The 111730-nt window shown below is 73.4% G+C and carries 104 protein-coding genes, 1 tRNA gene and 2 pseudogenes; 46 read left to right on the top strand and 61 right to left on the bottom strand.

The window, feature by feature from the left end:
- The first annotated feature begins 45 nt into the window (after nt 1–45).
- Nucleotides 46–717, top strand: a complete 672-nt coding sequence (locus ABEB00_RS01120) for a FadR/GntR family transcriptional regulator (RefSeq protein WP_345616829.1) — start codon at nt 46–48, stop codon at nt 715–717.
- A gap of 178 nt (nt 718–895) precedes the next feature.
- Nucleotides 896–1876, top strand: a complete 981-nt coding sequence (locus tag ABEB00_RS01115; protein WP_345616828.1) for a PAC2 family protein — start codon at nt 896–898, stop codon at nt 1874–1876.
- Nucleotides 1877–1972: 96 nt separating this feature from the next.
- Here ABEB00_RS01115 and mshC read toward each other — a convergent pair whose 3' ends face one another.
- The 4 genes from mshC to ABEB00_RS01095 form a co-directional block, all read right to left on the bottom strand.
- Entirely contained in the window at nt 1973–3202 is a 1230-nt protein-coding gene (gene mshC, locus ABEB00_RS01110; RefSeq protein ID WP_345616827.1) for a cysteine--1-D-myo-inosityl 2-amino-2-deoxy-alpha-D-glucopyranoside ligase, read from the bottom strand.
- Between the two features lie 109 nt (nt 3203–3311).
- Entirely contained in the window at nt 3312–4139 is an 828-nt protein-coding gene (locus tag ABEB00_RS01105) for an SCO1664 family protein (protein ID WP_345616826.1), read from the bottom strand.
- Nucleotides 4103–4693, bottom strand: a complete 591-nt coding sequence (locus ABEB00_RS01100; protein WP_345616825.1) for a DUF3090 domain-containing protein — start codon at nt 4691–4693, stop codon at nt 4103–4105. Before ABEB00_RS01100 ends, ABEB00_RS01105 begins: the two co-directional genes overlap by 37 nt.
- A gap of 69 nt (nt 4694–4762) precedes the next feature.
- On the bottom strand, nt 4763–5449 hold the full coding sequence (locus tag ABEB00_RS01095; RefSeq protein ID WP_345616824.1) for a histidine phosphatase family protein: 687 nt from the start codon (nt 5447–5449) through the stop codon (nt 4763–4765).
- A gap of 61 nt (nt 5450–5510) precedes the next feature.
- Here ABEB00_RS01095 and corA point away from each other — a divergent pair, with 61 nt between their 5' ends.
- Complete coding sequence (gene corA / locus ABEB00_RS01090) at nt 5511–6506, top strand: magnesium/cobalt transporter CorA (protein ID WP_345616823.1); 996 nt, start codon at nt 5511–5513, stop codon at nt 6504–6506.
- 112 nt (nt 6507–6618) lie between these two features.
- Here corA and ABEB00_RS01085 read toward each other — a convergent pair whose 3' ends face one another.
- Nucleotides 6619–7407 carry a ferritin-like domain-containing protein gene (locus ABEB00_RS01085; RefSeq protein ID WP_345616822.1) on the bottom strand — a complete coding sequence of 263 codons (789 nt, stop codon included), beginning with the start codon at nt 7405–7407 and terminating at the stop codon, nt 6619–6621.
- Between the two features lie 230 nt (nt 7408–7637).
- Nucleotides 7638–8693 carry an LLM class F420-dependent oxidoreductase gene (locus ABEB00_RS01080; protein ID WP_345616821.1) on the bottom strand — a complete coding sequence of 352 codons (1056 nt, stop codon included), beginning with the start codon at nt 8691–8693 and terminating at the stop codon, nt 7638–7640.
- Between the two features lie 112 nt (nt 8694–8805).
- On the opposite strand from ABEB00_RS01080, the gene ABEB00_RS01075 reads away from it, so the two are divergent.
- Both ABEB00_RS01075 and ABEB00_RS01070 read left to right on the top strand, forming a co-directional pair.
- Nucleotides 8806–9789 (top strand): aldo/keto reductase, encoded by a 984-nt coding sequence (locus tag ABEB00_RS01075; protein WP_345616820.1) that lies wholly within the window; start codon nt 8806–8808, stop codon nt 9787–9789.
- Nucleotides 9786–12110 (top strand): helix-hairpin-helix domain-containing protein, encoded by a 2325-nt coding sequence (locus ABEB00_RS01070; RefSeq protein WP_345616819.1) that lies wholly within the window; start codon nt 9786–9788, stop codon nt 12108–12110. The genes ABEB00_RS01075 and ABEB00_RS01070 overlap by 4 nt, the downstream gene beginning before the upstream one ends.
- Nucleotides 12111–12282: 172 nt before the next feature.
- Here the strand turns inward: ABEB00_RS01070 and ABEB00_RS01065 are convergent, their stop codons facing one another.
- Complete coding sequence (locus ABEB00_RS01065) at nt 12283–13047, bottom strand: hypothetical protein (RefSeq protein ID WP_345616818.1); 765 nt, start codon at nt 13045–13047, stop codon at nt 12283–12285.
- A gap of 47 nt (nt 13048–13094) precedes the next feature.
- Here ABEB00_RS01065 and ABEB00_RS01060 point away from each other — a divergent pair, with 47 nt between their 5' ends.
- Nucleotides 13095–13283 carry a DUF5703 family protein gene (locus ABEB00_RS01060; RefSeq protein ID WP_345616817.1) on the top strand — a complete coding sequence of 63 codons (189 nt, stop codon included), beginning with the start codon at nt 13095–13097 and terminating at the stop codon, nt 13281–13283.
- A gap of 82 nt (nt 13284–13365) precedes the next feature.
- On the opposite strand, the gene ABEB00_RS01055 is transcribed toward ABEB00_RS01060, so the two are convergent.
- The 3 genes from ABEB00_RS01055 to ABEB00_RS01045 form a co-directional block, all read right to left on the bottom strand.
- Nucleotides 13366–14232, bottom strand: a complete 867-nt coding sequence (locus tag ABEB00_RS01055; protein WP_345616816.1) for a chaplin — start codon at nt 14230–14232, stop codon at nt 13366–13368.
- Between the two features lie 119 nt (nt 14233–14351).
- On the bottom strand, nt 14352–14585 hold the full coding sequence (gene chpH / locus ABEB00_RS01050; protein ID WP_345616815.1) for a chaplin ChpH: 234 nt from the start codon (nt 14583–14585) through the stop codon (nt 14352–14354).
- A gap of 187 nt (nt 14586–14772) precedes the next feature.
- Nucleotides 14773–16098: a M20/M25/M40 family metallo-hydrolase gene (locus ABEB00_RS01045; RefSeq protein ID WP_345616814.1), complete on the bottom strand. Its 1326-nt coding sequence runs from the start codon at nt 16096–16098 to the stop codon at nt 14773–14775.
- A gap of 186 nt (nt 16099–16284) precedes the next feature.
- Here ABEB00_RS01045 and ABEB00_RS01040 point away from each other — a divergent pair.
- Together ABEB00_RS01040 and ABEB00_RS01035 are read left to right on the top strand one after the other, a co-directional pair.
- Nucleotides 16285–16372, top strand: a tRNA-Leu gene (locus ABEB00_RS01040).
- Between the two features lie 124 nt (nt 16373–16496).
- Nucleotides 16497–16874 carry a YchJ family protein gene (locus tag ABEB00_RS01035; RefSeq protein ID WP_345616813.1) on the top strand — a complete coding sequence of 126 codons (378 nt, stop codon included), beginning with the start codon at nt 16497–16499 and terminating at the stop codon, nt 16872–16874.
- A 68-nt stretch (nt 16875–16942) separates the two neighbouring features.
- Here the strand turns inward: ABEB00_RS01035 and ABEB00_RS01030 are convergent, their stop codons facing one another.
- On the bottom strand, nt 16943–17644 hold the full coding sequence (locus ABEB00_RS01030) for a FadR/GntR family transcriptional regulator (protein ID WP_345616812.1): 702 nt from the start codon (nt 17642–17644) through the stop codon (nt 16943–16945).
- Between the two features lie 130 nt (nt 17645–17774).
- On the opposite strand from ABEB00_RS01030, the gene ABEB00_RS01025 reads away from it, so the two are divergent.
- The 7 genes from ABEB00_RS01025 to ABEB00_RS00995 all read left to right on the top strand — a co-directional run bounded on the left by ABEB00_RS01025 (nt 17775) and on the right by ABEB00_RS00995 (nt 23680).
- Nucleotides 17775–18302, top strand: a complete 528-nt coding sequence (locus ABEB00_RS01025) for a gluconokinase (protein WP_345616842.1) — start codon at nt 17775–17777, stop codon at nt 18300–18302.
- Between the two features lie 107 nt (nt 18303–18409).
- Complete coding sequence (locus tag ABEB00_RS01020) at nt 18410–19807, top strand: GntP family permease (RefSeq protein ID WP_345616811.1); 1398 nt, start codon at nt 18410–18412, stop codon at nt 19805–19807.
- 74 nt (nt 19808–19881) lie between these two features.
- Entirely contained in the window at nt 19882–20403 is a 522-nt protein-coding gene (locus ABEB00_RS01015) for an NUDIX hydrolase (protein WP_345616810.1), read from the top strand.
- Nucleotides 20404–20457: 54 nt separating this feature from the next.
- A complete protein-coding gene (locus tag ABEB00_RS01010) occupies nt 20458–20850 on the top strand; it encodes a YidH family protein (protein ID WP_345616809.1) in 393 nt (130 codons plus the stop codon).
- A gap of 23 nt (nt 20851–20873) precedes the next feature.
- Entirely contained in the window at nt 20874–21212 is a 339-nt protein-coding gene (locus ABEB00_RS01005) for a DUF202 domain-containing protein (protein WP_345616808.1), read from the top strand.
- A 216-nt stretch (nt 21213–21428) separates the two neighbouring features.
- A complete protein-coding gene (locus ABEB00_RS01000) occupies nt 21429–22451 on the top strand; it encodes a phosphotransferase family protein (protein ID WP_345616807.1) in 1023 nt (340 codons plus the stop codon).
- Between the two features lie 5 nt (nt 22452–22456).
- A complete protein-coding gene (locus ABEB00_RS00995; RefSeq protein WP_345616806.1) occupies nt 22457–23680 on the top strand; it encodes an acyl-CoA dehydrogenase family protein in 1224 nt (407 codons plus the stop codon).
- A gap of 42 nt (nt 23681–23722) precedes the next feature.
- Here the strand turns inward: ABEB00_RS00995 and ABEB00_RS00990 are convergent, their stop codons facing one another.
- From ABEB00_RS00990 to ABEB00_RS00980, 3 genes are read right to left on the bottom strand one after another with little or no spacing between them, the layout of a single operon-like run.
- Complete coding sequence (locus ABEB00_RS00990) at nt 23723–24316, bottom strand: TetR/AcrR family transcriptional regulator (protein WP_345616805.1); 594 nt, start codon at nt 24314–24316, stop codon at nt 23723–23725.
- Between the two features lie 39 nt (nt 24317–24355).
- Nucleotides 24356–26050: a class I adenylate-forming enzyme family protein gene (locus tag ABEB00_RS00985; RefSeq protein ID WP_345616804.1), complete on the bottom strand. Its 1695-nt coding sequence runs from the start codon at nt 26048–26050 to the stop codon at nt 24356–24358.
- The gene (locus tag ABEB00_RS00980) at nt 26047–26817 is read right to left on the bottom strand and encodes an SDR family oxidoreductase (RefSeq protein WP_345616802.1); all 771 of its coding nucleotides are present in this window, start codon (nt 26815–26817) and stop codon (nt 26047–26049) included. The genes ABEB00_RS00985 and ABEB00_RS00980 overlap by 4 nt, the downstream gene beginning before the upstream one ends.
- A 226-nt stretch (nt 26818–27043) precedes the next feature.
- Between ABEB00_RS00980 and ABEB00_RS00975 the strand changes: the two genes are divergently transcribed.
- On the top strand, nt 27044–28282 hold the full coding sequence (locus tag ABEB00_RS00975; protein ID WP_345616841.1) for an exo-beta-N-acetylmuramidase NamZ family protein: 1239 nt from the start codon (nt 27044–27046) through the stop codon (nt 28280–28282).
- Between the two features lie 30 nt (nt 28283–28312).
- On the opposite strand, the gene ABEB00_RS00970 is transcribed toward ABEB00_RS00975, so the two are convergent.
- The gene (locus ABEB00_RS00970) at nt 28313–31117 is read right to left on the bottom strand and encodes a penicillin acylase family protein (protein WP_345616801.1); all 2805 of its coding nucleotides are present in this window, start codon (nt 31115–31117) and stop codon (nt 28313–28315) included.
- Nucleotides 31118–31392: 275 nt separating this feature from the next.
- Here ABEB00_RS00970 and ABEB00_RS00965 point away from each other — a divergent pair, with 275 nt between their 5' ends.
- Together ABEB00_RS00965 and ABEB00_RS00960 are read left to right on the top strand one after the other, a co-directional pair.
- On the top strand, nt 31393–31995 hold the full coding sequence (locus tag ABEB00_RS00965; RefSeq protein ID WP_345616799.1) for a hypothetical protein: 603 nt from the start codon (nt 31393–31395) through the stop codon (nt 31993–31995).
- A 54-nt stretch (nt 31996–32049) separates the two neighbouring features.
- On the top strand, nt 32050–32829 hold the full coding sequence (locus tag ABEB00_RS00960; protein WP_345616840.1) for a 3-keto-5-aminohexanoate cleavage protein: 780 nt from the start codon (nt 32050–32052) through the stop codon (nt 32827–32829).
- A gap of 50 nt (nt 32830–32879) precedes the next feature.
- On the opposite strand, the gene soxR is transcribed toward ABEB00_RS00960, so the two are convergent.
- Entirely contained in the window at nt 32880–33356 is a 477-nt protein-coding gene (soxR, locus tag ABEB00_RS00955; RefSeq protein ID WP_345616798.1) for a redox-sensitive transcriptional activator SoxR, read from the bottom strand.
- A gap of 117 nt (nt 33357–33473) precedes the next feature.
- Between soxR and ABEB00_RS00950 the strand changes: the two genes are divergently transcribed.
- Entirely contained in the window at nt 33474–33935 is a 462-nt protein-coding gene (locus ABEB00_RS00950) for a MaoC family dehydratase (protein WP_345616797.1), read from the top strand.
- Here the strand turns inward: ABEB00_RS00950 and ABEB00_RS00945 are convergent.
- From ABEB00_RS00945 to ABEB00_RS00935, 3 genes are all read right to left on the bottom strand, one after another.
- A complete protein-coding gene (locus ABEB00_RS00945; protein WP_345616796.1) occupies nt 33926–34570 on the bottom strand; it encodes a TetR/AcrR family transcriptional regulator in 645 nt (214 codons plus the stop codon). The two genes, ABEB00_RS00950 and ABEB00_RS00945, sit on opposite strands and share 10 nt — an antisense overlap.
- A 107-nt stretch (nt 34571–34677) precedes the next feature.
- Nucleotides 34678–34965: a YiaA/YiaB family inner membrane protein gene (locus ABEB00_RS00940; protein ID WP_345616795.1), complete on the bottom strand. Its 288-nt coding sequence runs from the start codon at nt 34963–34965 to the stop codon at nt 34678–34680.
- Between the two features lie 128 nt (nt 34966–35093).
- Nucleotides 35094–36245 carry an acyl-CoA dehydrogenase family protein gene (locus ABEB00_RS00935; protein ID WP_345616794.1) on the bottom strand — a complete coding sequence of 384 codons (1152 nt, stop codon included), beginning with the start codon at nt 36243–36245 and terminating at the stop codon, nt 35094–35096.
- Between the two features lie 70 nt (nt 36246–36315).
- On the opposite strand from ABEB00_RS00935, the gene ABEB00_RS00930 reads away from it, so the two are divergent.
- Both ABEB00_RS00930 and ABEB00_RS00925 read left to right on the top strand, forming a co-directional pair.
- Nucleotides 36316–36954 carry a TetR/AcrR family transcriptional regulator gene (locus ABEB00_RS00930; protein WP_345616793.1) on the top strand — a complete coding sequence of 213 codons (639 nt, stop codon included), beginning with the start codon at nt 36316–36318 and terminating at the stop codon, nt 36952–36954.
- Nucleotides 36955–37091: 137 nt separating this feature from the next.
- Entirely contained in the window at nt 37092–37799 is a 708-nt protein-coding gene (locus ABEB00_RS00925) for an ArsR/SmtB family transcription factor (RefSeq protein ID WP_345616792.1), read from the top strand.
- 19 nt (nt 37800–37818) lie between these two features.
- Here the strand turns inward: ABEB00_RS00925 and ABEB00_RS00920 are convergent, their stop codons facing one another.
- From ABEB00_RS00920 to ABEB00_RS00890, 7 genes are all read right to left on the bottom strand, one after another.
- Nucleotides 37819–38904: a Zn-dependent alcohol dehydrogenase gene (locus tag ABEB00_RS00920; RefSeq protein WP_345616791.1), complete on the bottom strand. Its 1086-nt coding sequence runs from the start codon at nt 38902–38904 to the stop codon at nt 37819–37821.
- A 146-nt stretch (nt 38905–39050) separates the two neighbouring features.
- Nucleotides 39051–40439, bottom strand: a complete 1389-nt coding sequence (locus ABEB00_RS00915; RefSeq protein WP_345616790.1) for an aldehyde dehydrogenase family protein — start codon at nt 40437–40439, stop codon at nt 39051–39053.
- A gap of 164 nt (nt 40440–40603) precedes the next feature.
- Nucleotides 40604–41821: an MFS transporter gene (locus ABEB00_RS00910; protein ID WP_345616789.1), complete on the bottom strand. Its 1218-nt coding sequence runs from the start codon at nt 41819–41821 to the stop codon at nt 40604–40606.
- 1 nt (nt 41822) lies between these two features.
- Nucleotides 41823–43283 (bottom strand): CitMHS family transporter, encoded by a 1461-nt coding sequence (locus ABEB00_RS00905; RefSeq protein WP_345616788.1) that lies wholly within the window; start codon nt 43281–43283, stop codon nt 41823–41825.
- Between the two features lie 123 nt (nt 43284–43406).
- The gene (locus tag ABEB00_RS00900) at nt 43407–45638 is read right to left on the bottom strand and encodes a molybdopterin oxidoreductase family protein (protein ID WP_345616787.1); all 2232 of its coding nucleotides are present in this window, start codon (nt 45636–45638) and stop codon (nt 43407–43409) included.
- 138 nt (nt 45639–45776) lie between these two features.
- Complete coding sequence (locus ABEB00_RS00895; RefSeq protein ID WP_345616786.1) at nt 45777–46421, bottom strand: TetR/AcrR family transcriptional regulator; 645 nt, start codon at nt 46419–46421, stop codon at nt 45777–45779.
- Entirely contained in the window at nt 46418–47020 is a 603-nt protein-coding gene (locus ABEB00_RS00890; protein WP_345616784.1) for a hypothetical protein, read from the bottom strand. Before ABEB00_RS00890 ends, ABEB00_RS00895 begins: the two co-directional genes overlap by 4 nt.
- Before the next feature lie 176 nt (nt 47021–47196).
- On the opposite strand from ABEB00_RS00890, the gene hmgA reads away from it, so the two are divergent.
- Genes hmgA through ABEB00_RS00875 form a run of 3 tightly spaced genes read left to right on the top strand, consistent with a single transcriptional unit; the run spans nt 47197 to nt 50480 of the window.
- Nucleotides 47197–48522 carry a homogentisate 1,2-dioxygenase gene (hmgA, locus tag ABEB00_RS00885; protein ID WP_345616783.1) on the top strand — a complete coding sequence of 442 codons (1326 nt, stop codon included), beginning with the start codon at nt 47197–47199 and terminating at the stop codon, nt 48520–48522.
- Between the two features lie 28 nt (nt 48523–48550).
- Nucleotides 48551–49300, top strand: a complete 750-nt coding sequence (locus ABEB00_RS00880) for a GntR family transcriptional regulator (RefSeq protein ID WP_345616782.1) — start codon at nt 48551–48553, stop codon at nt 49298–49300.
- A gap of 22 nt (nt 49301–49322) precedes the next feature.
- Nucleotides 49323–50480, top strand: a complete 1158-nt coding sequence (locus ABEB00_RS00875; RefSeq protein ID WP_345616780.1) for a type ISP restriction/modification enzyme — start codon at nt 49323–49325, stop codon at nt 50478–50480.
- A 167-nt stretch (nt 50481–50647) separates the two neighbouring features.
- On the opposite strand, the gene ABEB00_RS00870 is transcribed toward ABEB00_RS00875, so the two are convergent.
- The gene (locus tag ABEB00_RS00870; RefSeq protein ID WP_345616778.1) at nt 50648–50914 is read right to left on the bottom strand and encodes a hypothetical protein; all 267 of its coding nucleotides are present in this window, start codon (nt 50912–50914) and stop codon (nt 50648–50650) included.
- 365 nt (nt 50915–51279) lie between these two features.
- Nucleotides 51280–52086 (bottom strand): SGNH/GDSL hydrolase family protein, encoded by an 807-nt coding sequence (locus ABEB00_RS00865; RefSeq protein ID WP_345616777.1) that lies wholly within the window; start codon nt 52084–52086, stop codon nt 51280–51282.
- 617 nt (nt 52087–52703) lie between these two features.
- Here ABEB00_RS00865 and ABEB00_RS00860 point away from each other — a divergent pair.
- The 3 genes from ABEB00_RS00860 to ABEB00_RS00850 are packed head-to-tail and all read left to right on the top strand — an operon-like array spanning nt 52704 to nt 55451.
- A complete protein-coding gene (locus ABEB00_RS00860; protein WP_345616776.1) occupies nt 52704–53525 on the top strand; it encodes a glycosyltransferase family 2 protein in 822 nt (273 codons plus the stop codon).
- Nucleotides 53522–54658: a glycosyltransferase family 2 protein gene (locus ABEB00_RS00855; RefSeq protein WP_345616775.1), complete on the top strand. Its 1137-nt coding sequence runs from the start codon at nt 53522–53524 to the stop codon at nt 54656–54658. Before ABEB00_RS00860 ends, ABEB00_RS00855 begins: the two co-directional genes overlap by 4 nt.
- Nucleotides 54651–55451 (top strand): polysaccharide deacetylase family protein, encoded by an 801-nt coding sequence (locus tag ABEB00_RS00850; RefSeq protein WP_345616774.1) that lies wholly within the window; start codon nt 54651–54653, stop codon nt 55449–55451. The genes ABEB00_RS00855 and ABEB00_RS00850 overlap by 8 nt, the downstream gene beginning before the upstream one ends.
- 82 nt (nt 55452–55533) lie before the next feature.
- Here the strand turns inward: ABEB00_RS00850 and ABEB00_RS00845 are convergent, their stop codons facing one another.
- Nucleotides 55534–55902, bottom strand: coding sequence for a GntR family transcriptional regulator (locus ABEB00_RS00845; protein WP_345616773.1), 369 nt, complete (start codon nt 55900–55902; stop codon nt 55534–55536).
- A gap of 71 nt (nt 55903–55973) precedes the next feature.
- On the opposite strand from ABEB00_RS00845, the gene ABEB00_RS00840 reads away from it, so the two are divergent.
- From ABEB00_RS00840 to ABEB00_RS00825, 4 genes are all read left to right on the top strand, one after another.
- Entirely contained in the window at nt 55974–56903 is a 930-nt protein-coding gene (locus ABEB00_RS00840; RefSeq protein ID WP_345616772.1) for a GNAT family N-acetyltransferase, read from the top strand.
- On the top strand, nt 56884–57384 hold the full coding sequence (locus ABEB00_RS00835) for a ribonuclease FAU-1 family protein (RefSeq protein WP_345616771.1): 501 nt from the start codon (nt 56884–56886) through the stop codon (nt 57382–57384). The genes ABEB00_RS00840 and ABEB00_RS00835 overlap by 20 nt, the downstream gene beginning before the upstream one ends.
- A gap of 208 nt (nt 57385–57592) precedes the next feature.
- Nucleotides 57593–57727, top strand: a complete 135-nt coding sequence (locus ABEB00_RS00830; RefSeq protein ID WP_345616770.1) for a hypothetical protein — start codon at nt 57593–57595, stop codon at nt 57725–57727.
- A gap of 185 nt (nt 57728–57912) precedes the next feature.
- A complete protein-coding gene (locus tag ABEB00_RS00825; protein WP_345616769.1) occupies nt 57913–58980 on the top strand; it encodes a lytic polysaccharide monooxygenase auxiliary activity family 9 protein in 1068 nt (355 codons plus the stop codon).
- A 79-nt stretch (nt 58981–59059) separates the two neighbouring features.
- On the opposite strand, the gene ABEB00_RS00820 is transcribed toward ABEB00_RS00825, so the two are convergent.
- Together ABEB00_RS00820 and ABEB00_RS00815 are read right to left on the bottom strand one after the other, a co-directional pair.
- On the bottom strand, nt 59060–60028 hold the full coding sequence (locus ABEB00_RS00820; RefSeq protein WP_345616768.1) for a DNA polymerase Y family protein: 969 nt from the start codon (nt 60026–60028) through the stop codon (nt 59060–59062).
- Complete coding sequence (locus tag ABEB00_RS00815) at nt 60025–63591, bottom strand: DNA polymerase III subunit alpha (protein WP_345616767.1); 3567 nt, start codon at nt 63589–63591, stop codon at nt 60025–60027. The genes ABEB00_RS00820 and ABEB00_RS00815 overlap by 4 nt, the downstream gene beginning before the upstream one ends.
- A 153-nt stretch (nt 63592–63744) precedes the next feature.
- Between ABEB00_RS00815 and ABEB00_RS00810 the strand changes: the two genes are divergently transcribed.
- Complete coding sequence (locus ABEB00_RS00810; protein WP_345616766.1) at nt 63745–64794, top strand: DUF3533 domain-containing protein; 1050 nt, start codon at nt 63745–63747, stop codon at nt 64792–64794.
- 202 nt (nt 64795–64996) lie between these two features.
- Here ABEB00_RS00810 and ABEB00_RS00805 read toward each other — a convergent pair whose 3' ends face one another.
- Both ABEB00_RS00805 and ABEB00_RS00800 read right to left on the bottom strand, forming a co-directional pair.
- The gene (locus tag ABEB00_RS00805) at nt 64997–65899 is read right to left on the bottom strand and encodes a S1 family peptidase (RefSeq protein WP_345616765.1); all 903 of its coding nucleotides are present in this window, start codon (nt 65897–65899) and stop codon (nt 64997–64999) included.
- A gap of 256 nt (nt 65900–66155) precedes the next feature.
- The gene (locus ABEB00_RS00800) at nt 66156–67376 is read right to left on the bottom strand and encodes a DUF5685 family protein (RefSeq protein WP_345616764.1); all 1221 of its coding nucleotides are present in this window, start codon (nt 67374–67376) and stop codon (nt 66156–66158) included.
- 291 nt (nt 67377–67667) lie between these two features.
- Here ABEB00_RS00800 and ABEB00_RS00795 point away from each other — a divergent pair, with 291 nt between their 5' ends.
- Nucleotides 67668–68105 (top strand): cell division protein SepF, encoded by a 438-nt coding sequence (locus ABEB00_RS00795; RefSeq protein WP_345616763.1) that lies wholly within the window; start codon nt 67668–67670, stop codon nt 68103–68105.
- A 42-nt stretch (nt 68106–68147) separates the two neighbouring features.
- On the opposite strand, the gene ABEB00_RS00790 is transcribed toward ABEB00_RS00795, so the two are convergent.
- Nucleotides 68148–69338, bottom strand: a complete 1191-nt coding sequence (locus tag ABEB00_RS00790) for an acyl-CoA dehydrogenase family protein (protein ID WP_345616761.1) — start codon at nt 69336–69338, stop codon at nt 68148–68150.
- A 40-nt stretch (nt 69339–69378) separates the two neighbouring features.
- A complete protein-coding gene (locus tag ABEB00_RS00785) occupies nt 69379–71028 on the bottom strand; it encodes an MFS transporter (RefSeq protein WP_345616839.1) in 1650 nt (549 codons plus the stop codon).
- Between the two features lie 241 nt (nt 71029–71269).
- On the opposite strand from ABEB00_RS00785, the gene ABEB00_RS00780 reads away from it, so the two are divergent.
- Nucleotides 71270–72460, top strand: coding sequence for a hypothetical protein (locus ABEB00_RS00780; protein ID WP_345616760.1), 1191 nt, complete (start codon nt 71270–71272; stop codon nt 72458–72460).
- A 253-nt stretch (nt 72461–72713) separates the two neighbouring features.
- Nucleotides 72714–73724: a phosphatase PAP2 family protein gene (locus ABEB00_RS00775; protein ID WP_345616759.1), complete on the top strand. Its 1011-nt coding sequence runs from the start codon at nt 72714–72716 to the stop codon at nt 73722–73724.
- A 102-nt stretch (nt 73725–73826) separates the two neighbouring features.
- Here ABEB00_RS00775 and ABEB00_RS00770 read toward each other — a convergent pair whose 3' ends face one another.
- On the bottom strand, nt 73827–74042 hold the full coding sequence (locus ABEB00_RS00770; RefSeq protein ID WP_345616758.1) for an I78 family peptidase inhibitor: 216 nt from the start codon (nt 74040–74042) through the stop codon (nt 73827–73829).
- Nucleotides 74043–74557: 515 nt separating this feature from the next.
- On the opposite strand from ABEB00_RS00770, the gene ctaD reads away from it, so the two are divergent.
- The 3 genes from ctaD to ABEB00_RS00755 all read left to right on the top strand — a co-directional run bounded on the left by ctaD (nt 74558) and on the right by ABEB00_RS00755 (nt 77640).
- The gene (gene ctaD, locus ABEB00_RS00765) at nt 74558–76267 is read left to right on the top strand and encodes an aa3-type cytochrome oxidase subunit I (RefSeq protein WP_345616757.1); all 1710 of its coding nucleotides are present in this window, start codon (nt 74558–74560) and stop codon (nt 76265–76267) included.
- A 265-nt stretch (nt 76268–76532) separates the two neighbouring features.
- Nucleotides 76533–77315, top strand: coding sequence for a hypothetical protein (locus tag ABEB00_RS00760; protein WP_345616756.1), 783 nt, complete (start codon nt 76533–76535; stop codon nt 77313–77315).
- A 61-nt stretch (nt 77316–77376) separates the two neighbouring features.
- Entirely contained in the window at nt 77377–77640 is a 264-nt protein-coding gene (locus tag ABEB00_RS00755) for a hypothetical protein (RefSeq protein ID WP_345616755.1), read from the top strand.
- A 127-nt stretch (nt 77641–77767) separates the two neighbouring features.
- Here ABEB00_RS00755 and der read toward each other — a convergent pair whose 3' ends face one another.
- The 5 genes from der to aroH form a co-directional block, all read right to left on the bottom strand.
- Entirely contained in the window at nt 77768–79246 is a 1479-nt protein-coding gene (der, locus tag ABEB00_RS00750) for a ribosome biogenesis GTPase Der (RefSeq protein ID WP_345616753.1), read from the bottom strand.
- A gap of 58 nt (nt 79247–79304) precedes the next feature.
- On the bottom strand, nt 79305–79907 hold the full coding sequence (locus ABEB00_RS00745) for a lysophospholipid acyltransferase family protein (RefSeq protein WP_345616838.1): 603 nt from the start codon (nt 79905–79907) through the stop codon (nt 79305–79307).
- A 53-nt stretch (nt 79908–79960) separates the two neighbouring features.
- A complete protein-coding gene (gene cmk, locus ABEB00_RS00740; protein WP_345616752.1) occupies nt 79961–80656 on the bottom strand; it encodes a (d)CMP kinase in 696 nt (231 codons plus the stop codon).
- 154 nt (nt 80657–80810) lie between these two features.
- Nucleotides 80811–81896 carry a prephenate dehydrogenase gene (locus ABEB00_RS00735; RefSeq protein WP_345616751.1) on the bottom strand — a complete coding sequence of 362 codons (1086 nt, stop codon included), beginning with the start codon at nt 81894–81896 and terminating at the stop codon, nt 80811–80813.
- Nucleotides 81893–82255, bottom strand: coding sequence for a chorismate mutase (aroH, locus tag ABEB00_RS00730; protein WP_345616750.1), 363 nt, complete (start codon nt 82253–82255; stop codon nt 81893–81895). The genes ABEB00_RS00735 and aroH overlap by 4 nt, the downstream gene beginning before the upstream one ends.
- A gap of 241 nt (nt 82256–82496) precedes the next feature.
- On the opposite strand from aroH, the gene ABEB00_RS00725 reads away from it, so the two are divergent.
- Both ABEB00_RS00725 and ABEB00_RS00720 read left to right on the top strand, forming a co-directional pair.
- Nucleotides 82497–82913: a Rieske (2Fe-2S) protein gene (locus tag ABEB00_RS00725; protein WP_345616749.1), complete on the top strand. Its 417-nt coding sequence runs from the start codon at nt 82497–82499 to the stop codon at nt 82911–82913.
- Nucleotides 82914–82980: 67 nt separating this feature from the next.
- A pseudogene (locus ABEB00_RS00720) lies at nt 82981–83400 on the top strand (DNA polymerase beta superfamily protein); the annotation flags it as partial.
- Between the two features lie 70 nt (nt 83401–83470).
- On the opposite strand, the gene ABEB00_RS00715 reads toward ABEB00_RS00720, so the two are convergent.
- The 11 genes from ABEB00_RS00715 to pyrG all read right to left on the bottom strand — a co-directional run bounded on the left by ABEB00_RS00715 (nt 83471) and on the right by pyrG (nt 96181).
- A complete protein-coding gene (locus tag ABEB00_RS00715; RefSeq protein WP_345616747.1) occupies nt 83471–84493 on the bottom strand; it encodes an ADP-ribosylglycohydrolase family protein in 1023 nt (340 codons plus the stop codon).
- Nucleotides 84490–85251 (bottom strand): NUDIX hydrolase, encoded by a 762-nt coding sequence (locus ABEB00_RS00710; RefSeq protein WP_345616746.1) that lies wholly within the window; start codon nt 85249–85251, stop codon nt 84490–84492. The genes ABEB00_RS00715 and ABEB00_RS00710 overlap by 4 nt, the downstream gene beginning before the upstream one ends.
- An 82-nt stretch (nt 85252–85333) precedes the next feature.
- Nucleotides 85334–86455 carry a pseudouridine synthase gene (locus ABEB00_RS00705; protein ID WP_345616745.1) on the bottom strand — a complete coding sequence of 374 codons (1122 nt, stop codon included), beginning with the start codon at nt 86453–86455 and terminating at the stop codon, nt 85334–85336.
- 11 nt (nt 86456–86466) lie between these two features.
- Nucleotides 86467–87030, bottom strand: coding sequence for an SMC-Scp complex subunit ScpB (gene scpB, locus ABEB00_RS00700; protein WP_425586409.1), 564 nt, complete (start codon nt 87028–87030; stop codon nt 86467–86469).
- Between the two features lie 71 nt (nt 87031–87101).
- Nucleotides 87102–88118, bottom strand: a complete 1017-nt coding sequence (locus tag ABEB00_RS00695) for a segregation and condensation protein A (RefSeq protein ID WP_345616742.1) — start codon at nt 88116–88118, stop codon at nt 87102–87104.
- Nucleotides 88119–88136: 18 nt separating this feature from the next.
- Nucleotides 88137–88703 carry a hypothetical protein gene (locus ABEB00_RS00690; RefSeq protein WP_345616741.1) on the bottom strand — a complete coding sequence of 189 codons (567 nt, stop codon included), beginning with the start codon at nt 88701–88703 and terminating at the stop codon, nt 88137–88139.
- Nucleotides 88688–89815 (bottom strand): ParA family protein, encoded by a 1128-nt coding sequence (locus ABEB00_RS00685; RefSeq protein WP_345616740.1) that lies wholly within the window; start codon nt 89813–89815, stop codon nt 88688–88690. The genes ABEB00_RS00690 and ABEB00_RS00685 overlap by 16 nt, the downstream gene beginning before the upstream one ends.
- A gap of 449 nt (nt 89816–90264) precedes the next feature.
- Entirely contained in the window at nt 90265–91389 is a 1125-nt protein-coding gene (ald, locus tag ABEB00_RS00680) for an alanine dehydrogenase (protein WP_345616739.1), read from the bottom strand.
- Between the two features lie 134 nt (nt 91390–91523).
- On the bottom strand, nt 91524–93602 hold the full coding sequence (locus ABEB00_RS00675) for a tetratricopeptide repeat protein (protein ID WP_345616738.1): 2079 nt from the start codon (nt 93600–93602) through the stop codon (nt 91524–91526).
- 165 nt (nt 93603–93767) lie between these two features.
- Nucleotides 93768–94394, bottom strand: a complete 627-nt coding sequence (locus tag ABEB00_RS00670) for an NUDIX domain-containing protein (RefSeq protein ID WP_345616736.1) — start codon at nt 94392–94394, stop codon at nt 93768–93770.
- 101 nt (nt 94395–94495) lie between these two features.
- Nucleotides 94496–96181, bottom strand: a complete 1686-nt coding sequence (gene pyrG, locus ABEB00_RS00665; protein WP_345616735.1) for a CTP synthase — start codon at nt 96179–96181, stop codon at nt 94496–94498.
- Between the two features lie 509 nt (nt 96182–96690).
- Between pyrG and ABEB00_RS00660 the strand changes: the two genes are divergently transcribed.
- The 3 genes from ABEB00_RS00660 (at nt 96691) to ABEB00_RS00650 (ending at nt 100421) form a co-directional block, all read left to right on the top strand.
- Entirely contained in the window at nt 96691–98493 is a 1803-nt protein-coding gene (locus tag ABEB00_RS00660) for a glycoside hydrolase family 15 protein (RefSeq protein WP_345616733.1), read from the top strand.
- Nucleotides 98494–98564: 71 nt separating this feature from the next.
- Nucleotides 98565–98723: a hypothetical protein gene (locus ABEB00_RS00655; protein ID WP_345616731.1), complete on the top strand. Its 159-nt coding sequence runs from the start codon at nt 98565–98567 to the stop codon at nt 98721–98723.
- A gap of 9 nt (nt 98724–98732) precedes the next feature.
- Nucleotides 98733–100421: a PucR family transcriptional regulator gene (locus ABEB00_RS00650; protein WP_345616730.1), complete on the top strand. Its 1689-nt coding sequence runs from the start codon at nt 98733–98735 to the stop codon at nt 100419–100421.
- A gap of 145 nt (nt 100422–100566) precedes the next feature.
- Here ABEB00_RS00650 and ABEB00_RS00645 read toward each other — a convergent pair whose 3' ends face one another.
- The 5 genes from ABEB00_RS00645 to ABEB00_RS00625 form a co-directional block, all read right to left on the bottom strand.
- Nucleotides 100567–101709 carry a glycosyltransferase family 4 protein gene (locus ABEB00_RS00645; RefSeq protein ID WP_345616729.1) on the bottom strand — a complete coding sequence of 381 codons (1143 nt, stop codon included), beginning with the start codon at nt 101707–101709 and terminating at the stop codon, nt 100567–100569.
- 285 nt (nt 101710–101994) lie between these two features.
- Entirely contained in the window at nt 101995–103713 is a 1719-nt protein-coding gene (recN, locus tag ABEB00_RS00640; protein WP_345616837.1) for a DNA repair protein RecN, read from the bottom strand.
- A 219-nt stretch (nt 103714–103932) separates the two neighbouring features.
- Nucleotides 103933–104838, bottom strand: coding sequence for an NAD kinase (locus ABEB00_RS00635; RefSeq protein ID WP_345616728.1), 906 nt, complete (start codon nt 104836–104838; stop codon nt 103933–103935).
- Nucleotides 104835–105650, bottom strand: coding sequence for a TlyA family RNA methyltransferase (locus ABEB00_RS00630; protein WP_345616727.1), 816 nt, complete (start codon nt 105648–105650; stop codon nt 104835–104837). Before ABEB00_RS00630 ends, ABEB00_RS00635 begins: the two co-directional genes overlap by 4 nt.
- A 7-nt stretch (nt 105651–105657) precedes the next feature.
- The gene (locus ABEB00_RS00625; protein ID WP_345616726.1) at nt 105658–106026 is read right to left on the bottom strand and encodes a hypothetical protein; all 369 of its coding nucleotides are present in this window, start codon (nt 106024–106026) and stop codon (nt 105658–105660) included.
- A gap of 42 nt (nt 106027–106068) precedes the next feature.
- Between ABEB00_RS00625 and ABEB00_RS00620 the strand changes: the two genes are divergently transcribed.
- Nucleotides 106069–106416: an SCP2 sterol-binding domain-containing protein gene (locus ABEB00_RS00620; protein ID WP_345616725.1), complete on the top strand. Its 348-nt coding sequence runs from the start codon at nt 106069–106071 to the stop codon at nt 106414–106416.
- Nucleotides 106417–106479: 63 nt separating this feature from the next.
- Here ABEB00_RS00620 and ABEB00_RS00615 read toward each other — a convergent pair whose 3' ends face one another.
- The 3 genes from ABEB00_RS00615 to ABEB00_RS00605 all read right to left on the bottom strand — a co-directional run bounded on the left by ABEB00_RS00615 (nt 106480) and on the right by ABEB00_RS00605 (nt 108845).
- Nucleotides 106480–107364 (bottom strand): ABC transporter ATP-binding protein, encoded by an 885-nt coding sequence (locus tag ABEB00_RS00615; protein WP_345616724.1) that lies wholly within the window; start codon nt 107362–107364, stop codon nt 106480–106482.
- 94 nt (nt 107365–107458) lie between these two features.
- Nucleotides 107459–107644 carry a hypothetical protein gene (locus ABEB00_RS00610; protein WP_345616843.1) on the bottom strand — a complete coding sequence of 62 codons (186 nt, stop codon included), beginning with the start codon at nt 107642–107644 and terminating at the stop codon, nt 107459–107461.
- Between the two features lie 172 nt (nt 107645–107816).
- A complete protein-coding gene (locus ABEB00_RS00605) occupies nt 107817–108845 on the bottom strand; it encodes an HAD hydrolase-like protein (RefSeq protein WP_345616723.1) in 1029 nt (342 codons plus the stop codon).
- 73 nt (nt 108846–108918) lie between these two features.
- On the opposite strand from ABEB00_RS00605, the gene ABEB00_RS00600 reads away from it, so the two are divergent.
- The gene (locus tag ABEB00_RS00600; protein WP_345616722.1) at nt 108919–110211 is read left to right on the top strand and encodes a DUF1015 domain-containing protein; all 1293 of its coding nucleotides are present in this window, start codon (nt 108919–108921) and stop codon (nt 110209–110211) included.
- Nucleotides 110212–110280: 69 nt separating this feature from the next.
- On the opposite strand, the gene ABEB00_RS00595 is transcribed toward ABEB00_RS00600, so the two are convergent.
- A complete protein-coding gene (locus ABEB00_RS00595; protein WP_345616836.1) occupies nt 110281–111090 on the bottom strand; it encodes a hypothetical protein in 810 nt (269 codons plus the stop codon).
- 72 nt (nt 111091–111162) lie between these two features.
- Between ABEB00_RS00595 and ABEB00_RS00590 the strand changes: the two are divergent.
- Nucleotides 111163–111730, top strand: a pseudogene (locus ABEB00_RS00590) (hypothetical protein); the annotation flags it as partial.

The raw sequence follows: 111730 nt of genomic DNA, 5'->3' as shown, positions 1-111730 counted from the left end.
TCTCTGATGGTGTCCCAGCGGCATGTCGGAGCAGGGAGGTCGACCGTGGCAGTCACCGACGAGGCGATCGAGAAGATCAAGGGCATGATCGTCTCCGGCGCGCTGCGACCCGGCGACCGGCTGCCCAAGGAGAGCCTGCTCGCCGACGAACTCGGCCTGTCCCGCAACTCGCTGCGCGAGGCGGTACGGGCGCTCTCCCTGATCCGCATCCTGGACGTGCGCCAGGGCGACGGCACCTATGTCACCAGTCTCGATCCGCAACTGCTCCTGGAGGCGCTGAGCTTCGTCGTCGACTTCCACCGCGACGACACGGTGCTGGAGTTCCTGGCCGTGCGCCGCATCCTGGAACCGGCCGCGACCGCGATGGCGGCGGCCCTGATCGGCGCGGCGGAGCTGGACGCGCTCGACGCCCAGCTCGACGCGCTCGGCGCGCAGCCCTCGGTGGAGGCCCTGGTCGCCGCCGACCTGGAGTTCCACCGGAGCATCGTGCGCGGCTCCGGCAACGCGGTGCTCTGCTCCCTGCTCGACGGCCTGTCCGGGCCCACCACCCGGGCCCGCGTCTGGCGCGGGCTGACCCAGAAGGACGCGGTGGGCCGCACCCTGCACGAGCACCGCGCGATCCTCGACGCCCTGCGCGACCGGGACGCGGAGGCGGCGCGGTCCTGGGCGACGGTGCACATCGCGTCGGTGGAGCAGTGGCTGCGCTCGACGCTGTGAGCGGTGCGCCCGGCCGGCCGGGCACCGGCCCTTCCGTCACCGGCGGACCCCGGGTGTCCGAGCGCCGGGTTCGGGGCAGTGATCCGTTCACTGGCCCGTGCAAGGGGGCTGCGGTCGTCCCCGCGGCACGCCGTAAGGTTGGGGCGTCAAGCGAGGGCACGTCGGAAGGAGGCACTGGGTGATCGAGCTCGAGGGGGTTCCCGAGCTGGTCGACCCGGTCATGGTGGCCGCGTTCGAGGGCTGGAACGATGCCGGTGACGCCGCCTCCACCGCGGTCGCGCATCTGGACACGGAGTGGAAGGGCGAGGTCTTCGCGGCGCTGGACGCCGAGGACTACTACGACTTCCAGGTCAACCGACCCACGGTGTGGATGGACGAGGGCGTCCGCAAGGTCACCTGGCCGACGACCCGGCTGTCCGTGGTGCGGGTGGGCGGCGAGAAGCCGCGCGACCTGGTTCTCGTGCGGGGCATCGAGCCGTCCATGCGCTGGCGGTCGTTCTGCAACGAGCTGCTCGGTTTCGCCCATGAGCTGGGCGTCGAGCTGGTGGTCATCCTGGGCGCCCTGCTCGGAGACACCCCGCACACCCGTCCGGTCCCGATCAGCGGGACCACCTCGGACGCGGACCTGGCCCGCCGGATGGACCTGGAGGAGACCAAGTACGAGGGCCCCACGGGCATCGTCGGCATCCTCCAGGAGGCGTGCACGCACGCCGGTGTGCCGGCCGTGTCGCTGTGGGCCGCGGTGCCGCACTACGTGTCGCAGCCGCCCAACCCGAAGGCGACGCTGGCTCTCCTGAACCGCCTGGAGGACCTGATCGACGTGCGCATCCCGCTGGGCGAGCTGCCCGAGGACGCGCGTGCCTGGCAGGTCGGCGTCGACCAGTTGGCCGCCGAGGACAGCGAGGTCGCCGAGTACGTCCAGTCGCTGGAGGAGGCCCGGGACACCGCGGAGCTGCCGGAGGCGTCGGGCGAGGCGATCGCCCGGGAGTTCGAGCGGTATCTGCGGCGGCGGGACGGGGGCCCCGGCGGCCATGCCACGGCGGAGGGGGGCGACGGTCCGCCCGGCCCGCCGTTCCGGCGGGACAGTCCGAGCGGTCGTCCCCGGCCGCCGAAGCCGCCGAAGACCGGCTCCGACGACGAGGAGTCGTCGGAGGAGTGAGCGAATGACGAGGGGCCCGCCCGGACGCTGTCCGGGCGGGCCCCTCGTCATTCGCCGTGCCAGAGGTCACTCGCCGTGCCAGAGGTCATCGCCGTGCTAGAGCGCCACGCCCATCAGCGCGTCGACGGCCCGGGAGACGACGCCGGGCGCCCCGATGTCGGTGCCGCCGCTCTCCTGCTGGCGGGCGGCCCAGCGGTCGACCGCGGCGAGCGCGGCCGGGGAGTCCAGGTCGTCCGCGAGGGCCTCGCGGATCTCCTCGACCAGTTCCCCGGCGGGCGGGCCGTCGGGCCGGGACACGGCGGCGCGCCAGCGCTCCAGCCGGGCGACGGCGTCCCGCAGCACCTGGTCGGTCCACTCCCAGTCCGCGCGGTAGTGGTGGGCGAGGAGCGAGAGCCGGATGGCGGCGGGGTCGACGCCCTCGCGGCGCAGCGCGGAGACGAAGACGAGGTTGCCCTTGGACTTGGACATCTTCTCGCCGTCGAGACCGACCATGCCGGCGTGGACGTACGCCTTCGCCATGGGGAACTCGCCGGTGAGCACCTGGGCGTGCGAGGCGCCCATCTCGTGGTGCGGGAAGGCGAGGTCGGAGCCGCCGCCCTGGACGTCGAAGCCCATGCCGAGGTGGTCGAGGGCGATGGCCACGCACTCGATGTGCCAGCCGGGCCGGCCGGGGCCGAGCGAGCCACCGTCCCAGCTCGGCTCGCCCGCGCGGGCCGCCATCCACAGCATCGGGTCGAGGGGGTTCTTCTTGCCCGGCCGGTCCGGGTCGCCGCCGCGCTCGGCGGAGAGCAGCCGCATGGCGGCGGCGTCGAGGTGCGAGACCTGGCCGAAGTGGGGGTCGGTGTCGACGGAGAAGTAGACGTCCCCCTCCAGCTCGTAGGCGGCGTTCGCGTCCCGGAGCCGCTCGACCAGCGGCACGATGCCGGGTATGGCCTCCACCGCGCCTATGTAGTGGCGCGGCGGCAGCATCCGGAGCGCCGTCATGTCCTCGCGGAAGAGGGCGGTCTCCTGCTCGGCGAGCGCGCTCCAGTCGACGCCGTCCCGTACGGCCCGCTCCAGGAGGGGGTCGTCGACGTCGGTGACGTTCTGGACGTAGTGAACCTGCCGCTTGGTGTCGAGCCACACGCGCTGAACGAGGTCGAACGCGTTGTAGGTCGCCGCGTGACCCATGTGGGTCGCGTCGTACGGCGTGATGCCGCAGACGTAGATACGGGCGACAGGACCGGGGTCGAGGGTCACCGGACCGCCGGTCGCGGTGTCGTGAATCCTCAGGTCGCGGCCCTGACCAGGCAGGGCGGGGACCTCGGAAGCGGGCCAGGCATGCATGTCATGAGCGTAACCGGACGGATGTTCCGTACACGAACCGGACCGGTGCGGATGGCCGAGGAGGCACTCTTGCGGTTCTCCCACGCGTGTGCTCGGAACCCGCGTGCCGCTACACGGGCGGCCAGGGGATCGCGGGCCATTCGCCGCCCGGTTCCGGGTGGGTGCCGGTGGCGAGCAGCGTGTCGACGCGCGCACGCGTGGCGTCGATCTCGGCGGCGGTGATCAGGGACGCCAGGCGGGCCGCCAGCCCACCGCCGTCCGCCAGCGCCTCGCGGAGCGTGCCGAGCACCCGCACGGCCTCCGCGGTGAGCGGCTCGCCCGCCCAGCCCCACAGCAGGGTGCGGAGCTTGTTCTCGGTGTGGAAACTCACCCCGTGGTCGATGCCGTACAGCAGGCCGTCGGCGGGCAGCAGGTGGCCGCCCTTGCGGTCGGCGTTGTTGATCACCGCGTCGAGGACGGCGAGCCGCCGCAGCCGCGCGTCGTCGGCGTGCACGAGCAGCGCGGTCCTGCCCTCCCCCACCTCGGCGAGGCCGACGGCCTTCCAGCCCGGTCCGGGCTCCTCGGCGTCCACCAGGGCGAGCAGCTCGGCCTCGGGGGTGATCTCGATCCAGAGCTGGACCATGCCCTCGCCGTACGGTCCGTCGCGCAGCACGGTCGGTGGCACCAGGCCCCAGCCGGTCGCCTCGGACACCGCGTGGGCGGCGACCTCGCGCTGGGCGAGGGTGCCGTCGGGGAAGTCCCACAGGGGCTGCTCACCGGCGACGGGCTTGTACACACAGGCGGCCTCACGGCCGTCGCGCGCGACCGTGCAGTAGAGCGCCGCGTTGGACGCCTCGCGGATCCGGCCGCGCACGGTCAGCTCCCCTTCGGCGAGCAGTCCGGCGAGCGCTTCGGCGGTCGTCACGCTCCGCGGCGGTATCCGTTCTGGCGCGGACATACGTGTCCTTCCGGGTCGAGCGGGAGGCTGCACAGCGGGCACGGCGGCCGCCCGGCGTTGACGACGTCGAGGGCGCGCTTGGCGAAGGCCCTGGCCTGCGCGCCGGTGAGCCGGACCCGCAACATCGGGGGTCCGTTCTCCTCGTCCTGGAGCAGCCGTTCCTCGGCCTCGGCGAGGTCCTCCTCGGACTCGGCGTCCAGCTCCACCAGGGCCTGCGCCTCGACGATCATGCGCTGGTCGTCGCCGTCCCAGGCCAGCGCCATGGTGCCGACCCGGAACTCCTCCTCCACGGGGGAGTCCAGCGGGGCGGTGTCGGAGACCTCGCCGAGCACCATGGCGGGGACCGAGGCGCTGCCGCCGCTACGGCGTACGACCTCGTCGAGGAGTTCGTCCATGCGTTCGGCGAGCGCGGCGACCTGTGTCTTCTCCAGGGCCACACTGGTCACCCGGGGGCCGGCGATGGCCTGGAGGAAGAACGTACGGCGCCCGGGCAGTCCGACCGTGCCGGCCACGAAGCGGTCCGGCGAGTCGTAGAGGAACACCTGACGGGACACGTCCTGTCTCCATTGCGAAGTCGGTGGGTGAGCACTGCGGGAACCGCTTCACCCTACTGCGGCCGACGATCACGGTGCGCCCGCACCGCCCCCGACCGTGGCGTGGTCGCCCGGCGGCTCCTCCCGCGGTGCCAGGGAGGCGAAGTCGCCGGTGTCACCGAGGCGCACGAGGTAGGGCCGCAGCCTGGTGTAGCGGATGGCGGTGACGGAACACGGTTCGACGGAGATCCGCTGGAAGAGGTCGAGATGGAGTCCGAGGGCGTCGGCGACGAGCGACTTGATGATGTCGCCGTGCGAGCACAGGAGCCAGACGGCGTCGGCGCCGTGGTCGCGCTCCACGCGTGCGTTCCACTCGCGCACCGCCTCGGCGGCACGGCTCTGCATCGCGCGCAGGGACTCGCCGCCGGGGAAGGCCGCGGCGGAGGGGTGCGACTGCACCACCTCCATCAGCGGTTCGCCGCTCAGCTCGGCGAGTTTACGGCCCGACCAGTCGCCGTAGTGGCACTCCCCGATCCGCTCGTCGCTGTGCGCGCGCAGTTCGGGCCTGGCCGCCAGCAGCGGCCGGATCGTCTCCTGGCAGCGTTGCAGGGGGCTGGCGACGACTTCGGACAGGGGCAGCCCGGCGAGCCGGGCGGGCAGTGCGGCGGCCTGTGCGGCGCCGCGGTCGTCGAGGGCGACGCCGGGTGTCCAGCCGGCGAGCACCCCCTCGGTGTTGGCGGTGGAACGTCCGTGCCTGACCAGGATCAGCGTGGGCATGCGGCAAGGGTAGGCGTACCCGGGTGAGCACCGGCGCCCGGGCGAAGGGAGAATACGTTCAGTGATCGTCGACTGTGCCATCTACCGGGACGGGCAGCGCACCGAGGGCCCGGAGGACTTCTCCGACGCCCTCGACCAGGCGCGGGCCGCGGGCGGCTTCGTGTGGATCGGGCTGCACGAGCCGACCGAGCGGGAGTTCGAGCACGTCACCCGGGAGTTCGGGCTGCACCCGCTGGCCGTGGAGGACGCCCTCAAGGCCCACCAGCGGCCCAAGCTGGAGGTGTACGACGACTCCCTCTTCCTGGTCCTGAAGCCGGTCGTGTACGAGCCGGAGAGCGACACCGTCTCCTCCGGCGAGGTGATGGTCTTCCTCGGCGACGCCTTCGTGGTGGTCGTCCGGCACGGCGAGGGCGCCCCGCTGAAGGCCATCCGGCAGCGGCTGGAGCGGGAGCCGGAACTGCTCGGCAAGGGCCCGACGTCGGTGCTGTACGCCATCGCGGACGCCACCGTCGACCACTATCTGGACGTGGCGACCGAACTCCAGACGGACCTGGAGGAGCTGGAGACGGAGGTGTTCTCGCCGGACGGCGGGGGCTCCCGGAACACGGCCTCGCGGATCTACACCTTCAAGCGGCAGATCCTGGAGTTCCGCCGGGCGACCGGGCCGCTGGCGGTGCCGGTCCACCGGCTGGCGGGCACCGGCGCGTTCGGCTCCGCGGTGCCCTTCGTGGACGACCGGGCGCGCCCGTTCTTCCGGGACGTGCACGACCACCTGACGCGGGTGAACGAGTCGGTGGAGAACCTGGACCGGCTGGTCTCGGACATCCTGTCGGCGCACCTGGCGCAGATGAGCGTCCGGCAGAACGACGACATGCGGAAGATCTCCGCGTGGGCGGCGATGGCCGCGGTCCCGACGATGATCGCCGGGGTCTACGGCATGAACTTCGAGCACATGCCCGAGCTGAGCTGGTCGTGGTCCTACCCGGCGGTGATCGTGCTCATGGCGGTGCTGGAGGTTCTGCTGTTCCGGCTCTTCAAACGCCGGGGCTGGCTGTAGTCCGGGCGCCTTCGCCGGCTCCGGCGGCTCTGGTCCGGGCGCCTTGGCCGGCTCTGGTCCGGGCGCCTTCGCGGGCTCCGGTCCGGGCGCCCGCGGGAGCCCGCCGGGCGGGTCAGGCGAACTCGGGGGCGGCGGACGCCGGGCCGCCGAGCGCGTCGCGGTGTTCGGGCATCCTGAGGTCCACCATGCGGCGCCAGCCGCCGAGCCGCTCGTAGGCGTACCTCGCGTGGATGCCCGCGCGCAGGACGGCGGACTTGGCCCCGGACCAGCCGAGGACGCGTCCCATCCGGGCCATGACCGCGAGGCTGACGTCCCGGTGGACGCCGATCTCGGCGAGCGCGCACTCGCGCAGGGTGCGCTGGATGCGGCGGCCGTGTCCGGCGGCGGCGAAGCGGAGCAGTTCCTCGTGGGAGTAGGCCAGGTGGGCGTCCTCGTCACTGGAGATCATCCGGATGGCCCGGCCCACGTCGGGGTGGTCGGCGAAGTACGCGCGGAGCATCTCCATCTGGTCGGCGGCCCGCTGCTCGGTGACCCTGCTGTGCGCCAGGTACGTGACGATGTCGTCCACGGTGAGGGGCTGGTCGGCGGTGAGCTTCTCGTGGGCCAGACCGATGCCGTGCCGCTCCAGCAGCGCCGTGTAGTCGGTCTCCGGGGGCACCTCGACGGGCTCCAGCCCGCGCTTCTTGAGCAGGGCGGTGAAGAGGCGGCCGTGCTTCTCCTCGTCCGCGCCGTGCCGGGCGATCTTGGGCGCGAGGGCGCGTTCGCTGTCGGGCACCAGCGCCGCGATGCGCCCGTTCTCCCAGCCGCCCTGCGACTCACCGCTGGCCGCGATGGAGCAGAAGAGCCGGAAGGACTCGTCGTGGTCGAGGATCTCCTGGAACAGACTCCTGGCCGAAAGCATCATCGCTCACCTCTCCGCCTGCGCGGGGTCCTGGCGAAAGACGAGTCAAGTGCGGGACGGACGGCGGGGCAACACCTGGGTCGGACAACTCCGCCGAACGGGGGACGGTTCGGGGCGCGCGGGGCGTAACCACGCGCGTGCGGACGCGTTGTTCCCGTGACGGCCGTGGCGGGGAAGACCCCCGAGCCCCCACCACGGCCGTGAAACCTCTCCCGTGTCCCCCGCGCGTGCTACGCGACCCCGGCGCGCTCCAGGGCCTCCGTGCCGGCCCGCAGGGCGGCGATCCGCTCGTCCAGCGTGAAGCCCGCGGGAGCCAGGGTCAGGGTGGTGACCCCGGCCGCCGCGTAGGCGCGCATCCGGTCGGCGATCCGGTCCACGGAGCCCAGCAGCGTGGTCTGGTCGATCAGGTCGTGCGGTACGGCGGCGGCCGCGCCCTCCTTGTCGCCGGACAGGTACTTGTCCTGGATCTCGGCGGCCTCCTTCTCGTACCCCATGCGCCGGGCGAGCTGGTTGTAGAAGTTCTGCTTGCGGCTGCCCATGCCGCCGACGTACAGCGCGGTGTACGGGCGGAAGGTGTCGGCGAGCGCGGCGACGTCCTGGTCCTCGCCGAGGGCGAGCGGAACGGTCGGGCAGACGTCGAAGCCGTCCAGGGTCCGGCCCGCCTTCTCGCGTCCGGCGCGCAAGGGGCGGATCGCGGTCTCCTCCAGGTGGTCGGCGGAGGGGAAGATCAGCAGGGCGCCGTCGGCGATCTCGCCGGTCTGCTCCAGGTTCTTCGGGCCGATCGCGGCGATGTACAGCGGGATGTGCTCGCGCTGCGGGTGCACGGTCAGCTTGATCGGCTTGCCGGGGCCGTCGGGCAGCGGCAGCGTCCAGTGCTCGCCCTGGTACGACAGGCGCTCGCGGGTCATCGCCTTGCGCACGATCTCGACGTACTCCCGGGTCCGGGCGAGCGGCTTGTCGAACTTGACCCCGTACCAGCCCTCGGAGACCTGCGGGCCGGAGACGCCGAGGCCGAGGCGGAAGCGTCCGCCGGAGAGCGAGTCGAGGGTGGCGGCGGTCATCGCGGTCATCGCGGGCTGGCGCGCGGGGATCTGGAAGATGGCCGAGCCGACGTCGATGCGCTCCGTCTGTGCGGCGACCCAGGTGAGCACCGTCGCGGCGTCGGAGCCGTACGCCTCGGCGGCCCAGCAGACTGCGTAACCGAGCCGGTCGGCCTCCCGGGCGACGGCGAGGTTGTCCGCGTCCATTCCGCCGCCCCAGTAGCCGAGGTTGATCCCGAGCTGCATGGCCGATCCCCTTACTGATCAGTAACGTCCCTGGTACCCCGACCTTAGCGTGGGGAAATGGGTTGTCCACAGCCCCCCACAGGGCAACCCGTGGCCAGTAATCTCGGCGTTCATGGAGCAGAGGTATCTCGGCCGCACCGGCCTGCGCGTGTCCCGCATCGGGCTCGGCACCCTGACGTGGGGCCGGGACACCGACGAGCACGACGCCTCGGACCTCTTGAAGACGTTCTGGGACGCGGGCGGGACCCTCGTCGACACGGCGGACGTGTACGGCGACGGGGAGGCCGAGTACCTGCTGGGGCGGCTCATGGGGAGCCTGGTGCCGCGGCGGGACCTGGTGATCTCGACCAAGGCGGGCAGCCTCGCCGATCCCGACCGGCCCGTCGACGGCTCCCGCGGCCATCTGCTCGCCGCGCTGGACGCCTCCCTCGCCCGCCTGGGCACGGACCACGTCGACGTCTGGCACGTCCACGCCTACGACCCGTACACCCCGCTGGAGGAGACCCTGCACGCCCTGGACCTCGCGGTGAGCAGCGGTCGCGCCCGGTACGCGGGGGTCGCCAACTTCTGCGGCTGGCAACTGGCCAAGGCGGCGACCTGGCAGTTGGCCGCGCCGGGGGCGCGCACCCGGCTGGCGAGCACGCAACTGGAGTACTCACTGCTGCAGCGCGGGGTCGAGCGGGAGGTGCTGCCCGCCGCCCTCGACCTGGGCGTCGGTCTGCTGCCGTCCTCACCGCTCGGGCGTGGGGTGCTCACCGGCAAGTACCGGACCGGGACCCCCTCCGACTCGCGTGGCGCCTCGGCGCACATGGCGCCGTTCGTCGCGCCCTATCTGGACGACGCGGCCGGCCGCATCGTGGAGGCGGTGTCCACGGCGGCGGACGGGCTCGCGGTCACCCCGTTGCAGGTGGCCCTCGCCTGGGTCCGGGACCGGCCCGGGGTGGCCGCCCCGATCGTCGGCGCACGCAACGCGCGGCAGCTCACGGCCGCGTTGTCAGTGGAGGCCCTTAGTCTTCCTGACGAGATCTGCCGGGCGCTCGACGACGTGTCGGAGCCCGAGCACCGCTATCCCGATCACGACTGGAGCACGCTGTGAGCACGGAGCCCGAGCCCGCCGAGGAGGCCGCGGACGACGCCGAGCCGGGGACGCCGGACACCGCGGGGAAGGACGCGGCGACGGTACCGGTGGACGGGGAGAGCGGCGACGGCCCCGGCGTGGAGGGCGGGGCCGACGCCGGGGCCGACGGCGCGGAGGAGACCGGCGGCGAAGCAGACGCGGCAGACGAAGCAGGCACGGCAGACGCGGCGGGTGAGGCCGGCGAGGCCAAGTTGTCCGAGGCCGCGGCCGAGCTGGCCGCTCAGCGGGTCGAGCGGGAGCGGATCGCGCGGCGGAAGGCGGAGAAGGCGAGCATCGCGAGCGGCGCCAAACTCAGCGGCACGGCGGCCGACCTGCTCGCCGCCGTGCGGGCCGTGGAGAGCGGCGAGAAGCCGGTGGCGACCGTCTTCGCCGATCCCGCGCCCGCCCCGCGCCGCCCGGCCCCGGAGGCCGGGCCGGCCCCTCGGTCCCCGCTCGAACCGGAGCGGACGGCCGGCCCGTCCCCCGCACCCGCCGCCGGGACCGTCCGGGCCGTGGGGCAGGTGCTGGCCGAGGGCGGCGCACCCGAGGCGCTCGCCGCGCAGGTGGCCGAGGTGCTCGGCGAGGGCGCGCCGGAGGCGCTGCGTGCCGACCCGTGGCTGCTGCTGCGGGTCGCCGGGGTGCGGCCGGAGCAGGCCGACGGCTTCGCGCGGGCGCTGCTGGGAGCCGAGTCCCGCCCGGACGACGAGCGGCGCGGGCGGGCGGTCACCGGGTGGCTCCTGGAGCAGGCGGCCCTGGCCGGACACACGGCGCTGGAACTGTCGCGGCTCACGGCCACCCTCGCCCAGCGGGGCGTGCCGGACCCTGACGCCGCCGTCCAGAGCACGCTCGCCGAGGGCGACGCCCTGGCCTTCCAGGACGCCCTGGAGGAGACCGGCGGCCCGGCCCGCCCCGAGACGCGGGCCGGCGGCGACGGGGAGGAGTCCGAGGCCGAGGAGCGGCCGGTGCGGGTGCTGCTCGGTCTGGAGCGGTACGCGCTCGCCGAGGAGAGCCTGGCCGACGGCCTCGCCCGGCTGGTCGGCTCGGCGCCGAAGCAGGACGGCGCGGCGGCGGACTGGGAGCGGGCCGCCGGCTCGGCGGAGGGTGCCGCCGCCGACCTGATCCGCGCGGTGGGCGGCCACGGCCTGGTCCTGCACACCGGCGGCGAGGCGGCCCTGGCCGAACCGGCGGCCCTGCTGCGCGCCGCGCGCGCACTGGGCCTGCGCGCCTTCGCCGCCACCCCCGGCCCGTCCGGACGGGCCCGCTTCGCCGCCCTCCTGGACGGCCACGGCTCCGGTTCCGGCGCCGCCTCCCCGGCGGGCGGGATTTTGGCGGACGAGGTCCCCGCGGTCGCCACCGTGGACGGGCTGCTGGCCGGGACCGAGGGTCCGGGACGGGACGCGGAAGGTGCGCTCGACCTCGACCTGCTGGTCGTGCCGGACGCGCCGCAACTGGACGTGGAGGCCGCCGCCCTGCTGGTGGAGTCACTGCCGGACGGGGCTCGGCTGGTGCTGGCCGGTGACCCCGGGGTGCTGTGGTCGGCGGGTCCCGGGCGGGTCTTCGCCGATCTGCTGGCGGCCCGGATCTGTCCGCAGATCGCCTCGCGGCGGCCCGATCCGGGCCCGCTGGGCGAGCTGGTCTCCGGCATCGGCATCGGCGAGCTGGGCCAGGTCGAGGCGCCGGGCAAGGAGGTCGTGATCGTGCCGGTGCGGGACGCGGGCGAGGCGGTGCACCGCACGGTGCAGCTCGTCGCGGACTCGGTGCCGAGGGCGATCGGGGTGCCCGCCGAGGAGACCCAGGTGATCACGCCGGGTCATGGCGGAGCGGCCGGTACCCGGGTGCTGAACGCGGCGCTCAAGGAACGGCTCAACCCGGGGCCGGGCCGTTTCGGCGGCTTCGACCCCGGCGACCGCGTCGCCTACTCCCCCGCGCCGGGCCGTACGCTGCCGGGCACGGTGGCCGGGGCCGACGCCGAGGGGCTGCGGCTGACCTGCGCGGGCGAGGCCGTACTCGTACCGAGGGAGCGGGTGGCGGGGCAGGTGCGGCACGGGTGGGCGCTGACCGCGCACCAGGCGGCGGGCGGGCGGTGGCCGGCCGTGGTGGTGGTGCTGCCCGGTGACGCCGCGCAGGCGCTCAGTCGGCCGTGGGTGTACACGGCGTTCGGCCGGGCCGCCCGGCATCTGTCCGTCGTGCACGGCGTGGACCAGGCGCTGCCGCGGTCCGTCGCCGAAGTGCCGGCCAAGCCGCGGACGACCCGGCTGCCGGTGCTGCTCGCCCCGCAGGCCCCGGCGCGGGAGGCCTGAGGGACCTGGCGGGACCCAGGCACACCGCGGCGGCGGTCACGGGAGGTGTTCCCGTGACCGCCGCCGCCGTGGTCGTGCTCGTGGTCGTGCTCGTGGTCTTGCTCGTGATCGTGAACGTCGTCGTGATCGTGATCGTCGTCGTACTCGCCGTTGCCGGTTCGGCACCGTCCGCTCAGCGGTCGGCGTCCAGCCGTTCCAGTTCCTCGACCTCGTCCTCGTCCAGTTCGTCGTCGAGGTCCGGGTCCAGCTCGGTGTCGAGGGCGTCCTCGACGGCGTCCGCGGGGCCCGCCTCGTCGTCGAGATCGTCCAGGTCGTCCAGGTCGTCGTCGCTCTCGTCGTCGAAGACGGAACTGGCGTCGAACCGGCAGACCACCCGCTGCGGGTCGACCTGTTCGAAGGGGGCCTCCAGCCACTCGCCGGCCTCGGCGGGTTCGTCCGCGGCCGTGACCCACAGCGTGGAGTCGCCCTCCTCCAGACCGAACTCCTTGTGCCGGGAGGCGATCTCGTCCGCCTCGAACTCGCCGAAGAGGAGGCCGAGGGCGCCGTGCACGGTGCCGGAGACTTCCGCGCCCGGAGCGCGCTCGTCGTCGGCGTCCTCCACGCGGCGGGCCTGTGCCAGCAGCCGCTGCGGTTCCACCACGGCGTAGTCGCGGCGGATCAGCACACTCAGCGCGTTCGGTTCCTCCGGTCCCGTGTACGGCGGCAGCTCGTCCTCCGCGGCGGGGATCTCGAAGGGCGTGACCTCGTCGTAACGGTCGTAGAGCAGCTCGTCGTACGCCTCGGCGGCGGCGGCCAGTTCGTTGAACGCTTCGTAGACGGCCGGGTCGTCCTCACCCGACCGGCGCTCGACCGCGGCCAGATGGCGGTCGAGCGCGGTCTTGACCGCCTCTGCGGCGGCGCGTACCTCGGCAGCGGTGGGCTGCACAGCATCAGACATACCGCAGACGCTATCCGTACCGGACCCCAGCCCGCACAATAGATGCGATGCCGGAATACGAATTTGTCGACGTGTTGGTGCCGCGCGGGGTGTCCCGCAGGGAGACGACACGCCTGCTGACGGACCACGCCGAGTACGGACACTGGGAGTTGTACCGCCTGAGCCTGTTGCGCGACGGCAGCCGCCGGGTGCGGCTGCGTCGGCGCATCATCCGACAGGTGCGCGCCACCTGGTGAGCCGGGGCGGACCCCGGGCCCCGACGGGGACGGAGCGGGCCCCGCCGACGCGGGGGCCGCTCCGTCGGCGCGCGGGTGTGCGTCACACCCTGGCGCGTGCCTTGCGGTAGAGCACCGCGCCCGCCAGCAGGGCGCCGGCACCGGCCGGCAGGGCGAGGCCGAGCGGCAGTTCGTTACCGGTCTCGGCGAGCTGCGCGGGGGGCTGGCCGCCGGGCTGATCGGTGGAGACGCCCGGCGTCTCGGGGTGGTCGCCGGGAGGAGTGACGGGGGTCTCGGGGTTGCCCGGCTCACCGGGGTTCCCGGGCTCACCGGGGTTTCCCGGCTCACCGGGATTGCCGGGCTCTCCCGGCTCTCCCGGCTCTCCCGGCTCTCCCGGCTCACCCGGCTCACCCGGCTCACCCGGCTCACCCGGCTCTCCCGGCTCTCCCGGCTCTCCCGGCTCACCAGGGTGACCAGGGTCACCCGGAGGGGTTCCGTGGCCGCCGCCCCCCTGCTCGCAGTCGTTGCCCACGACCGCGTTGCCGACGCCGACCACGGAAGCGTTGTTTCCGCAGAGGTTCACCGGCACATGCACCGGTGCCTGGATGAGGTTGCCCGAGCCGACGCCGGGCGAGTCGGTGGCGTGGCCTACGGCGTGCGAACCACCGTGCCCCGAGCCACCGTGTCCCGAGCCGCCGTGCCCCCCGCCGGTCCCGCCACCGTCCCGGTTGGCGCAGGTGTTGCCCACGGCCGGGTTGAGGAGGCCGACGACGTTGACCGTGTTGCCGCAGAGGTTCACCGGGACGTGTACCGGTGCCTGCACCGCGTTGCCGGAGAGCACGCCGGGCGACCCGGAGGCGGCACCCTCCGCACCGGCGCCCGTCGCGTGGGCGGTACCGCTCGCGGCGGCGGCGATCACACCGGTGGCCGCCGCCATCGTCATCAAGCCCTTACGGGTGACCTGTCGCATGTGCTGATTCCCTGCCTTCGATCCTGTGTCCGACGTGTACGGAGGCCGGTCGGCCCCGGAGCGCATGGGGCGCGCTCCGGGGCCGACCGGTTCAGTCCTTCATGGGGCGAGGCGCAACGTCACTTGTTGACGCAGGTGTTGCCGAAGGCGGGGTTCAGCAGACCGATCACGTTGACCGTGTTGCCGCAGAGGTTCACCGGGACGTGTACGGGAACCTGGACGACGTTGCCGGAGAGCACGCCCGGGGACCCGACGGCGGCACCCTGCGCACCGGCGTCGGCAACGGCGAGGCCCGCGCCGGCGAGAACGAGACCACCGGTGGCGGCGGCAGCGGCGACGACCTTCTTGAGCATTGTTCCTCCTAGTTGGCAAGTGCGATCCAATGTGCGGATCACATGACCAATAACGAGGAGGGAGTAATCGGGCTACGAGCTTATGGTCGCATTCACCCTTCCCGGTCGGGTCCCGTACGTCCGGCCGATTAACGGAGTGTCGTTTCAGCGGTTCATTTCCGGACGCTTCGCTTGTACCACCGCCGCCTCAGGACGCGTCGAGGAAGCGGTCCAGGACGCGCACTCCGAACTTGAGGCCGTCCACCGGCACCCGCTCGTCGACGCCGTGGAACATCCCGGCGAAGTCCAGCTCCGGCGGGAGCTTGAGCGGTGCGAAGCCGAAGCCCCGGATACCGAGGTCGTCGAAGGACTTCGCGTCCGTGCCGCCGGAGAGCATGTAGGGGATCGCCTTGGCGGCCGGGTCCTCCGCGACCAGCGCGGACTGCATGGCGGCGACGAGCGCCCCGTCGAAGGTGGTCTCGACGGCCTTGTCGGAGTGCACGTCCTCGCGGCGCACCTTCGGGCCGAGGATCCGGTCCAGGTCGGCGAGGAACTCGTCCTCGTGGCCGGGCAGGAAGCGGCCGTCCACGTGGGCGGTGGCCTCGCCCGGAATGACGTTCACCTTGTAACCGGCACCGAGCTGGGTCGGGTTGGCGGTGTTGCTCAGGGTCGCGCCGATGAGCTTGGCGATGCCGCCGAGCCGGGCGAGCGTGGACTCCATGTCCTCGGGGTCCAGGTCGGTGCCGAGCGCGTCGCCGAGTTCGTCGAGGAAGGCCCGGGTCGTCTTGGTCACGCGGACCGGGAACCTGTGCCGGCCGAGGCGGGCGACGGCCTCCGACAGTTCGGTGATGGCGTTGTCGCGGTGGATCATCGAGCCGTGCCCGGCGGTGCCGGCCACGGTCAGCTTCATCCAGTGCATGCCCTTCTCGGCCGTCTGGATCAGGTAGAGCCGGCGCTCCTCGCTCACGGTGAAGGAGAAGCCGCCGACCTCGCTGATCGCCTCGGTGACGCCCTCGAAGAGGTCGGGGTGGTGGTCGACGAGGTGGCGGGCGCCGTAGGTGCCGCCGGCCTCCTCGTCGGCGAGGAAGGCGAGGACGATGTCGCGCGGCGGCTTGCGTCCGCTGCGCATCCGGTCCCGGACGACCGCGAGGGTCATCGCGTCCATGTCCTTCATGTCGACGGCGCCGCGCCCCCACACGCACCCGTCGGCGATCTCGCCGGAGAACGGGTGGTGGGTCCAGTCGTCCGCGTTGGCCGGGACGACGTCGGTGTGGCCGTGGATGAGCAGCGCGGGCCGCGACGGGTCCTCGCCCTCGATCCGGGCCACCGTGGAGGCGCGCCCCGGGTGCGACTCGAAGATCTTCGGTTCGAGGCCGACCTCGGCGAGCTTCCCGGCGACGTACTCGGCCGCCTCGCGCTCACCCGGCCCGGAGTGGTCGCCGTAGTTGCTGGTGTCGATCCGGATCAGCTCGCGGCAGAGGTCCACGACCTCGTCCTCGCCGGTGACGCTTCCGGTCCTGCCCGAGTCGCTCACGTGCTTTCCTCCCGCTGTCACTGCTGGTGGGTCCCCCTCATACTCCTCCCTGGGCGGGTGCCGCCCAAGGCCGGACCCGGCCCGTCACACGCCGTTCACGCGTCGGGCGGGGGTGATCGGGCACCCCTGGGAGCCTGGTAATGTTTACGTCGTCGCCGCGGGCAGAGCTCGCACGACAGACACCTTGTCCGGGTGGCGGAATGGCAGACGCGCTAGCTTGAGGTGCTAGTGCCCTTTATCGGGCGTGGGGGTTCAAGTCCCCCCTCGGACACCAGTATCAGTAACCAGTAACACCGGTGAATTCCAGTGAAGCACCGTGGATCACAGCGGAAGGCCCCTGATCATCAGGGGCCTTCCGCTTTTCCCGCCCGCCGCGCCGACCGGGCACAATGGCCCCCATGAGCGCGCGTACCTGCCCCTGCGGAGTGTCCGAGCCGTACGAGGCGTGCTGCGGCCGGTTCCACACGGGCGCCGTCGCCGCGCCGACCGCCGAGGCGCTGATGCGCTCGCGGTACAGCGCCTTCGTACGACGGGACGCGGCGTATCTGCTGCGGACCTGGCATCCGCGGACCCGGCCCGCGACGCTCGACCTGGACGCGGGGACGCGGTGGGCCGGGCTGGAGATCCTGGACACCACCGGCGGGTCCGCGTTCCACACCACCGGCACCGTGACCTTCCGGGCGTCCTACCGCGGCGGTTCGCTGCACGAACGGAGCCGGTTCGAGCGGGTCGACGGGGCGTGGGTGTACATCGACGGCGAGTTCCTCACCACCTGAGGGCCGAGGGGGGGCGAGAAGGGCCGAGGGGGGCGAGATCGAGCGGGGCCCTGACCGGGGTACCCCGGTCAGGGGGCCAGGATGTCCAGTTCCTGGAGTGCCCCGACCGTGATCTCCCGGGTCAGCGACTCCGCGCGGACGGCGTCCCGCGCGCGGACCGCCTCCGCGAGCCGGACGTGCAGGGTGACGGCGGCCGGATCGGGGTCCTCGAACATCACGTCGTGGTGGGTGCGGCCGGTGAGGACCTCGGCGACGACATCGCCGAGACGGGCGAACATCTCGTTGCCCGACGCGGTAAGGATCACGCGGTGGAAGGCCACATCGTGGAAGAGGTACTGGTCCAGCTTGTGGCCGCTGGAGTTGGCGACCATGCCGAGCGCGCAGGCGGTCAGTTCGGCGCGCTGCTCGTCGGTGGCGTGCCGGGCGGCCAGGCTCGCCGCGACCGGCTCGACCGCCGAGCGCAGCACGGTCAGCGAGCGCAACTGGCGCGGCCGTTCGCAGCCGGCCAGCCGCCAGCGGATGACCTGCGGATCGTAGACGTTCCACTCCCGCTCGGGCAGGACGGTCACCCCCACCCGGCGGCGCGACTCGACCAGGTGCATGGACTCCAGGACGCGGACCGCCTCGCGCATCACCGAGCGCGACACCTCGAAGCGCTGCGCCAGCTCGTCGGTGCGCAGAACGCTGCCGGCGGGGTACTCGCCCGCGGTGATGGAAGGCCCGAGGGAGTCCAGTACCCGGCCGTGCAGCCCCCGGCCCGTTGTGCTCATGCACTCAGCGTACGTGCCGGATCACGGGAAGAAAAAGTCAGACTTATATGTCACAGCCCCTTGAATTCGTCGTACCTTATGCGTTTCAGTTGCGTCGACATCACGTGTCGACGAAGACAGCGAGAGCATGATGCAGCGACTCCAGACCCCCCATGTCGTCGTGGTCATGGGCGTGGCGGGCACCGGGAAGACCACCATCGGTCCCCTGCTCGCGGCGCGCCTCGGCGTTCCCTACGCCGAGGGCGACGACTTCCATCCGCCGGCCAACATCGCCAAGATGACGGCCGGCACCCCGCTGACCGACGACGACCGGTGGCCGTGGCTGGACGCCATCGGCACCTGGGCGCACGGGCGGGCGGGACTGGGCGGGGTGGTGAGCAGTTCGGCGCTGAAGCGGGCGTACCGTGACCGGCTGCGGGCGGCCGCCCCCGGGGTGGTGTTCGTGCATCTCACCGGCGACCGCGCACTGATCGAGGACCGGATGTCCCACCGGCAGGGCCACTTCATGCCGACCGCGCTGCTCGACTCGCAGTTCGCCACCCTCCAGCCGCTGGAGGAGGACGAGGCGGGGGTCGCGGTGAGCGTCGCCGGCGGCCCCGAGGAGATCGCCGCGCGGGCGGTCGACGCCCTGCGGGCGCTCCCCGAGCCCACTCGGTAGGCCCCTGCCACCCCCGGACGCCCCACCCCCGGACGCCCCACCCCCGGACGCCGCCCCGCACCCCCGCACCCCCGTCACCGCACCACCATCACCGCAAGGGATTCACCGTGACCAGACTCAGCGTCGAGATGCTGGCAGCGGACACCGTCGAGCCGATCACCTCGGCCGGCCATGCCCAGTTGGGCATCGCCGTGCTGCTGGGCATCGCCGTCATCGTCCTGCTGATCACCAAGTTCAAGCTGCATGCCTTCCTGTCCCTGACCATCGGGTCGCTGGCGCTCGGCGCGTTCGCCGGGGCGCCGCTGGACAAGGTGATCACCAGCTTCACCAGTGGACTGGGCTCCACCGTCGCGGGCGTGGGCGTGCTGATCGCCCTCGGCGCGATCCTCGGCAAGATGCTCGCCGACTCCGGCGGCGCGGACCAGATCGTGGACACGATCCTGGCCAAGGCGTCCCCGCGCTCGATGCCGTGGACGATGGTGCTGATCGCCTCCGTCATCGGGCTGCCGCTCTTCTTCGAGGTCGGCATCGTCCTGCTGATCCCGGTCGTCCTGATGGTCGCCAGGCGCGGCAACTACTCGCTGATGCGGATCGGCATCCCGGCGCTGGCCGGCCTGTCCGTGATGCACGGTCTGGTGCCGCCGCACCCCGGTCCGCTGGTCGCGATCGACGCACTCGACGCCAACCTCGGGGTGACGCTGGCGCTCGGTGTGCTGATCGCCATCCCCACGGTGATCATCGCCGGTCCGCTGTTCTCGAAGGTCGCGGCCCGCTGGGTGGACGTCCCCGCCCCGGAGCGGATGATCCCGCAGCGCGCCTCGGAGGACTTGCAGAAGCGTCCCGGCTTCGGCGCCACCCTGGGCACCATCCTGCTGCCGGTCGTGCTGATGCTGGCCAAGGCGCTCGTCGACATCATCGTCGACGACCCCGACCACCTGGTGCAGCGCGTCTTCGACGTCATCGGCAACCCGCTGATCGCCCTGCTCGCCGCCGTCATCGTCGGAATCTTCACGCTGCTGCGGCCCGCCGGGTTCGCCAAGGACCGCGTCACGGGCCTGGTCGAGAAGGGGCTCGCGCCGATCGCGGGCATCCTGCTGATCGTCGGCGCGGGCGGCGGCTTCAAGCAGACGCTGATCGACTCCGGCGTGGGGCAGATGGTCCTGGAGATCTCCGAGGACTGGTCGATCCCGGCGCTGCTGCTGGCCTGGCTGATCGCGGTGGCGATCCGGCTGGCGACCGGTTCGGCGACGGTGGCGACCGTCTCGGCGGCCGGTCTGGTCGCGCCGCTGGCGGCCGACATGTCGACCACCCACGCGGCCCTGCTGGTGCTCGCCATCGGCGCCGGTTCGCTCTTCTTCAGCCACGTCAACGACGCCGGCTTCTGGCTGGTGAAGGAGTACTTCGGGCTCGACGTCGGCCAGACCATCAAGACGTGGTCGCTGATGGAGACGATCATCTCGGTGGTCGGCGGCGGTCTGGTGCTGCTCCTGTCCCTGATCCTTTAGCTCCCCCGGCCGATCAGGTGGCCGGTCTTTCCGGCTTCTGATCGTTCTCCCGCTGCTCCTGGTTGGATGGCCGCATGAGCGCTGCTGACGAGATCCTCGACATCGTCGACGAGCACGACCGGGTCGTCGGCCGGTCGCCGCGCGGTGCGGTGTACGCCGGAGGGCTGCGCCACCGTTGCGTCTTCGTCCAGGCCAGGGACGCCGAGGGACGGATCTTCGTACACCGCCGGACACCGGAGAAGCTGGTCTTCCCCTCCCTGTACGACATGTTCGTCGGCGGGGTGGTGGGCGCGGGCGAGTCCTACGACGACGCGGCGCTGCGCGAGGCGGAGGAGGAACTGGGGGTGCGCGGGCTGCCGCGCCCGCGGTTCCTCTTCAAGTTCCTGTACGACGACGGCGGCGGCCGCACCTGGTGGTCGGCGGTGTACGAGGTGCGGTGCGAGGCCGACGTACAGCCGCAGGCGGAGGAGGTGGCCTGGCACGCGTTCCTGCCGGAGGAGGAAGTGCGGCGGCGGCTGGACGAGTGGGAGTGGGTGCCGGACGGGCTGGCGGCGTACGAACGGCTCGTCGGGGATGCGGGCCCGGACCGGTCCTGACCTGGTGGGCCGGGCCGGCCGGTGTGCGCCGGCCCGGCCGATAAGGTCGCTCACGTGATCGACTTCGCACGGAACGTCCGGCTCTGGTTCGCGCCCGAGGAGGTGCGGCGGGAGGGCAGGACACCCGACTACCGGTTCTCGCTCGCCAACGAGCGCACCTTCCTCGCCTGGCTGCGCACCGCGCTCGCGCTGATCGGCGGCGGCTTCGCCGTGGACCAGTTCCTTCCCGGTCTGCGCTGGGGCTGGCGGGTGGGCCTGGCGCTCGCGCTGCTGGCGTCGGGCGTGCTGTGCGCGCTGCGGGCGGTCGACCACTGGGTGCGCTGCGAGCGGGCCATGCGCCGGGGCGAGGATCTGCCGGTCTCCCGCTTTCCCGCGCTGCTCGGTGTGGTCGTCGCGGTCGTGGCCGTCGCCATGGTCGCCGTGGTCCTGGCCGGGTGGGAGGGATGAGCGACCCTGGCCGGGTGGGAGGGATGAGCGACGGTCCCGGCGGGGCCGCCGTCCCCGCCCGGGACCCGGGGTTGCAGCCCGAGCGCACGCGGCTGGCCTGGCGCCGGACCACCCTGGCGGGCGCGGTGGCCGCCGTGCTCGCCACGAAGAGTGCGCTGCGCGGTGACGCCTCGGCCGTCTCCGTGGCCGCCGGGGTCCTCACCGGCGTCCTGTGGCTGGGCCTGCTGCTCCTCGCCCACCGGCGCATCAGCACCGTCGCGTCCTCGGGCCACCCGCCGGCGCTCGGCCCGCCGCACGCCGCCGCCGTCGCCCTGTGCACGGTGGCGATGGCCGCGTGCGGGGCGGTGCTGATCACGAATTGAGCGCGGGCACGATCCTGTGCGGCAGGTCCACCGGGCCGGGGCGGACGAAGGGTGGCGTCCGCCGTGGTGGTCGACGGCGTACGGGTCCCTCGGTCAGTGGCCCAGGGCCGCCGGCACCCGTGGCCCCGATCACGTTCCGCTTTCCCTCTGGACGGCATACCGACCGGTCGGCATCATGTGTCCCGGTACTGTTCAGCCCCCCCCGGAGGAGCCACGATGAGCCCCGATCATCCGCCAGGACTCGACCTCGACCGGCTGCGGGCGCTGCTCGACCGCGAGCGGCCCGGCCTGGTGAACGGCCCGCTGACCGGCAGGCTGATCGAGGGCGGACGGTCGAACCTCACCTACTCGGTCTCCGACGCCTCCGCGCGCTGGGTGGTGCGACGCCCGCCGCTCGGCCATGTGCTGGCCACGGCGCACGACATGAAGCGCGAGCACCGGGTGATCAGCGCGCTGCACCCGACCGAGGTGCCGGTGCCCCGCACCGTACTGCTCTGCGAGGACCAGGAGGTCCTCGGAGCGCCGTTCTACGTGATGGAGTTCGTCGAGGGCACGCCCTACCGCACCGCCGACCAGCTCGCCCCGCTCGGGCCCGAGCGCACCCGGGGCGCGGTGCTGAACCTGGTCGACACGCTCGTGGCGCTGCACGCGGTGGACCCCGGTGCGGTGGGCCTCGCCGACTTCGGCCGCCCGGACGGCTTCCTGGACCGGCAGCTCCGCCGCTGGGCCAAGCAGCTCGACGCCTCCCGCGACCGCGAGCTGGCCGGCATCGACGAGCTGCACGCCACGCTCGGCCGGGAACTGCCCAGCTCCCCCGCCCCCGCCGTGGTGCACGGCGACTACCGGCTGGACAACGTCCTGATCGGCGACGACGACCGGATCAAGGCGGTCCTCGACTGGGAGATGTCCACTCTCGGCGATCCGCTGACCGATTTGGGCCTGCTGGTGATGTACAGCCAGCGGCTCGGCATGCCCGACTCGCCCGTCTCCACCACCGCCGAGGCGCCCGGCCATCCCTCGCCCGAGGAGCTGATCGAGCGGTACGCGGCGCGCTCGGGGCGCGATGTCTCGGCCGTCTCCTGGTACACGGCGTTCGCCTGGTTCAAGCTCGCCGTGATCCTGGAGGGCATCCACTACCGCTACACCCTGGGCCAGACGGTCGGGCGCGGCTTCGACCGCATCGGCGACCTGGTCCCCGTCTTCATCGACCACGGACTGACCACCCTTCAGGAAGGCTGACCCGCATGGACTTCGCGTTCGACGCGCGCACCGAGGAACTGCGCGCCAAGCTGCTCGCCTTCATGGAGGAGCACGTCCACCCCGCCGAGCGGACCGCCCATGAGCAGCGGGCCCTGCTCTCCTCGCCGTGGCAGACCCCGCAGGTGGTGGAGGACCTCAAGGCGGAGGCCCGGCGCCAGGGCCTGTGGAACCTCTTCCTGCCCGACGCCGAGCACGGCGCGGGGCTGACCAACCTGCAGTACGCGCCGCTCGCCGAGATCACCGGCCGCAGCCCGCAGCTCGCGCCGACCGCCACCAACTGCGCGGCGCCCGACACCGGGAACATGGAGGTGCTGGCGCAGTTCGGCGACGAGGCGCAGAAGAAGCGGTGGCTGGAGCCGCTGCTCGCCGGGGAGATCCGCTCCGCGTTCGCGATGACCGAGCCGGAGGTGGCCTCCTCCGACGCCACCAACATCACCACCCGCATCGAGCGGGCCTCCGACGGAGCCGACGAGTACGTCATCACCGGCCGCAAGTGGTACATCTCCGGGGCGATGAACCCGGACTGCGAGATCTTCATCGTGATGGGCAAGACCGACCCGGACGGCGACGACATCCGCCGCCAGCAGTCCATGGTGCTGGTCCCGCGCGACACCCCGGGCGTCACCGTCGAACGGGCGATGCACGTCTTCGGTTACGAGGACCACTGGCACGGCGGCCACGCCGAGGTGGTCTTCGACCACGCGCGCGTGCCGGTGTCGAACCTGATCGGCGAGGAGGGCGGCGGCTTCGCCATCGCCCAGGCCCGGCTCGGCCCCGGCCGCATCCACCACTGCATGCGGCTGATCGGCATGGCCGAGCGGGCGATCGAGCTGATGTGCCGGCGGGCGGTGTCCCGTACCGCGTTCGGCAAGCCGCTCGGCCAGCAGGGCGTGGTGCAGAACTGGATCGCGGACGCGCGGGTCGCCGTGGAGCAGCTCCGGCTGCTGGTGCTGAAGACGGCCTGGATGATGGACACCGTCGGCAACCGGGGGGCGCACGCCGAGATCCAGGCCATCAAGATCGCCACCCCGCGCACGGTGGTCGGCATCCTCGACCGGGCGATCCAGTTGCACGGCGCGGGCGGGGTGAGCCAGGACTTCCCGCTGGCCGAGCTGTACGCCGGCGCCCGCACGCTGATGCTCGCGGACGGCCCCGACGAGGTGCACCAGCGGTCGCTGGCCCGGCGGGAGCTGAAGAAGTACCTCTAGTTCCCCCGGGCCCTCAAGCTCTCGGGGCCTCGGGTCCTCGGGTCAGGGTCTGAGCGCGCGCAGCAGGAGGTCGGCGAGGTGGTCGGCGACCTCCTGCTTGCTGAGCGGGCCGTCGGGGCGGTACCAGGTGGACAGGTGGTGGATGGACCCGAAGTGGTAGTCCACCACCAGGTCGGCCGGGGTCTCCTTGGTGAAGACGCCGGTCTGCTGGCCCTCCTCGATGAGCGCGCGGAAGCGTTCGTGGTAGCGCCGGCGCTCGGCGCGCACCTGGAGGTTCTTGTCCGGGCTCAGGTGGTGCATGGACCGGAAGAAGATCGACGCGTCGTCGAGGTTCTCGATGGTGGTGACGACGACGTCGGCCGCCGCGCCGCGCAGCCGCTCGCCGACCGGCTGGTCGGCGCCCGCGAAGGTGTCCAGGCGCTCCTGCTGGAGGCGGAGCACCCGCGCGTAGACCTCGTGCAGCAGGTCGTCCTTGGAACCGAAGTAGTGGTACAGCGCTCCCTTGGTGACGCCCGCCGCCTCGACGATCTCCTGCACCGAGGTGCGGTCGTAGCCCTGCTCCGCGAAGAGCCGGGTGGCGGCGGCCAGGAGCCGCTGCGGTACCGGGGTCGTGTCCCCGTCCGTCGTCCTGGGCACTGCCGCCACCTGCCTTTCCGTGACACTGCTCGTGAGGAGTCAGTCGTGGGTGGTACGGGAACGCAGTTCCCGACGGAGGATCTTGCCACTCGCCGTCTTCGGCAGTTCGGGCAGGATCTCCACCTGGCGCGGGTACTTGTACGCCGCCAGTCTCTCCTTGCAGTACGCGGCGAGCGCGTCGGGCTCGGTCCCGGCCCCCGGACGGAGGCTGATGTACGCCTTCACCGTCTCCCCGCGGTACTCGTCGGGCACCCCGACGACGGCGGCCTCGCGCACCGCCGGATGGGTGTAGAGGACGTCCTCGACCTCGCGCGGCCAGACCTTGAAGCCGGACGCGTTGATCATGTCCTTCTTGCGGTCGACCACGTACAGCCAGCCCTGGGCGTCCATGAAGCCGATGTCGCCGGTGCGCAGTTCGCCGCCGGGGAAGGTCTCGGCGGTGGCGTCGGGGCGGCGCCAGTAGCCGGGGACGACCTGGGGGCCGCTGACGACGATCTCGCCCTGCTCGCCGAAGGGGACCTCCGCGCCCAGGTCGTCGACGATCCGGACCACCGTCTCGGGCCCCGGCACGCCGACCGCGAGGGTGCCGGAGACCGGGTCGACGGGTGCCTCCAGGTGGGGCGGGACCGCGGCGCAGGGCGCGGTGCACTCGGTGAGCCCGTAGCCGTTGCGGAGGTAGGGACCGAAGCCGGCCCGGAACTTCTCCACCAGGGCGGGCGGCAGCGGGGCGCCGCCGGAGGAGATGTTCGTGAAGGAGGCGAAGTGGGCGCGGGTGACGTCCGGGTGGGCGGCCAGGGCCATGAAGGCGGTGGAGGGGCCGACCGTGTAGTGCGGCCGGTGCTCGGCGAAGGCGTCGAGGACGACGCCCGGCTCGAAGCGGTGGACGAGGACCAGGTTGCCCGCGCTGTTGAGGCAGGCGCCGAGCTGGCAGACCATGCCGGTGATGTGGAACAGCGGCGCGAGCGCGAAGTACACCGGGGCCTCGGGCAGGGCGAGGCCGGTGCGCTGGCGTTCGGCGTTGTACATGACGTTGCGGTGGGTGTTGGTGGCGCCCTTGGGGGCGCCGCTGGTACCCGAGGTGTAGCTGATCAGCGCGGTGTCGCCGGGGGCCGGGTCGCGGTCCTCGGGGGCGGCGTGGCCCGCGCGGGCGGCCTCGGTGAGGTCGTCGGTGCCGGCGGCGCGGGGCAGCCGCTCGAAGGAGAGCACGCGCGGGTCGCCGCGGGTCTGGAAGTCCAGCTCGCAGGCGGTCAGCACGCAGGTGACCGGCGAGTCGGCCGCCGTCTCGCGCAGATACGACTCCCAGGCCCGGTCGGAGCAGATCAGCGCCACCGCCTCGGAGTCCCGCAGGACGTGGCCGACCTCGCCCGACTTGTACATCGGGTTGACGGGGACGACGACCGCCCCGGCCTTCCAGGCGCCGAGGACGGCGAGGACGAAGTGCGGGGAGTTCTGGAGGAGGACGGCGACCCGGTCGCCGCGCCGCACCCCGCGGGCGGCGAGGTGACCGGCGACGGAGTCGCTCAGCCGGTCCGCCTCGCGGTAGGTCAGGCGGCCGTCGAAGTAGGTGAGGAAGGTGCGCCGGGGATGCTCGGCGGCGACCCGGCGCAGCGCCCGCGCCAGGGAGTCCTCCGGGTGGAGCGGCGCCTTCTGGGTCTCGGTCAGCAGGGCGAGCCAGGGCTTGGCCGCGTAGGGCGAGCCGGCGGCGGGGCGGGAGGCGGAGTCCGGGGCGGTCACCGGTCCCTCGCCTCCTCCCACTGCCGCTGGAGCCGGTTCATGCCGCGCACCCAGCGCTCCGGTTCGCCGGCCCGCGCCCGGTAGTACTCGGCGACCTCGGGGTGCGGCAGGATCAGGAAGCGGTCCTCCGCGATGCCCTCGAACAGGGCCTGGGCCACCGCCTCGGGCTCGATCGCGGTCGGCGCGAGCACCAGGTCGCCCGCGCTGCCGCTGCCGGTGAGCATGTCGGTGCGCACGCCCTGCGGGCAGATCGCGTGCACCTTCACCCCGCGGTGGCGGTACGTCAGCGCCAGCCACTCGGCGAAGGCGTACGCGCCGTGCTTGGTGACGCTGTAGGGCGCGGCGCCGATCATGGTGAGCAGTCCGGCGGCGGAGACGGTGGAGACGAAGCGTCCGGCACCGCGCTCCAGCCAGTCCGGGAGCAGGTCGTGGGCCGCGCGGACGTGGGCCATCACGTTGACGTCCCAGGCGAGCGCCCAGACGGCCTCGTCGGCCTGCTCGCTGCCGCCGGAGCCGACGCCCGCGTTGGCGCAGTACACGTCGATCCGGCCGCCGAGCGCGTCGCGGGCCTCGGCGACGATCACGGAGGCGTCGCCCGGGACCGCGGTGCCGCCGATCTCCTCGGCGACCGCCTTCGCCCGGTCCGCGTCCAGGTCGTTGACGACGACCCGGGCGCCCTCGGCGGCGAAGCGGCGGGCCAGCGCGGCGCCGATACCGCCTCCCGCTCCGGTGACGACGACTCCGGCGTCCTGTACGGCTTCCACCATCGGTCTCCTTCGACGCGACGCGACACGGCTCCCGGCACCCAGCTCGCGGCACCCGGCACCCGGCTCACCGCTCACCGCTCAGCGGTCCGCTGCTCAGCGACGCCAGACTAACCAGTCGGTATGTGCGGCGGAAGAGGTGTTCGCCGGTCGGCCTCGTTCCGTCCGGGCCGGACGGCGGCTAGCGTGCGTGGGCATGACACGCGCGCCGCTCATGGAGGTCACCGACATGACGCTGTCCCGACGGACCCTGCTCGCCACCACGGCCGTGGTGACGGCCGCCGCGGGCGGAAGCGCCCAGGCCGCGGCGGACGCCGGCGGCCGGCTCCGTACCGGCTTCGAACGGCTCGCGGCCGGCGGGTACGCGCCGCTGGCAGGGCAGCGGGTCGGCGTGGTCACCAACCCGACGGGCATCACCCGGGACGTGCGCCACCTCGTCGACGTCATGCACGCGGACGACCGGGTGGACCTCACCGCCGTCTTCGGCCCCGAGCACGGGTTCCGGGGCACCGCGCAGGCGGGCGGCTCGCAGGGCCGCTACGACGACCCGGCGACCGGACTGCCGGTCTACGACACGTACCTGAAGAGCGGGCAGCCGCTCGCGGACGTCTTCACCGCGTCCGGCGTGGACACCGTGGTTTTCGACATCCAGGACGCGGGCGCGCGTTTCTACACGTACATCTGGACGCTGTTCGACTGCATGGAGGCGGCCCGGCTGGCGGGCAGGCGGTTCGTCGTACTGGACCGGCCGAACCCGGTGACCGGGCGGGCCGCGCTCGGCCCGGTCCTGCACAAGGAGTTCGCGACCTTCGTGGGGCGGGAGCCGATCGCGCAGGCGCACGGCATGACCGTCGCCGAGCTGGCGCGACTGTTCAACGGAGAGTTCCTGACCGCGCCGGTGGAGCTGGAGACGGTGCCGATGACCGGCTGGCGGCGGTCGGACTTCTACGACGCCTCCGGGCTGCCCTGGGTGCCGCCGAGCCCGAACATGCCGACGCCGGAGACCGCGCTGGTGTACTCGGGGACCTGCCTGTTCGAGGGCACGAACCTGTCGGAGGGGCGCGGCACCACCCGCCCGTTCGAACTGCTCGGCGCGGAGGGCGTCGACGGGCGGTGGGCGGCCGCCGCCAACGAGGCCGGCCTGCCCGGCGTGCGCCTGCGCGAGGCGTACTTCGCCCCGACCTTCTCCAAGTTCCAGGGGAAGACGGTCGGGGGCGTGCAGCTCCATGTGCACGACCGGGCGGCCTTCGACCCCGTGCGCACCGGGATCGCGCTCCTGGTGACCGCCAGGCGGGTCTGGGACGGCTTCGCCTGGCGGCCGGACAACTGGATCGACAAACTGACCGGCTCCACCCGGGTGCGCACGATGATCGACGCCGGTGCGGACACCGACGAGGTGGTGGCCGGCTGGCAGGCGGAACTGGCGGCGTTCCGCAGGGTCCGCCGCCAGTACCTGCTCTACCGGTGATGCTCTACCGGTGACCGCCGCCGGGGCCGGTCACCGATGTGAGGGGAACTCCACCACCTGCTGGTAGGTCGGCCGGTTCTGCCAGGCGATCGGGGCGTGCTTGATGCCGCCCAGGGTGCGGTGGATGATCGCGTCCGCGCACCACTGGTCGCCGGCCGCGCAGGCGTCGTCGCCGGGGTAGACCTGCGCCGCCGTCCTGCCCGCCGCCTCCTTCAGGGTGGTGAGCAGCGCGCCCCGGCAGGCGCCCACGGCGCCGCCCCCGCAGTAGGTCCGGGCGAGCGGCCCGCGCACCGTCTCCCCCAGCACGGCGCGCAGATCTTTGTCGACAAAGCTCCACCAGCCGTACTGGAAGGCGCTGCCGGCGTGGCCGCCGGTCGGGCCGTGGGCGGCGGACGGTGCCTCGTCCACGGGCAGGTTGCGGGTGAAGGCGGTGTACAGACCGGTGCCGAGGCCCGGTTCGAACTCGGCCCGCACCAGCAGCGGCCACCACGCGTCGAGCACCCGGATCGCGTCGGCGTGGGCGTACTTCTTCGCCCCGGCCGAGGTCTCGGTGCGCTTGCCGCCCGCCGACAGCCAGGCCCGGAGCCGGTCGACGGCCGTCGCGGCGGCGGGGTCGGTCACCGGGGCGGTGTCGATCACCTTCAGCAGCTCCGGCAGCACGTCCTCGGCGCGCAGGTCGGTGAGGCCCGCGTCGGCCATCGCCCGCACCAGGGAGGCCCGGGTGACACCGCCCTGCGCGACCAGTTCGCGCACCCGGTCGTCGAGCAGGTTCCCGCGGTGGACGGAGCCGGTGCCCCAGGACGCGGTCGAGTAGCCGCGGGCCACCTTGTTGTTCCAGGAGACGTAGTAGTCCTGGTCCGCCGAGGCGGGGTGGGCCGAGGCCGGGGTGTAGGCGGCGGTGTTGCCCGCCGGGTCCCAGTCGCGCCACTCCCGCTCCGGGCGCGCCCAGACGGGGAAGTCGGCGTCGACGCCGTCCGCCCGCACCGGGTTGTCGCCGCTGTTGTAGTACGCGGTGTGCTCGGAGTCGGCGTAGAACCAGTTGAAGGTGTAGTTGATGTGCCGCACCGCCCGCTGGAAGTCCTGCGGGCCCTTGACGTAGTCCGGGTCGTTCAGCATCTGGAAGCCGATGATGGAGTCCGCCTCGTGCAGGAAGGACGAGCGCAGCGAGGTGTAGGCGACCTTCTTGCCGCCCACCGTCGCGCGGTACTCCACCGGCCCGTACCTGGTGCGCCAGACCCGCATGGTGTACGAACCGGCCGCCGTGGAATCGGCCACGGTCGGCTTCCAGGCGTTCTTCCGCTCGACCAGTTCCATGGGCACGCAGGTGCCGCGGTACAGGTAGTGGTGGTCGTCCTGGCACAGCTCGACGGCGTAGGTGTCGATGATGTCCTGGCCCGAGGTGGTCGCGCTCCACGCGTAGTCCTGGCCGCGGCCCAGTTCGACGTACATGCTCAGGCCCGCGAAGGAGGCGCCGCGGGCGCTGAGGCCGGGGCCCTGGATCTCCTGGAGCATCAGGAGCTGGGGGGCGAAGTAGCCGGTCTGCGGGCCGAAGACGGCGATCGGGTGGCCGCTCGCGGTGTGGTCGCCGCTCACCACCAGGGCGTTGGACATGCCGCGCCTGGCGGTGGAGACGGCCGCGCGGGCCGGTTGGCCGCTCGCCGCGGCGGCGCTGCCCGTACGGTCGTACACCAGCGGTTGCGCCGTCACCGACCCGGCGTCGGGCAGGGCCCGGCCCTGCGGGTTCTGCGGCGCCGGCAGGTACGGGAAGCTGCCGTCCCGGACGGTGCGGACCGCCTCGGGGTCGTCCCGCTGGCGGAAGGACTCCCAGACCTCGGTGCCCGCGGCGACGCCGTACTTCTCCTGGGCGGCGAGCAGCGACAGCGCGTTGTCGACCTCGCCGCCGCCGCCCGAGCCGAAGAGCGAGCCGATGACGGAGGCCAGCGCGACCAGGTCGGCCGGCCTGAAGTGTTCGATGGTGCCGGCGTTGGTGATCGCGTCCTTGTGGCCGGTCAGGACGTACTCGCCGGGGAAGTTGCGGGCCTGGTCGGAGGTGTCGATGTAGGCGTTGATGCCGGCCACGTAGGCGTCGACGTCGGCCAGTGCCTGCTGCCCGCGCTCCCCCGACTTCGCGGCGGCGCTCGCGATCTGGGCCTCCAGCTCGGCCTCGGTGTACGGGGCGCTGCGCCAGAACTGCTGTTCCAGGCCCTGGTTGGCCGGGGCGCCGCCCGCGAAGGAGGTCAGCTCGCCGCGGCCGACGTGGCGGAAGAGGTCCATCAGCCACAGCCGGTCCTGGGCGGCGGCATAGCCCGCGCCGAACTCGGTGCCGTAGCGGGTGGTACCGGTGATGTGCGGGACGCCCCTCTTCTTGTCCCGGACGATCGTCACGTCGGTGCGGCCGGCCGGGCGGACGGTGGAGGCGACCTGGCCGGCCGGGACGCCGAACGAGGACTCGTCGAAGAACGAGTTGATGGTGCCGTCGGTGAGCGCGGGATGCCCGGTGGCCAGGTTCGCGTACGGGCCGAGCTGGTCCTCGGCGTGCGCGGGCTGGGTGCCGAACGCCTGGTTGAGCAGGATCTGGGCGAGGGTCGCGTTGCCGTTCTGGCCGGGCGGCAGGATCTCGGAGCACTGGCCGCCGCAGTGGTCGGCGGCCGCCGCCTCGACGGCCCGCGTCTCGGCCGCTTGCGTCGCGGACGGGGCGTCGGCCGCCGATGCCGGGGAAAGAGGGGACAGCAGACCGGTGATGAGGACGCATAGCGAAGCCGTCTTCAGGAACCCGTGGAACCTGCGGGGAGTTCTCGGTCTGTAGAGGGCGTTGCGTGGGGTGCGTCGTGGCATGGCGGCTCCTCCCGACGGGGGTGGGGCCGGACGCTACCGGCGGTGTCCCCCGGGATTGAAGGTGAACATGCGTCACTTTTCGAAGTCGGCACAGCGGACACACGGACCACAGGAATCGACTGCAGAGGCGGCTCGGCCGGCTTATGGGGTCCATCGGAAATCGGATGGAGCCGATTCGCGTGTCGATACGTCTATTCGGCAACGTCCGTACGAGGCCGTACAGGGACGCCGAAGTGACCGGAAAACAGGTGCAGGTGTGACGGAGGTGCAGGGCGATGGCCGGTTTCCGAAGTCTGGCGAGACAGGTTCGCGATCCACGGGGCGACCTGGCGCTGCGGCGTTACTCGCTGCGCAAGTGCCTTGAGCGGTTCGCCCCCTACGGGCACCGGGCGACCTGGGACCACCTGTGCTCCCGGTGGGGTTTCGCACCGGAGGACAGGTCACCCGACCCGGCGCGGCTCGTGGCCGCACTGGGCGAGTTGGAGGAGGCGCGCTCGGTCTGGCTCGCCTACGAGGTCGACTTCGCCGAGCGGCGCAGGAAGGAGAAGCACGACGGGCTGCGCAGGCCCGGCAGTGTGGACGACTGGCACCGGCTGACCTGGGGCGGGTTCGGGGTGGCGTGGTGCGACGACCCGCGGCGGCATCCCCATGAGCCGCTGGCCGAGGTGCTGCGCCGGATCATCGCCGCGCTGGAGCGGGAGCCGGGCGCCCTCTGCCCGGTGTGCGCGGGCGAACGGCTGTGGTGGAAGTACGACCTGGACCACGAGCCGTCGGCGGGTCCGGTCTGCGCGGACTGCGGAATCCTGGTGCCGAGGCCGGTGCTCACGTCCGAGGCCCTGGCGGCCACCCGGCGCGGTCACCTGCTGATGTCCGCCTGAACCGTACGCCTTGCGGGCCGGGAACGGGCCGGGAACGGGGGGCGCGTGACCTGGATGCAGGTGTGTGTGAACGGGGCCCGGGGGCCGGCCGACGGCACGGCGGTGCCGCTGTCGCCCGGGGCGCTGGCCGGCTCGGCGGCCGGGGCGGTGGCGGCCGGCGCCGCGGACGTCCATGTCCACCCCAAGGCGCCGTGCGGGCGGGACACGTTGTCGCCGCGGGTGCTGGCGGCGACGCTGGCGGCGCTCCGGGCGCGGCTGCCGGCCTCCGTCCGGGTGGGCGTGACCACGGGCGCGTGGGCGGAACCCGACCCGGCCGCCCGGCTGCGGCGGGTGCGTGCGTGGACCGTGCTGCCCGACCACGCCTCGGTCAACTGGCACGAGCCCGGCGCCGAGGAGATCGCCGCCGCCCTGCTGGAGCGGGGTGTGGGTGTCGAGGCGGGGCTGTGGTCCGGGACGGACGGCGCCGCCCGGTTCGCGCGCTCACCCCTCGGGCCGAGGGTACTGCGCGTCCTCGCCGAGGTCACGGAGACCGACCCGGCCGCCGCGGTCCGCTCGGCGCGGGGCCTGCTGTCCGCTCTGGGCGCCGCGCACGGCCGGCCCGTACTGCTGCACGGCGAGGACGCCGGCGCCTGGCCGGTGCTCCGCCTGGCGGGCCGGCTCGGCCTGCGCACCCGCGTCGGCCTGGAGGACACGCTGTTCCTGCCGGACGGCCGACGGGCCGCCTCCAACGCGGAGTTGGTGGGCGCCGGGCTGACCGAGTGGAGGACGGCGCGGGAGGGCGGGGGGCGACGGCGGGGGATGAGGTGCGAGGGCGGGAGCGACGGCGGGGAGTGAGGTGCGAGGGCGGGCCGGCTCGGCCCGAGCGGTCCGGGCCGGCCGGCACTCTAGGCGGGCGGCGCGTGGCGGGGGCGTTCCGCCAGCAGGCGGGAGCCGGTGAGGCGGTCGCCGAAGGCGTCGTCGGGGTTGGACAGGACGCAGGTGTCCAGGGAGAGACAGCCGCAGCCGATGCAGTCGGTGAGATGGTCGCGCAGGCGGTTGAGCTGCTTGATGCGTTCGTCCAGCTCGGCCCGCCAGACCTCGGAGAGATGCGCCCAGTCGTCCCGGGTGGGGGTGCGCTCCTCGGGGAGTTCGGCGAGCGCACCCCGGATCGTGGCCAGCGGGATGCCGACGCGCTGGGCGGCGCGGACGAAGGCGACCCGGCGCAGGGTGTCACGGCAGTAGCGGCGTTGGTTGCCCGCGGTGCGGCGGCTGCGGATCAGGCCCTTGGCCTCGTAGAAGTGCAGGGCGGACACGGCGGCACCACTGCGCGCGGCGAGTTGGCCGACCGTCAGCTCGTGGATCGTCTCTGGGATCTGGGGCACCTCTCGGAGCCTACTCAACCGCACCCGCGGCCCGGTCACGTCCGTTGACAGGGACCGCCCGGCCGACCATGCTAAGCAGTTGCTTAGAGATGTCCTTACGTGGGAGGCCGGAACACCATGGCAGAGCCGAGGATCTTCACCTCCGCCGACGATCTGAAGGCGGCGGTGGGCGAGCGACTGGGGTACACCGACTGGCTGGAGGTCGACCAGAAGCGGATCGACCTCTTCGCCGAGGCGACCGGCGACCACCAGTGGATCCACGTGGACCCGGAGCGGGCCGCGTCGGGCCCGTTCGGCACCACCATCGCGCACGGCTATCTGACGCTGTCCCTGCTGCCCCTGTTCGGGCCGCAGCTCATCCGCGTCGAGGGCGTCACGATGGGCGTCAACTACGGCACCAACAAGGTCCGTTTCCCCTCCCCGGTGCCGGTCGGCTCGCGGCTGCGCGCCACGGCGACGCTCTCGGGCGTCGAGGACGTCAAGGGCGGCGTCCAGGTCACCCTCGCCTTCACCGTGGAACGCGAGGGCGGCGACAAGCCGGTCTGCGCCGCGGAGTCCGTCTCGCGCTACTACCTCTGACCGGCGCCTCGGGCCTTCGACCCCACCATGCGCAGCACGAGGTCGGCGTAGAGCGCGCCGACCTCGTCCGGCGTCCGGGAGCCGTTGACGTTGAACCACCGGGCCACGTCGATGCAGAGGGAGAGCACGGCCAGCGTGGTGCCCTTGACGTCGGGCACCTCGAACTCGCCCGTGGCCACGCCGTCCTCGATGATCCCGCGCACCTCGGCGTCGCACCGCCGGCGCAGCGCGACGATCTCGGCGCGGGCCTCGGGCCCGAGCGCGTCCAGTTCGTACTGCACCACACGCGCGGTGGTGCGCCGCCCCGCGTGCCAGCCGACGAAGGAGCCGACCGCGTCGGCCAGCCGCTCGGCGGCGCCGCCCTCGCCCCGGGCCGCGGTGCGCAGGATGTCCAGCGCCCGCTGGTGGCCGATCCGGCTGATGCGGTGCAGCAGCTCTTCCTTGGTCTTGTAGTGGATGTAGAGCGCCGCCGGGCTCATCCCGGCCCGCCCCGCGATGTCCCGGGTGGTCGTGGCGTGGTAGCCGCGCTCGGCGAAAGCCTCGACCGCGGCGACCAGCAGCCGCCGGGCCGCGTCCGGGGTGACCTCGCCCCAGGGCTCGGTCTCGCCGCCCCTGGTCTCCTCCGCCGTACTCATCGCCTCGTGGCCCCTTCCGGTGACAGGAGGTCCACCATACCGCCGAAGCTGAGCGGGCGCTTAGGGAGTGTGCCGGACAAGATCGCCGGCCGGTCCGCGGGAGCGGCTCACAGCTTCTCGAAGGGGTCGTGTTCGGCGAGCAGCTTCTCCAGCCGGGCCTGGTCGACCCGGCTGACGATCTGCCCGGCCTCCTGCCGGTCACGGATGATCTTCGCCAGGGTGAAGGCGGAGGTGACGAGGTAGAGGACGGCGATGGCGAGGAAGCCGCGCACCCAGGCGTCGGCCTCCAGCCGGAAGATGCCGACGGCGGTCGCGGCCATGGCGACCCCGAAGGACGCGACGGCCTGCCCGTAGAAGGCGGCGGTGTTCTGCTGCTTGACCGGTGTCTCGCTCATGCCCACAAGCATCGGCGGAGCCGGCCGCGACCACATCCGCCGACGTACTCAGGTCAGGTACTCAGCCCCTTACCGCGCGGCAGGCGCTCCGGATCAGGCACTCCGGATCAGGCGCTCCGGGTCAGGTCTCAGAAGGCGGACACCCCGGTCAGCGCCCGGCCGATGACCAGCTTCTGGATCTGGCTGGTGCCCTCGTAGAGGGTCATCACGCGGGCGTCGCGCAGCAGTTTGCCCGCCGGGTACTCGTCGATGTAGCCGTAGCCGCCGAAGACCTGGAGGGCGTTGTTGGCGGCGCGGACGGCGGCCTCCGAGGCGAAGAGCTTGGCCTTGGAGGACTCCACCGTGAACGGCTGACCGCGGTCGATCAGGTCGGCGACCCGCCAGGTCAGCAGCCGGGCGGCGTCCACGTCCACGGCGATGTCGCTGATCAGCTCCTGCACCAACTGGTGCCGGGCGATGCTCTTGCCGAACTGCTCGCGCTCACCCGCGTACCGCACGGCCGCGTCCAGCGCGGCCTGGGCTATGCCGACGCACCCCGCCGCCACCGACATCCGCCCCTTGGCCAGCGCCGACATGGCGACCGAGAAGCCCTTGCCCTCGGGGGCGAGCATCGCGGCGGCGGGGACCCGGACGTCCTCCAGGACCAGTTCGGCGGTGGCCTGCCCGCGCAGGCCGAGCTTGCCGTGGATGGTGCGCCGGGTCAGGCCGGGGGTGTCGGCCGGCACCAGGAAGGCGGAGACGCCCTTGTGGCCGGGGGCGTCGGTGGAGCGGGCGAAGAGCAGCACGACGTCGGCCCAGGTGCCGTTGGTGATGAACATCTTGGTGCCGTTGATCACGTAGTCGTCGCCGTCGCGGACCGCCCGGGTGGTGAGGTTGCCCGCGTCGGAGCCGGTGCCCGGCTCGGTGAGGCCGAAGCAGCCGACGTACTCGCCGGAGGTCAGACCCGGCAGCCACCGGCGCTTGTGCTCCTCGTCCCCCCAGGCGGCGATGGTCTTGGCGACCAGGCCGAGGGAGACGGAGACGATGCCGCGCACCGAGGAGTCACCGCGCCCCAGCTCCTCCGTCACCAGGCAGTAGGCGAGGTGGTCGCCGCCGGAGCCGCCGTACTCCTCGTCGACGGTCAGACCGAGGAAGCCGACCCCGCCGAGCTTTCGGACGATGGCCCGGTCGACCTCTTCGGCGCGGTCCCAGGCCACGACGTGGGGAGCGATCTCGCGCTCCACGAAGTCCCGGGCCAGCTTCCGGACGGCGGTCTGCTCCTCGCTGAGCTCCAGGTTCACGACGGGCCACCTCACACGGAGAAGAAAATTAGCACTGCTAGTTTACGGTCGCAGCCCTACTATGTGCGCCATGGCCCGACCGCGCAAGCCCCTGCTCAGCACCGACCGGATCGTCGCGACGGCCCGTGCGCTGGTGGACGCGGAGGGCCTCGCGGCCGTCTCCACCCGCCGGCTCGCGGCCGAGCTGGGGGTCAGCGGGCCCTCGCTCTACAACCACTTCCGCACCAAGGACGAGATCCTGGAGGCGGTCGCCGACTCGGTGAGCGCGCAGGTCGACCTGTCGATGTTCGAGGACGGCCGGCCCTGGCGGACCGCCCTGCACGACTGGGCCGTCTCCTACCGGGCGGCCCTGCGCGACCACCCGAACATCGTCCCGGTCCTCGCCCACGGCCCCGGCCGCCGCCCGGCCGCGCTGCACCTCGCGGACGCGGTGTACGGCGCGATGGTCGCGGCGGGCTGGCCGCCGGCGCAGGCCACGTCCATCGGCGCGCTGATGCGGTACTTCATCATGGGCTCCGCGCTGGGCTCCTTCGCCGGGGGGTTCGTGGACGACGCGAGCGCCTACGACCCGGCCGACTATCCCCATCTCCAGAAGGCGCACCTGCTGGCCGACCAGCAGGAGAAGATCGACGAGCGGGCCTTCGAGACGGGGCTCGCGGCGCTGCTGGACGGGCTGGCCGGGCAGTACGAGCGGGTCGCGGGCGTCTGAGCAGGGGGCGGGCGTCCGAGCAAGGGGCGGGCGTCCGAGCAGGGGTCTGGCGTCCGAGCAGAGGTCGGGCGCCTGAGCAGGGGGCTGGCGGGGACCGTTCGGTGATCGTCGAAGAGTGCCTGCCGCATGCTGGGCACATGACCACCAGGGACCCCGGTGCGGCCGGGCTGGCACGGCTGGCCGGGCTGATCGCCGACGAGACGCGGGCGGTGTGCCTGCTGGCGCTGCTCGACGGGCGGGCGTGGACCGCCGGTGAGCTGGCCCGGCACGCGGGCGTGGCCGCCTCGACGGTCAGCGAGCACCTGGGGAAGCTGGTCGCGGGCGGCCTGCTGGCCGAGGAGCGGCAGGGGCGGCACCGGTACGTGCGCCTCGCCGACGCGCGCGTCGCGCACCTGGTGGAGGACCTCACCGCCCAGGTCGTACCCGGGGCCCCGCGCCCGGCTTCACTGGCCGCGGCCGGCACCCGGTCGGCGATGGCCCGCGGGCGGACCTGCTACGACCATCTCGCCGGGCGGCTCGGCATCGCGGTGACGGACGCGCTGACCGCCCGGGGGCTGCTGCGGCAGGACACCGGGTTCGCGCTCACGGACGCGGGGCTGGCCTGGTTCGACACGGCCGGCATCCCGCTCGCCCGCACCGGGCGCCGACCGCTGGCCCGTGCCTGCCTGGACTGGACCGAGCGGCGGCCGCATCTCGCCGGTGTGGCCGGCGCGGCGCTGTGCCGGCACGCGCTGGACGCGGGCTGGTGCGTGCGCGTCGGTTCGGCGCGGGCGGTGCGGGTGACGGCGGCGGGCAGGCGCGCGCTGTCGGAGTCGCTGGGCGTCGAGGCGGCGGCGCTCGCCTGACCGCCCCGTTGCTCGCGGTCTAGAAGACCACCAGCGCCCGTCCGCCCTTGCCGGCCAGCATGTTCTCGAAGGCCGCCGGGATGCCGTCCAGGGCGATGCGTTCGGTGACCAGGGCGCTGAGGTCGAGGCGGCCGGCCCGGACGTGATCGGCGAGGACGGGGAGGTCGCGCACCGGGTCGCAGTTGCCGTACACGCAGCCGGCCAGGGTGCGGCCCCAGTGGAAGATCTCCAGGGCGTGGAAGGTGACCTGCTGGTCCTTGCCGCCGATGCCGACCACCGTGGTGCGGCCGCCGCGCCGGGTGGACTCCCAGGCGGCCCGGATGGTGACGGCCCGGCCGACGCACTCCACGGACACGTCCACGCCCTGCTTGCCGGTGAGGGCGCGGATCTCGCGGGGGGTGGTGTCGGAGGCGACCAGGTAGTCGGTGGCACCCGCGGCGCGGGCCAGCTCCTCCTTCGCGGGGGAGACGTCGACGGCCACGATCTTAGAGGCGCCCACGATCCGGGCGGCCTGGAGGGTGGCCAGGCCCACTCCCCCGACGCCGAAGACGGCCACCGTCTCGCCCTCGCGCACCCGGGCCGAGTGGTGGACGGCGCCGTATCCGGTGAGGACGGCGCAGCCGAGCAGGGCGGCGTCGGTGAGCGGGACACCGGCCGGGGCGGGCAGCACGCACCTGCCGTCCACCACCGTCTCCTCGGCGAACGCGGCGACGTTCAGACCGGGGTGCAGGTCGGTACCGTCGTCGGTGCGGCGGGCGTGCACGTGCGCGGCGCCGGCCAGGGCGTTCGCGCACAGCCAGACCTCGCCCAGCGAGCAGGCGTGGCAGGTGCCGCAGGACGGCGCCCAGTTGAGGACGACGTCGTCACCGGGGGCGACGTGGGTGACACCGTCGCCGACGGCGAGGACGGTCCCGGCACCCTCGTGGCCGAGGACGGCCGGCAGCGGCAGCCGCATGGTGCCGTCGGACAGGGACAGGTCGGAGTGGCAGACCCCGGCGGCGACCAGCCGTACCCGGACCTGGCCGGGGCCGGGCTCGGGCAGGTCGATCTCGGTGATCTCCAGCGGGGAGCCGATCGCGGGGACGACGGCGGCACGGACAGCCATGACGGAAGCAACTCTCCTGGAACCGGCGGGACCAGAACTGGTGGGACCAGGACGGAAGGGACCGCATCTGGCGGGACCAGCGCTGGAGGGACTGGAACTGGCGGAACGGGAATGACGGGAGGCGCGGGGCTAGGGCGTGTTTCGCCCTAGAACTGGAGGGACTTGGTCTGGAGGTACTCGGACAGGCCGTGCGCGCCCAGTTCGCGGCCCACGCCGGACTGCTTGTAACCGCCGAAGGGGGCCAGCGGGTTGAACCGGCCGCCGTTGATGTCGACCTGGCCGGTCTCCATGCGGCGGGCGAAGGCGACCGCCTCGGCCTCGTCCCCGGCCCAGACGGCCCCGGCGAGACCGTACACCGTGCCGTTGGCGATCCGCAGGGCGTCGTCCTCGTCCTCGTAGGCGAGGATCGTCAGGACCGGGCCGAAGATCTCCTCCTGGGCCACGGTCATCTCGGGCGTGACGTCGGCGAAGACCGTGGGGCTGACCCAGTAGCCCTGGTCGCGCGGGGCCTCGGGGCCGCCCGCGACGAGCCGGGCGCCCTCCGCGACGCCCTTCTCGATGTAGCCGCGCACCCGCTGCTGCTGGCCCGCGTTGACGACCGGGCCGATGCGCTCGCCGTACTTGGCGGCGGCGGCCGAGGCCAGTTCGACGGCATCTGCGTAAACGTCGCGGTGCACCAGCATCCGGGTCCAGGCGCTGCACGTCTGGCCCGAGTTGGACATGACGTTGGCGACGCCGACGTTGACCGCCTTGGCCAGGTCGGCGCTGGGCAGGATGACGTTGGCGGACTTGCCGCCCAGTTCGAGGGCGACGCGCTTGACGGCGGCACCGGCCGCCGCGCCGATCCGGCGGCCGACGGCGGTGGAGCCGGTGAAGGAGACCATGTCGACGCCGGGGTGCTCGGCGAGCGCCTGCCCGGCCACCGTGCCGACGCCGGTGACCAGGTTGAAGACGCCCGCGGGGACGCCGGCCTCGTGCACCGCCTCCGCGAAGAGCTGGGCGACCAGCGGGGTGTCCTCGGCGGGCTTGAGCACCACGGTGCAGCCCGCCGCGAGGGCGGGGGCGACCTTGGCGACGATCTGGTGCAGCGGGTAGTTCCAGGGGGTGATCGCGGCGACCACCCCGATCGGCTCCTGGTGGACGACCGAGTTGCCCACCTTCTCCTCGAACGGGTACGAGGCCGCCAGTTCGGCGTAGGAGCCCGCCACCGCGATCGGCGCGCCCGCGTGCACCGCCTGGGAGAACTTCAGCGGCGAGCCCAGCTCGGCGGTGACCGTCTCGGCGATCTCGTCCTTGCGGGCCACGAGGGTGTCCCGCAGGGCGGCGAGCCGTGCGGCGCGGTCGGCGGGCGGGGTGGCGGCCCAGCCCGGCAGGGCGGCGCGGGCGGCCCGCACGGCCGCGTCCACGTCCAGGGCGCTGCCCGCCGGGACCACGGCGATCACCTGCTCGTCGGCCGGGTTCACGACCTCGATCGTGTCCTTGCTCTCGGCGGGCCGCCAGGCGCCGTCGATGTACATGCCGTCGTGTGCCTTCATGGCGTTCCCTCCGGGCGGGCCTCGTCGTCCGAGCCCCAAACTAGCGCCGATAGTTTTTCTCCACCAGTGCCGGTCGTGAGGCGCGGCTCACCCCGGCCCCGCGGTGAGTGTGGCGTACGCGGTGGGCGGAGCGGCGGTCAGCCACGCCACGCACACCCCGGCGTTCACGGTGTTCCCGGCGTTCCCGGCGTTCCCCGGCCTGCGACGCCCCCGGCGGGTGCCGCCCCGCGCAGCGCCACGCCCGAGGAGAGCAGGAGCAGGGCGCCGAGCATGACGAAGGGCGCGGCGACCCCCGCGACCCCGGCGACCAGGCCCGCCCCGGCGGGTGCGGCGACCTGGCCGAGCCGGTTGCCGGTCAGCCGCAGGGCGAGGGCGGTGGAGCGGGCCTCGTCCGGCGCCGCCCGGACCACGGTGGTCATGGACAGCGGCTGGCCGACGCCGAGGCAGAACCCGAGGCCGGCGAGGATCGCGCCCAGTGCCAGGACCGGGACCGGCAGCGCCACGCCCGCGCACAGCAGCGCCGCCAGCAGGCAGGTCACCGTGAGCAGCGGGGTGCGGCCCACCGCCCGCAGCAGCGGCGTCAGCACCAGCCGGCAGGCGATCGTGGCCGCCGCCCGCAGGCTGAGCAGTACGCCCACCGCGGCCGGCGCGATGCCCCGGTGCTCGCCGACCACCGGCAGGTACGCGGTGAGGACGTCGGTCGCGGAGAGCACCGAGAGGCTGATGAGCATGCCCGCCGGCACCCCGCGCGCCCGCAGGATGTCCGTGACGGGCACGTGCGCGCCCGCCTTCGTACCGGCCGCCTGATCCGTACGGTGCTCGACGCGCCACAGCGACGTGCAGGCCACCGCCGCCCCCGCGCCCGCCACCAGCAGGGCGATCGCGCTGCTGTGCGCCATGTCGTGGCCGCCGATGAGCGCGCCGGCCGCGACCGGCCCGACGAGCTGGCCGAGGGAGGCCCCGATGGTGAAGTGGCCGAAATTGCGGTCCTGTTCACGCGGCGCGGACTGGCGGGCGACCAGCGACTGCGCCCCGATCACGAAGCACAGGTGCCCGAGGCCCATCACGCCGCTCCACAGCGCCATCGCCCACAGGGACCCGGCCAGACCGCTGAAGGCGCAGCCCCCCGCGATCAGCACCACGCCGAAGGGCAGCAGCGGCGCGTAGCGGCCGTGGTCGGTACGGCGGCCCAGTGGCACCGCCGCGAAGAGCGGCAGCAGCGCGTACACACCGGCGATCACCCCGACCGCGCGTTCGTCCGCGCCCAGCGCGAGGGCCCGGTAGGAGACGGCGGGCCGGGCCATCGACACCGCCGACTGCGCGAGGGCGAAGGCGATGACGAGCCGGAGCAGCCAGCCTCGTGTACGGGGGTAGGGACGCACGTCAGACGATGCCGAACAGGAGGCCCGCGCCGAGAACGACCAGGGAGGTCAGGGCGGCCCACTTCACCACGAACCGCGTGTGGTCGCCGAACTCGACCCTGGCCATGCCCACCAGCACGTACACGGCCGGGACGAGCGGGCTGGACATGTGCAGCGGCTGGCCGACGATCGAGGCGCGGGCGATCTCCAGGGTCGGCACCCCGTGGGCCCGGCCGGCCTCGGCGAGGACCGGGAGGACACCGAAGTAGAAGCCGTCGTTGGACATGAAGTAGGTGAGCGGCAGGCTGAGCACGCCGGTGACCAGGGCCATGTGCGGGCCCATGCCCTCGGGGATGGCGCCCACCAGCCAGTCGGCCATGTGATCGACCATGCCGGTGCCGGTGAGGACACCGGTGAAGACGGCGGCGGCGAAGACCATGCCGGAGACGTTCAGCACGTTGTCGGCGTGGGCCGCGATCCGGGCCTTCTGGTCGGGCATGTGGGGGAAGTTGACGGTGAGCGCGAGGGCGGCGCCGAGCAGGAACAGCACCGGGATCGGCAGCAGCTCCATGATCATGCTGGTGAGCAGGCCCACGGTGAGCACCGCGTTGAACCAGTACAGCTTGGGGCGCAGGGTGGGGCGGTCCGGGGCGAGGCCCCGGAAGCCGTCGTCGGCGTCGTCCCGGTCGGAGCCGCCGCCGGCGCCCGGGTGCGAGGAGGCGGGGTGCCGCTCCGGGCCACCGGAGGCCCCCGCGCCCCCGGCCCCCACCAGCACCATCTCCTTCTCCGTCTCCTTCTCCGTCTCCTTCTCCTTCTCCCTTCCCGTCTCCGTCTGCTTCTCCCCCACCAGCACCGCGTCCAGCGTCAGCGTGCCGACCCGTCGGCGCTCGCGCAGGCCGAGGACGTAGGAGAGGACGAGGACGAAGAGCAGGCCCGCGGCGAGCGCCGGGATCATCGGGACGAAGACGTCGCCGGCGTCGACCTTCAGGGCGGTCGCGGCGCGGGCGGTGGGGCCGCCCCAGGGCAGGGTGTTCATCACGCCGTTGGCCATCGCGGCCACCCCGGTCAGCACGACGAGGCTCATCCTCAGCCGCTTGTACAGCGGGTACATCGCCGAGACCGTGATCATGAAGGTGGTCGACCCGTCGCCGTCCAGGGAGACGATCGCGGCGAGCAGCGCCGTACCGACGACCACGCGCATCGGGTCGGCCCGGCAGAACCTCAGGATCGCCCGGACGATCGGGTCGAAGAGACCGACGTCGATCATGACGCCGAAGTAGACGATCGCGAACATGAGCATCGCCGCGGTGGGGGCGAGGCCGGACACGCCGTCGATGACGTAGTCGCCGAGGTGGGCGCCCTTGCCGACGATCACGCAGAACAGCGCGGGAATCAGCACGAGCGCCGCGATCGGCGACATCTTCTTCAGCATGATCAGGACCAGGAAGGTCGCGATCATGGCGAAGCCGAGGAGGGTCAGCATGGAGGAGTACCTAACGTTCGCCCTTGAACATCCCGCCGGAGGCCGGCGGTGCGACGACGCTAGGTGCCGTGAAGCGGCGTTAACAAGACGTTGACAACCGAGCAATAAGCGCAGAACTCCAGGTCACGGGGTGGTGTCGAGCGCGACGGGTACGCCGTTGAGGACCGCGTTGCCGGAGAGCGGGTCGAGCAGGCTGCCGTCGAGGAGCTGATTGACGTTGACGCCGGGATCGAGGGCGGCGTGGGCGAGCCGGGTGCCGGGCCGGTCGTGGCCCCAGCCGTGCGGCAGGCTCACCACACCCGGCCGGACCGCGTCGGTGACCTCGGCGGGGACGGTCACCTCTCCCCCGGCGCCCTTCACCCGCACCACCGCCCCGTCCGCGACGCCCAGCCGGGCGGCGTCCTCGGGGTGCAGATGCAGGGTGCAGCGGTTGGAGCCGCCGGTGAGGGCCGGGATGTTGTGCATCCAACTGTTGTTGGAGCGCAGGTGGCGGCGGCCGATCAGGACCAGTCCGGCGGGCCGCTCCGCCAGCGCCCGGCGCAGCCGGGGCAGGTCGCCGGCGATCGGCCCCGGCAGCAGCTCCACCTTGCCGCTGCGGGTCTTCAGCGGCTGCGGCAGGCGCGGGCGCAGCGGACCGAGGTCGATGCCGTGCGGCTGGGCGAGCAGCTTCTCCAGGGTCAGCCCGTCGGGCCGTACGCCGAAGCCGTCGCCGTAGGGGCCCAGGCGCAGCATCAGGTCGAGCCGCCGCTCGGGGCCGTCGGCGCCGGTCAGCAGCGCGGCGAGGGCGCGCGGGTCACGGCCGTACGCCGGGGAGTGCGGCTCGGTGACCGCCTTGCCGAGGGTCTGGGCGATCACCGTCGCGTCGACGGCGCCGGGGTCGGTGCCGTGCCTGCCGGTCGCCGCGAGGATCAGCCGGGCCAGGATCTCCGTCTCCGCCGGGCGGCCCGGCTCCAGCGGTACGGCGGGCCGGGTGTAGCGGACCTGGTGGCGTACGGCGAGGGTGTTGAGGGCGAAGTCGTGGTGCGGGCTCTGGGCGGGCGGGGGCGGCGGCAGGACGACGTGGGCGTGGCGGGAGGTCTCGTTGAGGTAGGGGTCGACGCTCACCATGAAGTCGAGGGAGCCGAGCGCCTTGTCGAGGCGGGCGCCGTCGGGGGCGGACAGTACCGGGTTGGCGGCGATGGCGACGAGCGCGCGGACCGGCTCGCCCTCGGCGGTGGCGGTGTCGATCTCCTCGGCGAGCGCGGAGAGCGGCAGTTCCCCCTTGGCCTCGGGGTGTCCGCTCACCCGGGAGTGCCAGCGGCCGAGCGCGAAGCCGCGGCCCGGTCCGGCGGGGCGCGGGGACTTGTCGGTGGCGGCCTGCGGGAAGAGGGCGCCGCCGGGCCGGTCGAGGTTGCCGGTGAGGGTGTTGAGGACGTCGACCAGCCAACTGGCCAGGGTGCCGTGCGGGACCGTGCAACTGCCGATGCGGCCGTAGACGGCGGCGGTGGGGGCGGCGGCGAGTTCGCGGGCGAGGGCGCGGGTGGTGGCGGCGTCCACGTCGCAGGCCGCGGCGACCGCCTCCGGGGTGAAGTCCCGGAGCGCGGCCCGCAGTTCGCTGACGCCCTCGACGTGCGGGGCGAGCACGCCGAGGTCGGTCAGGCCCTCGGCGAACAGCACGTGGGCGACCGCCGCGAGCAGCAGGGCGTCGGTGCCGGGGCGGATCGGGACGTGCCGGTCGGCGAGTTTCGCGGTGCGGGTGCGGCGCGGGTCGATCACGGTGAGGGTGCCGCCGCGCGCTCTGAGCGCCTTGAGCCGGCCCGGGAAGTCGGGGGCGGTGCAGAGGCTGCCGTTGGACTCCAGCGGGTTGGCGCCGATGAGCAGCAGGTGGTCGGTGCGGTCGAGGTCGGGCACCGGGATGGCGTTGGCGTCGCCGAAGAGCAGCCCGCTGGAGACGTGCTTGGGCATCTGGTCGACGGTGGAGGCGGTGAAGACGCTGCGGGTGCCGAGCGCGGCGAGCAGGACGGACGGGTAGAGGCCGCCGGCCACGGTGTGCACGTTGGGGTTGCCGAGGACGACGCCGACGGCGTGCGGGCCGTGCCGTTCGACGACCGGCGCGAGGCCCGCGGCGACCGCGTCGAACGCCTCCTCCCAGCTCGCCTCGCGCAGCTCGCCGTCCCGGCGCACCAGTGGGGCGCGCAGCCGGTCCGGGTCGGCGTCGACGGCGCCGAAGGAGGCGCCCTTGGGGCAGATGAACCCCTGACTGAAGACGTCGTCGCGGTCGCCGCGCGCGGCGGTGACGCGGGGGCCGTCGAGGGTGAGGGTGAGGCCACAGGTGGCCTCGCACAGGGGGCAGATGCGCAGGGCGGTGCGGGACACGGGGTCCTCCCGGTGGGCGGCGGCGGTGGCGCTCGGACATGGGACCGGCCCTGAGCATACCGACCGGTACGCATGCTGGGGAGGCTGTGCGAAAGGCGGTTCCGGACGACCGGTGCTCGCCCCCCTCGCCCCCGGCCTTCAGTCGAGAACCCGCCCCAGATACGCCCGCAGCAGCTCCCGTGCCTCCTCGATGATCCGCTCGTCGCCGTCGGGGGCGACCCGGAAGGCGAGCTGGACCAGTGTGTCGGCGGTCTCGACGGCGACCAGGAAGACGCGGCGCAGGTCGTCGTCGGGGTGGCGGTCGAGGCGGCCGGAGAGCAGTTCGGTGAGGCGGTCGGCGACGCGGTGGTTGGGCGCGGCCCGCGGATCGCCGACCGGTATCTGGTTGCCGAAGTCCACCAGCGAGAAACCGGGCGCGGTCCGCTTCATCTCCAGGTACTCGTCGAGGACCACGTCCAGCGCCGCCCGCCACCCCCCGTCACCGCCCCCGGCGTCGTCGCCGTCCGCTCCCTCGGAGAGCCGTTCGGTGACCCGCCGCGTGTACCGCTCCAGGTTGCGCTGGGCCAGCGCGTCGGCCATCTGCCGCTTGTTGCCGAAGAAGCGGTACACCGAACCGATGGGGACCTGCGCGCGCAGGGCGACGGCCCTGGTGCTCAGCCCGTCGTAGCCGACCTCGTCGAGCAGGTCGGCGCAGGCGTCGAGGATGCGGGTCAGCCGTTCGGCGCTGCGCCGCTGCACGGGGGCGCGGCGCAGCGGGGTCGCGTGGGGAGGCACGCTGCTCATGATGCCTCCCGGTCCGCGCCGGGCGCACCGCGGCCTCCCGGGACCGGGCGCGCGAACGCGCCCCCGGTCCCGTCCCCGCCGGCCGCGGGAGAGGCCGCCGCCGGTTCCGACGCGGTGATGTCCGCCGTGCTCTGCACGGGCCGGCCGTCCACCGCCCAGACCGTGCCGTCGTCGGCGTACAGGCGGGCGGTGACGTGGTGGGTGCCGCGCGGCACCAGGCCGGGCGCGAGCCGGTGGCCGGGGCCGCGGAGCCGGCCGACGAGGCCGCCGTCGACGTAGAGGTGCGCGAGGCCCCGGCCGGCCACCGCCCTGGCCGGCGTACCGGCGGGCGAGAAGCGGAAGCCGCGGACGGACAGCCGCACCGCCCAGCCGCCGTCGGCCTCCGGCTGCACCTCGACGCCGACCTCGGGCGCCCCTTCGCCGTCCACCTCGCGCAGGCGCCGCCCGTCCTCGTCGGTGGCCTCCAGGAGCCGGCCCGCGGCGGCGGACGGCAGCGCGCGCTCCGGCCCGTCCGCACCACCGGAGCCGCAGCCCGCGAGTCCGGTCGGCAGCAGGACGCAGACCGCGAGCGCGGCGAGTGATCTCCGCGTCCACGACATGCCGGTGAGCGTAGAACAAAGGTCCGACCGTGCGGATCCTCTTCGAACCCTCGGGGTCGGGTTCCGGCCGTCCTTCCGCAGGCGGACGGCGGGCCGGGCGGACCTCTTGCGCGCGGGAAACCGCAATCCTACGGTGTTGCATAGGAATCAGTGGGGCGAGGCGCGAGGGAGCGAGCATGAGCGGGGACGCGCGGAAGGCCGCGGCGGGAGCGGCGTATCTGACCGGCTTCGGCAACGAACACGCCTCCGAGGCCGTGCCGGGCGCGCTGCCCGAGGGCCGCAACTCGCCCCAGCGGGCGCCCCTCGGGCTGTACGCGGAGCAGCTCAGCGGCACGGCCTTCACCGAGCCGAGGGCGCACAACCGGCGCTCGTGGCTGTACCGCGTCCGCCCCTCGGCCGCGCACCCGCCGTTCACCCGCGCGGACAACGGCCGGGTCCGTACCGCGCCCTTCACCGAGGCGGTCCCCGACCCCAACCGGCTGCGCTGGGACCCGCTGCCCGCCCCGGGTCCGGGCACGGACTTCCTGGCCGGCCTGTGGACCCTCGGCGGCAACGGCGACGCCACCCGGCGCGCGGGCATGGCCGTGCACCTCTACCACGCCACCGCCTCGATGGACCGCGTCCTCAGCGACTCCGACGGCGAGCTGCTGATCGTCCCGGAGCGCGGTGGGCTGCTGCTGCGCACCGAGTTCGGAGCGCTGCACGCCGAGCCGGGGCACGTCGCGCTCGTCCCGCGCGGGGTGCGCTTCCGGGTGGAGCTGCTGGACGACACCGCCCGCGGTTACGTCTGCGAGAACTACGGCGCCCCCTTCCGCCTGCCCGACCTCGGCCCGATCGGCGCCAACGGGCTGGCCGCCGCCCGTGACTTCCGGGCGCCGACCGCCGCGTACGAGGACGTCGAGGGCCCGGTGGAGGTGGTCAACAAGTTCTGCGGGAACCTCTGGACGGCCGTCTACGACCACTCCCCCCTCGACGTCGTCGCCTGGCACGGCAACCTCGTCCCGTACGTCTACGACCTGCGCCGCTTCAACGCCCTCGGCTCGATCTCGTACGACCATCCCGACCCGTCGGTCTTCACGGTGCTCACCTCGCCCTCCGACACCCCGGGCCTCGCGGGCGTGGACTTCGTGGCGTTCGTGCCGCGCTGGCTGGTGGGCGAGGACACCTTCCGGCCGCCGTACTTCCACCGCAACGTGATGAGTGAGTACATGGGGCTGATCGAGGGCGCCTACGACGCCAAGACGGCCGGGAAGGGCGGGTTCGTGCCGGGCGGCGGCTCGCTGCACAACATGATGTCGGCGCACGGCCCGGACCGGGAGACCTTCGACCGGGCGAGCGCGGCGGAGCTGGTGCCGCAGCGGATCGACGACGGGCTGGCGTTCATGTTCGAGACCCGGTGGCCGGTGACGCTGGCGCCCCAGGCGGCCGGCGCGGAGCACCTGCAACCGCGCTACGACGAGGTCTGGCGGGGCCTCGCGCGGCACTTCCGCCCCTTGCGGTGACCCGGGCGGGCCGGTACGGATGACAGCCGTGACCTCCTTCGCCCCGGACTCCGTCGTCCTCAACCGCAAGCTGCCGCTCTGGTACCAGGTCTCGCAGTCGCTGCGGGCCTCGATACTCGGCCGCTCACCCCAGGACCCGCTGCGCCTGCCCACCGAGGAGCAGCTCGCCGGGCACTACGGGGTGAGCGTGCTGACCATGCGGCAGGCCCTGCGGGAGCTGGAGGACGAGGGGCTGATCTCACGCCACCGCCGGCGCGGCACGTTCATCGAGCCGCACGTCCGGCGGGCCGCGCCGGTGCGGCTGCTCGGCTCGGTGGACGCGATCGTGGCCCAGCAGTCGGGGATGCGCACCGAGTTGCTGGCGCACGGCAGCGGGCCGGTGCCCGCGGGGCTGGGCGACTGCTTCCCGGACTTGGCCGAGGTGGCCACGTACCACCGGCTGCGCGGCGACGAGAAGACGGACGAGCCGACCAACCACGCCCGCAACTACGTCCGTCCCGAACTGGCCGCCCGCATCGACCCCGACGACCTGACCCGCTGGCCGATGACCAAGGTGCTGCGGGACGTGGTGGGCGTGGGCATCGGCCGGATCACGGACACCGTGGAGGCCCGGCTCGCCGACCCGGAGACGGCCCGGCTGCTGCGGGTCCCGCTGCTCAGCCCGATCCTGCACTACACGGGCATCACCCGGGACACCGCCGGGCGGGTGCTGGACGTGGCGGTCATTAACTACCGCGGCGACCGTTTCGCGTTCACCGTCACCCTGGACGCCCAGTGAGACCGCCCCCGCCCGTCGTACGATGCCAGGCGTGACGCACGACGACGACGCTCCGCCGCTGGCGGACCTCATGCCGTGGTCCGTCGCACCGCCGCGGCTCGGCCGGGGGTGGCCGACGGCGCCCGACGTGACGTCCCTGAAGGCGCGCTGGGACGCCCTGCTGAAGGCCGGGGGGCCGGACCGCGAGGCCCTGTTCGAGCCCACCCGGTCGCGCACCCTGCACACGCCGGTCGGCCAGCTCCCGGGGGTCACCGGCGGCACCGGGAGGCTGGTGCGCGCCTCGGGGCCGTGCCCGGAGCCGGTGCGCGTGCTGCGCGCGCCGTTCGACGAGCAGTGGCTGATCCCGGACCACCGGCTGATCGACGCGGCCCGCCCCGAGCTGTGGCGGGTGGCGGACGCGCGGCAGGTCTTCGTCGTGGAGACGCCCGACCCGTCCGGCGCGCTGCTGGCGACCTCGCTGCTGCCGGTCTTCGGGCCCGGCCGGGTCCGCCCGCTGCACCGGCGCCCCGGCGGCGCGGAACCCAACCTGGCGCCCGGCCTGCTGGATCACCTGGCCGCCCAGCTCGGCCTGCGCCCCGACCCGCTGGACTTCCTCGCCTGGGCCTGGGCGGCGGTGCGCCCGGGCCCGGTGGTGCCGCTCACCTCGGACGCCGCACTGTGGGAGCGGGGCGTGGCCCTGGGCCGCCGCGCGCTGTGGCTGATGCGGCGCGACGGCGAACGCCCGAGGCTGCCGGGCGGCCGCCGCCCGTACGTCCGCGCCCCGCTGCCCCCGCGCCCGCTGACCCTGCGCTACGACCCGGACGAGGAGGCCCTGTACCTCGACGAGGGCCGGGTCTCCCCGGTGCCGCCCGGCGCCTGGGAGTTCGAGGCCGGCGGGGAGCGGGTGCTGGAGCGCTGGTTCGCCGCCCGGACCGCCGAGGGCGAACCGGGCACGCTCGCCTCGATCCGCCCCGCCGCCTGGCGGCCGGAGTGGACGTCCGAACTGCTGGAGCTGATCACGGTGCTGGCCCTGCTCGCGGAAGTGCTCCCGCGGCGGGCGGAGTTCACGGTCACCGCCCCCCTCACGGCCACCGAACTGTGCGAGGCGGGCGTCCTCCCGGTCCCCCGCTCGGCGCGCGGCCCCGCCTCGGTGCTGGAGGGCCGGGAAGAGGGCCCCGAGGGTCAGCTCGCGCTGCTGTGACGGGCCTGCCCTTCGGGTGGCACGGGTGCCGGGGTGCCGCAGTGCCGGAATGACGTGGAGCGTCCGCGCTCAGGGTGCACACCGGAGCGTCGCTGCGTGCCGTGGGGATGACGGGCTACGAGTGCGCGAGGCGACGCCGGACGGTGTGACCGCGAGAGCGCGGAGGCTCAGTTGCCGAACAGTGAACGGCGCAGTCTGCGCAGCGGCGCGAAGAGCGAGACCCGGCGCACTCGGGCGCCCCTGCCGCTGCGGTCGTGCGCGGTGTCACGCGCGGTCAGCTCCACGATCAGCGAGGTCGCCTCGACCGTCTCGCGCTGCGGGACGGCGGGACCGCCGAGCACCGAGAGATGGCGGTCGAGACGCGAGCTGGTCGCGCTGCTCCCGCAGGTGATCGCAGGGACCCGTGCCCTGCTGCGCACTGTTATCTGTTCCATGTCACTCCCCACCCGTACGAGGCCACCCGGCCCGGGCAGGGTAACCCTATCGCCCCAGTGGGGCTCGCGTGTATCGCGGTCACAGGATTCACCTTCCCCGTAAGGGTGTTGACGATCACTCGATGAATCCGGCTCAATTCAGGGCGAGTTGGACAACCGGGCCGCCGAGGGGCCGGACCGGCCCGGCCGGCGACCGGGCTGCCGCTCAAGGGGGCGGTGAGCGGGTGACCGCCGACCGCCCCCGTCTTCGGTGACGCGCGAGGGGGAGACCCCGACGGACGGGACCTCCCCCTCACCTCCCGGCACGTACTCCGGGTCGCACTCCCCCTGACGGGGTGTCCGGAGTCCCCTGGCGGGGTGCCGGATCAGGCGGCGCTGTTCAGGGCCGGCAGGTAGCCGCCCGACTGGCCGGCCGCCGTCGGGTGGTAGGACTCGCCGACATCGAGCCAGTTGACACTGTGCAGCCAGGAACTGCCGGAGCAGATCTCGTGGCCGGTGAACGGGGTGCGGACGTCGGCGAAGGTGAAGCCGTGCGCGGCGGAGCGGCGGGCGAGGACGGTGTTCAGGTGGTCGGAGGCGTCGTTGACGGCCTTCCGCTTCGCCTCGGAGAGGCCGAGGCAGGTGGCGCCGAGCTTGTAGAAGCGGGGGTAGCCGAGGACGACGACGTGGGCGGCGGGGGCCTTGCCGCGGATCGCGGTGTACACGTTGTCGAGATTGCCGGGGAGCGTGGAGTCGATGTACGCCCGCGCGGTGGCGATCCGCGACAGGCAGTTGCTGTCGGACTGGAGCACACAGGTCGTCATGACGTCGGCGAAACCGGCGTCGTTGCCGCCGACACTGATCGAGACCAGGTCGGTGGCGGAGCCGAGCGGGGCGAGCTGTCCGGCGAGAACATCACCCGTACGGGCGCCGGAGCAGGCGGTGAAGGCGAAGGACGAAGGTGAGTTGGCGTTGGCCCAGAGCTGGGGGTACGCCTTGGTGCTGCGCTTGCAGTCACCGCTGGCGGCGGTGTAGCTGCCCGCGCCGACACCGGAGGAATAGGAGTCGCCGAGGGCCACATAGGGCCCGGCGGCAGCCGATTCGGCGGCCTGCGCGGAACCGGCCCCGGTGAGGGCGGCGCACACGGCCAGGAGGACGGCACTCAGGAAACCGACAAGTCGGGAACGTCTCATGGAACCTCCCTTTAGCAGGTTCTCTGCCGCAACCGTGGTACCAGCTACGCGTGTTGACAGGAAGTGCGCATGCCAAAACTGACCCGATCGGAGGCGGTGCGGACGCAAAGGCCGTCTTGACGGTCCCCGGCGACTGCGCGACTCTGAGCCCCGGCATCAAGGGCTCATTCAAGGGCTTCAGGGGGCAAAGCGGATCTGTCCGATGATCGGATACTGATCGGAATATGTCGTTCCATCAGTACGGATGACAGCAGAACAACGAAAAGGTGAGGGCTCGTTCCCGCACTTGCCATACAGGTTGAATCGTCAATACCGTCGTACATCTCGCCCGCACCGGTACGCCGGCAAGCGGCTCCAGGGGAGGGCTCAGGGACCGCGGCGGACCAGGGCGAGGCGCGGTAGGGGGGTGCCGTGCCCGGTGATGTGACCGTCTCCGGGCCGGTCGTGCCGCGCGGTCGGCCGCCGTTCTCGGCTGCCGGCCGGTTCTGCCCGCTCATCGGCGGGCACGGAGCGTCATCCGACCCGTGCCGTGGGTGAGTACAACCCCCCTTTCGAACCGGACACAATGCCGGACCGCCCTGGGGCGGGCGGTCCGCCGGACGAGAGGGACCAGAGTCATGAGTTCCGTTCTGCGGCCGGCGGCCACGGGCGACAGCCCGTCGCACGCCGCGAAGTACCGGCCCGTCTCCTCACACCTGGCGATCGCGCCGCCGGTCAGTGTGGTCATCCCCGCGATGAACGAGGCGGAGAACCTGCCGTACGTCTTCAAGACACTCCCGGACTGGATACACGAGGTCGTCCTGGTCGACGGGAACTCCACCGACGACACCGTCGACGTCGCACGCGAGCTGCGGCCGGACGTCAAGGTCGTGGAGCAGCGCGGCAAGGGCAAGGGGGACGCGCTGATCACCGGTTTCCAGGCGTGCACCGGTGACATCATCGTCATGGTCGACGCCGACGGTTCGGCGGACGGCGAGGAGATCGTCTCCTACGTCTCCGCCCTCGTCTCGGGCGCCGACTTCGCCAAGGGCTCCCGCTTCGCCAACGGCGGTGGCACCGACGACATGACCTTCGTCCGCAGGCTGGGCAACGCCGCCCTGTGCGCGGTCGTCAACCGGAAGTTCGGCGCCCGTTACACCGACCTCTGCTACGGCTACAACGCGTTCTGGCGCCACTGCCTGGACAAGATCGACCTGGACTGCACCGGCTTCGAGGTCGAGACGCTGATGAACATCCGGGTCGTCAAGGCGGGCCTGAAGGTCCAGGAGATACCCAGCCACGAGTACCTGCGCATCCACGGCGTCAGCAACCTGCGGGCCGTGCGCGACGGGCTGCGGGTGCTGAGAGTCATCCTCCAGGAGCGTTCCAACCGGCGTGCGCTGCGCGGCAGCCGTACGTACTCGGCGAAGCTGGACACGGCGCAGGGGAAGGTGTCTTGAGCCGTCCCGGCATCTCCGTGGTGATCTGCGTCTACACCGAGGAGCGCTGGGAGGACATCCTCGCGGCGGTCTCCTCGGTGCGGGCGCAGTCCCACCCGGCCCTGGAGATCCTGCTGGTCGTCGACCACAACGAGGCGCTCCGCGCACGGCTGACCGAGGAGTACCCGGAGCACGCCGAGCACGCGGAATACGGGCGGCACCAGGCGTCCGGGGAGGTGCGGGTGCTCGCCAACGCGGGCCCCCGCGGGCTCTCGGCCGGCCGCAACACCGGGATCGCCGCCTCGCGCGGCGCGGTGATCGCCTTCCTCGACGACGACGCCGTGGCCGAGCGCGACTGGCTGCGCCACTTCGCAAAGGCTTACGACGACCCGCGCGTGCTGGCGGTCGGCGGGCGCACGGTGCCGATCTGGGCGTCGGGACGCCGGCCCGTCTGGTTCCCGGAGGAGTTCGACTGGGTGGTGGGCTGCACCTACCGCGGCCTGCCGCCCGGCCGGGTCCGGGTGCGCAACGTGCTCGGCGGCAACGCCTCCTTCCGGCGGGAGGCGTTCGACGCGGCGGGCGGTTTCGCCACCGGCATCGGCCGCGACGGCGACAGCCGCCCGCTGGGCTGCGAGGAGACGGAGCTGTGCATCCGGCTCACCCGGGCCCGGCCGGACGCCGTCCTGCTCATCGACGACCGGGCCGTCATCCACCACCGGGTGCCCGCCCCGCGCGAGCGCTTCCGGTACTTCCGCGCCCGCGCCTACGCGGAGGGCCTGTCCAAGGCGCTGGTGGCGCGGAGCGTCGGCGCGGAGAAAGGGCTTGAGTCGGAGCGGCGGTACGCCACGCGCGTGCTGCCGGCCGGGGTGGCCCGCGGCCTGCGGGACGCCGTACTGGCCCGTCCGGGCGGCGCGGGCCGGGCGGGCGCGATCGTCGCCGGGGTGTGCACGGCGGCGGGCGGCTATGTGCTGGGCAGCGTCCGGGTCCGGCGGGGCGCGGTGGCGTTCTCCATCCCGCCGCTCGCCGCGACGGCCACTGCGACCATCGGCGCGACCACCGCCACGACCACCGCTTCGACCCGGACGACGGGACCGGTGATGCCGGCCGCTCCGGCCTCTCCGGCCGCTCCGGCGCCGGGAGGCGCGGATGAGTGACGCGCGCGTGCCGATCCTCATGTACCACGCCGTCGCCGCCGATCCGCGCGCCGCCACCCGGGCGCTGTCGGTGACCCCGCAGGCGTTCGCGGCGCAGATGGCGGCCGTGGCCGAGCGCGGTCTGACCCCGGTCACCGCGGCGGAACTGGCCGCGGCCTGGCGGGCGGGCCGGCCGCTGCCCGCCCGCCCGGTGCTCGTCACCTTCGACGACGGCTACGAGGGCGTGCACCGCCACGCCCTGCCCGTGCTCGCCGGGCACGGCTTCCCGGCCACCCTGTTCGTCGCCACGGGCTGGCTGCGCGGCCCGTACGACACCGGGGGCGCGCTCGACACCATGCTCGACTGGGACCAGGTGCGGGAACTGGCCGACGCGGGCGTGGAGATCGGCGGGCACAGCCACACCCACCCCCAGCTCGACCAGGTCGGCACCGATGACCTGCGGTACGAACTGACGCACTCCAGGGAGATCCTCACCGACCGGCTGGGCACGGCACCGGCGTCGTTCGCCTACCCCTACGGCTACTCCGACCGCCGGGTGCGGGCGGCGGTGCGCGAGACCGGGTACGCCCAGGCGCTGGCCGTGGGCAACGCACTGGCCCGGCGCGCCCAGGGACCGTACGCGCTGCGGCGGGTGACGGTGCGCCGGAGCACCGGCGCGGCGGAGTTCGCCCGGCTGCTCGAAGGCCGCGCGCTCACCCGGGTCTTCGCCCGGGACCGGGCTCTCACCAAGGGTTACGCCGTGGTCCGCCGGACCCGGCGACTGCGCGGACGGGTGCGCGGTACCCGGGTCTGAACGGGAGGCCGGCCGGGGCCGCGCGGACGCGGGGCCGTACTTGCCGGGCGGGTGTCGAAAGTCCCGTCCGCCCGGCCGGCGCTCACCGCTCGAACGCCGCCCGCAGGGCATCCCGTACCGCCGCCGACGCCTCGTCCTCCGGTACGCCCAGCCGCCGGGCCCGGGAGGCGAAGGTCTGCGCGGCGGCGGCCAGTTCGCGGGCGGCGGCCGAGCCCGCGGCGGCGACGAAGGTGCCGTTGCGGCCCCGCGTCTCGATCACCCCGTCCGCCTCCAGCGCCCGGTACGCCTTGGCGACCGTGTTGGGCGCGAGGCCCAGGGACTCGGCCAGCCCGCGCACGGTCGGCAGCCGGTACCCCACCGGCAGCGTGCCCGACCGGGCCTGCCCGGAGATCTGCGCGCGCACCTGTTCGTAGGGGGCGGCACCGTCGTCGATGTGGATCTTCAAGGTCACGCGGTGATTGTCCCGTACCCGGCGGAAAATGGGAGGCACCCCGGCCTTGGGCGCCCGTAGCGTGCGCTCCCATGACCGTCTCCGTGCGTGACCTGCGGCCCGGCGTCCCCGGCGACGTCGAGGCCTTCGCCCGTGTCCGCCGCCGCGCCCTGCCGTACATGCTGTACACCCCGGAGTCCGTCCTGCACCACCTCACCCACACCCATCCGGCGACCCGGGCGAGGTCCCTGGTGGCCGAGGAGGACGGGGAGGTGATCGGCACCGCCCAGATCGGTCTGGTCCGGGACAGCCCGGAGCCGGGACAGGCGTACCTCAACGTCCATGTGCGCCCGGACCGGCTGCGGCGCGGCGCGGGCGGGCTGCTGGTGCGGGTGGCCGAGGAGTACCTGGCCGCCGAGGGGGCCACGAAGCTGCTCTCCTGGGTGCTGGACACGCCCGCGGACCGGGGGTTCGCCGAGCGGCACGGCTACCGGGAGGGGCGTTCCGCGCACTTCCTCCGCCTCGACCTGGCGCACGGCACGCTCCCGCCGCTCGAACCGCCGCCCGCCGGGGTCGCGCTGCGGACCGCCGCCGACTGGGCGGACGACCCGCGTCCGCTGTTCGCGCTGGACGCGGAGACGACGGCGGACGAACCGAGCGACGTGGCCACCGAGTTCACCGACTACGCGGCGTGGGTGGCGGAGACCTGGCGCCATCCGCTGCTGGACCGTGACCTCACCACGGTGGCCGTCGTGGACGGCCGCCCCGCCGCCTTCACCGCGGCCTACACCGACGACGGCACGCGCTACGCCACCGCGATGACCGGCACCGCGCGCGCCTTCCGCGGCCGGGGCCTGGCCAAGCTCGTCAAGAACGCCTCCCTGCACCGGGCCCGCGCCGCCGGCCGCACGGAGGCGTTCACGGGCAACGACACCGGCAACGGCCCGATGCTCGCCGTCAACAAGTGGTGCGGTTACGAGATCCGCGCCACGGAGGTGCGTCATGTCCGCGAGATCGGCTGAGCCGGGGTCCGTGGTGGAGATCGCACTTGTGAAGGCGGGCCGCACGAAGATCCGTTACCCGAGCGAGCTGCTGGCCGACGACGGGACCCGCGTCACCGTCCGCGCCCCCTGGGCCGGCGCCGGCGTCCGCGACTTCGGCTTCGTGCGCTTCGAGGCGGGGGACGTGTTCACCGAGTACTACTGGCGCGACCGCTGGTACGCCGTCAAGGAGGTCCGCACCGGTACGGGCACGCTGAAGGGCTGGTACTGCGACATCACCCGCCCCGCCGTGCGCACCGGCGCGGAACTCGTCGTGGAGGACCTCGACCTGGATCTGTGGCGCTCCGCCGACGGCACGGACGTACGGCGGCTGGACGAGGACGAGTTCGCCGCGAGCGGTCTGGCGGAACGGGACCCCGGGGCCGCTGCCGCCGCCGTCGCCGCGCTGGACACCCTGGAGCGGCTGGCCCGCGGGGACGGGTTCGGGGCACTGCTGATGTAGAGATCACGTCCCGTCCGGTTTCGCGGCGTCATGGGACGGGGACATGGCGTCACACCGGGATGTTCCGGAGCCCGCAAGGGTGACAGCCACCACTGACAGTCGAATCGTGACCGCCGCCACTGACAGGGCTGCGTCGATGAGGAACTCTCGCGAACAGGGTCTACCCCCGTGACCACGCGGAACCCGGTGGATCCGTGAGGAGGCAGCCATGCGCCGTGTGACCGTGCAGAAGCCCCTGAAGAAGAGCGACACCCGCCGGGTCCGCGAGGAAGCCGAGGCGCGCCCGGCCGCCCGCCCGGAAGTGCGCAAGGACATCGCCCGCACCTGGTGGCCGGAGGGCTGACCGGCCGCTGGGCTCGGGTGGCTACCTGAGCCCAGCCTGAGCACTCCCTTAAAGGGACCATAAGGATCTCCTCCGCCCGCCTCCGGCAGGCGATTTCGCGGTGCTGCGGGGCTAGCTTGCTGATCACCCCCCACGGGTTCCGGCTCGCTTTCCCGTTCTCAGTGACCGTTTCGAGGAGTTCCCCCATGCCCGCATCCCGCAGGGTCGCCGCCGTCGTCGCCGCCGGTGCCCTCCCGCTCGCCCTGACCGCGCTCACGGCCGCCCCCGCCGCCGCGCACGGTTCGATGGGCGACCCGGTCAGCCGGGTCTCGCAGTGTTACGCCGAGGGCCCCGAGAGCCCCACGTCGGCCGCGTGCGGGGCGGCGGTCGCGGCGGGCGGCACGCAGGCGCTCTACGACTGGAACGGCATCCGCATCGGCAACGCCGACGGCAAGCACCAGGAGCTGATCCCGGACGGCAAGCTGTGCAGCGCCAACGACCCGGCCTTCAAGGGCCTGGACCTGGCCCGCGCCGACTGGCCCGCGACCGGCGTGAACAGCGGCTCGTACACCTTCAAGTACCGCGTGACGGCCCAGCACAAGGGCACCTTCAAGGTGTACATCACCCAGCCCGGCTACGACCCGGCCCAGCCGCTGGCCTGGGCCGACCTGGACCTGACCGCCCCGGTCGCGACGGTCACCGACCCGGTCGCCTCGGACGGCTTCTACACCTTCTCCGGCTCCCTGCCCGAGCGCACCGGCAAGCATCTGCTGTACGCGGTGTGGCAGCGCTCGGACAGCCCGGAGGCGTTCTACTCCTGCTCGGACGTCGCCTTCGGCGGGGAGAACACCACCGGCGGCACCGCCCCCGGGGAGACGGACCCCGCCGAGGAGACCGACACCACCGGCCAGGACCAGGCGGCCGGCGCCGGAGAGGGCGCGGCGCCGGAGGCGTCCGCCCCGTCCGACGCGCAGATCGAGGCGGGCAGCGACAAGTCGACGGTCGAGCACCACGGCCACGGCGACCAGGACGCCACCACGACGACCGACGCGAGTGCGCGGGCCGGGGCGAGTCCGGAGGCCGGGGCGGCCGCTGCCGCCGGGCCCAACCGGCCGCAGGCCGCCGGCGGCGGCGCCGACCTCGCCGAGACCGGCGGCGACGGGACCACCCCGTACCTCGCGGTCGGCGGCGCCGCCGTCCTCGCCCTGGGCGCGGCCACCCTCTTCGCCACGGCCCGGCGCCGCGCCACGCACGGGGGCCGGGCCGGTCGCTGACCGGAGACCGGAGACCGGGGGACCGTCCGGCGGCTCAGGCCGGGCGGTCCCCCCGCGCACCGGACGAGCCGGACCCGGCTCACGCGACCAGCGACCCCGCCAGCACCGCCCGCGGCCCGAACTTCGCGCGGGCACGGTCCGCGACCTCCTCGATACGGCGGACCTTCTCGTCCACGGGGTCGAAGGTGAGCTGGTGAGCGGCGTGCTCGGCCGGGGTGAGCCCCTCGGCGCGCAGGGCGATCGCGCGGACCCGGGCGCGCTGGAGGCCGAGCGCCTCGTACAGGCCGTAGGCGGTCCGGGTGAGCGCCGCGGTGTGGGCGGTCGGCTCCCCCGGGGTGCGGCTCCGGGTCGTCGCCGAGCGGTCGGCGTAGCGCACGGTGAGGGTGAGGGTCCGGCAGACCTTGTCCAGGGCGCGCAGCCGGGCGCCGAGTTCGTCGGCGGCCGACAGCAGGACGCGGCGGTGCCGGCCGGCGTCCAGCTCGTCGCGGTCGAAGGGGCGTTCGGCGACCAGGGACCGGGAGACGCCGTTGGGGACGACCCGGCCGCGGTCGACGCCGTTCGCCTGCTCGCGCAGCTCGCGGCCGGCCCGCGCGCCGATCAGCCGCTGGAGCGTGGACGGGGGCGCGGCGGCCACCCGGCCGAGGGTGTCGAGGCCGTACTCGCACAGGGTGCGGGCGGTGGCCCGGCCGACCCCGGGCAGCGCGGTGACCGGCCGTTCGGCGAGGAACTCCGGCACCTCCCGCGCCGTGACCGCGCGGACCGCGCCCGGCCGGGCCTCCCGCAGCGCCATCCGGGCCAGCAGCGGGCCCGGTCCGGCGCCGATCGCGCAGTCGACGCCGTGCAGCGCGAGGGCGCGGACCCGGAGCACCGACGCCAGTTCCACCGCGTCGCGCCCGAAGTACCGTTCGGCGCCGCGCAGATCGGCGAGCGCCCCGTCCGGCGGCAGCGCCTGCACCACCGGAGTGAACTCCTCCAGCAGCCCGAGCAGCCCCGGCAGGGCCGCCTCGTACATCGGCGGCAACTGGAAACGTACGCAGAGGATGGTCATCCCGCACTCCCCGGACTCTGGTGCCACAACTTCCTTCCCACCGCGGGCCCTTCACCCGCGGGGCGCAGATCGGCCCAGGGGTGCATCTCGTACCCCGTGGGCATCCGGATGCTCCGCCGCCGCTCCATCGCGTCCTGGGCGGCGGAGCCGGCCGGCGCGGGCCGCCCGTGCGAACCGGCGAGCCGGCGGCGCGCCGGACCGTCCTCGGGGTCGTCGCCCCCGGGCGTCCCGCCCGCCCCGGCCAGCAGGGCCGCGACGCCCTCCAAGCCCTTCTCGCGGCGGATCTCCAGCAGTTCGGCCAGGTTCCAGGCGGCGGCGCCCACCACGCTGAAGCTGCGCGGGCCGCGGCGCTGCACCACCCCGCGCACCAGCAGCAGCCAGGAGTGGAAGACGGTGTGTGCGCAGGTGTCGTGGGAGTCGTCGAAGAAGGCGAGGTCGACCAGGCCGGTGCCGTCGTCCAGGGTGGAGAAGATGACCCGTTTGCCGGACCGGATCGGCGGGGTCTGGGTGGCCGCCTTGGCGCCCGCGACCAGCACCGTCTCCCCGTGCCTGGCCTCGCGCAGCCGCCGCGCCGACCGCACGCCCAGCTCGTCCAGGAAGGCGCGGTGGTCGTCCATCAGGTGGCGCGAGGCGTCCATGGAGAGCACGCCCAGTTCGGCGCTGAGCTTCTCCTCGGAGGTGAGGTCGGGCAGTCCGGCGGAGGCGGTCCGCCGGCCGCCGGCCAGCGGGAGCTGGTCGCCGCGGCCGGCGCGGGCGCCCCGGTGCAGTTCGGCCAGGTGCAGTTGCAGGTCGCGGCGGTTGGCGCCGAACGCGTCCAGCGCGCCGACCTGGGCGAGCCGGCCGGCCAGCGGGCGGCTGGGCCGGGCCCGTTCCCAGAAGTCGAGCAGGGAGGCGTACGGCTGCCCGGCGGCGATCCGTTCCGCCTCGGCCTCGCTGATGCCGTGCACGTCGCGGAGGGCCAGCCGCAGCCCCCAGACGGGAGACCGCGATGCGGCCGGTCCGGTTGGCCCGGACGCTGACCCGGACAGTGATTCAGACACCAGTTCGATCCCGTGTGCGACCCCCGACTTGTTCACGTCCAGCGGCAGCACCGGCACCCCGCGCCGCCGCGCGTCCGCCAGCAGCAGCCGCTTGGGGTACATGCCGGGGTCGTGGGTGAGCAGCCCGGCGTAGAAGGCGGCCGGGTGATGGGTCTTCAGCCACGCCGACTGGTACGTGGGCACGGCGAAGGCGACCGCGTGCGCCTTGCAGAAGCCGTACGAACCGAACGCCTCGACGATCTCCCAGGTCCGCCCGATCGTCTCCGCGTCATAGCCGTTCGCCGCCGCGTGCTGCGCGAACCACACCTTGATCCGCCCCTGCGACTGCGGGTCGGAGAGCCCGCGCCGCACCCGGTCGGCCTCGCCCCGCCCGCAGCCGGTCATGATCGCCACGATGTCGATGACCTGCTCGTGGAAGACGACCACCCCGTACGTGCCCCGCAGCGGCTCCGCCAGGTCCGGGTGCGGGTAGCGCACCGGCGCCCGCCCGTGCCGGGTCTCGATGAACGGCCGCACCATGTCGGCGGCGACCGGGCCGGGCCGGAAGAGCGAGATGTCCACGACGAGGTCGTGGAAGGTGTCCGGCTGGAGCCTGCCGACCAGGTCCCGCTGGCCCGGCGACTCGATCTGGAAACAGCCCAGCGTCTCGGACGAACGGATCAGTTCGTACGTCGCCGGGTCGCCCTGCGGCACCGCTTCCAGGTCGACCCGCTCCCCCGACGCCCGCTCCACCTCGGCGACCGCGTGCGCCATCGCCGACTGCATCCGCACCCCCAGCACGTCCAGCTTGAGCAGCCCCAGCTCCTCCACGTCGTCCTTGTCGAACTGCGCCATGGGGAACCCCTCGCCGCTGGTCGGCATGACCGGCGTGCGGGAGAGCAGGGAGGCGTCGGACAGGAGTACTCCGCAGGGGTGCATGGCGATGCCGCGCGGGAGCGCGTCGAGGGACTCGACCAGCTCCCAGAGCCTGCCGTACTCCTCCTCGCGGCCCGCCAGCTCCCGCAGTTCGGGCAGTTCCGCCAGGGCCGCGCGGGCGTCCCGGGCGCGGATGTGCGGGAAGGACTTGGCGACGCGGTCGATCTCGGCGGGGTCCATGGACAGCGCGGCGCCCACGTCCCGGATCGCGTGCCGCACCCGGTACGTCTCCGGCATCGCGACCGTCGCGACCCGCTCGGCGCCGAACCGGCCGATGATCGCCCGGTAGACCTCCAGGCGGCGCGCGGACTCCACGTCGACGTCGATGTCGGGCAGCACCACCCGCTCCTTGGACAGGAAGCGCTCCATCAGCAGCCCGTGCTCGACCGGGTCGGCGTGGGCGATGCCGAGCAGGTGGTTGACGAGCGAGCCCGCGCCGGAGCCGCGCGCGGCGACCCGGATGCCCATGGACCGCACGTCGTCCACGACCTGGGCGACGGTGAGGAAGTAGGAGGCGAAGCCGTGGTGGGCGATGATGTCCAGTTCGTGGTGCATCCGCTCCCAGTACTCCCGCCGCCGGTCCAGGCCGCGCCGCACCATGCCCGCCGCCGCCCGGGAGGCGAGGGTGCGCTGGGCGGTGCGGCGGCCGGCGCCGACGAGGTGCGGTTCGGGGAAGTGCACGGTGCCCATGCCGAGGTCGTCCTCGGGGTCCACCAGGCACTCGGCGGCGGCCACCCGGGTCTGCTCCAGCAGCCGCCCGGCCACGTCGTCGCGGAAGCCCGCGGCCCGCACGATCCGCTCGGCGGCGCCGCCCATCGCCGCCGCGTCCTTCAGCCACGCCTCACCGGAGTCCAGTTCCCCGGTCAGGTCGATCGGGACCAGGCGGCGGGCGGCGTCCAGCACATCGGCGACCCGGCCCTGGCCGGGGTCGGCGTAGCGCACGGCGTTGGCGAGCACCGGCCGCACCCGCTGTTCGGCGGCGAAGCCCACGGTCCGGGCGGCCAGCCGCAGGGAGCCGGGGCCGGTGCCCTCGCGGCCGTGCCAGACGGTCTCCAGGCGCAGGGCGTCGCCGTACACCTCCCGCCAGGGCGCGAGCAGCCGGGCCGCGCGGTCGGGGCGGCCGGCGGCGAGCGCGCGGCCGACGTCGGAGTCGGGGCCGAGCAGCACGGTGAGGCCGTCGCCGTGGTTGTCGGCCCAGTTCAGCAGGGGTTTCCCGGGGGCGGTGTGGGCGGCGGAGACCAGTCGGCACAGGTCGGCCCAGCCGCGGGCGCCGTCCCGGGCGAGGAAGGTGACGCGCGGGGCCGACTCGTCGACGAAGGCGCCGCCGCGCACGGGGGTACGGCGCCGGTCCCGGCGTACGGAGGTGTCGCCGGGGGCGGGTCCGGAGGCGGGCGGCGCCACCGCCAGCTCCGCGCCGAACAGGGGGCGCACCCCCGCCTTCGCGCACGCCTTGGCGAAGCGGACGGTGCCCGCGAGGGTGTCGCGGTCGGTGAGGGCGAGGGCGTCCATGCCCCGCTCCCCGGCCTGCTCGGCCAGCCGTTCCGGGTGGGCGGCGCCGTAGCGCAGGGAGAACCCGGAAGCGGTGTGCAGATGCGTGAAACCCGGCACACGCACCTCCCGCACTCGTTGGACTCCGACGCTTTATCGAACGTCCGTTCCCATCTCTGCACCCCACCATACCTCTATCTTCGAATATGTGTGCGACATCCGTTCGGCCCCTTCCCACCTGCGCAAACGCCCGGGAACCCGGACCGTGGGGACATGTCACACACCACCGGTGCCGGTGCTCCCCGCAGCTCCGGCGGCTCGTTCCTCGGCGAGGTGCGGGACGCCGTCACCCCGCGGGCCACGCTGCTCGTGCTCGGCGTGATCGCGCTCCAGTTGCTCTTCATCGCCTCCTACGTGGGCGCCCTGCACGACCCGAAGCCGGCGGACGTGCCCTTCGGCGTGGTCGTGCCCGCGGCCGCGGCCGGACGGACCGTGGAGCGGCTGGAGACACTGCCCGGCACCCCGCTGGACCCGCGCACGGTGGCGGACGAGGCGAGCGCCCGCGAGCAGGTCGAGAACCGGGAGATCGACGGCGCCCTGATCGTGGACCCGGACGGCCGCCGGGACACCCTGCTGGTCGCCTCCGGCGGCGGCACCGCCCTCGCCACCACCCTGGAGCGCCTGATCACCGCCCTGGAGGAGAACGAGGGGCGGCCCCTGCGGACCGTCGACGTGGTCCCGGCCTCGGCGGAGGACTTCGACGGGCTGTCCTCGTTCTACCTGGTCGTCGGCTGGTGCGTGGGGGGCTATCTGTGCGCCTCGATCCTCGCGATCAGCACCGGCGCCCGGCCCGCCGACCCGCGCCGCGCGGCGATCCGGCTGCTCGTGATGGCGCTGGTCGCGCTCGTCGGCGGACTCGGCGGCGCGCTGATCATCGGTCCGGTCCTGGGCGCCCTGCCCGGCAGCACATGGGCGCTGTGGGGCCTCGGCGCGCTGACCACCTTCGCGGTCGGCGCCGCCACCCTCGCCCTCCAGGGCCTCTTCGGGATCATCGGCATCGGACTGGCGATCCTGCTGGTGGTGGTCGCGGGCAACCCGAGCGCGGGCGGTGCCTTCCCGCTGCCGATGCTGCCGCCGTTCTGGAAGGCGATCGGCCCCGCGCTGCCGCCGGGCGCCGGCACCTGGGCGGCCCGTTCGATCGCGTACTTCCGGGGCAACGACGTCACCGCCTCGCTGCTGGTGCTCTCCGCGTGGGCGGTGGCGGGCACGGCGGTCACGATGCTGGCCTCGGCACGGCGCCCCGGGCGCCGCGAGGAGGTCTGACACCTGCGCCCCGGGCGCCGCGAGGAGGTCCAGTCCTGTCCGGGTTCCGCCTCTTGCGGCCACCGCCCGGCTGTGCGTCTACGCGCGCTGGCCGCTCCGGCGCGATCTCCCCGGCACGAGCGGGGCGGAGCCCCCGCACGCCGGTCGCGTGCGGGGGCTCGTGTCGCTCACTGCTGTCCGGCTTCGGGAAACCCGGCGTCCCCTAGTAGACGTTGACCCCGTAGGCGCTCAGGGCCTCGGTGACGGGCTGGAAGTAGGTCGTACCGCCGGAGGTGCAGTTGCCGCTGCCGCCGGAGGTCAGACCGTACGCGGTGCCGTTGCTGCCGTAGAGCGGGCCGCCGGAGTCGCCGGGCTCGGCGCAGACATTGGTCTGGATGAGACCGGAGACGATGTCGCCGCCGCCGTAGTTCACGGTGGCGTTCAGACCGGTGACCCGGCCGCTGTGGGTGCCGGAGGTGGAGCCGTCACGGATGACGGTGGTGCCCACGGCCGGGGTGGCGGCGCTGGTGATGTCCACGCCGTTGGCGGTGCCGGGCCGGGCGACGGACCCGGTGTACCGCACGATCCCGTAGTCGTTGCCCGGGAAGCTGGAGCCGGCGGTCGTCCCGATGACGGTGGTGTGCGCGGAGTTGGACCACCAGGTGGTGGCGCCGTCGGTGCAGTGACCGGCGGTCAGGAAGGACTGGACACCGCTGCTGTTCTGGACGTTGAAGCCGAGCGAGCAGCGCCAACTGGTCGCGTAGATGGCGTCGCCGCCCTGGATCAGCTTGCTGAACGTGCCGGGGGTGTGCTTGATCGTGAGCGCGTCGGCCTTGTCGCCGGCCTGCGCCTTGATCTCGGCGATCTCGGCCCGGGACACCGTGCTGTCGACGGTGACCTGCACCTTGCCGGACTTGCTGTCGACGACCCAGGCGGTGCCGGGGACGTCGGCCTTCAGCACCGAGGAGCTGACGCTCTTGAGCTCGGCGGAGCTGAAGGTGGGGGTGTCGGCCGCCGTCGCGTGGGGGACCGCGACCGCGGCGGCGGCCACGAGGCCGGTGGAGACGGCGATCAACCGAGTACGTCTCGTGATGCCGCCGCGGGGGGTGGTGCGCTTGATCCTCACGTTTCGTTCCTCCAGAAAGGAAGTAGGGGGCCCATTGGTGGGGTTGGTGGACCCGTGAGGCGCAGTCAGGGGTGCGGATGTCCGGATTCCGGAACACGACGTGCCCCTGACAAGCACTGAGGGGGAGTATTCGGCCGAACGGACGGTCGGCGCAAGGGTGCCTTTCGGCCGTCGCCTCCCGTACGACCGGACGACACCTGGCGGCCTTCCCGTCCCTCCCGGCCCGCCCGTCCCTCCCGTCCCTCCCGGCCCGCCCTCAGCAGTCGCAGCCGCAGCCGCAGCCGTCGCCACAGCAGTTGCCGCAACACTGGCCGCAGCAGTCACAGCAACTGCAGCAGTCCCCGCACCCCTCGCAGTCGAAGTTGGCGCACAGCCCTTCCTTGCGCTCCCCCGACCAGGGATCGGAGTACGTACCGCAGCACAACTGGCAGGTGCAGGCCAGCCCGGCCCACACCGCGCACCCCGCGAGCAGCCCCCGCCCGCGGCGCGGCGGCTCGGGCGGCGGCGGACCGGCGGGACCGCCCGGGACACCGGGCGGCGCGTAGGGACCGGCGGCGTGCGGACCGGCGGCGTGCGGACCGGCCCGGCCGCCCGAGCCGTGCGCGCAGGACGCGGTGCCGAACGCCCTCTCCACGGAGGAGCGCAGTTCGTGCACGAGCAGCCGGTGGACCAGCCGTCCGTCGGTGAACTCCGCCTCCCGCAGGGCGAGCCGCATCCCGCGCACGGCGTCGTCCGCGAGCCGCCGGGCCTCGGCGCGCGAGGTCCCGGTGGCCGTGAGCGGATTCCAGGCGCCGGACGCGGCGTCGGCGCGCTGGTCCTCCACCGCGTCCAGCAGATGGGCGAGCCGGCCGAAGAGGCGCCCGGCCTCGGCGAGCGGCCGGGCGTTGTACGGCCGCCCGGCCAGGTGGGCGGTGTGCGCGAAGGCGGCGGCGGTCGCGGTCTCGGTCGGTTCGGTGACGACGAGCAGCGGGGTCCCGGGGCCGGCCAGGGACTCGACGCCGGCCTGCCGGTCCACGGCGTCCACCAGGACGGCCGTGTCGAAGCCCACGGCGGCGCCGGTACGGGCCCCGGCGGCGTCCCAGCGCGCGGCGACCCGGCGGGCGGCGCGGGCCACCGGCCGGCGGGCCAGCAGCCCGTCCCCGTCGGTGACGTGGTCGCGGACCTTCGCCGAGGCCAGCACCAGCGAGACCGCCGCCGCGAGCCGCGCGCCCTCACCGTGCGCGACGGAGGCGGTGCGCATGCCCCGCAGCGGACAGGGCCCCGCCGTACGCCGCCCCCCGGCACCGCCCGTCGCCGCACCCGCGGCCTGAGCCTCCGTCAACACCGAGACGAGCAGGCCGTCGTAGTTGGTCACGAGCCGCGCGAACTGTCCGTGGTCCCCGCGCAGCGCGAGACACAACCCGCACAAATGAGCCATCCACTGGTGGGTGAGGCGCTCTCCGAGCCGGTGCCGACAGGGCCTGACCATTCCGAACACGACGCTCCCCCGAGGTTCGTGAAGACGCTGAGCTGCGGCATCGTACCCACACCCGTGATCACCCGGACGCCCGGCCCGTCACCCGGACGCCGGGAAGAGTCATATTTCACTCATGGTCAGCACCCGTTTGGGAAACGGCCCTTGGGACACATGGACTCTCGACGGATTCGCTGTGCACCAGTACCGTCACAAACCCCCCGGGCGGCGTCCATCCACTTGGCGCGACGTCCGCATCATGGATGACGATAGGGATGCGGAAAGCACGAAAGACCGCTGAGAGAGGAGGCGTCCATGGGATCGGTACGCAAGGCGAGTGCGTGGCTCGGCCTCGTCGACGACAATGACGACGAGCGCTACTACGACGACGACTACTCCGAGGGCAACGAGTCCCAGGACGCGTGGGTCACGGACCCCCGGGTCAAGGTGGCCTCGGACACGGCCGAGGAGAGAGGCCGCCGGATCGGCACGGTCAACCCGGACAGTTTCCGGGACGCGCGGGCCATCGGCGAGCTGTTCCGGGAGGGGGTCCCGGTCATCATCAACCTCACGGCCATGGAGGCCGGTGACGCCAAGCGCGTGGTCGACTTCGCGGCCGGGCTCATCTTCGGCCTGCGCGGTTCCATCGAGCGGGTCTCCAGCCGGGTGTTCCTGCTGAGCCCGGCCGACACCGAGGTCATGCACGGCGAGCCGGCCGCGCACCACACGGACGGCTTCTTCAACCAGAGCTGAAGCGGGGCCGCCCCCACCGGCCCCGCCCCCGCACCGCCGGGGCTACCGGAACGCGTCGAGTCCGGTGAGCGCCTTGCCCAGCACGAGCTGGTGCATCTCGACGGTGCCCTCGTAGGTGAGCACCGATTCCAGGTTCGTCGCGTGCCGCATCACCGGGTACTCCAGGGAGATCCCGTTGGCGCCGAGGACCGTCCGCGCCGTACGGCAGATCTCGATCGCCTCCCGCACGTTGTTGAGCTTGCCGAAGCTGACCTGCTCGGGACGGAGCCGCCCGGCGTCCATGCGCCGCCCGAGGTGATGGGCGAGCAGAATCCCCTTGTGCAGCTCGACCGCCATGTCGGCGAGCTTGGCCTGGGTGAGCTGGAAACCGCCGATGGGCCGCCCGAACTGCTCGCGCGTCCTCGCGTACTCCACCGCCGTCTCGAAGCAGCTCCGCGCCGCGCCCATGGCACCCCAGACGATCCCGTACCGGGCGTGCGAGAGGCAGCTCAGCGGCCCCCGCAGCCCGGTGACCTCCGGCAGCACGGCGTCGGCGGGCAGCCGTACGCCGTCCAGGACCAGCTCGCTGGTGACGCTGGCCCGCAGCGACCACTTGTGCTTGATCTCCGGCGCCGAGAAACCGGGGGTGTCGGTGGGCACGACGAAGCCCCGGATGCCGTCGTCGGTCCGCGCCCACACCACGGCCACGCCCGCCACCGACCCGTTGGTGATCCACATCTTGCGGCCGCTCAGCACCCAGTCGGTGCCGTCGCGCTTGGCGTACGTCCGCAGGCCGGCCGGGTCGGAACCGTGGTCGGGCTCGGTCAGCCCGAAGCAGCCGATGACCTCGCCGGCCGCCATCCGGGGCAGCCAGCGCCGCTTCTGCTCCTCGCTGCCGAAACGGTGGATCGCGTACATGGCGAGGGAACCCTGCACGGAGACCAGCGAGCGGATGCCGGAGTCGGCGGCCTCCAGCTCCAGACAGGCCAGCCCGTACTGCACGGCGCTCGCGCCCGCGCACCCGTAGCCGGTGAGCGACATCCCGAGCGCGCCGATGCCGCCCAGCTCGCGGGCCAGTTCCCGGATCTCGGGCAGCTCCCCCTTCTCGTACCACCCGGCGACGTGCGGCAGGACGCGGTCGGCGGCCCAGACGCGCACGGTGTCCCGGATCGCGAGATCCTCCGGCGTCAGGGAATCGTCGATCCCGAGGGGATCGGCCGGGTCGAACGGAGGCAGCTTCGAGGACGCGGACATGGAACACCCTCCAGGAACAGGACACTGAAAACTAGCAACGCTAGTCACGACTCCGGCCCGACGTTACGACGCGGGCCGCCGCCCGTCCACACTCTCCCGGGGCGCGCGGATTTGCCGCGTTCCGGGGCGCGGGCACCTCCGCCGCGCCGCCCGCACACCGCATCACCCGCGGCAGCCGCAGCGCCATCACCGCCCCCAGCAGCAGCAACCCCGCGCTCACCAGCAGCGTCACCCGCAGCCCGTGCACGAACGCCCCCGCCGCCGCCTCCCGCAGGGCGAGCCCGCCGGGCCCCCCGAGCCGCGCGGCGACCTCGTACGCCTCCCCCAGCGAATGCCCCGCCGCCGCCGAGGCCGCCGCCGGCACCCCCGCCACCCCGGCGAGACCGGGCGCGTACGCCGCGTTCATCACCGTCCCCAGCAGCGCGATCCCGATCCCGGCGCCCAACTGGTACGACGTCTCGCCGATCGCCGCCGCGCCGCCGGCCTGCCCGGGCGGAGCCTCGCTCAGCATCGACTCGTACGCCCCGAACAGCGTCGTCTCCAGCCCGAAGCCGAGCAGCACGAATCCGCCCAGCATCAGCGCGAACGCGTCCGTCCGGCCCAGCGCGGTCAGCAGCAGCACCGCGGCGGCCGTCAGACAGAACCCGGCGCACACCGTCCGGCGCGGCCCGAACCGCCGCAGCAGCCGCGCGCCGGCGAGCCCCGCCGCCATGGCCGCGAAGGTCAGCGGCAGCAGTCGCAGCCCCGTCTGGAGCGGGGACAGTCCCAGCACCAGTTGCAGGTACTGCGCCGCGATCAGTTCGAGACCCACCAGCGCGAGCATCGCCAGCACGATGCACCCCACCGACGTACTGAACGCCGGCCGGCGGAACATCCGCAGGTCGACCAGTGGGTGGGCCCGCCGCCGCTGCCGCCGTACGAAGCCGGTCAGCAGCGCGGCGCCGGCCACCAGCGGCACCAGCGTGGCCGGGCTCGCCACCGGCTCCCCGCCGCCCAGGCGCTTGACGCCGAGGACCGTCCCGAACAGCCCGGCCGCCGCCAGCAGCGCTCCCACCAGGTCCCAGGGCCCGCGCCCGTCGCCCTTGGACTCGGGCAGCAGCAGCCGGCCGACCGGCAGGCCGACCAGCATCAGCGGGATGTTGACGAGGAAGACCGACCCCCACCAGAAGTGTTCCAGCAGGAACCCGCCGAGCAGCGGTCCGGCCGCCGCGCCCACGGCGGCCACCGCGCTCCAGACACCGATCGCGAACGCCCGCTCCCGCCGGTCGGGGAAGACCTCCCGCAGCAGGGAGAGCGTCGCGGGCATGATCATCGCCCCGCCGACGCCGAGCAGCGCGCGGGCCCCGATCAGGATCTCGGCACTGTCGGCGCGGGCCGCCAGGGCGGAGGCGACGCCGAACAGGGCGTAGCCCAGGAGCAGGATGCGGCGGCGGCCCACGCGGTCGCCGAGCGTGCCGAACAGGATCAGCAGCGAGGCGCAGACCAGGGGGTAGGCGTCGACGATCCAGAGGAGTTCGATCGCGTCCGGCCGCAGGTCCTCGGTCACGGCGGGGACCGCCACGTGCAGCACGGTGGCGTCGACCGCCACCAGCAGCAGGCTGACGCAGAGGACGACCAGGACCACCCAGCGGTCGGCGCCGGTCCCGGTGGGCCGACGACGCGGCGCGGCACCCGTGGCCGTACCGGACATGCCGGTCATGCAGCACCTCCCAGAAGTTCCCTCGCCCGGAGCGGTGCCCTCCGGCCCGCGCGACGGCACGCGACGGCACGCGAGTGACTCAGCAGCGTACGTGAGACCGCGCGGCACCCGCGTGGCGGACCTCTCACCCCCGCGCGGTACGGGTGTGGCGTGCGCCACCGCCTCCGCCGCCCGCCCCGGCCACGGGCCCCGGCGGGCGGAGCCGCCGGGCGGCCCGCCGATAATCGGGCCCGTGACCGACCTACAGACGCGCCCGGCGGCGGGCCGCCCGAGCGCCGCCCGCCGCGCCGCGCCGGCCCTGCTGGGCTACGCGGCCGTCCGCGCCCTGGGCCTGCTCGCCCTGGCCCTGTGGAGCACGGCGCGCGGCGGCAGCGCGCACTCGCTGCTGACGGCCCGCTGGGACTCCCTCTGGTACGCGAGGGTCGCCGCGTCGGGGTACGGCTACGAGGTGCGGCTGCCGGGCGGCGATCTCCACTCCGACCTCGCCTTCTTCCCGCTGCTGCCCTGGCTGGAGCGGCTCGGCGCGGCGCTCACCCCGCTGTCGTACGCGGACGCCGGCCTCGCCGTGAGCCTGCTCGGCTCGCTCGCCGCGGCCTGGGGGATCTTCGCCGTCGGGGACCGGGTGGCCGGCCGCCGCGCCGGGATCTGCCTGGTGCTGCTGTGGGCGGTCCTGCCGGTCGGGATCGTGCAGTCGATGGCGTACAGCGAGTCGCTGTTCACGGCGCTGGCCGCCTGGTCGCTGTACGCGGTCCTGGTCCGCCGGTGGGTGGCGGCGGGGACCCTGGCGCTGCTGGCCGGGCTGACCCGTCCGGTCGGGCTGGCCGTCGCGGCGGCGGTGTGGGCGGCCGCCGTTACGGCATTCGTGCGGAACCGGAGCGCTGCCGCCGCGGCCGGCGCACCGGTGCCGGTGCGCGCCCCCGGGGAGGGCGCGCGGCTCGTCTGCGGGATGCTGCTCGCGCCCCTGGGCGCCGCCGGGTACGTCCTGTGGGTCGGCCACCGCACCGGCGGCGGCCTGTTCGGTTATCTGGACGTGCAGGCGGGCTGGCGCAACGGCTTCGACGGGGGCCGGGCCTTCGCCGGCTTCGTCGCGCACCAGTTCGCCTCCTTCCCCGCGGCCCTGGCCGGCCTCGCGCTGACCGTCGGCGTCGCCCTGGTGATCCGGCTGTACGTGGCCGGCGTCCGGCAGCGTCAGCCGCTCGCGCTGCTGGTGTACAGCGGGCTCGTCACCGCGATGGCCCTGGGCGCCTCCAGTTATTTCGGCTCCAAGCCGCGCCTGCTGCTGCCCGCCTTCCCGCTGCTGCTGCCGCTCGCCGCGGCCCTGGCCGGGACGCGCGCCGCCCGGTCGGCGGCGGTGGTGGCGGCCCTGGCGGTGGCCGGCGCGCCGTACGGGGCGTTCTGGCTGAACGGCTCCGGCCCGCCCTGACCGCCCGGCGCCGCCGCCCGCCACCACGCTCGGTGAGCACCAGGGGAATTCCACACCAGCTTCTGGTGAACGAATTAATAAGCACGATAAAACCGTCACCCGAAATGATCAAAAGAAATGAAGGCCATGGTCGGCATGGTTTACGGATTCGCGGGAATTACGGCTGCTCCTGAGAGGAATCCCACATCACATCGTCATCACAAAGCCGTTGATTCGGCGGGCCCGGGTCCTCACTCGCTGTAACGTCGATTGGGTGCGTACCGAACGGAACCTCACCCGTCTGGACCGGGTGTTCGCGAGACTGGACCGGGAACCCGAACGGCCGGTCCACCTCGATGTGCCGAAGATGAGCCGGCACCGGATCGCGTTGGTCGCCGGGACCCTCGCCGTGTATGTGGCGATCGTGTGGGCCGTGGTGATCACCTCGTGGCTGGTCCGGCTCGACTGGCAGGTCATGTTCTTCCGCCCCTACCAGCAGTGGCCGGAGATCCACGCGTTCGTCGACTACTACGTGGTGCTGGGCCAGCGCGGCCCCACCGCCGTGATGGTCACCGCCTGGCTCGGCTGGCGCTCCTGGCGCCAGCACACCCTGCGCCCGCTGCTCGCGCTCGGCGCCTCCCTGCTGCTGCTGAACGTCACCGTGGGGGCCGCCAAGTACGGCATGGGCCGCCTCGGCCCGCACTACGCGGAGACGGTCGGGGCCAACGAGATGTGGGCCGGCGGCGATATATTTCCGAGCGGTCACACCGCGAACGCCGTCGTGACCTGGGGCATCCTGGCCTATCTGGCCTCGACGCCGTGGGCCCGGCGCTGGCTGTCCGCCGTCTCCGCGGTCACCTCGCTGGGGGTGGGGATGTCCACCGTGTACCTCGGCACGCACTGGCTGAGCGACGTACTCCTCGGCTGGATCGCGGGACTGCTGATCCTGCTGGCCCTGCCGTGGTGCGAACCGCTGATCGCCAGGTCGGAGGCGTTCGTCCTCGGACTGCGCGACCGCTGGCCCGCCCGCGCCGGGCGCCCGGCGACGGTGTCCGCCGGCTCCCCCGTGGTGCTCACGCCCACGACGGCCGACCGGGACGCCCTGGCCCGCGAGCCGGTCGCCCCGGTCCGTTCCCGGGCGGTCCCGCTCCATCTGGCCCCCGGGCCGCACGCGGTCCGGTCGGAGCGCGCGCCGGTCACTCCGGCCGGCACCCGCCGGCCGCCGTACTCCGACCGGCACCCGCGCAACACCGCCCCCGCCGCCCGGCCCGTCTCGGGCGGCTGACCACCCCCGGACGGCCCCGGCGGTCCGCCCGCCGCCGTCCGGGGCGGGCCCTTCGCAGCCCTTCGCAGCCCTTCGCAGTAGTCCTTCTCAGCGCTGTCCTTCTCAGCCCTTCCAGGCGCGGGTCACGCGGCCGCCGCGCACCTCGAAGTTCAGCCTGCCCGCGCGGTACTCCATGGTGATGATCGCGCCCGGCGGCAGTGAACGCACCGTCGACCATCCCCGTTCTCGCGCACGCCGTTCGGCGGCGCCGGAGTCGAGGCCGACATAGGCGTCCGGGGTGTCCTGGGGTTCGGCCGAGGGGGTCGGATTCGGTGCCATACCGTCACGCTATGCCCTGCGCCGCGAAGGGGGAAGCCCGGACCGTAAACATGACGCGGGTCCTCCTCCGGTCACCGTTCTGTCACAGGATCCCTACAGGTGTTCCGGCCGAACTCCGTCACACGGGCGGGCGGTTCGAGGGCTTCGTGTTCGGCATTGGAGGGAATTCGGCGTGTCGCACCGGCCCTTCGAATGGTTCGAATAGCCGGACGAAAAGGACCGGCCGGAAAACCCGGCCGCGCTCCGCGTTTCCGGCCATGGAACACCCGCGCGAGAACCCGCCCGGCAACGGGGGCGTACCGATCGCGGCACCCGCGCCGCCCGCACTGCCTCCAACGCCCGCACCGCCGACTCCGCCCGCACCGCGAAAACACCGTCGCGGACGGCCGAGTCCCGTACGCCCTCTGTCGGACGGGCCGCCTCGCGAGCATCATGGCGGGTGCTCGCGACGCAGGCGTGGCGCGCGGGCCCCGGCGGGCTGCCCGGGACGCGACGGCGAAGGGGCGGGCGGGGAGATGGAAACCCAGACGGCGGGGCCGGCGGGGCCTGCGGAGCCGGCGGCGGAACCGGTACGGGCGCGGCGGCCCGGCCGGCTGGTGGTCGACTGGCTGACCACGACCGACCACAAGAAGATCGGCCACCTCTACCTGGCGACCTCGTTCGCGTTCTTCCTGATCGCCGGGGCGATGGCGCTGGTGATGCGCGCCGAACTGGCCCGGCCGGGACTCCAGCTCGTCGACAACCAGCAGTTCAACCAGATGTTCACGATGCACGGCACGATCATGCTGCTGCTCTTCGCGACCCCGACCTTCGCGGGCTTCGCCAACGAGCTGATGCCGCTGCAGATCGGCGCCCCGGACGTCGCCTTCCCCCGGCTGAACATGTTCTCGTACTGGCTGTTCCTGTTCGGCGGACTGATCGTGCTCGCCTCGCTGCTGGTGCCGTCGGGGCCGGCCGCCTTCGGCTGGTTCGCCTACGCGCCGCTCAACAGCCAGGTGCACTCCCCCGGCATCGGCGCCGACCTGTGGATCATGGGCCTGGCGCTGTCCGGGTTCGGGACGATCCTCGGCGCGGTCAACTTCCTCACCACGATCGTCGGCATGCGCGCGCCCGGCATGACCATGTTCCGGATGCCGATCTTCGTGTGGAACACGCTGTTCACCTCGATCCTGGTCCTGCTGGCGTTCCCGGTGCTCGCGGCGGCGCTGCTGGTGCTGGAGGCGGACCGGCGGTTCGGCTCCCAGGTGTTCGCGTCGGCGGGCGGCGGCGCGCTGCTCTGGCAGCACCTGTTCTGGTTCTTCGGCCATCCCGAGGTCTACATCATCGCGCTGCCGTTCTTCGGCATCGTCAGCGAGATCATCCCGGTCTTCAGCCGCAAACCGCTGTTCGGCTATCTGACGCTGGTGGCCGCGACCATGTCGATCACCGGCCTCTCGGTGGTGGTGTGGGCGCACCACATGTTCGCCACGGGCGCGGTGCTGCTGCCGTTCTTCTCCTTCCTGAGCTTCCTGATCGCGGTCCCGACCGGCGTGAAGTTCTTCAACTGGACCGGCACCATGCTCAAGGGCTCGCTCTCCTTCGAGACGCCGATGCTCTGGGCGACCGGCTTCCTGGTGTCGTTCCTGTTCGGCGGGTTGACCGGGGTGATCCTGGCGTCGCCGCCGCTGGACTTCCACGTCACCGACACCTACTTCGTCGTCGCCCACTTCCACTACGTCGTCTTCGGCACGGTCGTCTTCGCGACCTTCGCCGGCTTCTCCTTCTGGTGGCCCAAGTTCACCGGCAAGATGCTCGACGAACGGCTCGGCAAGATCCATTTCTGGACGCTCTTCGTGGGCTTCCACACCACGTTCCTGGTGCAGCACTGGCTGGGCGCGGAGGGCATGCCCCGCCGGTACGCGGACTATCTCGCCGCGGACGGCTTCACCGCCCTGAACACACTCTCCACGATCGGTGCCTTCCTGCTGGGCTTCTCCACGCTGCCGTTCCTCTACAACGTCTGGAAGACCGCCAAGTACGGGAAGAAGGTCGGCACCGACGACCCCTGGGGCTTCGGACGCTCCCTGGAGTGGGCCACCTCGTGTCCCCCGCCCCGGCACAACTTCCACGCGCTGCCCCGGATCCGCTCGGAGTCACCCGCGTTCGACCTGCACCACCCCGAACACGCCGCCGAGGCCCCGCAGCCCGAGCCCGAACGGCACCAGGCGGACTCCGAACGCTCCTGACCGGCCCGGCCCCGGCACCCCGGCACCCCGGCACCCCGGGGGCCCGACTCCCCGACCGCGCGGCCCACTTGGCGGACGGTGCCCGTGCCGGTCCCGGCCGGCCGGCGTGCCGTCCCGCGCGGCGGCCGGTTCGATTTCCGTCCGCCCCCGGGCGTGACTCCCGCCACGGGTCCTCCGTTGTCTTCTGCATGAGCCGGGGACCCACCCGGACCGCGGGGCCGGGAGCCACCGGCCCCGCCGTGTACCGCACCCGAGGGAGCCACCCGTGCCGCGCATGCTCGACGTCAGCGACGAGGTACGTGCCGAGATCGGCGACGAAGAAGCCGACCGCCTGCTCGCCGGAGAGACCGCCCCGGGCAGCTACGACTGCACGTCCTGCCGCACCCCGGGCGACTGCGAGCAGGAGCGCACCAGCACCGTCCTGTTCATCGGGGACGAGACCGCCGTCCTCGCCTTCGCCCACGCCGGCTGCCTGCCCTCGCAGGTCGTCAAGGTGACCGAGGAGCAGCTCCGGGGGGCCGTGAGGTCCATCAGCGGCGACACCGCCGGCCCGGCGCCGGAGAAGGTCGTACCCGAGCAGGCGGTGCTCGGCGTGACCAGCGGACTGGTCCTGATCGCCGGCGAGCTGCACCCGGCCCTGGTCGTGGAACCCACCGCGCCCGTGGCGCGGCCCGGCACCACCGGCCTCCGCGACGACTTCCTGCCGCTCCTCGTGGAGCAGGGCTTCCTGCCGGTCACCGACCTGTCCTCGGTGCCGCCCGTGCTGCACGGCTGGTCGGTGCTGCTCGCCGTGGGCCGGCTCCACGCGGTGCTGCAGCCGGCGACGAACGGCGGCGGGACGGCGGCCTGGTGGCAGGCGCACGAGCCGCTCCAGGTCACCGAGGGCTGGCGCGCGGCCGCCAACAAGCACCAGCAGGTGCTGCTGTTCGCCGCGCCGGTCGGGTCGATCGGGCGCCAGCCGCGGGAGGACCTGCTGCGCGACGCGCTGGACCGGGCGGCGGCGGGCGGTCGCCTGGTCGCGGCGGCCCTGCCGCTCGCCGGGACCTGAGCGCCCCCGAAGCGCCGGTGTCCGGCCGCATCCCTTCGGACCCGGGGTCGTTTGCACGGATGTGCACACATACGACGCCTTCCACCGCCAGGGCGGCCCCTCGGCCACACCGATCTACGACGCGCTCTACGCCGAGTACGTGCGGTCCTTCCGCTCGCTGCCGGGTGACCGCAGCGGCGAGGAGGAACTGGTATTCACCTCGTTCCGCAGCATCCCGCGCGGCCGGGCCTCGTACGGTGCCTACAGCGCGGGCGCCCACAGTGCGCGGCTGGGCATGCACCACGTCCCGGCGGGGCTGCCGCCGGCCCCGCGCCGGGGGTACTGACCGCCGGGGGTACTGACCGCCGGGGCCCGGCGGCCGGGTCCGAAGAGCCGAAGAGGGCGGTCCCGCCGGGGACCGCCCTCTTCGCCGTGCCGCTCCCCTCAGCCTCGGGGTGGGGGCGGCGGTCAGGTCACTTCTTCTTCGCGCCGCGCTTCTCGCGCACCCGCACCGAGATGTGGATGGGCGTCCCCTCGAAGTTGAACTCCTCGCGCAGCCGGCGCTCGATGAACCGGCGGTAGCCGGCCTCGATGAACCCGGAGGCGAACAGCACGAACCGGGGCGGCCTGGTGCCCGCCTGGGTGCCGAAGAGGATGCGCGGCTGCTTGCCGCCCCGCACCGGGTGCGGGTGGGCGGCGACCAGTTCGCCGAGGAAGGCGTTGAGCCGGCCCGTCGGCACCCGGGTCTCCCAGCCCGTCAGGGCCGCCTCGATGGCGGGGACCAGCTTCTCCATGTGGCGGCCGGTGCGCGCCGAGACGTTGACGCGCGGGGCCCAGGCGACCTGGGCCAGCTCGGTCTCGATCTCCCGCTCCAGGTAGTAGCGGCGCTCCTCGTCGAGGGTGTCCCACTTGTTGAAGGCGAGGACGATCGCGCGGCCCGCCTCGACGGCCATGGTGACGATCCGCTGGTCCTGGACCGAGATCGACTCGGAGCCGTCGATGAGGATCACGGCGACCTCCGCCTTCTCGACGGCGGCGGCGGTGCGCAGCGAGGCGTAGTAGTCGGCGCCCTGCTGGAGGTGGACCCGCTTGCGGATACCGGCGGTGTCGATGAACTTCCAGGTGATGCCGCCCAGTTCGATCAGCTCGTCGACCGGGTCGCGGGTGGTGCCGGCGACCTCGTTGACGACGACCCGCTCCTCGCCCGCCACCTTGTTCAGCAGCGAGGACTTGCCGACGTTCGGGCGGCCGATCAGGGCGATGCGGCGCGGGCCGCCGGCGCCGAGGCCGAAGGTCTGCGCCGGGGCCTCGGGGAGGGCCTCCAGGACCCGGTCCAGCATGTCGCCGGTGCCGCGGCCGTGCAGCGCGGAGACCGGGTGCGGCTCGCCCAGGCCGAGCGCCCACAGGTAGGAGGCGTCGGCCTCGCCGCTCTGGCCGTCGACCTTGTTGGCGCAGAGCACGACCGGCTTGCCGGCCTTGCGCAGCAGCCGGACGACGGCCTCGTCGGTGTCGGTGGCACCGACCTTGGCGTCCACGACGAAGACCACCGCGTCGGCGGCCTCGATGGCGTACTCGGCCTGCGCGGCGACGGAGGCGTCGATGCCGAGGACGTCCTGCTCCCAGCCGCCGGTGTCGACGACCTTGAAGCGGCGCCCGGCCCACTCGGCCTCGTAGGTGACGCGGTCGCGGGTGACGCCCGGCTTGTCCTCCACGACGGCCTCGCGGCGGCCGATGATCCGGTTCACCAGGGTCGACTTGCCGACGTTGGGACGGCCGACGACGGCGAGGACGGGCAGCGGGCCGTGCCCAGCCGCCTCGATCGCGCCCTCGATGTCCTCCGGGTCGAAGCCCTCCACGGCGGCGAGCTCCATGAACTCCGCGTACTCCGCGTCGCCGAGCGCCCCGTGGTCGTGCTCCTCGCCCGGGCCCTCGGGGTGGATGTGGTCGTTCATGAAGTCCGTACCTCGTTCATCGTGGTGATCGGTGGGGCGCCCGGTACCGGGCGATCCACTACTCAAGTGTGACCCGGCGCCCGGTGAGGCGCCTGGCGTTCTCCAGGTGCGTGGTGAGCTGCTTCTGGATGCGCTCGGTCGCCTCGTCCAGCGCCTTGCGGGTGCGCCGCCCGCTGCCGTCGCCCGCGTCGAAGGCGTCGCCGAAGACGACGTCCACGCGGGCGCGCAGCGGAGGCAGCGCGCTGATCAGCCGGCCGGACCGCTCCGCGCTTCCCAGGACGGCGACCGGGACCACCGGGGCGCCCCCGCGCAGGGCGAAGTAGGCGAGTCCGGCGCGCAGCGCGGCGAAGTCGCCCTCGCCGCGGGTGCCCTCGGGGAATATGCCGAGCACCCCGCCGGCGGCGAGCACGTCGAGTGCCCGGGTGATCGCCGTGCGGTCGGTGGTCGTGCGGTCCACCTTGACCTGGCCGATGCCGGTCAGGAAGGGGTCCAGCGGGCCGACGAACGCCTCCTTCTTGATCAGGAAGTGCGTCGGCCGGGGTGCCACGCCCATGACCATCGGACCGTCGACGTTGTGGGAGTGGTTGACGGCGAAGATCAGCGGACCGGCGGCGGGCACCTTCCAGGCGCCGAGCACCCGGGGCCGGAACAGGCCGTACATCAGGCCGACGCCGATGCGCCGCCCGACCTCGGCGCCGGTGCGGGAGGGTGGGCTCACTTCCCCGCCCGCTTCTCCTCGACGAGGGTGACGACGCACTCGATGACCTGCGGCAGGGTGAGGTCGGTGGTGTCCACCTCGACCGCGTCGTCCGCCTTGGCGAGCGGGGAGGTCTTGCGGGTGGAGTCGGCCGCGTCCCGCTTGATCAGGGCCTCTCGGGTGGCCTTGACGTCGGAGTCCTTCAGCTCGCCGCTGCGGCGGGCCGCGCGGGCCTCCGCGGCGGCGGTGAGGAAGATCTTGAGGTCGGCGTCCGGCAGGACGGTGGTGCCGATGTCGCGGCCCTCCACGACGATGCCGGTCACCGCGGCCGCGGCGATCGCCCGCTGCAGCTCGGTGATCCGGGTCCGGATCTCCGGCACCGCGCTGACCGCGCTGACCTTGGAGGTGACCTCCTGGGTGCGGATCGGGCCGGCCACGTCCACGCCGTCGACGGTGATGGTGGGGTTCTCCGGGTCGGTGCCGGAGAGGATCTCGGGCTTGTCCGCCGCGGCGGCGACGGCCTGCGCGTCGTCGGTGTCGACGCCGTTGGCCACCATCCACCAGGTGATCGCCCGGTACTGCGCACCGGTGTCCAGGTAGTTCAGCCGGAGCTGCGCGGCGACCGCCTTGGACGTGCTCGACTTGCCCGTGCCCGAGGGGCCGTCGATGGCGACAATCACTGCCGGGGCGGTCCGGGCGGCGCCGTTTTCCACGGAGGAACACCTTCCTGGTGCGGAGTGGTGAGTGGTGTGCGGGACGCGAGCGCGTCCCGCACCAGGTTACTGGCTCGCACCGGGACCCGGGACCGGCCTCCCGGCCAGCGGCGCGGGACCCGGATCACACCGCCCGGATCTCCCCGCCGGAACCTCACTGCCGGACGGACCAGCCCCGCTCGCGCAGGGCCGCCGCGAGCACGGCGGCGGCGTTCGGCTCGACCATGAGCTGTACGAGACCGGCCTGCTGCCCGGTGGCGTGCTCGATCCGCACGTCCTCGATGTTGACCCCGGCCCGGCCCGCGTCGGCGAAGATCCGGGCGAGCTGGCCCGGCTGGTCGTCGATGAGGACGACGACGGTCTCGTAGACCCGGGGGGCGCTGCCGTGCTTGCCGGGGACGCGGACCTGCCCGGCGTTGCCCCGGCGCAGCACGTCCTGGATGCCCTCGGTGCCCTCGCGGCGCTTGTCCCCGTCGGCGGAGGCGAGGCCCCGCAGGGCCCGCACGGTCTCCTCCAGGTCGGCGGCGACGTCGGTGAGCAGGTCGGCGACCGGCCCGGGGTTGGCGGAGAGGATGTCGACCCACATCCGGGGGTCGGAGGCGGCGATCCGGGTCACGTCCCGGATGCCCTGCCCGCACAGCCGTACGGCGGCCTCCTCGGCGCGCTCCAGGCGGGCGGCGACCAGGTTGGCGACCAGGTGGGGCATGTGCGAGACGAGGGCGACGGCCCGGTCGTGGGCGTCGGCGTCCATCACCACGGGCACGGCCCCGCAGTGCGAGACCAGCTCCAGGGCGAGGTTCAGCACCTCGGTGTCGGTGTCCCGGGTCGGGGTCAGCACCCAGGGCCGGCCCTCGAAGAGGTCGGCGGTGGCGGCGAGCGGCCCGGACTTCTCCCGGCCGGACATCGGGTGGGTGCCGAGGTACGCCGAGAGGTCGAGGCCGCGGGCCTCCAGTTCGCGGCGCGGGCCGCCCTTGACGCTGGCCACGTCGAGGTAGCCGCGTGCCAGGCCCCGCCCGAGGGCGTCGGCGAGCACCCCGGCCACGTGGGCGGGCGGGGCGGCGACCACCGCGAGGTCGACCGGGCCGTCGGGCGCCGTGTCGGTGCCGGCGCCGAGCGCGGCGGCGGTACGGGCCTGCTCCGGGTCGTGGTCGGCGAGGTGCACGGTGACGCCCCGCCGGGTCAGCGCGAGGGCGGCGGAGGTGCCGATCAGCCCGGTTCCGATGACAAGTGCGGTCCTCACTGGGCGATGTCCTTGCGCAGGGTCGCGGCGGCGCCGAGGTAGACGTGCGCGAGGTCGGCGCGCGGCCGGTCGGACTCGATGTGGGCGAGGACCCGGACCACGCGGGGCATGGCGCCCTCGATGTCCAGTTCCTGGGCGCAGATCAGCGGGACGTCCACGATGCCCAGCTTGCGGGCCGCGGCCGCCGGGAAGTCGCTGTGCAGGTCCGGCGTGGCGGTGAACCAGATGCTGATCAGGTCGTCGCCGCCCAGCCCGTTGCGCTCCATCAGGGCGGTGAGCAGCGCCGCCACCCGCTCGTCCATGTGGCCGGCTTCGTCCCGGTCCAGTTGGACCGCGCCCCGGACCGCTCGTACCGCCACGGCGTTGCTCCTTGCTGACGTGCGTATCGGCTCTCGGTCGTCCAGCGTAGTCAGCCCGCCCGGCGGCGGTACGGGGAGCCCGGTCCCTGAGACGGGCCGCCGCTCCCGTGCGCCCCGGCCGCCCCTCGCGTACGCGGGGCGCGTTTTGCCCCTCTCCTCCAGGTTGCTTCCTCTTCGCGTGCTTCGGTGCCAAGATGCCACCGCTCGGCAGCATCCCCTCCCCACCCCTCGGAGTGACGACATGACCCAGAGCGCGAAGCGCCGCACCGTTCTCCTCGCGACCGGCGCGACGGCGCTCGCCGCGGGCTGCGGCGACGGTGACGACAGCGGCGACGGCGGTGACTCCACGGCCGCGAGCAGCGCCGCCACCGGCGGGGTGCTGGCCTCGGTCGGGGACATCCCGGTGGGCGGGGGCAAGGTGTTCAAGGAGCAGAAGGTCGTCGTGACCCAGCCGGAGAAGGGCGACCTCAAGGCGTTCTCGGCGGTCTGCACCCATCAGGGGTGCGTCGTGGCGGATGTCGCCGGCGGCACCATCAACTGCGCCTGCCACGGCAGCAAGTTCAACCTCACCGACGGCTCGGCGGAGCGGGGGCCGGCCACCAAGCCGCTGCCCGCCGAGCAGATCACGGTGGAGGGAAATTCCGTCCGCCTGACCTGACGGCCCGCGTACGCTCCCGGGCATGGATCACGAGACCCTGGTGCGCGACCACACCGTCTACGCCTGTGTCACGGGGTCCGACGCCACCGGCCGCGAGCTGCTGGCGCTGCGCGGGGCGTTCCTGTCCCGCCGTGTCCACGACACGTTCACCGGCTACGCGCAGGGCCAGCGCCGCAAGCTCGACGCCGATGTGCGGGTGTACGGCACCCCGCGCTGGAAGCACGCCACGCATCTGCTGCGGCTGCTGATCAGCGCCCGCGACCTGCTGCGCACGGGCGTACTCCGCGTCGACGTCGGCGCGGAGCGCGGACCGCTGCTCGCCGTGAAGCGCGGCGAGGTGCCCTGGGCCGAGGTGGAGGCACGGATGAACCGCCTCGTGGCGGAGTGCGGGCAGGCGGTGCGCCGCAGCCCGCTGCCCGAGGAGCCGGACCGGCGCGGCGTGGAGGACTTCCTGGTCCGCACCCGCCGCGCCTCGGCCCTGACCTGACCTGACACTGACGCTGACGCTGACGGGCGCCGACCGGCACGGCCCGGCAGGCCCGGCACGGACCGGCACGTCAGGCGTCCCAGAGCGCCCCGAGCGCCAGCAGCTCGCCCCGGTACTCGACCTGCTCGGCCCACTCGTCCGGCCAGGCGCCGGAGCCCAGGTGGGCGCCGGCGAAGGCGCCCGCGAGACAGGCGATGGAGTCGGAGTCGCCGGAGGTGCAGGCGGCCCGCCGCAGGGCCGTCAGCGGCTCGTCGACGAAGAGCAGGAAGCAGAGCAGTCCGGCCGCCAGGGCCTCCTCCGCGATCCAGCCCGCGCCGACCGCCAGGCAGGGGTCGGTCTCGGGCGAGACCGTCCGCAGGGCCTGCTGGAGCCGGTCCAGGACCGCCAGGCACTCGTCCCAGCCCCGGGCGATGAAGTCCTCCCCCGAGGGGTCCTGGGAGCGGGTCCACAGGTCTCCGAGCCAGCGCTCGTGGTAGCGGGTGCGGTTGTCGTAGGCGTACGACCGCAGGAGGCCGACCAGTCCGGTCGGCTCGGCGCCCTCGGCGAGCAGCCGTACGGCGTGCGCGGTGAGGTCGGCGGCGGCGAGGGCGGTGGGGTGCCCGTGGGTGAGGCCGGACTGGAGCTGGGCGGCACCGGCCCGCTGCTCGTCGCTCAGCGCGGGGACCAGCCCCACGGGAGCGACGCGCATGTTGGCGCCGCAGCCCTTGGATCCGATCTGGCCGGCGTCCTGCCAGCGGCGGTCCGCGCGCTCCAGCAGCTCGCACGCGCGGACGCAGGTGCCGCCCGGGGCCCGGTTGTTCTCCGGCGAGCGGTTCCAGGCCACGAACTCCCGGCGTACCGGTTCGACCATGGTCTGCGGGGTGAGCGGGCCCCGGTCCATGGCCGCCCGTATGCCCCTGCCCAGCGCCAGCGTCATCTGGGTGTCGTCGGTGACGATCACGGGCCGGGGCAGCTTCATCTCCCGCCACGGACCGCACTTGGCGAGTATGGACGGGACGTCGTCGAACTCGGTGGGGAAGCCGAGCGCGTCCCCGAGGGCGAGGCCGGTGAGCGCCCCGGTGGCGGCGCGCTTGGCGCCGGTGGTCATGGTCATGCGAGGCGTCCTTCCGGGGACGGTCGGAGGAGGGGCGGGTGCGGGGCGCCGGCCGGGCCGGCCCGGTAGAGCGCGGCCGGTTTGCCCCGGCCGCCGGTGAGCCGGGCGGCGCCCGGGACCGGCTCGACGAAACCGGGGGTGGCGAGGACCTTGCGCCGGAAGTTGGGGCGGTCCAGGGGCGTGCCCCACACGGCCTCGTAGACCTGCCGCAGCTCGCCGAGGGTGAACTCGGGCGGGCAGCAGGCGGTGGCCAGGCAGGTGTACTCCAGCTTGGCGGCGATGCGGTCGCGGGCGTCGGCGAGGATCAGGCCGTGATCGAAGGCGAGCGGTCCGGCCTCGTCGTACGGCGTCCAGCGGGCCCGGGCCGCGTCGCTCCCGGCGGTCGGCTCGGGCGGGTCGGGCAGCAGCGCGGTGAAGGCGACGGAGACCACCCGCATCCGGGGGTCGCGGCCGGGCTCGCTGTAGGTCCGGAGCTGCTCCAGGTGGAGCCCGCCCACGTCGGCCAGGCCGGTCTCCTCGGCCAGCTCCCGGCGGGCCGCCGCCTCCGCCGACTCCTCGGGCAGCAGAAAGCCGCCGGGCAGCGCCCAGCGGCCCGCGTACGGCTGCTGCCCCCGCTCGACCAGCAGGACGTGCAGCGCGCCCGCGCGGAGCGTGAGGACGGCCAGGTCGACGGTGACCGCGAAAGGCTCGTAGGCGTACTTGTCGTAGACGTACCTGTCACAGGCGTCCGCCTCGCGGGCGCGCGTCTCGTCACGCACGACCGGCCACCCCCTTAATAGTCAAGGCGACTATAAAAGGAGGTGGTCGGTCCCGACAAGAGCCCCGAGCCCCTGGGGCGTGTCAGAGGTCGACCTCCTGCATCAGCATCCCGACCTCGGTGTTGGACAGGCGGCGCAGCCAGCCCGACTTCTGGTCGCCCAGGGTGATCGGGCCGAAGGCGGTGCGCACCAGCTTGTCGACCGGGAAGCCGGCCTCGGCGAGCATGCGCCGCACGATGTGCTTGCGCCCCTCGTGCAGGGTGACCTCGACGAGGTAGTTCTTGCCGGTCTGCTCCACGACCCGGAAGTGGTCCGCGCGGGCGTACCCGTCCTCCAACTGGATGCCGTCCTTGAGCCGCTTGCCCAGGTCACGCGGGATCGGGCCGACGATGTGCGCGAGGTAGACCTTCTTCACGCCGTAGCGGGGGTGGGTCAGCCGGTGCGCCAGCTCGCCGTGGTTGGTGAGCAGGATGACGCCCTCGGTCTCGGTGTCGAGCCGGCCCACGTGGAACAGCCGCGTCTCGCGGTTGGTCACGTAGTCGCCGAGGCACTGCCGGCCCTCGTTGTCCTCCATGGTGGAGACCACACCGGCGGGCTTGTTGAGCGAGAAGAACTGGTAGGACTGCGTCGCCACGGTCAGGCCGTCGACCTTGACCTCGTCCTTCTCCGGGTCGACGCGCTTGCCCTGCTCCAGGACGATCTCGCCGTTGACCTCGACCCGCGCCTGCTCGATCAGTTCCTCGCAGGAGCGGCGGGAGCCGTAGCCCGCGCGGGCCAGGATCTTCTGCAGCCGCTCGCCCTCCTGCTCGGCGCCGGGGAAGGTCTTGGGGAGCTTGACCTCCGGCTTGCCGGCGTAGCGGTCGCGGTTGCGCTCCTCGGTCCGCGCCTCGTACTCGCGGGAGCGTGCCGGAGTCGTCCGGCCCCCGGAACGCTGGCCCTGCTTGGGGCCGCCCTTCGCGCCGCCGCGGGCCGAGGGGCCGCGGCCCGACTTCGGTCCCTCGTGGGAGGCGCCGGGGCCCACGTCGTAGCGGCGCTCCTCCGGGCGCGGCCTCTTGGGACGGCCGCTGCCCTGCTTGTCGTCGCGGTTGTCACCGGCGCCGCGGTGGCCACCGCGGTCACCGCCGCTCCCGCCGCGGCCGCCGCTGTTGCCACCACGGCTCCCGCCGTTGTTTCCGCTGCTGTTCCTGCCGCTGCTGCTTCGCATCAAAATTCCGTCTAGTCGTCCGCTTCGGAATCCGGCGCATCGGGTGCGTCCGGATCGAACGACGGAACCCCTTCCAGCGTGTCGGCCTCGATCGCCTCCGCCTCCGGGAGGAAGGGCGCCAGCTCCGGCAGTTCGTCCAGGCCGCGCAGGCCCATCCGCTCCAGGAAGTGGTTCGTCGTCACGTACAGGATCGCACCTGTTTCGGGTTCCGTGCCCGCCTCCGCCACCAGACCCCGCTGGAGCAGGGTGCGCAGCACGCCGTCACAGTTCACGCCGCGCACCGCGGCGACCCGGCTGCGGCTGACCGGCTGGCGGTAGGCGACCACGGCGAGGGTCTCCAGGGCGGCCTGGGTCAGCCGGGCCTGCCGGCCGTCCAGGACGAAGCCCTCGACGGCCGCCGCGTACTCGGGCCGGCTGTAGAAGCGCCAGCCGCCCGCGACGAGCCGCAGCTCGAAGCCGCGGCCCTGCGCGGTGTACTCGTCGGCCAGCTCGCGCAGGGCCTCCGCGATCCGGCGCCGGGGCCGCCGCAGTATCTTCGCCAGGTGCTCCTCGGTCGCGGGTTCGTCCACGACCATCAGGACCGCCTCCAGCGCGGGCCTGAGGTCGAGGTCCGCGACCGTCGCCGTACCGGTCTCCTCCTCGTCGCTCACGCCTCCCTCTCCTCCTCCGGCCGCCGGGCCGGCCGGTCGAACTCGTCGGTGACCGCCGGGGCCGCCTCGCCCTCCCCGCCGGTCCAGCGCACCAGCAGCGTGCCGAGCGCGTCCTCCTGCTCCAGGGCGACGGCCTTCTCCCGGTACAGCTCCAGCAGCGCCAGGAAGCGGGCTACGACGGTCAGGGTGTCGTCGGTGTCCGCGACCAGGGTCACGAAGTCGGCCTCGCCCAGTTCCCGGAGCCGGGCGATCACGATCCCGGCCTGCTCCCGCACGCTGACCAGCGGCGCGTGGAGATGCTCGACGTAGATCTGCGGCTCGGCCCTGGGCCGCATCGCCCGTACGGCGAGCCTGGCGAAGCCCTCGGGTCCGATGCTGATGACGACCTCGGGCAGCAGCGCGGCGTGGTGCGGCTCCAGGCCGACGGTACGGGGGTGGCGGCGGGCCTCCGCGTCGAGCCGGTCGTTGAAGATGTCCGCGATCCGCTTGTACGCGCGGTACTGCAGGAGCCGGGCGAAGAGCAGGTCGCGGGCCTCCAGCAGGGCGAGGTCGGCCTCGTCCTCGACCTCCGCTGCGGGCAGCAGCCGGGCCGCCTTGAGGTCGAGCAGGGTGGCGGCGACGACGAGGAACTCGGTCGTCTGGTCGAGGTCCCAGTCGGGCCCCATCGCCCTGATGTGGGCCATGAACTCGTCGGTCACCTCGGAGAGCGCGACCTCGGTGACGTCGAGCCGGTGCCGGGAGATCAACTGGAGCAGCAGGTCGAAGGGGCCCTCGAAGTTGGCGAGCCGCACCTTGAAGACACCGTCCCGGACCTCGCCCGCACCCGCGGGCGACGCGGGTGGCGGCTCGACCGGTTCGACCGGTTCGACCGGTTCAGTCGGCTCGGCGGGCGCGGTCGGCGCGGCCCGCTCGACCGGCGTGACCGGCTCCGCCGGGCTCCGTGCCGGCCCCCTGCCCAGCGCGCGGCGACGGCCGCCGGAGGCACCGGTGCGGGGAGCGTCGTTCGAGGTCATGGCCCCCGCAGGCTACCGCTACCGCCCGCGCAGCCGTCGTACGAGGATGCTGGCGTCCCCGCGGGTCTCCAGGTCGGCGAGGACCACCGCGACCGCCTCGCGGACGATCCGGCCGCGGTCGACGGCGAGTCCGTGCTCGCCGCGGAGCACCAGCCGGGCGTGTTCCAGGTCCATCAGCTCCTCGGCGGAGACATAGACCGTGATCTTCTCGTCGTGCCGCTCGCGGCCGCTGGGGCGGCGCGAACCGGACCGGCCGCGCTTGCGGGGCCGGTCGGCGGCGGCGCCCTCCGGCGCGATGTCCGCCCCGGGGCGGCGCCCGGAGCGTTCCGCGCCCCGGCTGCGTGACTCGCCGTCCGCCCCCGGCTCCGCGTCGGCGGCCGCGTGCTCGGTGCCCGCGCCGTCGCCGCCCCGGGCGGGCACCGACTGCGGCGCGTCCTCGCCGGCCGCCCGGTCGCTCTCCCCCGCCGGCGCCGGGACCCGGGCCTCCCCGTTGGCCTGGCGCCGCGGGGTGGACGACTGGAGCGCCGTACCCCCGGTCGTACGGAAGAGTTCGTCGGCCCCCGGCAGGCTCACTCGGCGTGACACCGGGCGAGCACCTCCCTGGCGAGCTGGCGGTAGGCGGCGGCACCGACGGAGTTGGAGGCGTACGTGGTGATCGGCTCACCGGCGACCGTGGTCTCCGGGAAGCGGACCGTGCGCCCGATGACCGTGTGGTAGACGTGGTCGTCGAACGCCTCGACGACCCGCGCGAGCACCTCACGGCTGTGCACGGTGCGCGAGTCGTACATGGTGGCGAGGATGCCGTCCAGCTCCAGGTCGGGGTTGAGCCGCTCCTGGACCTTCTCGATCGTCTCGGTCAGCAGGGCGACCCCGCGCAGTGCGAAGAACTCGCACTCCAGCGGCACTATCACCTTGTGCGCGGCGGTCAGGGCGTTGACCGTGAGCAGGCCGAGCGAGGGCTGGCAGTCGATCACGATGTAGTCGTAGTCGTCCATCAGCGGCTTCAGGGCGCGCTGGAGCGTCGACTCGCGCGCGACCTCGCTGACGAGCTGGACCTCGGCCGCCGACAGGTCGATGTTGCTGGGCAGCAGGTCCATGTTGGGGACCGCGGTCTTCAGCAGCACCTCGTCGGCCGCCATGCCCCGCTCCATGAGCAGGTTGTAGACGGTGAGGTCGAGCTCCATCGGGTTGACGCCGAGACCGACCGAGAGCGCGCCCTGCGGGTCGAAGTCGACGAGCAGCACCCGGCGCCCGTACTCGGCGAGCGCGGCACCCAGGTTGATGGTCGACGTGGTCTTGCCGACGCCGCCCTTCTGGTTGCACATCGCGATGATCTTCGCGGGGCCGTGATCGGTCAGCGGGCCCGGGATCGGGAAGTACGGCAGCGGGCGTCCGGTCGGACCGACGCGCTCACGGCGCTGACGGGCCGCGTCGGGCGCGAGCGTGGCCGCGTACTCGGGATCGGGCTCGTACTCCGCGTCGGGGTCGTAGAAGTGCCCCTCCGGGAGTTCTGCGTAGTCGGCGAAGTGACTGCGGGGCGTGCCACTTCCGTCGCCGGCCATGGCGTTCACGTGTTGGCCATCCATGCTCATGTGTGCTGTCCGGGTTGCCTGCGGACTCTGGTGGGCTGCGAAGGTGCGTACAGCGACGGAGCCGACAGCCTCGGACCGGCCTGGGCTCCGGGCCCCGGTCGGCATTCCTGGTTGACCACCCCCGGGAGAAAATGTCGACTCATTCACAAGTCGTCTTACCTCCTTGGTGACCAGGAAACTTCTAGACAGGTCAGCGTGGCACCATGCCGACGGTTGGCGACTCTATGGCGTGTCGGGCGTCCGCAGCAACACAATCCGCCGTACCCGGCCGGATGTGTCGGCAATGAAACATCCCTCTGTCAAGGGCGTACGACCGTCGCACGGCAGGTTTCACCGGTGGGCGAATCGGTTGAAGCGTTACGTTCGAGGCGAGTTGGTCGAGAATCGCAAAGTGACCATACACACATCCGGCCGGACCTTGTCGGGCAAGGTCCGGCCGGGTGTGTGGCGTTGACGACAGGTGTTGACGTATCGCCTTTGTGAAATGACGACTTAGCGGATGTGACGACTTTCGGGGGCCGGCCGGGGACAGGTGCGGGGCCGGCGGGGCGGGGTCAGCCGAGCAGGGTGGCCAGTTCGACGTGGGCCAGGCCGTGCGCCTCGGCGACCTCCCGGTAAACGACCTGGCCGTCATGGGTGTTGAGGCCCTTGGCCAGCGCGGGGTCGCGGCGCAGCGCCTCGGCCCAGCCGCGGTCGGCCAGTTCGACGATGTAGGGCAGCGTGGCGTTGGTGAGCGCGTAGGTCGAGGTGTTGGGGACCGCGCCGGGCATGTTGGCGACGCAGTAGAAGACCGAGTCGTGGACCGGGAAGGTCGGCTCGGCGTGCGTGGTGGGGTGCGAGTCCTCGAAGCAGCCGCCCTGGTCGATCGCGATGTCGACAAGGACACTTCCGGGCTTCATCCGGGACACCAGTTCGTTGGTGACCAGCTTCGGGGCCTTGGCGCCCGGGATGAGGACGGCGCCGATCACGAGGTCGGCCTCCAGGCACGCCTTCTCCAGCTCGAAGGCGTTGGAGACGACCGTCTGGATCTTTGTGCCGAAGATCTTGTCGGCTTCCTTGAGCTTGTCGATGTCCTTGTCGAGCAGCGTGACGTGGAAGCCCATGCCGATGGCGATCTGCGCGGCGTTCCAGCCGGAGACACCGCCGCCGATGACGACGGCCTTGCCGGCCAGCACCCCGGGGACACCGCCCGGCAGCACACCCCGGCCGCCGTTGGCGGCCATCAGGTGGTAGGCGCCGACCTGCGGGGCCAGTCGGCCCGCGACCTCGGACATCGGGGCCAGCAGGGGCAGCCCGCGGGTGGGCAGCTCCACCGTCTCGTAGGCGATCGCCGTGGTGCCGGACTCGATGAGGGCGTCCGTGCACTCCTTGGAGGCGGCCAGGTGCAGGTAGGTGAAGAGCGTCTGGTCCTTGCGGAGGCGGTGGTACTCCTCGGCGATCGGCTCCTTGACCTTCAGGAGCAGGTCGGCGGCGGCCCAGACCTCGTCGGCGGTGTCGAGTATCGCCGCGCCGGCGGCCACGTACTCGGCGTCCGGGATCGAGGAGCCGACGCCGGCGCCGCGCTCGACGACGACCTGATGGCCGTGGCGCACCAGCTCGTGGACGCCTGCGGGGGTGATGGCCACCCGGAACTCGTTGTTCTTGACCTCGCGGGGGATGCCGACCTTCACGTCGATCACGGTCCTTGGCTCAGGGGGTGTGGCTATTACCAGACATACCCGGGCACGCACGGGCATACCAGGGGAGACCGCAGGAGAACGTGCGGCAGAGCCAGTCTAATGAAGGTGTTCCCGCTGTCTAGCCTTTCAATGCATCAATCTTTAGCGGGCGCGCTACGGATTTCGCAGGTGTTAGCTCCGTATTCCGGTCCGAAGTCGCTCCGAGTGGTCTGCCGGGCGGGGTCCTGGGCCTCCTCCTGGAGCATCCGCTCGGCCGTGGCGCGCCGCAGGCCGGCCGCCGCGGGGTCGCCGAGCCGGTCCAGGGTGTCGGCCAGCCTGAGGTGCAGCGCCGCCTGGAGCCGGACGTCCTCGGCCCGGCGGGCCCACTCCACGGCCTCCTGGCAGGTCTGCAACGACTCCTCGGGGCGTCCGGCGTACTCCTGGACCCGGGCCAGTTCGCTCAGTGCCCGGGCCTGGGCGGCCACGTCGCCGGTCCTGCGGTGCCCGGCGACCGCGGCCCGCCAGTTGCGCAGCGCCTCCCCGTAGCGGCCCGCGTAGGTGTGCGCGGCGGCGATCCGGCCGTAGAGCCGGGCGGCCTCCGGGTGCTCGCCGCGGGCGAGGCGCTGGGAGAGGGCCCGGCCGAACCAGTCGGCGGCCCGGTCGTAGTCCCCCAGCTCCAGGTGGGCGCCGCCTACGGATTCCATCGCGCGGCCGGTCGCGTACGGGTCGTTCGCCTCGCGTCCGGCGTCCAGCGCGGCCCGGTAGCGCACCAGCGCGTCGGCCGTGCGGTCGGTCCGGGCGTCCAGGTCGGCGAGGTTGAGCAGGGCCGCCGCCTTCTCCCGGGGCAGCTCGCGGCGCTCGGCCACGTCCAGCACCAGCCGGTGGATGTCGTACAGGTCGGGCGCGGCCGCCTGGGTGCCGAGGTGCGCCACCATGGTCCGCACCAGTTGGGACATCAGCCGCCGCGCGAGGGTGTCCAGCTCGCCGTCGGCGACCGCGAGGCGGGCCGAGGCCAGCAGCGCGGGCCGGCGCACCCGCAGCCATTCGGCGGCGGCCCGGGGGGTCGCGAAGCGCAGGGCGCGCGGCATGCCGAGGAGCTTCTCGCGGGCCTGGGGGCTGTCCGTCTCGGTGATCGCCCGGCAGGACTGGAGCAGCCGGACGGTCCGCTCCAGCATCCGGGCGCGGGCGAGCTGGAGTTCGGCCGGCCGGTCGTGGGTCTCGGCGAGGGCCCGCAGGAGGGGGTGCAGGCACCCGGGGACCGCGTACTCGGGCAGCGGGGAGTCCATCGGGCGCAGCAGGCCGAGGGCGACGAAGTCGTCGAGGGTGGTGCGGGCGCCGCCGACCGAGCAGCCGGCCAGCGCGGAGGCGGTGTGCGGGTCGACCAGTCCGGCCGGGGCGAGGCAGAGCAGCCGCAGCATCCGCGCGGCGGCGCTGGGCAGGGAGGCGGTCACCAGCCGGAAGGCGCGGGCGACCGGGCCCTGCTCCTCGTCGGCGGCGCGCAGTTGTTTGGCGAGGTCGGCGACGGCCGCCTCGGGGCGGGCGGCGAGCCAGCCGCCGGCCAGGGCCAGCGCGGCGGGCTGGCCCTGGCACTCCTCCGCCAGGGATTCGGCGGCCCGGGGGTCGACGGTGACGCGGACCGAGCCGATGTGCCGGGAGAGCATCTCCACGGCCGACTTGGTGTCCAGGCCGCCGAGGGTGCAGGGGCGGACGTCCGCGATGCCGGTCAGCGGTCCCCGGGCGACGGCGACGGCGAGGCAGTCGGGGGTGTCCGGTAGCAGGGCGTCGACCTGTTCGGCGTCGGCGGCGTCGTCGAGCAGCAGCAGGGCGCGGCGCCCGGCGAGGGCGTCGCGCAGGGCCGCGCAGAGGTCGTCGGCGCCGGCGCCGGGCCCGGCGGGCAGTCCCAGCGCGGTGAGCAGCTCGCGGGCGAGTCGCTCGACCGGCACCCGGGTGCCGTCCGGTTCGCCGAGCCGGGCGCGCAGCACCCCGTCGGGGTAGTCGCCGGCGACCTGGGTGGCGAGTTCCTCGGCGAGCGCCGTGCGGCCGGAGCCGGGCCGGCCCGCGACGAGCAGCACGCGCGCGCGGGGGGCCTTGCGGCCGGCCAGGGTGTCCAGGCCCGCGCGCTCGATGTCGGCCCGCAGCTCCTTCAGTTCCCTGGTGCGGCCGAGGAACCGACTCTCCTCACCAGGCTTGTCCGACAGCTTCACGCCGTCCGTGTCCACCGCCTGATCCGTCACGGGCCACACTCCCGATCCCACCGCGCACCGGCGCCCGCCGGAACTCCGGTTCGGGCGTTTTCCGAGCCTAGTTCAGGCCGGGGCACGTTCTGTGAGGAGCGCGGCGGTGGAGTCCCCTGATCGGATCAACCGATGGTCACACCGGACGCCTCGGAGGGTTCCGGTTCAGGCGTCGAAGGGGCGGGCCGGCCACGGCGCGAGCGCGGGGCGCAGCGCGTCGAGCCCGTCGCCGCTCCGGGCGGCGACCAGCGAGAGCACGCCCACCACGAGGCAGTTGTTGTGCAGCTCTCCGGCGAGCACCCCGCGCAGCAGTTCGGCCACCGGCACCCGGGCCAGTTCCATGTCGGCCTCCTCGTCCTCGACCTGGAACCGTTCGCCCTCGGCCTCGGACAGCTCCCGGGCGAGGAAGATCCGTACGGCCTCGTCGCAGCCGCCGGGGGTGGTGTAGACGTCGGTCAGCACCCGCCAGTCCTCCGCCTTGACGTGCGCCTCCTCGTACAGCTCGCGCTGGGCGGCGTGCAGCGGGTTCTCGCCGGGGACGTCGAGGAGTCCGGCCGGGACCTCCCAGAGCTTGTGGCGCACGGGGTGGCGGTACTGGCGCAGGACCAGGACCCGGCCCGCGTCGTCCAGGGCGACGACGGCGACCGAACCGGGGTGCACCTGGTAGTCGCGGGTGACCGCGGTGCCGTCGGGCATGACCACCTCGTCCGTGCGGACGGCGGTCTTCTTGCCGCGGAACGGGATCTCCGTGGACCGGATCTCCCACTCCTCGGGGGTGTCCTCGATGGTCATTCCCTGTCCTTCCAGACGCACGGTCGTGCACTTTCGTACACAAGAAGCCGGGGCCCGCGCCGTGTGGATGCGCGTGCCCCGGCCACCGTACAACTGGTGTGTTACTTCGACGGCTGCCGCAGTCCCTGGGCCTGCTGGCGCTCGACGGCCGCCTTGACCAGCCCGGCGAAGAGCGGGTGCGGACGGGTCGGGCGCGAGCGCAGCTCCGGGTGGGCCTGGGTGGCGACCAGGTACGGGTGGATCTCGCGCGGGTACTCCACGTACTCGACGAGCTTGCCGTCCGGGGAGGTGCCCGAGAAGACGATGCCGGTCTTCTTCTCCAGTTCCGCGCGGTAGGCGTTGTTGACCTCGTAGCGGTGGCGGTGGCGCTCCTCGACGTACTCCTTGCCGTCGTAGACCTCGCGCACGATCGAGCCCTCGGCCAGTTTCGCCGGGTACATGCCGAGCCGCATGGTGCCGCCCATGTCGCCCTCGCCGGCCACGATGTCGAGCTGCTCGGCCATGGTGGAGATGACCGGGTGGCCGGTGGCCGGGTCGAACTCGGTGGAGTTGGCGTCCGCGATCCCGGCCAGGTTGCGCGCGGCCTCGACGACGATGCACTGCAGGCCCAGACAGAGGCCGAGCAGCGGGATGCCGTGCTCGCGGGCGTACTGGATGGCGCCGACCTTGCCGAGCACGCCGCGGTCGCCGAAGCCGCCGGGGATGCAGATGGCGTCGACGTCGGCGAGCTGCGCCTCGGCGCCGGCCGGGGTCTTGCAGTCGTCCGAGGTGACCCACTTGATCTTGACGCGGGCCTTGTTGGCGAAGCCGCCGGCGCGCAGCGCCTCGGTCACCGACAGATAGGCGTCGGGCAGGTCGATGTACTTGCCGACCAGCGCCATGACGATCTCGTGGTCGGGGTTGTGGACGCGGTCGAGCAGGTCGTCCCAGGTCGTCCAGTCCACGTCGCGGAAGGGCAGGTCCAGCTTGCGGACGACGTAGGCGTCCAGGCCCTCGGTGTGCACGACCTTCGGAATGTCGTAGATCGAACGCGCGTCCGGGCAGGCGACGACGGCGGCCTCGTCGACGTCGCACATCAGCGAGATCTTCCGCTTGATGGCGGTGGGGACCTCGCGGTCGCAGCGCAGCACGATGGCGTCCGGCTGGATACCGATGTTGCGCAGGGCGGCGACGCTGTGCTGGGTCGGCTTGGTCTTCAGCTCGCCCGAGGGGCCGATGTACGGCAGGAGCGAGATGTGCACGACGAAGACGTTGTCCCGGCCGACCTCGTGGCGCACCTGGCGGACGGTCTCCAGGAACGGCAGCGACTCGATGTCGCCGACCGTGCCGCCGACCTCGGTGATCACGACGTCGACCTCGTCCGTCGCCATGCGGCGGATGCGGTGCTTGATCTCGTTGGTGATGTGCGGGATGACCTGGACGGTGTCGCCCAGGTACTCGCCGCGGCGCTCCTTGGCGATCACCGTGTTGTAGACCTGACCGGTGGTGACGTTGGCGGAACCGTCGAGGTCGCGGTCGAGGAAGCGCTCGTAGTGGCCGATGTCCAGGTCGGTCTCGGCGCCGTCGTTGGTGACGAACACCTCGCCGTGCTGGAACGGGTTCATCGTGCCAGGGTCGACATTGAGGTAGGGGTCGAGCTTCTGCATCACGACCCGCAGGCCCCGCGCCTTCAGCAGCATGCCGAGGCTGGAGGCGGTCAGTCCCTTGCCGAGAGAGGAGGCGACACCCCCGGTGACGAAGATGTGCTTGGTCGTCGAGGCGTTGGATCGGAATACGGCGGGCGGCATGGCCAAGAGGGGGCTCCCGTGGTCGCGGTCTGGGGTGCGGTGCGGCTGCCGACCGGAGACTTCCGGGGTGCCGTCGCTGCGGTTCGGGGGTTTCGTGCCCTCCGGTCCACGGGCTACCAGCGTAACAGCGCCGGAGAGTGCCGGCTTCCGGCCACGCTCCGCGCACGGGCGGACACGGCCGCGCCCGCCCCGCCGGTCCGCGCCCGGCGCTCACCCCTTCGGCGCAGCCGGGTTCCCCGGAGACGCGCACAGATCATCTGCGTGCGTCGTATCCTGCTCGGACGCTCACTGCCGAGCCCGGCCCGCGACACGGCACCACCCCGCGCCCGTACGCACCGGAAGAGGACAGCTCACCTGCTGGTCGAGCGACAATTGACGTTCTACGTCACAGCGTTTGGCTTACGGGCCGGACGACTGCTTTGCTTCATCACTCAACGACGCATCACCCCCTTGACCGCAACAGCGACAGCCCCCTGTGGGGTGCCGTGGCCGTTCGACTGGAGTTCCACGTGGCCGGGCGAATCGAAGATTACGCACTCATCGGAGACATGCAGACCGCCGCGCTGGTCTGCCGGGACGGCACAGTGGACTGGCTGTGCCTGCCCCGCTTCGACTCGCACGCCATCTTCGCCGGACTGCTGGGCACCGAGGAGCACGGGTTCTGGCGGCTCGGTCCGGCGCACGCGGCCGGCGCCCAGCCCCCCTCGGCGGCCCGGCGGACCTACCGCGGCGACTCGCTGATCCTGGAGTCCGAGTGGGACACCCCGCGCGGCACGGTCCGGGTGACCGACTTCATGCCGCCGCGCGACGGCGCGCCGCAGCTCATCCGGATCGTGGAGGGCGTCTCGGGCCGGGTGCCGATGCGCTCGGAGCTGCGGATGCGGTTCAGCTACGGCCGGGTGGTGCCGTGGGTCCACAAGCACGAGGGCCGCACGGTCGCCGTCGCGGGCCCGGACTCCGTGTGGTTCGACACAGCGGCGGACACCTACGGCAAGGACCTGACCACCTACGCGGACTTCACCATCGCGCCGGGTGACCGGATGGCGTTCACCATCTCCTGGGAGCCCTCGCACAAGCAGCCGCCGCCGCTGCCCGAGCCGGAGCAGTCGCTGGAGGCCACCGAGGACTTCTGGCGCGACTGGGTCGAGAACTGTACGTACCACGGCCCCTACCGCGAGGCCGTGGTCCGCTCCCTGATCACGCTGAAGGCGCTGACGTACGCCCCCACCGGCGGGATCGTCGCCGCGCCCACCACCTCCCTGCCGGAGGAGATCGGCGGCGTCCGCAACTGGGACTACCGCTACACCTGGCTGCGCGACGCGGCGATCACCCTCTCCTCGCTGCTGCGCACCGGCTACCGCGAGGAGGCCCGCGCCTGGCGCGAGTGGCTGCTGCGCGCGGTGGCCGGCGACCCCGAGAACCTCCAGATCATGTACGGCATCGCGGGCGAGCGCGAGCTGGGCGAGGCCGAGCTGGACTGGCTGCCCGGTTACGAGGGCTCCGGCCCGGTCCGGGTCGGCAACGGCGCCGCCCACCAGCTCCAGCTCGACGTGTACGGCGAGGTCACCGAGGCCCTTCACCTGGCCCACATGACGGGCCTGGCCCGCAACGACTACGCCTCCGTGCTTCAGCTCAAGCTGATCCGGTACCTGGAGGACCACTGGAACGAGCCGGACGAGGGCATCTGGGAGGTGCGCGGCCCGCGCCGCCACTTCGTGCACTCCAAGGTGATGGCCTGGGTCGCGGTGGACCGCACCATCAAGCTCATCGAGTCCGGTGACGCCGACGGCCCGCTGGAGCGCTGGAAGGAACTGCGCGACGACATCCACCGGGACGTCTGCGAGAAGGGTTACGACCGGGAGCGCAACACCTTCACGCAGTCCTACGGCTCCCGGGAGCTGGACGCCTCCCTGCTGCTGATCCCGCAGATGGGCTTCCTGCCGCCGGACGACAAGCGGGTCATCGGCACCATCGAGGCCATCCAGCGGGAGCTGTCCACCTCGGACGGGTTCATCCTGCGCTACCCGACCGACGGCGAGGACGCGGGCGTCGACGGCCTCCCCGGCGACGAGGGCGCCTTCCTGGCCTGCTCGTTCTGGATGGCCGACGACCTGGCGATGATCGGCCGCGTGGACGAGGCCCGCAAGCTCTTCGAGAAGCTGCTCTCGCTCCGCAACGACCTCGGTCTGCTGGCGGAGGAGTGGGACCCCCGCCTCCAGCGCCAGGTCGGCAACTTCCCGCAGGCGTTCAGCCACGTCCCCCTGATCGACACCGCCCTGCGGCTGACGGCGTCGGGGGCGTACGGGGGCTGAACCCCCTCGGAGCCGGCCTCCCCGGGGCGCGAGCGCGCCGAGTGTGCGCTCCGCCGCCGGGATCGCCGTCGGTGGCGGGGACCAGGGCGGGCTCGCCCGGCGCGCAGTCCGCGGACCTGTTCCGGTGGGACGACGTCGAGCAGCATGCGGCCGGCGTGCGCGGCGGCCGCGCCGACCGCCGGCTGGCGCCGTCCCTACCCGGCGGGCACGGCACCAACCCGGACGGGTAGCGTCCGCGCATGGAAAGCGGCACGGGCAGGGGCAGGGGTACGGACGGCGGCTCGGACCGGGGTACGGACGCCGGGGACGACAGCCGGGGTGGCGGGATCACCGTGCGGCGGGCGCTGGAGCTGCCCGGGCTGCGCGGCGGCCTGCCCGAGGTGGTCGCGGGCGCCGACCTGTTGCGGCGGACCGTGCGCTGGGTGCACGCGGCCGAGGTGCCCGACATCGCCTCGCTGCTCAAGGGCGGCGAACTGCTGCTGACCACCGGGGTCGGCCTCGGGACCCGCCCCGCCGACCAGCGCGCCTTCGTCCGCACCCTCGCCGAGCGCGGGATCGCCGCCCTCGTCGTGGAGCTGGGCCCGCGCTTCGACCGGCTGCCCGCCGCCCTCGTCGACACCGCCCGCGCCACCGGGCTGCCGCTGGTCCAGCTCCACCGCGAGGTGCCGTTCGTGACGGTCACCGAGGAGATCCACACCGAGATCGTCAACGGCCACTACGCGCTGCTCCGGCGGGCCGAGGAGGTGCACCGGCGCTGCACCGAGGCGCTGCTGGACGGCGGCGGGATACCCCGGGCGCTCGCCGTTCTGGCCGACTTCGGTGACAACCCGGTCTTCCTGGAGACGGCCGACGGCCGGCTCCTCTACGCCGCCGGGGCGGGGTGCGCGGGCGCCGACCCGCTCCAGGTCTGGGAGGGGCTGCGCGGCCGCCACCGGGACACGCCGCCGCCCGCGGGCTCGGTCGTGGTGGACGTCCCCGGTGGCGGTCCCGGCACCGGTTCGGCGCGCGCCCGTCTGGTGCAGTTGCCCGTACGGTCCCCGCTGGCGCCGGTGCACCGGATCGCGGCGGAGCGCACGGCGGGCGTGCTGGCCGTGGTGCTGATGCAGGCCCGGCAGGAGGAGGAGCTGGTGGCGCGCGGCCGCGGCGACTTCCTCACCGACCTCGCCGAGGGCCGGATCACCGCGGCGAACGCCCCGGCGCAGGCCCGGGTGCTGGGTTTCCGGCCCGGCGACGGGCCGCTGCTGCCCGTGGTGATGCGGCTGGGCGGCGCGCTGTCCCCCGCGGGCGGCGGCTGGGCGGTGCTGGCCCGCGCGGTCGCCGAGGAGCTGGCCTCGCTCGGTGTGCCGGTCCTGCTGGGCGTACGGCCGGTCGAGGGCCGGGTGCCGCTGCTGCTGGGGCTGCGTACGGCGGCCGAGCGGCCGGCGGTCGCGGACCGGGTCGCGGCGGCGCTGCGGGCGGGCGTGGAGCGGTCCGGGACGCCGCGTCCCGGGGCGCAGCCACCGGTGGTGGTCGTGGGGCCGGCCGGCGGCTGGGCGGCCGCGCCGGCCGGGCTCGGCCACGCCGCGGAGACGGCGACCGCGGCGCTGGGCCTGCCGGACCGCCCCTGGTACGACGCCCGCCACCTCGACATCGACCTGCTGCTGTGGCGGCTGCGCGACCATCCGGACCTGGCGGCCTTCGTGGACCGGGCGATCGGCCCGGTGCGCGACCACGACGACCGGTCCCGGCCCTCGCTGCTGCCGACCCTGGAGACCTATCTGGCGCACGCGGGCCGCAAGGCGGAGACCGCGCGTGAGCTGCACCTCAACCGCCAGACGCTGTACAACCGGCTGGCCCGGATCGGGGAGCTGCTCGGCACGGACCTCGACGACCCGCAGACCGTACTGACCCTGAGCCTGGCCCTGCGCGCCCGCCGGCACGCGAGCTGACCGGGAGCCTACGACGGCCCCCGGCGACCGGCCCTGCCACAGACCCGGCCCCGGACCCGGACCCGGACGGAAGCGGACCCGGACGGAAGGGGCCCGGACCCGGACGGAAGCGGAACTGGACCCGGAAGCGGAACCGAAACCGGCCCTAGACCAGCGGCCCCGGTTGCGTCAGCTCGTCGTAGACGCTCAGGATCTGGGCGACGGTCTCGTCCTCGGTCGGCCAGGTGGCCGCCTGCCGCACGCCCCGCTCCCGCAGCAGCTCGCGCCGCCCGGGGTCGTCGAGCAGCCGGACGACAGCGTCGGCGAACGCCTCCGCGTCACCGGCCGGAACCAGTTCGGCGGCGTCGCCGACGAGTTCGGGCAGCGAGCCGGCCTCGACCGCGACGAGCGGCACGCGCGCGAGCAGGGCCTCCTGGGCCAGGACCTGGCCCGCCTGGTGGCGGCCGGGCAGCAGCGCGAGATCGGCCGCGGCGAGCAGTTCGGCGACGTCGTCGCGGCGGCCGATGAGCGCCACGGGCAGCCGCTCGTCCTCGATCCGCCGCTGCAGCCAGGGGCGCAGCGACCCCTCCCCGGCGACGACGACCAGGGGCACCGGGTCGAGATCCCGCCAGACCCGCGCGGCGTCGAACAGCACGTCGTACCCGCGGTGGCGTTCCAGGGAGCCGACCGCGATCAGCAACGGGCGTCCGGTGGAACCGAGTTCGGCCCGGATCTTGGGGCGCAGCCGGTCGGGGTCCTCCGCTTCGGCGGGCGGGCGCCGGCCGGGCAGCGCGACAGCGGCGAGCCGGGCGTCGCGGGCGCCGGTCCGCCGTGCCCGGTCGACCAGCTCGGAGGTGGCGCCGAGCACCACGGTGGCGGCCCTCGTCACCCGGCGCTCCAGCATCCGCAGCAGTTGGGCGCGCGGGCCGTCCACGCGGGCGCGGTCGTGCCAGGTGACGACGAGCGGGGTGCGCACCCGGCGGCCGGCCAGGGCGAGCACCGCACGGAAGGAGGCGTGCAGTCCGTGGGCGTGGACCAGGTCGGCGTCGGCGCAGGCCGCCCGCAGTCCGGCGACCGAGACGGGGTCGCTGCTGCGCGGCACGTGGACGTGTTCGGCGCCGGCCCCGGTGAAGTCGTAGCGGTGCTCGGCCTCGTCGGGGGCGCACACCGTGACCCGCACGCCCCGTGCGACCAGCCCCGCGGTCAGGGAGCGGACGTGCCCGCTGCTGCCGGCGCTGCCGCCGCCCAGCACCTGCACGGTGCGCAGCGGTGACTGGCCGTGCGGTGCGTGGCTGCTCACGGGGGTCACGTGGCCGGGGCTCCTGGTTCTGCGGCGGGCGCTCACGAAGAAAGTACAGAGGGGTGGAGCGGAGGAGGTGCGCGGCGCGGTCCCTCCGTGCCTGCTGCGTCAAGGATGCCAGCACGCACGGGTGTTCCGGGAACGGCTCAGGTCACGAGGGCCCCGGCGGGAGGCAACGCGACGCCGTCAGTCACCCGAACGAGTGACCGCGCCCGACCTCCTCCAGGTCCCCGGGCCACCTGGGAGACGCGGGTCCCCCGAGCCACCGGACACCTGGCCCCCAGCCCCCGCCGCCTACAGCTCCGCCCGTGCCGTGGCCAGCAGTTCCTCGGCGTGCGCCCGCGCGGTCTCCGAGTCCTCCTGGCCCGCGAGCATCCGGGACAGCTCGCGGACCCGTTCCTCGCCCTCCAGCGCCTTCACCCCGGACCGGGTCACCGATCCGTCGTGGGTCTTCTCCACCAGCAACTGCCGGTCGGCGAAGGCGGCCACCTGCGGAAGGTGGGTGACGACCACGACCTGCGCGCTCCTGGCGAGCTTCGCGAGGCGCCGGCCGATCTCGACCGCCGCCTTGCCGCCGACCCCGGCGTCGACCTCGTCGAAGAGATATGTCGGCACGGGGTCGGTGCCCGCGAACACGACCTCGACGGCGAGCATCACTCGGGACAGCTCACCACCGGAGGCGCCCTTGGCGATGGGCCGGGGCGGTGTGCCCGGGTGCGGGGCGAGCAGCAGCTCGACCTCGTCCGCGCCGGACGGCCCGTAGGCGACCGGACGCCCGCCGACCTCGACACCCTCGGGGTCCTCGGTCTGCCGGATCGAGAACGACACCCGCGCGTGCGGCATGGCGAGGGAAGCCAGCTCTGCGGTGACGGCGGCGGCGAACCGCTCCGCCGCCTCCGCGCGCGCGTCGGTCAACGCCTGCGCCAGCCCGCTCAGCTCGGCCCGCAGCGCGTCCCGTTCGGCGGTCAGCTCGCCGATCCGCTCGTCGTCGCCGTCCAGTTCGGTCAGCCGCGCGACGCTCTGTTCGGACCAGGCCAGCACCGCGGCGACGTCGGCGCCGTACTTCCGGGTGAGTCCGTTGATCGCGGCCCGCCGTTCCTCCACGGCCGCCAGCCGCAGCGGGTCGGCGTCGAGGTCGTCGGCGTACCCGGCCAGCTCACCGGCGACGTCCCGCAGCAGGATGCCGACCTCGCCGATGCGGTCGGCGAGCGAGGCGAGCGCCGGGTCGTGCGACCGTACGGCGTCCAGGGCACGCTGGGAGCCCGCCACGAGCGTCGCCGCGTCGACCCCTTCCGGGTCCTCCGGGTCGCCCGCGAGGGCGGCGTGCGCGGCTGTCGCGGCGGACGCCAGCGCCTCGGCGTGCCCGAGCCGCTCCGCCTCCTCCGCGAGTTCCACGTCCTCGCCGGCGCGCGGTTCCACGCCCGCGATCTCGTCCAGTCCGAAGCGCAGCAGATCGGCTTCCTGGGCGCGCTCACGCGCACGCGTGGTGATCTCCTCCAGCTCACCGGCGACGGCCCGCAGTCTGCGGTAGGCCCCGCCGTACTTGGCGAGCGGTCCCGCGACCGCGTCCCCGGCGTACCGGTCGAGCGCCTGCCGCTGCCGGGCCTGCTTGAGCAGCCCCTGCTGGTCGGTCTGCCCGTGCACGGCCACGAGTTCGTCGGCGAGTTCGGCGAGCACCCCGACAGGCACCGACCGGCCGCCCAGATGCGCCCGGGAGCGCCCCTCGGCGGAGACGGTACGGCTGATCAGCAGCGCCCCGTCGTCCAGCTCGGCCCCGGCCTCCTCGGCCCGCAGCGCGACCTTGGCGTCCGGGGGGACGGTGACCCGCCCCTCCACCACCGCGTGTCTGGCCCCGATCCGCACCAGCGCCGGGTCCGCCCGCCCACCGAGCAGCAGGCCCAGGCTGGTGACCACCATGGTCTTGCCCGCACCCGTCTCGCCGGTGACCGCGGTGAACCCGGGCGACAGCTCGACGACGGCATCGTCGATCACGCCGAGCGACTGTATCCGCATCTCCTCCAACACGGACCCGACCTTACGAGGTCGGGACCGGTCGGCGCACACGGGCCGTCGATGTGGCCCCGGCGAGCACCCGCCGCCGAGGCACGCGGGGCGGTGCCGTCGGCGGCCGGCCCAGTGGCCGCGACCAGCCACGACACCCTCCTTGCCGGCCCATGAGGCCGACGAGGGACGGACGAGTCCGACGAAGTTTGGACCACCCCGTCGACGGAGCTAGTTCGGTGCCCCCCGCCACCCGGCCACCGGCAGCGCGAACTTCGCCACCAGCCGGTCCGTGAACGAAGCGTGATGCAGCCGGGCGAGCCGTACCGGCACCGCGCCCTTGCGCACCTCCACCCGCGCCCCGGCCGGCAATTCCACCGTCCGCCGCCCGTCGCACCACAGCACCCCCGGCGGGATGTGCGGCAGCACCTCCACCGCGAGCACCGAGTCGGGCGAGGTCACCAGGGGTTTGGCGAACAGCGCGTGCGCGCTGATCGGCACCATCAGCAGCGCCTCCACCTCCGGCCACACCACCGGCCCGCCGGCCGAGAAGGCGTACGCCGTCGACCCGGTCGGCGTCGACAGGACGATCCCGTCGCAGCCGAACCCGGTCACCGGCCGCCCGTCGATCTCCAGCACCACTTCGAGCAGTTTCTCCGCGCCGGCCTTCTGCACGGCCGCCTCGTTCAGCGCCCAGTCGGTGTGCACGATGTCGCCGTTGCGGTGCACGACGACGTCGACGGTCATCCGCTCCTCGACGTCGTAGGCCCGGTTCACCACCCGGTCGACGACCTTGTCCAGGTCGTCCCGCTCGGCCTCGGCGAGGAAGCCGACCCGGCCGAGGTTGACACCGAGCATCGGCACCCCGGAGGCGCGGGCGAACTCGGCGCCGCGCAGCAGCGTCCCGTCACCGCCCAGGACGATGAGCAGTTCGCACCCGTCGAGGCACTGCGGGGTGGCCTCCCGGACCAGCTCCACCTCGTCGGGCAGCGGCAGGTCGCAGGCCTCGGCCTCCATCACCCGCACCCCGATCCCGGAGTGGAGCAACCCCCTGACCACCAGTTCGGCGCTGCGCACGGCCGCGGGCCGCCCGGTGTGGGCCAGCAGGAAAACAGTACGCGCTCGGTTCTCTGTCATCGCGGCCCCTCCGCCACTGCACGATCGACGTCGGCCGGGTCCAGTGCGTCGGCTCCGGCCCGCAGCCACAGAAAGTACTCGACGTTGCCGGACGGACCGGGCAGCGGACTGGCGGTGACGCCCTTCACCCCGAGCCCCAGCTCCCACGCCTTGCGCGCGACTCCCCGGACCGCCTCCGCCCGCAGCTCGGGGCTGCGCACGACACCGCCGCTGCCGAGCCGCTCGCGGCCCACCTCGAACTGCGGCTTGACCATCATCACCAGGTCGGCGTCCGGCCCCGTGCACCGCGCCAGGGCGGGCAGGACGAGGCCGAGCGGGATGAAGGACAGGTCCCCCACGACAAGATCCACCGGCTTCCCGTCGATCGCCTCGACCGTCAACTCGCGTACGTTGGTACGGTCCTTGACGGTGACGCGTTCATCGCTCCGCAGCGACCAGGCGAGCTGCCCGTAGCCCACGTCGACGGCGACGACGTGCGCGGCCCCCGACCGCAGCAGTACGTCGGTGAAGCCGCCCGTCGAGGCTCCGGCGTCCAGCGCCCGCCGTCCCTGGACGGCCAGGCCCTGCGGCACGAAGGCCGCGAGGGCGCCCGCGAGCTTGTGCCCGCCCCGGGAGACGTATTCGGGATCGCCGTCGTCCTGCGCGACGACGACGGCCGCCGCGGTCTCCACCTGGGTGGCGGGCTTGGTCGCGACCGTCTTGTCGACGGTGACCCGCCCGGCGGCGATCAACTGGCTGGCGTGCTCACGCGAGCGCGCGAGCTTGCGCCGGACCAGCTCCGCGTCGAGACGGCGGCGTGCGACTCCTGCCACGTTCGGTTCAGCTCCTGCGGTCGTACGAAGGCGGGGGCGCCGGAGGTCCCGGGCGGGCGTCGAGCGCGGTGAGCGCGTCGCGCAGCCCCCGGTGCACATCCTCGTACACCTGGAGGTGTCCGTCCGTGGGCAGGTGGTCGGCGTCGGCCAGCCGCTCCAGCAGGGCGTCCGTCCCGGGGTCGCCGGTGGGGGTCCGGGGGACGCCCAGCGGGGCGGGCGCGGCGGGGTCAGGCTCGGCCGGGTCCGGTCCGGCGAGGCCCTGTTCCGCGGGGTCCTGTTCCGCGAGGTCCTGTTCCGCGGGGTCTCGCTCGGGCCCGTCCTGCTCCGCCGGGGGCGGCTCCTTCGGGGAGTGCCGCTCCGGGCTCACGTCGCTCATGCCCCGACGCTACCCCGATCCGCTGCGGTACGGTCGGTCGCGATGGCCACGACCGAGGAGTGCCGCGCCGCACTCGAGAAGCTCTCCGACAGCCTGCGGGGCACCGAGGGGGACGTCCGGGCCGCCGCCGCCCTGGACCGCTCGGTGAGCTGCCACATCACCGACCTGGACGTCACCTTCGCGGGCCGCCTGACGGACGGCCGGATCGAGGTGCGCGAGACCCTTCAGGGGCCGCCGCGCGAACGGGCCCAGATCCGACTGGCCATGTCCGGGGACGACCTGGTGGCCCTGGTCGACGGCGAACTGCACTTCGCCAAGGCGTGGGGTTCCGGCCGCGTGAAGCTGGAGGCGGGCCTGCGCGACCTGTTCCGCCTCAGAAAGCTTCTGTGACTCCGTCTCCGTAAACCTCTGGGAGCCCCTGCAACCCCCGGGAGCCCCTGCTCTCGCTCCGCCTCAGGAAGCCTCTGTGGCCGCCGCCGGTTCGGCGACCGCCACGCGTGCGCGCGCCTTGCGCGCGGCCGGCACCACCAGCGGCGTCCCCGTCTCCGGGTCGTCGATGACCTGGCAGCGCATGCCGAAGACCTCCTCGACCAGCGTGGCCGTGACGATGTCCTTCGGCGCGCCCTGGGCGACGACCCGGCCCTCGCGCAGGGCGATGAGGTGGGTGGCGTAGCGGGCGGCGTGGTTCAGGTCGTGCAGTACGGCGACGAGCGTGCGGCCCTGCTCCTCGTGGAGTTCGGCGCACAGGTCGAGGACGTCGATCTGGTGCTGGATGTCGAGGTACGTCGTCGGCTCGTCGAGCAGCAGCAGCGGGGTCTGCTGGGCGAGCGCCATGGCGATCCAGACGCGCTGGCGCTGTCCGCCGGAGAGTTCGTCGACGTAACGGTCGGCCAGTTCGGCCACGCCGGTCCGGGCCATCGACTCCTGGACGACCCGCTCGTCCTGGGTGGACCACTGGCGCAGCAGTCCCTGGTGCGGGTAGCGGCCCCGGCCGACGAGGTCGCCGACGGTGATGCCGTCGGGCGCGATCGAGGACTGCGGCAGCAGGCCCAGGGTGCGGGCGACCTGCTTGGCGGGCATCGACTGGATGACCTGGCCGTCGAGGAGCACCCGGCCCGCGCTGGGCTTCAGCATCCGGGACAGGGCGCGCAGCAGCGTCGACTTGCCGCAGGCGTTGGGGCCGACGATCACCGTGAAGGAGTGGTCGGGTATCTCCACCGACAACTCCTCGGCGATGACGCGCTGGTCGTAGGCGAGGGTGACGTCCTCGGCGGACAGACGGTTCACGATGCTCCTTTGATTGATCGGCCCGCCGGCGGTCCCGGCGCCGGTGCTCATATCCGGCCCGTCCTGCGTTCGGTGACCAGCAGCACCAGGCGTACCCGTTCGACGCGGACCCCGAGGGCGTACGAGACGCCGTCGCCCCTCTCCATCAGGCGCAGCCCCCGAGGCCGAGCACGTCCGGACTGCCCAGCGGATTGCGGGAGACGGCCTGGAACAGCGCGACGCAGACCAGGAGCGCCACCGAGACGTGGAGCCCGAGGGCGCGTGCCGCCCGGCGGCTCGGGGGCACGGAGACGATCTCCGCGCGCTGTTCGGGAGGGCTGTCGACCAACACCCGGTTAGGTTAGCCTAAGTCGCCTGACCACCCGCCGGGGCGTGCGGTCCCCCGCCCCGGAGGACAGTCCCCCGCGACGGGAACCGATTCCCCGCGACGCGAACCGATCCCCCCGCCACCCGGACTGATCTCCCGGCCACCCGAACCGGTCCCCCGGCCACTCCACCCGGTCTCAGAGGCCGAGCCGGGCCAGCGCCTTGGACCCGTCCAGCTCGCTGCCACGCTCGCCGCCCGCCGTCCAGGCCGCCGCGCACAGCGCCCGCAGCCCGTCGAGCGGCTCGCCGTCACCGTCCAGTTCCAGCCGCTCCGCACCGGCTGTCGCCGTCCACCCCCCGCAGCGGAACCCCTCGCCGTCCTCGGTGACCTCGGGCTGCCCGGTGAGCATTCCCCGCAGGTCTCGGTCGACGTAGGTCGGCCGGTGCTGCGGCGGCGCGGCGAGCAACTGCGCCCCGTCGGTGACCCCGGTCAGGACGAGCAGCGAGTCGACCTCGCCGTGGAACGCGCCCTCGATGTCGGTGTCCAGCCGGTCCCCGACCACCAGGGGCCGCTCGGCGCCGGTGCGCAGGATCGTCTCCCGGTGCATGGGAGGCAGCGGCTTGCCGGCCACGCGCGGTTCGGCGCCGGTGGCGATCCGCACCACCTCCACCGCCGCCCCGTTGCCCGGCGCGATGCCCCGCGCGCCCGGGATCGTCAGGTCGGTGTTGGACGCGAACCACGGCACCCCCCGGGCGATGGCGTAGCAGGCCTCGGCGAACCGTCCCCAGGGCAGGTCGGGCCCGCCGAACCCCTGTACGACCGCCACCGGTTCGTCGTCCGCCGACTCCACCGGTTCGAGACCGCGCTCGCGCAGCGCCACCCGCAGTCCGTCACCGCCGATCACCAGTACCCGCGCCCCCTCGGGCACCTCATCGGCGATCAGCCGCGCGACCGCCTGCGCGGAGGTGATGACATCGTCCGCCGCGGCCGGCACCCCCAGCTCGGTGAGGTGCTCGGCGACCGCGTCCGGGGTGCGCAGCGCGTTGTTGGTGACGTAAGCCAGGTGCATGCCGCCCGTGCGCGCGGTGGCGAGCGAGTCGACCGCGTGCGCGATCGCGTCACCCCCCGCGTACACCACGCCGTCCAGGTCGAGCAGCGCCGTGTCGTACGCCTCGCTCAGGGCCCGCTCACTGCCCTCGGGCTTCGTCCTGACGCTCCGGCTCATTGCGCATCGCTCCTCGTTCGACGTCATTTCCCCCGATCATCCCCCATGCCACCGACAGACGTACGATGCCCGGATGGACACCGCAGGTCACTCGGAAGCAGCAGCGCACCGGGACCTGGAACTCACCCCGTTCCGAGGTCTCCGTTACGACCCCGACCGGGTCGGCAGCCTGGCCGCCGTGACATCCCCGCCCTACGACGTCGTGGTCCGCCCCGACGGTCTGCTCCACCTCGAATCCGCCGACCCCCACAACATCGTCCGTCTGATCCTCCCGCAGGCCGCCACCCCCGAGGCCCGCAACGCACAGGCCGCCCGCACCCTGCGCCGCTGGCGCGCCGAGGGCGTCCTGACCGCCGACCCGCGGCCGGGCCTGTACGTCTACGAACAGCGCGACGGCGAGGGCCTGCTGCAGCGCGGCATCATCGGTGCCCTGCGCGTGACGGACCCCGAGGAGGGGGCCGTCCTGCCGCACGAGGACGTCATGCCGCATGTGGTCGCCGACCGCGCGGCCCTGATGCGCGCCACCTCGGCCAACCTCGAACCCCTGCTGCTGACCTACCTCGGTGACGACGGGACGGCGACGACGACCGCCGTGGTCGAGGACGCGGCCACCCGCTCGCCCCTGCTCTCGACGACCACCGAGGACGGCTTCTGCCACCGCCTGTGGTCGGTGACCGACCCCGGCGACCTGGCCCGCGTCCGGTCCGAGCTGGCCGGGCGGCAGGCGCTCATCGCGGACGGCCATCACCGCTGGGCGACCTACCGCCGGCTGCGCGCGGAGCACCCCTCCCCCAGCCCCTGGGACCACGGTCTCGTCCTCCTCGTCGACACGGCCCGGTACCCGCTGCGCGTGCGCGCCATCCACCGCCTGCTGGAGGACCTGCCGATCGGCGACGCCCTGACCGCTCTGAAGGGCCAGTTCCGCGTCCGCCGCCTCGACGTGCCGCTGCCCGAGGCCGTGGACGCCCTCGCGGAGGCGGCACGCGCGGGGAACGCCTTCCTGCTGGCCGGTGACGGCTCCTTCCACCTGGTCGACCGGCCGGACGCCGGCCTGCTGGCCCGCACGGTCCCCGCCGACCGCCCCGAGGCCTGGCGCACCCTGGACGCGACCGTCCTGCACGCCACCCTCCTCGCCCATGTCTGGCACATCCCCGACGACTCCGCGGCCCACGTCTCCTACATCCACGACACGGCGGCCACCGTCGAGAAGGCGGAACGCGACGGCGGTACGGCGGTCCTGCTGCACCCGGTCCGCGAGGAGGTCGTCCGCGACCTGGCCCGCCAGGGCGTCACGATGCCCCGCAAGTCCACCTCGTTCGGCCCGAAGCCGGCGTCCGGCCTGGTCCTGCGCGCCCTGGACCTCTGACGCGGACCCGGACGCACGAAGGGGCGGGGCCGCCTGGCCCCGCCCCTTGTCACTCACCCGTCGCCGGGATCAGTCCTCGTCACGCTCCCGCGCCGAGTCCTCCACGCCCTGCTCGCCCTTCGCTCCGCGCTCCTCCTGCTCGTCGCGTCCGACCTGCTCGGCCGACTGGGCCGGCTGGTCCCGCTCGTCCTGCTCGTCCTCGTTGAGGGCGTCCAGGAACTCCACCCCGTCCAGCTCCGCCAGCCGGTCGGAGGCGTCGGTGCTGCTGTCCCGGTCGGACTCGACGGCCTTGGCGAACCACTCCCGTGCCTCACCGGTGCGCCCGGCCGCCAGCAGCGCGTCGGCGTAGGCGTACCGCAGCCGCGCGGTCCACGGCTGTACGGAGCTGGAGGCCAGCTCGGGGCTCTGCAGCGTCACGATCGCCGCGTCGAGCTGGTCCATGTCACGCCGGGCACCCGCGGCCACGAGCCGCATCTCGACCTGTCCGGCCTTGTCGAGCTTGTGCACCTCGGGGGCACCGGCCATGTCCAGTGCCTTCTCCGGCCGGCCGAGCCCGCGCTCGCAGTCGGCCATCACCGGCCACAGGTCCACGTTGCCGGTCATCCGCCGCGCGGCCCGGAACTCGGCGAGCGCCTCGCTGTACTTCTGGTTGGCGTACGCCGCGAATCCGCCCGCCTCGCGTACGGCGGCGACCCGCGACGCCAGCCGCAGCGCGATCTTCGAGTAGGCGTAGGCGCCCTCGGGGTCCTCGTCGATCAGGCGGGCGACCATCACCAGGTTCTTGGCGACGTCCTCCGCGAGCGTCTTCGGCAGGCTCTGCAGCTCCTGCCGTACGTCCTTGTCGATCTCCTCGCCCGTGATGTCCTCGTCGATCGGCAGCCGCTTGATCGGCTCCCGGTCCCGCTCCCGCTCGTCACGGAAACGCCCGCCGCCGGCCCGGTCGTCCCGCCCATGGAACCCTCCGGGACGCCCGCCCCGGTCGTCCCTGCGAGGACCCTGTCCACCCCGGTCGTCCCGCCCGCGGAACCCACCGCGATCACCACGATCCCGGCTGTCGTCCCGCCGGAACCCACCACGATCACCACGGTCGTCGCGGCGGTCGTCACGCCGGTCGTCACGCCGGAAGGGAGGACGCTCACCACGGTCGTCGCGGCGGTCGTCACGCCGATCATCCCGCCGGAACGGGGGACGCTCACCACGGTCGTCACGCCGGAAGGGAGGACGCTCGCCCCGGTCGTCGCGCCGATCGTCCCGCCGGTCATCACGGCGGAACGAAGGCCGGTCATCACGGCGGTCATCACGTCGGTCGTCACGTCGGTCGTCGCGACGGAACGAAGGCCGGTCGTCGCGCCGGTCATCACGGCGGAAGGAGGGGCGGTCGTCACGTCGGTCGTCGCGGCGGAAAGCGGGACGCTCGCCACGGTCGTCCCGGCGATCATCACGACGGTCGTCCCGCCGGTCATCGCGCCGGAACGAAGGCCGGTCGTCACGTCGGTCGTCGCGGCGGAAAGCGGGACGC

The sequence above is a fragment of the Streptomyces ziwulingensis genome, assembly GCF_039542605.1.
GTDB lineage: Bacteria > Actinomycetota > Actinomycetes > Streptomycetales > Streptomycetaceae > Streptomyces > Streptomyces ziwulingensis.
The sequence above is the reverse complement of the archived record's forward strand: the minus strand, read 5'-3'. Positions and strand labels throughout refer to the sequence as shown.

Coding starts and splice junctions, on each gene's coding strand:
- ABEB00_RS00745 (WP_345616838.1), bottom strand. CDS start 79,907: ATGTACGGCCTGTTCCGGCCCCGGGTGCTCGGCGCCTGGAAGGTGCCC.
- ABEB00_RS00920 (WP_345616791.1), bottom strand. CDS start 38,904: ATGGCTGTCCGTGCCGCCGTCGTCCCCGCGATCGGCTCCCCGCTGGAG.
- ABEB00_RS01015 (WP_345616810.1), top strand. CDS start 19,882: ATGAGCGCTGCTGACGAGATCCTCGACATCGTCGACGAGCACGACCGG.
- ABEB00_RS00890 (WP_345616784.1), bottom strand. CDS start 47,020: ATGTCGTGGACGCGGAGATCACTCGCCGCGCTCGCGGTCTGCGTCCTG.
- ABEB00_RS00825 (WP_345616769.1), top strand. CDS start 57,913: ATGCCCGCATCCCGCAGGGTCGCCGCCGTCGTCGCCGCCGGTGCCCTC.
- ABEB00_RS00705 (WP_345616745.1), bottom strand. CDS start 86,455: ATGCGAAGCAGCAGCGGCAGGAACAGCAGCGGAAACAACGGCGGGAGC.
- ABEB00_RS01055 (WP_345616816.1), bottom strand. CDS start 14,232: ATGCGACAGGTCACCCGTAAGGGCTTGATGACGATGGCGGCGGCCACC.
- ABEB00_RS00925 (WP_345616792.1), top strand. CDS start 37,092: ATGACCACCAGGGACCCCGGTGCGGCCGGGCTGGCACGGCTGGCCGGG.
- pyrG (WP_345616735.1), bottom strand. CDS start 96,181: ATGCCGCCCGCCGTATTCCGATCCAACGCCTCGACGACCAAGCACATC.
- ABEB00_RS00865 (WP_345616777.1), bottom strand. CDS start 52,086: ATGAGACGTTCCCGACTTGTCGGTTTCCTGAGTGCCGTCCTCCTGGCC.
- ABEB00_RS00600 (WP_345616722.1), top strand. CDS start 108,919: ATGGACACCGCAGGTCACTCGGAAGCAGCAGCGCACCGGGACCTGGAA.
- recN (WP_345616837.1), bottom strand. CDS start 103,713: ATGCGGATACAGTCGCTCGGCGTGATCGACGATGCCGTCGTCGAGCTG.
- ABEB00_RS00695 (WP_345616742.1), bottom strand. CDS start 88,118: ATGACCTCGAACGACGCTCCCCGCACCGGTGCCTCCGGCGGCCGTCGC.
- ABEB00_RS00940 (WP_345616795.1), bottom strand. CDS start 34,965: ATGAGCGAGACACCGGTCAAGCAGCAGAACACCGCCGCCTTCTACGGG.
- ABEB00_RS00685 (WP_345616740.1), bottom strand. CDS start 89,815: ATGCCGACCGGGGCCCGGAGCCCAGGCCGGTCCGAGGCTGTCGGCTCC.
- ABEB00_RS00830 (WP_345616770.1), top strand. CDS start 57,593: ATGCGCCGTGTGACCGTGCAGAAGCCCCTGAAGAAGAGCGACACCCGC.
- ABEB00_RS00650 (WP_345616730.1), top strand. CDS start 98,733: ATGGAAAGCGGCACGGGCAGGGGCAGGGGTACGGACGGCGGCTCGGAC.
- ABEB00_RS01085 (WP_345616822.1), bottom strand. CDS start 7,407: ATGCTTTCGGCCAGGAGTCTGTTCCAGGAGATCCTCGACCACGACGAG.
- ABEB00_RS00945 (WP_345616796.1), bottom strand. CDS start 34,570: ATGAGTACGGCGGAGGAGACCAGGGGCGGCGAGACCGAGCCCTGGGGC.
- ABEB00_RS00785 (WP_345616839.1), bottom strand. CDS start 71,028: ATGTCCGGTACGGCCACGGGTGCCGCGCCGCGTCGTCGGCCCACCGGG.
- ABEB00_RS01065 (WP_345616818.1), bottom strand. CDS start 13,047: ATGTCTGATGCTGTGCAGCCCACCGCTGCCGAGGTACGCGCCGCCGCA.
- ABEB00_RS00895 (WP_345616786.1), bottom strand. CDS start 46,421: ATGAGCAGCGTGCCTCCCCACGCGACCCCGCTGCGCCGCGCCCCCGTG.
- ABEB00_RS00960 (WP_345616840.1), top strand. CDS start 32,050: ATGCAGGTGTGTGTGAACGGGGCCCGGGGGCCGGCCGACGGCACGGCG.
- ABEB00_RS01095 (WP_345616824.1), bottom strand. CDS start 5,449: ATGCCCACGCTGATCCTGGTCAGGCACGGACGTTCCACCGCCAACACC.
- hmgA (WP_345616783.1), top strand. CDS start 47,197: ATGAGCGGGGACGCGCGGAAGGCCGCGGCGGGAGCGGCGTATCTGACC.
- der (WP_345616753.1), bottom strand. CDS start 79,246: ATGAACGACCACATCCACCCCGAGGGCCCGGGCGAGGAGCACGACCAC.
- ctaD (WP_345616757.1), top strand. CDS start 74,558: ATGGAAACCCAGACGGCGGGGCCGGCGGGGCCTGCGGAGCCGGCGGCG.
- ABEB00_RS00715 (WP_345616747.1), bottom strand. CDS start 84,493: ATGACCATGACCACCGGCGCCAAGCGCGCCGCCACCGGGGCGCTCACC.
- ABEB00_RS00860 (WP_345616776.1), top strand. CDS start 52,704: ATGAGTTCCGTTCTGCGGCCGGCGGCCACGGGCGACAGCCCGTCGCAC.
- ABEB00_RS00790 (WP_345616761.1), bottom strand. CDS start 69,338: ATGTCCGCGTCCTCGAAGCTGCCTCCGTTCGACCCGGCCGATCCCCTC.
- ABEB00_RS01035 (WP_345616813.1), top strand. CDS start 16,497: ATGAGCGCGCGTACCTGCCCCTGCGGAGTGTCCGAGCCGTACGAGGCG.
- ABEB00_RS01105 (WP_345616826.1), bottom strand. CDS start 4,139: ATGTCCGCGCCAGAACGGATACCGCCGCGGAGCGTGACGACCGCCGAA.
- ABEB00_RS00870 (WP_345616778.1), bottom strand. CDS start 50,914: ATGGAACAGATAACAGTGCGCAGCAGGGCACGGGTCCCTGCGATCACC.
- ABEB00_RS00820 (WP_345616768.1), bottom strand. CDS start 60,028: ATGACCATCCTCTGCGTACGTTTCCAGTTGCCGCCGATGTACGAGGCG.
- ABEB00_RS00770 (WP_345616758.1), bottom strand. CDS start 74,042: ATGGCACCGAATCCGACCCCCTCGGCCGAACCCCAGGACACCCCGGAC.
- ABEB00_RS00905 (WP_345616788.1), bottom strand. CDS start 43,283: ATGCTGACCCTCCTCGGCTTCGCCATGATCGCGACCTTCCTGGTCCTG.
- chpH (WP_345616815.1), bottom strand. CDS start 14,585: ATGCTCAAGAAGGTCGTCGCCGCTGCCGCCGCCACCGGTGGTCTCGTT.
- ABEB00_RS00635 (WP_345616728.1), bottom strand. CDS start 104,838: ATGACAGAGAACCGAGCGCGTACTGTTTTCCTGCTGGCCCACACCGGG.
- ABEB00_RS00950 (WP_345616797.1), top strand. CDS start 33,474: ATGGCAGAGCCGAGGATCTTCACCTCCGCCGACGATCTGAAGGCGGCG.
- ABEB00_RS01075 (WP_345616820.1), top strand. CDS start 8,806: ATGGAGCAGAGGTATCTCGGCCGCACCGGCCTGCGCGTGTCCCGCATC.
- ABEB00_RS00915 (WP_345616790.1), bottom strand. CDS start 40,439: ATGAAGGCACACGACGGCATGTACATCGACGGCGCCTGGCGGCCCGCC.
- ABEB00_RS00965 (WP_345616799.1), top strand. CDS start 31,393: ATGGCCGGTTTCCGAAGTCTGGCGAGACAGGTTCGCGATCCACGGGGC.
- ABEB00_RS01060 (WP_345616817.1), top strand. CDS start 13,095: ATGCCGGAATACGAATTTGTCGACGTGTTGGTGCCGCGCGGGGTGTCC.
- ABEB00_RS00625 (WP_345616726.1), bottom strand. CDS start 106,026: ATGAGCGACGTGAGCCCGGAGCGGCACTCCCCGAAGGAGCCGCCCCCG.
- ABEB00_RS00810 (WP_345616766.1), top strand. CDS start 63,745: ATGTCACACACCACCGGTGCCGGTGCTCCCCGCAGCTCCGGCGGCTCG.
- ABEB00_RS00795 (WP_345616763.1), top strand. CDS start 67,668: ATGGGATCGGTACGCAAGGCGAGTGCGTGGCTCGGCCTCGTCGACGAC.
- ABEB00_RS01030 (WP_345616812.1), bottom strand. CDS start 17,644: ATGAGCACAACGGGCCGGGGGCTGCACGGCCGGGTACTGGACTCCCTC.
- scpB (WP_425586409.1), bottom strand. CDS start 87,030: ATGGTCGTGGACGAACCCGCGACCGAGGAGCACCTGGCGAAGATACTG.
- ABEB00_RS01080 (WP_345616821.1), bottom strand. CDS start 8,693: ATGCAGCTCGGGATCAACCTCGGCTACTGGGGCGGCGGAATGGACGCG.
- ABEB00_RS00835 (WP_345616771.1), top strand. CDS start 56,884: ATGTCCGCGAGATCGGCTGAGCCGGGGTCCGTGGTGGAGATCGCACTT.
- mshC (WP_345616827.1), bottom strand. CDS start 3,202: ATGCATGCCTGGCCCGCTTCCGAGGTCCCCGCCCTGCCTGGTCAGGGC.
- ABEB00_RS00970 (WP_345616801.1), bottom strand. CDS start 31,117: ATGCCACGACGCACCCCACGCAACGCCCTCTACAGACCGAGAACTCCC.
- ABEB00_RS00995 (WP_345616806.1), top strand. CDS start 22,457: ATGGACTTCGCGTTCGACGCGCGCACCGAGGAACTGCGCGCCAAGCTG.
- ABEB00_RS00875 (WP_345616780.1), top strand. CDS start 49,323: ATGCCAGGCGTGACGCACGACGACGACGCTCCGCCGCTGGCGGACCTC.
- ABEB00_RS00615 (WP_345616724.1), bottom strand. CDS start 107,364: ATGAGCACCGGCGCCGGGACCGCCGGCGGGCCGATCAATCAAAGGAGC.
- ABEB00_RS01000 (WP_345616807.1), top strand. CDS start 21,429: ATGAGCCCCGATCATCCGCCAGGACTCGACCTCGACCGGCTGCGGGCG.
- ABEB00_RS00840 (WP_345616772.1), top strand. CDS start 55,974: ATGACCGTCTCCGTGCGTGACCTGCGGCCCGGCGTCCCCGGCGACGTC.
- ABEB00_RS00980 (WP_345616802.1), bottom strand. CDS start 26,817: ATGGTGGAAGCCGTACAGGACGCCGGAGTCGTCGTCACCGGAGCGGGA.
- ABEB00_RS00620 (WP_345616725.1), top strand. CDS start 106,069: ATGGCCACGACCGAGGAGTGCCGCGCCGCACTCGAGAAGCTCTCCGAC.
- ABEB00_RS01025 (WP_345616842.1), top strand. CDS start 17,775: ATGCAGCGACTCCAGACCCCCCATGTCGTCGTGGTCATGGGCGTGGCG.
- ABEB00_RS00850 (WP_345616774.1), top strand. CDS start 54,651: ATGAGTGACGCGCGCGTGCCGATCCTCATGTACCACGCCGTCGCCGCC.
- ABEB00_RS00725 (WP_345616749.1), top strand. CDS start 82,497: ATGACCCAGAGCGCGAAGCGCCGCACCGTTCTCCTCGCGACCGGCGCG.
- ABEB00_RS00930 (WP_345616793.1), top strand. CDS start 36,316: ATGGCCCGACCGCGCAAGCCCCTGCTCAGCACCGACCGGATCGTCGCG.
- ABEB00_RS00975 (WP_345616841.1), top strand. CDS start 27,044: ATGACGCTGTCCCGACGGACCCTGCTCGCCACCACGGCCGTGGTGACG.
- ABEB00_RS00605 (WP_345616723.1), bottom strand. CDS start 108,845: ATGAGCCGGAGCGTCAGGACGAAGCCCGAGGGCAGTGAGCGGGCCCTG.
- ABEB00_RS01005 (WP_345616808.1), top strand. CDS start 20,874: ATGAGCGACGGTCCCGGCGGGGCCGCCGTCCCCGCCCGGGACCCGGGG.
- ABEB00_RS00670 (WP_345616736.1), bottom strand. CDS start 94,394: ATGACCATCGAGGACACCCCCGAGGAGTGGGAGATCCGGTCCACGGAG.